Below are 114,036 nucleotides of genomic sequence, written 5' to 3'. Positions count from 1 at the left end.
TGATGGATTACGGCACCGGCGCGATTTTCGGCTGTCCCGCGCATGACCAGCGAGACCTGGATTTCTGCCGCAAATACGACCTGCCGGTGATCGACACCTTCCTGGCGCTGGACGACCCGAAACCCGTCGAGAACGAGGCCTTTGTGCCGCCCAAGACCGAAAAGGTCCGTTGGATCAACCATTTCGCCGGTCTCGACGTGGCCACGGGGCAGGAGGCCATCGACGCCACCATCGACTTTGCCGAGGCCCAGGGCTGGGGCACGGGCGTCACCAGGTTCCGCCTGCGCGACTGGGGGCTGTCGCGCCAGCGCTACTGGGGCTGTCCGATTCCCGTCGTGCATTGCGATGCCTGCGGCGTGGTGCCCGAGAGGAAGGAAAACCTGCCGATCGAACTGCCCTATGACGAGGGCGGCAAGCCGATCGACTTCTCGGTCCCCGGAAACCCGCTCGACCGTCACCCCACGTGGCGCGACTGTGCCTGCCCGAATTGCGGCGGCGCGGCGCGGCGCGAGACCGACACGATGGACACCTTCGTCGATTCCTCGTGGTATTTCGTGCGCTTCACCGCGCCAAAGGCCGACACGCCCACCGACCTGACCGAGGCCGGGTACTGGATGAACGTGGATCAGTATATCGGCGGCATCGAACACGCGATCCTGCACCTGCTCTATTCGCGCTTCTTCGCCCGGGCGATGCATATCTGCGGCCACCTGCCCGAGAAGAGCATCGAGCCGTTCGACGCGCTGTTCACCCAAGGGATGGTGACGCACGCGATCTATGTCACCCGGGACGAGAACGACCGCCCCGTCTATCACTTTCCCGAGGATGTCGAGATCCACGAAAGCGGCGCGCGGCTGGGGGCGACCGGCGAAGAGGTCGAGATCATCCCCTCGGCCAAGATGTCGAAGTCGAAGAAGAACGTGGTGGACCCGGTGCAGATCATCCGCGATTTCGGTGCCGACACCGCGCGCTGGTTCGTTCTGTCCGACAGCCCGCCGGAGCGTGACGTCGAGTGGACCGCCGCCGGGGCCGAGGCCGCACACAAGCACCTGACGCGGGTCTGGAACCTGTGCGACCGGATTGCCGCGATGGATCCCGATGCCGGGGGCGACGGCGACGAGGCATTGCTGCGGGAAATGCACAAGGCCGTCCACGACGTGACCCTGGGCATCGAGAGCTTCGGGTTCAACGCCGCCATCGCGCGGCTCTATGCCTTTACCAACACGCTGTCGAAATCGCGCGCCGGCGCGGCCGCTCAGAAACGGGCGATCATGACGCTGGCGCAGCTGATGTCGCCGATGACCCCGCACCTGTCCGAGGATATCTGGGCGCGTCAGGGCGGCGAGGGGCTGATCGCCACGGCGCCCTGGCCGGTGGCCGATCCGGCCTATCTGGTGGATGACACGGTGACCCTGCCGATCCAGATCAACGGCAAGCGCCGGGCCGAAATCAGCGTGCCCAAGGACATGGACAAGGCCGAGGTTGAAAAAGCCGCGCTGGCGACAGATGCTGTCCAGCGTGCGCTGAATGGCGGCGCGCCCCGCAAGGTGATCGTTGTGCCCGGCCGGATCGTGAATGTCGTCGTGTGACCGCAGAGCCCTGCTGATGCTGCCGCTGGCGCTGGCCGCCTGCGGGTTTCAGCCGGTCTATGGCCCGGGTGGAACCGGCGCGGCGCTCTATGGGCGTGTCCGGGTTTCCGAGCCCAATGGTGTCGACAGCTACGTTCTGGTGCAGACCCTCGAAGAGCGCCTGGGCCGCAGCGCGGACCCCGCCTATGACCTGGGCGTTGCCTTGTCGCTTACGCAGCAGGGGCAGGTGATTACCGAGGACAACGCGACGACGCGCTATTCGATCGTCGGCACGGTGGACTATGTCCTGACCGAGATCGCCTCGGGTCGGGTCGCCGCCTCGGGCCGGGTCAACGAATTCACCAGCTATTCGGCTACCGGAAGCAGTGTCGAGACGGTTGCCAGTGAACGCGACGCAAGGCGGCGGCTGATGACCATTCTGGCCGATCAGGTCACGGCACAGCTCAACGCCACGGCGGACGTCCCGGCATGAAGCTGAGCCCGCGCGAGGCCGAGGGCTACTTCGCCAAGCCGGATGGCAGCAGGACCGGGTTGCTGATCTATGGCCCGGACGCAATGCGCGTGGCGCTCAAACGCCAGCAGGTGATCGCCGCCCTGCTGGGTCCGGGCGCCGAAGAGGAGATGCGGCTGACCCGGATGGCCGGTGGCGATCTGCGCGGCGATCCCGCGATGCTGCTGGACGCGGTCAAGGCCGTGGGGTTCTTTCCTGGCCCGCGCGCCGTACTGGTTGACGAGGCAGGCGACGCGGCCGCGCCGACGGTCCAGGCGGCGCTGGAGGCGTGGTTGCCCGGCGATGCGCAGATCATCGTGACCGCCGGACAGCTTCGCGCCGCGTCGAAACTGCGCAAGGCATTCGAGTCGCATGCCAACGCCTTTGCGGTTGGCATCTATGACGACCCGCCCTCGCGCGGCGAAATCGAGCGTTCCCTGTCGGATGCCGGGCTGCGCGACGTGCCGGGCGATGCCATGGCACAGCTTGCCGATCTGGCGCAGGAACTCGGGCCGGGGGATTTCGCCCGGATGCTCGAGAAGCTGGTGCTCTACAAGCGCGGCGATTCCGCGCCGCTCGGGCCCGAAGATGTGGACGCCGTTGCGCCGCGCTCGACCGAGGCGGCGCTGGACGATGTCCTGAACGTGGTGGCCGAAGGCCGGCAGGGCGAGATCGGCCCGCTGATCCGCCGGATGCTGGCCCAAGGGACCAACGCGGTCTCGCTGTGCATCGGGGCGACGCGGCATTTCCGGACGCTCTATGCCTGCGCGGCCGATCCCGGCGGCCCTGCGCAGGGCATTGGCCGGTTGCGGCCACCGGTCTATGGCAAACGGCGCGACCGGATTTTTCGGCAGGCGCAGGCTTGGGGGCCGAACCGGCTGGAAACCGCGCTGACGGTCCTGACCGACACCGACCTGCAGCTGCGATCGGCCGGCCAGACCGCGCCGGCGATGGCGCTGGTGGAGCGGGCGCTGATCCGGCTGGCGATGCTGGCGCGTCAGCGCTGAAGCGGACGCGCCGCGGCGTTCCGCTTGACCCGGCGGCGCCCCGCGACCGAACCTGACGACCGAACCGAAAAGGATCTCGCGCATGTATCACGTCTATGGCGTTCCGATGACCCGCACCTTCCGTGTGCTGTGGCTGCTCGAAGAACTGGGCGAGCCATATGAGGCCAGCCCGCTGCCGCCGCGCAGCCCCGAGATCAGGGCGCTGAACCCGACCGGAAAGGTGCCGGTCCTGCGCGACGGAGAGGCGGTGATCACCGACAGCACGGCGATCCTGACCTACCTGTCGGACAAGCATGGCCGGTTCACCCATCCGGCCGGCACACCCGCACGGGCGCATCAGGATTCGCTGACCCACCAGATACTCGACGAGCTGGACGCCACGCTTTGGACCGCCGCACGGCACTCCTTCATCCTCCCCGAGGAACAGCGTTGCCCCGAGGTCAAGGACAGCTTGAAATGGGAATTCGCCCGCAACCTCGATGTCATGGCGGACCGGATCGAGGGGCCTTTCCTGCAGGGCGAGGAGATGACCATCGCCGACATCATCCTGACGCATTGCCTGAACTGGGCGCGGGCCGCCAAGTTTCCCACCGGTGAGGCGGCGATTCTGGATTATGGCAAGCGGATGCGCGGACGCGACGCGTTCAAGCGGGTGGCGGCGGCCTCAGGCTGAGGCGGCGATCCGCGCCGCGGCGGCGCGTCCGGCCCAGCGTCCCGCGGCCAGGCAGCCGGTCAGCAGGTAGCCGCCGGTCGGCGCCTCCCAATCCAGCATCTCGCCGGCGCAATAGACGCCGGGAAGGTCCCTGAGCATCAATCCGGCGTCCAGCGCGGCCCGGGCGACCCCGCCGGCCGTCGAAATCGCCTCATCCATCGGGCGCAGCCCGGCGTGACGGATCGGCAGCGCCTTGAGCGCGAACGCCAGGTCGGAAGGATCGGCCGAACCCGTCTGCGCCATCTCGTGGATCAGCGCCACCTTGACCGGTGGCAGGCGCAGGCCGTTCCGCAACCGGCGGCTCACGCTGGCCTTGCGCTTCATCCCGGCCAGCCGGTCAACAAGCGCCTGCGTCGTGAGATCGGGCAGCAGGTCGACATGCAGCGGCGCACCTTCACGCAAAGCAGGTGTCAGCGCGTAGAGACCGCCGCCCTCCAGCCCGCGCGCGGACAGGATCGCCTCGCCGCGCGAGGTCAGGTCGCCAGCCGTCCAGGACACCGATTTCAGCGCCGCGCCGAAATGCGGTGTCATGTGCTCGGTCCAGTCCACGCAAAGCGCGGCATTGGCCGGGGCAAAAGGGGTCAGCGGAATGCCCCGGTCCGAAAGCGGACCAGTCCAGTGGCCATCCGCCCCCAGCCGCGCCCAGCTGGCGCCGCCCAGGGCCAGCACGGTGGCGTCCGGTGTCTCCTGACAGGACCCGTCGGGCGTGTCGAAGCTCAGAGCGTCCCCGTCCCACCCTGTCCAGCGCCAGCGCGTGCGGATCGTCACCCCAAGCCCATCGAGCCGCGCGAGCCAGGCGCGCAGGAGCGGCGAGGCCTTCATTGCGACGGGAAACACCCGCCCGGTGGTCCCGGTGAACACCTCCTGCCCCAGCCCGCGCGCCCAATCCTGCACCTCGCCCGCGTCGAACGCCGCCAGCATCGGGCGCAGCCACTCCGCCGACGGGCCGTAGGCGGCCAGCAACGTCTCGAACGGCTCGTCCTTGGTCAGGTTCAGCCCCGACTTCCCCGCCATCAACAGCTTGCGCGCGACCGAGGGCTTGGCCTCGGCCACCAGGACCTCCGCGCCCGCCCGCGCCAGCTCCTCTGCGGCCATCAGCCCGGCGGGCCCGGCTCCGATCACGACCGCTCGGCTCATCCCGGCCGGGTGTCCAGCGTGCCGGTCAGTTCCACCTTGCGATGCGGGTAGGGGATCTCGATGCCGTTGTCCTTCAATGCGTTCCAGATCAGGAACAGGATATCCGAGGTGAATTTGTTGGGTCCGTCATCCAGACCCTCGACCCAGAACTCGACCGCGAAGTCGACGCCGCTGTCGCCGAAGCCGCGCAGTTCGCAATCGGGCGGATAGGGCGCGTCCAGCACACGCGGATGGCTGGAGACGGCCGCCTCGATGATCGCCGGCACGGTGTTGATGTCGGTGTCATAGCTGACGGAAAACGGCGCCTCGTACCGGTTGGCCGAGCCGGAATCGGAGTAATTGACCACGCGCGTGGTGATAAAGTCCTCGTTCGGCACCACGATCCAGCGCCCGTCGAACGTCTCGAGAATCGCGGCCCGCGCGGTCATCTTGACGATGGTGCCGGCCTCGCCGCCGTCCAGTTCGACATAGTCGCCCACCGTGGCCTGCCCCTCGAGCAGCAGAATCAGGCCCGAGATGAAGTTCGATGCGATCTTCTGCAGGCCGAAGCCCAGCCCGACGCCGATGGCGCCGCCCAGAACCGCCAGCGAGGTCAGGTTGATGCCCATGATGTTCATCACCAGCAGGAACGCGACGCCGAAAATGGCGATCTCGACCGCCTTGGCCGTCAGCTCGCGCATCGCCGGGCGCATCTCTTGCTGGCCCTTGAGGAACTGCGCGGATTGTTCGTTGGACCAGCGACCCAGCCAGAAGATCACGCCGGCCACCACCAGGAACCGAAGCGCAAAGAGGACCGAGAACGACAGGTTGCCCAGCGGGATCACCGTCTCGTCCAGCTTGGTCATGGCCGGCTCAAGCAGGCCAACGACATAGAGCGCCGCGACCGGTATCAGGACGTAGCGGCCGAGCAGCTTGATCATCGGGTCCTGGATGATCTCGCGCACGAATATCCGCGCGGCCAGGAACAGGAACACCCGCTGGCCAAAGGCGATCACAGCGCCTGATCCAAAGATCTCGCGGGTGACGTTCTCGCCCAGCCCGGTCAGGCCGTAGGCCAGCAGCGGTGTCATCAGCGGCAGCAGGGCCAGAAGGAACCGGCGGATCTTGTCGAGCGGGCCCTCGCGCTCCTCTGGCGGGGCCAGATTGCGCGCCAGCCAGGGCCGGATCCGGCGGGACAGGAACAGCGCGATCAGGAAGGCCGCCAGCAACACCCCGAATTGCGACCAGGCCGCGGGGCTGAACAGCCAGCCCCGGGCGATCTCCAGCCCCTGTTCAGTATAGATACGCGCCAGTTCCAGAAGTTCCGGTCCGAATTCCATGCGACAACCCCTGTTCAACGCGCATCAGGTTTCGCATTCTCTTGACTTTGAGCGCCGCGAACTCAAGGGGAAATCCGTGTCCGACCCGATCTGTCCGTTGTGCCACCGACCGATCCCGCCGGATGTTCCGCAAAGCCAGCATCACCTGATTCCCAGGCTGAAGGGCGGCAAGGGCGGCCCGACCATCCTGCTGCACGACATCTGCCACCGCGAGATCCATGCCACGCTGAGCGAAGCGGATCTGGCACGCAGCTACAACACGGCCGAGGCCCTGCGCTCCCATCCGCGCCTGGCCAGGTTCATCGCCTGGGTGCGGAAACGGCCGCCGGGGTTCGGCTCGAAGATCCCCGGTCGGCGGCGGATGCGCTAAGGGCCGTGCAACCGGGATTCCCTCCGGACGGAAACTGCCCTAAGCACACTGCCATGTAATGGAGCATTGCCATGACCCGGCCTGCCGCCCCCTCGGACGTGATCGACCCGCCGCTTGGCCTGGCCTATGCGGTCGGCGCCTATGTCCTGTGGGGGTTCCTGCCGTTCTACATGAAGGCGGTGGCGCATGTTCCCCCGGTCGAGGTGGTGGCGCATCGGGTCGTCTGGTCGGTGCCGCTGGCCGGGGCGCTGCTCGTCATCCTGGGGCGCACTGCCGATCTCAGGGCAGCGCTGAGCAGTCCCAGGACCCTGGCGATGGGCTGCCTGACGGCCGGCCTGGTGTCGATCAACTGGGCCATCTATGTCTTGGCGATCGCGAATGACCGGGCGCTGGACGCGGCGCTGGGCTATTACATCAACCCTCTGTTCAGCGTGTTCCTGGCCTCGGTCCTGCTGCGCGAGCGGCTCAGCCGGTCGCAGATGACCGCGGTTGCACTGGCCGCGCTGGCGGTTCTGGTGCTGGTGGTCGAGGCCGGGCGCCTGCCCTGGCCGGCGCTGGGACTGACGTTCAGCTGGGGCTTCTACGCGTTCTTCAAGAAATCCCTGCCGGTCGGCCCGAACCAGGGCTTCCTGATGGAGGTGCTGATCCTGATGCCCGCGGCGCTGGGCTACCTGCTCTGGCTGCAGGTGCAGGGTCTGGGCCATTTCGGCGCAACCGCGACCGACACCTGGCTGTTGCTGGCGGCGGGGCTGGTGACGGCGGTGCCGCTGATCCTCTATGCCAACGGGGCCAAGCTGATCCGGCTGTCGACCATCGGCATCCTGCAATTTATCGCGCCGACGATGATCTTCCTGGTCGCGGTTCTGGCCTTTGGCGAACAGATGGACCGCGGCCGAATGATCGCCTTTCCGATGATCTGGGCCGCGCTGGTGATCTATACCGCGCCGATGCTACCGGCGATGCGCCGCCGGCCATGACGCGCGGATCATCTGCGCGGCGGCCTGCGCCCAGATGTCATAGGCCGCCGGGTTGGGATGATATCCGTCCTCGGCCGCGAAACCGGGGTCATGCGGAAGGGGCGGCACCAGGTGCTGCACCTCCGGCCGGGTCTGTGCAAGGTTGGCCAGAACCCGGTCAAGCCGTCCGGCATGGGCGCCCAGAACCCAGGCCAGTGGCTGTGGCAGTGCCGGAAAATGCTGCATCGGCGGGACGGCGGTTGCGATCACGAGCCGGACGCCGAGCCCCTCGGTCAACCTGTCCATCAGCATCCGCTGGTGTCGCGCGAACCGTCGCGGCGAGGTCAAGCGGGCGGTGTCGTTGACGCCCAGGGCGGTCACGGCCACGTCGAAGGGGCCGTCCATCTGCCGCAAGCGAGCCAGCGCCTGTTCCGTGGTGTGGCCGGTGGTGGCCTCGAGCCGCCAGTCGACCTCGAAATCCTGGGCAAGCATGGCGGCGATCCGTGCCGCCAGAGCGGCATCCTGATGCGGTGCGCCGACACCAGCGGCCGAACTGTCGCCCGCGACCAGCAGGCGCAGCGGGGGACCGGCGCCGCAGCGACCACTGCGCGGTCCGTCCGGTTCCGGCAGGCGCAGCGCCCGGGCGCGGACCATGAGGCCTTGCGTGATCAGCACCGGCGCAAGGGGCAGCCGCAGGACACGGTCGAGCCCTGTCATCTCAGGACAGCGCGGCGCGGAAATCCAGGAAACGCGGATCGGTGGTGACCCGCGCATTCATCGCTTCGCGCAGGGCCGCCACGGTCTTGAGCGGCCGCATCGCCACCTCGAACTCGGCAATCAGCCCATCCGCATCGAGCGTCAGCAGATCGACGCCCACGGCATCGAGATCGCCGACCCGGCATTGGAATTCGAGCGCCCAGTCGGCGCCGTCGCCCAGGATTCGGCGATAACGAAAGTCGGACAGCACTCCGGCAACATGGCCCAGAACCGCCGCGACCGGTTCGCGCCCGGTCCATGTGGCCCAATAGGTCGGCGGCCGGAACCGCACATCCTCGGCCAGCAGCGCGGCGATCATCGTCTCGTCCCGTTTCGCCACGGCGTCCTGCAGGGCGATGATGGTTGGGTGCATGTCGAATTCTCCCGGTCTGACCTGATCAGCCTTGCCCAGGGGGCCCGGCGCGGCAAGCGCGACGTTGCGGGAGGCCGGTGGCTGGGATAGGCAGCGCCCATGAGCGAGACCTATGACCCGCCGCAGACGCCGCTGGACCTGGTGCACGAGGATGCGCAGCTCATCGTCGTGAACAAGCCCGCCGGGCTGCTCTCGGTGCCGGGCAAGGGCGAACACCTGGCCGATTGCCTTCTGACCCGTGTGCAGGCGGCGTTTCCGCAGGCCTTGCTGGTGCATCGCCTGGACCGGGACACGTCGGGCATCATGGTATTCGCCCAGACGCCCCACGCGCAGCGCCATCTCGGCCTGCAATTCGAGAAGCGCCAGACCCGCAAGACCTATGTCGCCCGGGTCTGGGGACATTTGCAGCCACAGAAAGGCCAGGTCGATCTGCCGCTGATCGTCGACTGGCCCAACCGGCCGCGGCAGATGGTCTGTCACGAGACGGGCAAGCCGGCGGTGACCGACTGGCGCGTGGTCAAGCACGAGGCGGAAACTACCCGTGTCCGCCTGTTTCCAAGGACCGGGCGCTCGCACCAGCTGCGCGTCCATATGCAGGCGCTGGGCCACCCGATCGTGGGTGATCCGTTCTACGCCACCGGCCCGGCGCGCGACTTTCCCCGCCTGATGCTGCATTCCGAGGAGTTGCGCCTTAAACATCCCGAGGGCGGGCGGTCGATGAAGTTCCGGGCGGCGGCAGAGTTTTGAAACAGGCCGAGGGTGGCTAGGGTCGCCCTTGGCTCAGTCTATGCTATTCCGCGGCCCAGCCGCTGACCGCCTTGACCTCGAGGAAATCCTCGATGCCCCAGACGCCGCCCTCGCGCCCGTTGCCGGATTGCTTCATCCCGCCGAAGGGCGCACCGGCGCCGCGGCTCTGGCCGTTCATCTCGACCATGCCCGAGCGCAGCGCCCGTGCCATCCGGCGCAGCCGCGCGGGATCCTGGGTCTGGACATAGTTGGTCAGCCCGTAGGGCGTGTCGTTGGCGATCTCGATGGCCTCGTCTTCGCTATCGAAGGGGATCATCGTCAGCACCGGGCCAAAGATCTCTTCGCGGGCGATTGTCATCTGGTTGGTGGCATCGGCAAAGACCGTGGGCTTGACGTAATAGCCCTTGTTGAACCCCTCGGGCCGGCCGGTGCCGCCGGCGACCAGTCGCGCGCCCTCGTCGATGCCCTTCTGGATCAGGTCCTGGATCTTGGTCCACTGCACCTCGTTCACCACCGGGCCGATATGGCGGCCCTCGTCTCCGGCCGGACCGACCGTGACCTTGCTGGCCACGTCGGTCGCGGTCTCGACCGCCTGGTCATAGACCGACCGCTGCACCAGCATCCGGCTCGGCGCGTTGCAGCTCTGGCCGGTGTTGTTCATCATGTGCAGCACGCCACGCTTAACGGCCTTTTCGTCGGCGTCCTCGAAGATCACGTTCGCACCCTTGCCGCCCAGTTCCAGATGCACCTTCTTGAGGCTGTCGGCCGCCGCCTTGGAAATCGCGGTGCCTGCCCGGGGCGAGCCGGTAAAGCTGACCATGTCCACATCCGGATGCTCCGAGAGCTGCGTGCCGACGCCCGGACCGTCACCGTTCACCAGGTTGAAGACCCCCTTGGGGAACCCCGCCGCGTCCACCAGCTCGGCAAAGATCATCGCGTTGAGCGGGCTCTGTTCCGAGGGTTTCAGGACCATCGTGCAGCCGGCCACCGCGGCCGCGCCGACCTTGAGCGTGATCTGGTTCATCGGCCAGTTCCACGGCGTGATCAGCGCCGCCACACCCACCGCCTCGTGGATGATCCGGTCGTTCGGGGCGTGATCGCCCAAGGGGCGCTCGAACTCGAAGGTCTTGGCGGCGCGGACGAAGTTCTTGAGGTGGAAGATCCCGGCGCCGACCTGCTGCGTGCGGGCCATGTCGATCGGCGCGCCCATCTCGGACGAGATCGCTCGGGCCAGATCCTCGCCGCGCTCCTTGTAGACCTCGATCAGCTTCTCGACCAATGCGATGCGCTCTTCGGGCGGTGTGGCCATCCATCCGGGCAGGGCGGCGCGGGCCGCGGCCACGGCGGCATCGGTGTCGGCCTGACCGCCCAGCGAGATGACCGCGCAGGGCTCCTCGGTCGACGGGTCGACGACCTGGAAGTCGCGGGCCAGTGCAGGTGCCGTCCATTCGCCATTGATGTAGAAGTCGCGTTTCTCGATCATGCTTCGGCCCTTTCCGAAAAGAGTTTCGACCGGTCGGTCGATGAATCGGGGATACCCTGACACCGCACAGGCCAGGTGGCAAGTCGCGGCCCCGAGTATTTGATCAAATTTCGCCGACTCGGCGCCAGGCCGCACACTGTTTGTCGGAAAGGGGCTGCAACGCGGACGCCGAGCGACTAGGTTACAACGAAACCGGCATCACCCAAGCACAGGAGGGCAAGACCCATGGGTTTGCGCATCAACGACACCGTTCCCGATTTCACCGCCGAAACCGACCAGGGCACGATCACGTTCCACGACTGGATCGGCGACAGCTGGGCGATCCTGTTCTCGCACCCCAAGGATTTCACCCCGGTCTGCACCACCGAGTTTTCCGCCGTGGCGCAATTGGCCGACGAGTGGACCAAGCGGAACTGCAAGGTGATCGGCGTCAGCGTCGACAGCGCCGAGGATCACCGCAAGTGGAAGCACGACATCGAAGCCTACGGCAAATCGCCGGCCGGGTTCCCGATCATCGCGGATGCCGGGCTGGACGTGTCCAAGGCCTTCGACATGCTGCCCGCCGAGGCCTATCTGCCCGACGGCCGGACGCCTGCCGACAGCGCGACCGTGCGCTCGGTCTTCATCATCGGCCCGGACAAGCAGCTCAAGCTGAGCATGACCTATCCGATGACTGTGGGGCGGAATTTCGCCGAGATCCTGCGCGCGCTGGATGGTCTGCAGATGTCCGCCAAGGGCGTTGCGACCCCGGCCAACTGGACACCCGGCGAAGACGTCATCATCCCGCCGGCAGTGTCCAACGATGAGGCGAAGGAGAAGTTCGGCGAGTTCGAGACGATCTTCCCCTACCTGCGCAAGACAAAGGCGCCGGGCTGATTTTGTCCATGGCAGCGCGGCGTCTTGCCGTGACCGGCGACCCGCGCTGCGGTGGTCTTCTTGACTCAACCTGAGGGCTCTGCCAATAGACCGGCATCCCCGTGCATGGCGTTGCGACATGTGCGCTTCTAGCCCGCCAAGCCATTGTTCCCAAAGTGGCCGACGATGGTGGAAGCTTTTGGCGGCAGACCGGCGCAACGTCGTATTTCGAAATTGAAAATTCACAATTGATAGGTTGCGGAATGATCACCCCGGTTCTTCTTTGCGGTGGCAGCGGAACGCGTCTCTGGCCGCTGTCCCGAAAAAGCTATCCCAAGCAATTCGCGCAACTTGTCGGTGACAAGACGCTCTTCCAGGCTTCGGCGGAACGTCTGCGGGGGCCGGAATTCGCCGCGCCGCTGGTTCTCACGGCTTCGGATTTTCGGTTCATCGTGACCGAGCAGCTGGCGGCGATCGGTATCGATCCGGGCGCCATCGTGATCGAGCCCGAAGGGCGCAATACCGCGCCTGCGGTGCTGGCAGCCGCGTTGTGGCTGGAGAAATCCGACCCCGATGGCATGATGCTGGTCGCGCCTTCCGATCACGTGGTGCCGGACGCCGACGCCTTCCGGGCTGCCGTCGCCGAAGGCGAAAAAGCCGCCCGGGACGGCGATCTGGTGACGTTCGGCATCAAGCCTGGCCGACCCGAAACCGGCTATGGTTATCTCGAGCTTGACGGTGACCCCGGCGATTTCACGCCGCGCGCCATTCCGCTGAAGCGTTTCGTGGAAAAGCCCGACATTGCCACCGCGGACAAGATGCTCGCGTCCGGCAACTTCCTCTGGAACTCCGGTGTCTTCCTGTTCTCCGTGCGGGCCATCCTTGATGCGTTCCGGCAGCATTGCTCCGACCTGATCGCGCCGGTGCAGGCCGCAATCGACAAGGGCCAGCCGGATCTGGGTTTCCTGCGGTTGGATCCCGCGGCATGGGCCGGGGCCGAGGATATCTCGATCGACTATGCGGTGATGGAGCGGGCCGGAAACCTGACGGTCATTCCCTATGCCAGCGGTTGGTCCGATCTGGGCGGTTGGGATGCAGTCTGGCGCGAGTCGGGGCCCGATGACGACGGGGTTGTTGCCCATGGCAGCGCCACGGCAATCGACTGCAGGGACAGCCTGCTGCGCTCCGAGGACAGCCGGATGGAGATCGTTGGCATCGGATTGCAGAATGTCGTCGCGGTGGCCATGCCGGATGCGGTTCTGGTGGCCGATGCCAGCCGGACGCAAGACGTCAAGACCGCGGTCGCGGCCCTCAAGGCGAAGGGGGCCAAGCAGGCCGAGGCGTTTCCCCTGGACCACCGGCCCTGGGGCTGGTTCGAGAGCCTGGTCATCGGCGACCGCTTTCAGGTCAAGCGCATCCACGTGCATCCGGGTGCGGCGCTGTCGCTGCAGTCGCACCACCACAGGTCCGAGCATTGGATCGTCGTGGAAGGCACCGCCAGGATCACGGTGGATGACGAGGTCAAGCTGATCACCGAGAACCAATCGGTCTATATCCCGCTGGGCGCGGTTCACCGGATGGAGAACCCCGGGAAGGTGCCGATGGTTCTGATCGAGGTCCAGACCGGCAGCTATCTGGGCGAAGATGACATCATTCGCTACGAAGACGTCTATTCGCGGACCTGATCCAACTCGCTGACCCCGGGCCAGGCAAGCGGCGCCTTGTCGGTGAAGATCTAATGAAGGTGGCACGGTATTGAAACGGCAGGTTGTATACGACTTGACGGAGGTGCTTTTGGCGTCGACGGGGCGATTGCGGTACTACGGAATCGCCCGGGTCGTGGCCGAAATCGGTGCAGAATTGCGCAAGCGAGACCCTTCGGTCCGGTTCGCCGTATTCTCGCAGGGTCACGGTGAACTGTTCGAAGTATTCCCGAAGCTGCGCGATGACGGCAGCGTCGACCTCAACGTTCCGTCCGGAATTCGCCAGCTCAGGGTCAGGTCGCACTTCCACACGAAATCCGTGCTGAGGGATCTTCTGCTGGTTCCGATCCGCCCGATTGTTGATCGCAGGAACCGACGCGCCTGGCAGGAGGCCGGGGTCGACCTGAAGCCGATCGACATGAACGGAAAGACGCTGGTCTCTTGCGGCCGCCCGAAGCTGATCGTCGACATGATCGGTGCGCTGGATCGCAGAGGCACGAAGTTCGAGGTCGTTCCGCTGCTGCACGACATGATCCCGCTGCATGATTTCGAGCATCAGCTGGCCAGCTTTCCCAGAAATTTCATCGGTGACAACCAGGTCGTCGCCGGGCGGGCCAAGGCGATTCTGGCGAATTCGGAATTCACCCGCGACGAGATCCTGGCATTCTCCCAAAAGGGTATCCTGCCGCCGGTTTCCGAGGTATTCGCCGTTCCGCTTGTGCACGAATGCCCTGAAGGCATCGAGCCGCCGGAGCAAACCGTTCCCGACGAGCCGTATATCCTGGTCGTGGGGTCCAGCCTGGGGCGAAAGAACCTTGAAGCCGTTTTCGAAGCGCTGCGACTGCTCAAGGGTCAGGGCCGGCCGGTTCCGACCCTGGTCCTGGCCGGGGCGCGGCGCAAAAAGACCGACAAGTATCTGCAATCCGGTCACGGCGACGCAATCCGTGACCATGTCGTGTTCCGCGAGAACCCCAATCAGACTGATTTGGTCAAGCTGTACGAGGGCGCCGTGGCCCTGGTATTGGCGAGCCGAATGGAAGGGTGGGGCCTGCCCGCGGGCGAGGCGCTTTGGCTCGGGACGCCGGCGATCTGTTCCACCGCACCCGTGCTGCGGGAGGTGTGCGGTGACCTAGGGCTCTATTTCGACCCTGACCGGCCGGAAGAATTGGCCGACCATGTGAACAACCTGATGACCCGGCCCGATTTCGGCAAGCAGCTGCGCGCCCGGATCGCGGAAGCCAAGCCGCATCTGCGCACCTGGTCGAATGTCGCCGAGGACCTTCAGGCGGCCCTCGACGGCTTGGACTGAAACCTGACGGCGGAAAACGGCCAGTATCATCGAGCAGGACCTGCGTGGCGCGGACCGGTGCCGCTGCGTTCACTTTTATTTGCGCGACACATCGCTTAAGTAGGCGCTCTGAGAGTTAGGAAGCGAATGCAAACTGATAGTTCCAAGGGCTGGGCGATCCAACGCATGTGGACCCGCTGGCGATCCGGCTACATGGGTCGTCTGGTCGGCGAGAGCTTTCGCGCGCAAGGGCCAATGTATGCCGTTGCGATGTTCGCGATGGTCATCGTGGCCGCCACCTCGGCTGGCACGGCCTGGATCATGGAAAAGATCGTCGACGCCATGACCAGCCCGGACTCGCGCAGCCAGGTCTACCTGATCGCAGGTGCGGTGGTTCTGCTGTTCAGTTTGAAGTCGGTCGCCTCTTACGTGCAGTCGGTGTTCCTGGTGCGGGCGGGCAACCGGATCGTCGCCACCCAGCAAGACCGGCTGTACCGAAAACTGTTGAAACGCGGTGTCGCGTTCTTCAGCACGACCGAGTCGTCGGATCTGTTGATGCGTGTAACCCATGGCGCGCAGTCGGCCCGGAACCTGATCGACCTGCTGGTCACCTCCTTCGTTCGGGATGCGTTGACGCTGGTCGGACTGGTTGCCGTGATGATCTATCAGCAACCGTTCATGTCGATCATGTTCTTCGTCGTCGGCCCGGTGGCGATCCTGGGTGTGCGTTACCTGCTCAAGAGTGTCAGGCGTATAATGGAGGCCGAAATCGCCTCGCTCGCCGAGATCATCAAGGTCATGCAGGAGACCTCGGCCGGCATCAAGGTCATCAAGGTCTTTGCCCTGGAAGACCGGATGACCAACCGGATGAGTTCGGCCATCAAGCAGGTCGAGCAGCGTTCGAACGACATCGCCCGGCTGCAATCGATCGCAAGCCCCTTGATGGAATTCCTGGCGGGGCTTGCCGTGGCCGGGGTTCTGATCATCAGCACCATCAGCATCGCCGGCAGCACGCCTCCGACGGCCGGGCAGTTGATGTCCTTCGTGACGGCGCTCCTGATGGCCTATGAGCCGGCGAAGCGCCTGTCGCGCATGCGCGTGTCGATCGAGACCTTCATGGTCGGCGTCAAGATGATGTTCGACCTGCTGGACCAGGACGAACCGATGCTGGAACGCGAGGATGCCGACGAGCTGAAGTCCGGCCCGGGAGAGATCCTGTTCGAGGATGTGTCCTTCGGCTATGGCGGCGAGACACCGGTGATCAAGAACATGAGCCTGGAGTTCAAGCCCGGCAAGACGACCGCGCTTGTCGGCCAGTCCGGTGGCGGGAAATCGACGATTTTCGGCCTGATCATGCGTTTCTACGACCCCGAACAGGGCAGTGTCCTGATCGATGGGCAGGATCTTCGCGACGTCAGCTTCAGTTCGCTGCGCCGCAAGATCTCTTATGTCGGGCAGGACACGTTCCTGTTTTCGACCAGCGTCATCGACAACCTCCGCTGCTCGGCGCCAGAGGCGACCGATGAAGAGGTCTTTGCGGCGGCCAAGGCCGCTCATGCGCATGACTTCATCATGCAGTTGCCCCACGGCTACGACACGCAGGTCGGCGAGAATGGAACCTTCCTGTCCGGGGGGCAGAAACAGCGGATCGCGATTACCCGCGCCATTCTGAGGCAGGCCGAGGTGCTGCTGCTGGACGAGGCGACAAGCGCGCTGGATGCCGAATCCGAAACGCTGGTCAAGAACGCCCTGGACGTGTTGACCGAAGATGTCACCACAATCGTGATCGCCCACCGCCTGTCCACGGTGCTTGAGGCCGACGAGATCCTTGTCGTGCAGGCAGGAGAAGTCGTCGAGAAGGGCACCTTGAATGATCTGCTGGCAATGGACGGCACATTTCGCCGCCTGTTCGATCAGCAGTTCAAGAGCGGAAGCCTGGCAAGCCAGCAGCATGCGGTCCGCCAGCAATCCTGATCGGTGGCGGGCTCCGATTTGACCTGTCCATGGCAACGGCTTTCGGCTATTCGACCGAAGGCACAGGCAGCGAGGAGTCCGAATGCGCGAGCCGCTCTACTTCTTCGACATCAGTAGCTTGTTGGCGCATTTGCGCCGGGTCACTCACTTTACCGGGATTCAGCGGGTTCTCGTGATGCTGGTGCTTCGGGTTTCCGGCAGGGTTGGTCCCGACAAGGTGTACCTTTCCTTCATCAACAAGGCGACCGGGGCCTATCAGGCGGTTTCGGTCAAGGAGATCGGCGCCGAGACGATCCGCGACCCGCACAAGCTGGCGTCGGTTCTGGGCGTTGGCGGTCGCCACGGTCGCGATCTCAAACCGCTGAGCCGATACAGAAACAGGCCGCTCAAGTATTTTTTCCACCGCACAAAGCTGGATATTGCCGCGGCGCTGGGGAATCAAGCGGCCTTCCGAAAGTACTCGGTGGATTCCGGCGAATGGAGATCTCTGAGACGGCCGCCGGAGCCCGACGCAGCTTCCCCGGTGACCGCGCAGGCCCGAAGACTGTCGTTCGGCGACATTTCCAACCCCGGGGATCACCTTGTCATACTCGACAGCTCTTGGACGGAGGCACGCACAAAGGCCGCGTTCCTGAAAGCCAAGCAGGCCGGCGTGGATGTCCGCATCATGATTCACGACCTGATACCGATCATGGCACCCGAGCTTGTCCCGCAGAGCTCACCGCTCGTGTTCTACAACTGGCTGCTGGAAACACCGGAATACGCGTCGGGGTATCTGACGAACTCGGAGAAGAGCAAACAGGATCTCGACCACTTCCTGAACGCCCACGGTATCGACCGGCCCTCGGTCGCGGTCCCTCTTGCGCAGGAAGGCGTCGGTCAGGACACCGCGCACGTGGCCGCACAAGGCAAGGTTGAAGCCAGCGCCTTCCCGAAGATGGCCGAGATGATGGATCTGGATGCGCGTATCCGTGCCATTACGACCAAACCCTACGTGTTGTTTGTCGGCACGTTGGAGACCCGCAAGAATATCTGGCGCATGGCCCTTGCGTGGGAAAAACTGCTCGAGATTCACGGCCCGACGATACCGCGCCTCGTATTGGTCGGCCGGCCCGGGTGGTTGAACGAGGATTTCGAAAATTTCGCGCGCGGAACCGGCTTTCTGAAGGGGTGGATCGAGCAAATCCACAGTCCGACTGACGCCGAGCTGGATTTCCTCTATCGCCACTGCGAATTCTCGATCCTGGTCAGTCTTTACGAAGGCTGGGGTTTGCCGGTGGGCGAGGCGCTCAGTTATGGCAAGACCAGCGTCGTCGGCAAGGCCACGTCACTGCCCGAGGTTGGCGGCGATCTGGTCGAATACTGCGATCCGCGATCCGTGGACAGCATCGCTGAGGCATGCAGCCGCCTGATCGGCGAGCCGCAGCACCGGCGAGAGATCGAACAAAGGATTGCCGCGGCTCACTTGCGCAGCTGGGACGACGTGGCCGCCGAGCTTGTCGAGGCCATCGGCAATGGAGCCGGCGGCAACAGCTAGCACGTTCTTGCCGGTCTGGCACCCGGTCGCAGGTGGCTGAAGGCGCGCCCCTTGTCATTCGCGCAGGTCCGAAGCACTGTTCTCATCACAACGCTGACGCGAAGGTGGAGGGCAACAGGATCAAGGACATCCGTTATCTTGTTGGGCGGGAGTTCGGCAAGCTGACCGAGCTCACGAACTCTCGCCAGCAACCCAACATCAACGACCTGTGGAACGTGTTGAAGGATCTCAACGCGATCAAATGGTCGGTGAAACAGCATGGATACGCCATCGGAGCCCAGGTGTTCGACTCGGTGATGCAGTCCGAGATCCCGAAGGCGCCGGTCGACGGCAAGATGTGGTCGGGCTGTTCGACTCAGCGGGACGTCGAAAGCGCTTGGTTTCGGTACTGGGCCCACCAGATTCAGACAGCGCCCATTCCGCACCGCAAACTCTGGGAATTCGCATATATTCTGCAGAACCTGTCGCTTGCAGGAAAACTGCGCGACGGAATGCATGCCGTCGGATTCGGTTGCGGACAAGAGCCGCTGCCATCCTACCTGACCAACCTGGGCATCTCGGTCACGATCACCGACCTGCACCCGGAGGTTGTTCAAGGCAAGGGGTGGGTGGAATCCGGGCAACATACGGAAGGTCTGGATTCCTCGTTCTATCCCAATCTCGTGGATCGCACACAATTCGACACGCTGGCAACGCTGGAATACGTGGACATGAACGCGATTCCCGCCGACATGAGCGGCAAGCACGATTTCTGCTGGTCGGTTTGTGCGCTGGAACATCTTGGATCCATAAGCAACGGGTTGGATTTCGTAAGGAACAGCCTGGACACGCTCAAGCCGGGCGGCGTTGCCGTCCATACGACCGAGTTCAACTATTCGGAAACCGAGCGTACGATCGACAACTGGCCGACCGTCCTGTTTCTGAGAAGGCATATCGAGGAACTGGCAGCGACCCTGAGGGCGGATGGACATGATGTGGCCCCTCTCAGTTTCGATGTCGGCTGCAAACCTCTGGACGCCTTTATCGATCTGCCACCCTTCGATTTTGACAACTGCCTGAAAGACAGCCTTGTTTCGGGTTCCGGACACGCCTTTCACCCCGGCCATCTGAAAATCAGCATCGACGGATTCCCGGCGACCTGCATCGGGTTGACGATTACAAAGGCAGGCTGACCCTTTCGCTCGGCCCGCCTTGTTTGACGGCCACATTCCGACTCCGGCACGGCCGCGCCGGGGCCAAATCCCTTCCCTTGCCCCCGTGGATCCAATAGAGAACCCAAGATCAATTCACACGGGCCGAACGGGCCCAAGAACCGAGGGGGACGACCAATGGACAGCTATTGGCAGGCGGCCGCAGATCAGGTGAAATCCTATTCGAAACAGCGTCGGATTTGTGGCCCGCAGGAAATGTCAGGGTCGGTGACAGGTTCTTTCGTCGGATATGGCAGCGTCTCAGGCGATTTCGGCGCTGGCGACGTCTTGATCCTGCACAAAGGTATGGCGAAGGAAATCGACAGGTCCTACCTGGCCTTGGCTCTGATGCTCGGCCGACCGAGTTTTGCGAACGAGGTATTCATCATTCTGGTTGGCGAACAGGTCGGCGCACCGGCAATGTCGCCGGATCAAAAAAAGCATCTGCGGGGCTTCGGTGATGCCTTCCAGGGCACGCAATCCACGGGCGATGCTGCCGGCTCGCGACAAACGGGCTGCTATCTGGGCAATGGCACTGTCCTGGGAACTCTCTATGACAACCAGAAGATCTTTCTGGACGGTGACGACATCAGCCTGACACCGCATCTGGTCATCGACGGTTTTTGGGAGCAGTGGATTACCAAAGCGTTTCTGAGCCGGATAAGCGCAGGGATGCACGTGCTCGATATCGGTGCCAACTGCGGCTACTATACATTGCTGGCCGCCCGAGCCGTGGGCGCAAAGGGCAGCGTGACGGCAATCGATGCCAACCCCCGCATGTGCGAGCTGGTGCAGAAATCCACCAGCGTCAACGGTCACCTCAGTTACTCCAAGGTGATAAACGCGGCCGTGATGGAAGTGCCCGGCGACATCAAGTTCGCAATCCCGAAGAAGTTCAAGGGCAGTGCGACCTACCTGCGGGATGACGTGGATTTCAGCCAGTATGGAGAAACCTACGACATCATCGAAGTTCCGGGCGCTCCTTTGGGCGATTTGACGGGAGACCGAAAATTCGATGTCGTCAAGATCGATGCCGAGGGCGCCGAGCCTCTGATCTACAAGGGTGCAAGGGATATCCTCCTGGCGATGCCGCAGGTCGAGATCTTCATGGAATTTGCGCCGGATTTCTTTCGTGAGCAGATGTCGGGTGCAGAGTTCCTGGACATGCTCGAAGCGGACGGTTTCAGGATTTCCATCGTAACCCACCAAGGCGAGATCCAGTCGGCGACCCGGGACCAACTGTTGTCGGGCGAGTATGTCGACATCTTCATGAAACTCGAAACGTAGCTCGCGCCCGACCAATTACCGGAATGAAAAAGGCCCGCGCGTTGTGCGCGGGCCTTGGTGTTTTTTCTCGGGCCGCCGTCAGTCGGCGGCTTCTTCCTTCTTCTCTTTCTTCTCCGGCGCCATCTCTTCGCCGGTTTCCTGGTCGACCATCTTCATCGACAGGCGCACCTTGCCGCGGTCGTCGAAGCCCAGCAGCTTGACCTTGACCTCCTGGCCCTCTTTGAGGACGTCCGAGGGGTGGTTCAGGCGGCGGTTCTCGATCTGGCTGACATGCACCAGCCCGTCGCGCTTGCCGAAGAAGTTCACGAAGGCGCCGAAATCGACGATCTTCACGACCTTGCCGGTATAGATCTGGCCCTCTTCCGGCTCGGCCACGATCGAATGGATCATGTCATAGGCCTTCTGGATGGCGTCGCCATTCGGCGAGGCGATCTTGATGATGCCGTCGTCGTTGATGTCGACCTTGGCACCCGACACTTCGACGATCTCGCGGATCACCTTGCCGCCCGAGCCGATCACTTCGCGGATCTTGTCGGTCGGGATCTGCATCGTCTCGATGCGCGGCGCGTGGACCGAGAAGTCGCCCGCGCCCGAGATGGCCTTGTTCATCTCGCCCAGGATGTGCATCCGGCCGTCCTTGGCCTGCGACAGCGCCTTTTCCATGATCTCGGGGGTGATGCCCGCGACCTTGATGTCCATCTGCAGCGAGGTGATGCCGTTCTCGGTGCCGGCGACCTTGAAATCCATATCGCCCAGGTGATCCTCGTCGCCCAGAATGTCGGTGAGGATCGCATAGGAGCCATCATCTTCCAGGATCAGGCCCATGGCCACGCCGGCCACCGCGCTTTTCAGCGGCACGCCCGCATCCATCATCGACAGCGACCCGCCGCAGACCGAGGCCATCGAGGACGAGCCGTTCGACTCGGTGATCTCGGAGACCAGGCGGATGGTGTAGGGGAAGTCGGTCGGTGCCGGCAGAACCGCCTGCAGCGCGCGCCAGGCCAGCTTGCCGTGGCCCACTTCGCGACGGCCCGGAGGCCCCACGCGGCCAACTTCGCCGACCGAATAGGGCGGGAAATTGTAATGCAGCAGGAAGTTGGATTTGAAATTGCCGTGCAGCGCATCGATGAACTGTTCGTCATCGCCGGTGCCCAGGGTGGTCACGACCAGGCCCTGGGTTTCGCCCCGGGTGAACAGCGCCGAGCCGTGGGTGCGCGGCAGCAGGCCGGTCTCGCAGACGATCGGGCGGACATCGGTGGTCGAGCGTCCGTCGATCCGCTTGCCGCCCTTGACCACGTCGCCGCGCAGGATGCCGGCCTCGAGCTTTTTCAGCGCCGAGCCGAGATTGGGGTCTTCCAGCTGCTCTTCGGTCAGAGCGGCCTTGACGGTCTCGCGCGCGGCGGAGACCGCGGCGGTGCGCTCCTGCTTGTCGGTGATGGCGAAGGCGGCGCGCATCTCTGCATCGCCTGCGGCCTTCACCGCCTCGAACAGGTCGGAATAGTCCGGCGGCGTGAAGTCGAACGGTTCCTTGGCGGCGGATTCGGCCAGCGAGATGATCAGGTCGATCACCGGCTGGATCTGCTCGTGGGCGAACTTGACCGCGCCCAGCATCTCGGCCTCGGACAGCTCATAGGCTTCCGACTCGACCATCATCACCGCGTCCTTGGTGCCGGCGACGACCAGGTCCAGGCGCTGTTCGGGGTTCAGGCGCAGGTCCTGCATGTCGTCCACGGTCGGGTTCAGGATGTAGTCGCCATCCTCGTAACCGACGCGGCAGCCGGCGATCGGGCCCATGAAGGGCGCGCCCGACAGGGTCAGTGCGGCACTGGCCGCGATCATCGCCACCATGTCCGGGTCATTGACCAGGTCGTGGCTCAGCACGGTGCACATCACCAGCACTTCGTTCTTGAAGCCGGGTGCAAAAAGCGGGCGTATCGGGCGGTCGATCAGGCGCGCGGTCAGCGTTTCCTTCTCGGTCGGACGCGCCTCGCGCTTGAAGAAGCCGCCGGGCACCTTGCCCGCGGCATAATACTTTTCCTGGTAGTGGACGGTCAGCGGAAAGAAGTCCTGACCGGGTTTCTGCTGGCGGGCGAAGGTCACGTTGGCCATGACCGAGGTTTCGCCCAGCGTTGCGATGACAGAGCCATCGGCCTGACGGGCAACCTTGCCCGTTTCCAGTGTGAGCGTTTCTTCGCCCCACTGCATCGATTTCGTCGTTACGTCAAACATGTATGCATCCTGTAAGGGAGCTCTCCCGGGCCCATCCCGGGTCTCCCGTTTGAATGGCGGCCCCATTGCCGCCGACCCCTTCCATCTTCTTCTCACGGTGCCGGGGTCCGGGCACCACGTCTCAGATTCTGCGGCCTTACAGGAATTCCCGTCGGATTGGAAGGAAAACCGGGGCGCGGTCGGCAGGGGCGCGCTGCCGGCCGTCGCACAAAAAAACGCCCGCTCGGTCGAGCGGGCGTTTTCGTCGAATTCCGGCGCCTTAGCGGCGCAGACCCAGACGCTTGATCAGGTCGCGATAGCGGCCTTCGTCATTGGTCTTGAGATAGTCCAGCAGCTTGCGGCGCTGGGCGACCAGCTTCAGAAGGCCACGGCGGCCGTGGTTGTCCTTCTTGTGGGTCTTGAAATGCTCGGTCAGGTTGGCGATGCGGGTGGACAGGATGGCAACCTGGACTTCGGGCGAGCCGGTGTCGCCTTCCTTGGTTCCGTATTCCTTCAACACGCGTGCCTTGTCTTCGGCGGTGATCGACATCGGGGTCTCCTTTACAGGTTCGAGTGAATGGCGCAGGCCGGGATGTCGTCCAGCGCAGGCCCATGGAGAGGTGTTTGCAAGGCACCCGGTCGGGCGATTCCCTTGCAGATGCGGGCGTATATGGGGTTTGCGGGGAAATGGCAAAGCAAAAAGGACCGGTGCGACCGTTGTATCGGCCCCGCGGTGATCTTCAGGCCGCCGCGTCGGGGTCCAGGATGGCGATATGGGACAGGTCGATCGGCGTTTCGCAACGCAGCCGCACGATCTCCTCTCCATCCATCGTGATGCGGGTCAGACCCGGCGTGTCGGGATCTGTTTCGATGCCGATCTCGGGAGTGCCGTCGCGGTCCCAGAGCAGCATCAACTGGTCCTCGGTCGGGTCGAAATCCATGATCTCGACCGGGTTGTCCGCGCCGGCCCCGCTGTCCACATGGATCGCGTCGCCGCCATCGCCCCCGGTCACGATGTCGCCCGGCCCGGCCAGCAGAGTGTCTGCGCCCTGACCACCATTGAGATAGTCCTGGCCATCGGGATCGTCCCTGTCGTCGCGGCCATCGAGCAAGTCGTCACCGGCACCGCCGAACAGGCTGTCAGCGCCCTGGCCGCCCGCCAGGCTGTCGTTGCCGTGACCGCCATGCAGGGCATCGGCATCGGACCCGCCGGTCAGGCTGTCATCCTGTTGGCCGCCATGCAGGGTGTCCTCCCCGCTTCCGCCATGCAGCGTATCGGCGCCGGAATGGCCGAACAGCGTGTCGGCGCCGCCGCCGCCGTCCAGCAGGTCACCGCCGTCGCCGCCATGCAGGTTGTCCCGACCCTCGCCGCCGGCCAGGGTGTCGGCCCCCGCCGCCCCGTGCAGCCCGTCATCGCCGGCGCCGCCCGTCAGCGTATCGGCGCCGGAATAGCCGTTGATCTGGTCGTTGCCGGTGCTGCCGCCGATTGCGTCCGGCGCGGAGCCGCCCCAGAGGATCTGCGCCGCCGCCACGGCCGTGGGATCGTCATCTGCCCCGGCCTCCTCTGCCGCCAGATCGCCGGATCCGGTCGGTTCAGATTCATCGGGCAGCATCGCATCGTCCGCGGCGTCCTCGGGATCGCCCGAGGTCGCCATGAGGGCCATGCCGCTGGCGGCCATGAGCCCCATCAAGCCCGCTAACAAGAACATCGGTCCAACTCCGTACGCCACCGGTCGGGCTCGCAGTGTCGGACGGCCGGGCGTTTCGGTCAAAAGGATTGCGATACAATGGTTAAGATGTCGTTTCCGGCGTCCAGAGCTCGGGTTGACGGGCATAGGATATATAGAGCGGATGCCGCGGATGCCCGGCCTTGGTCAGGCCGAGATGGAACAATGGCCGGCCGGCCCGGCGCAACAGCTGCTCGACGGCGGGGCCCCGGTCCAGATGGCTGCCGTGGCTGCCCCAGGCGGCGACGATCCGGTCGGCCCAGGCCGCACCTTGCAGGATCGCGGCGTCGTTCTCGGGACCCACGGGGTCGGCGGCCGCGCGCATCTTGCGCGGGTCGGTTTCGCGCCAGGCGAAGATGTTGGCGACCTGGAAGCCGCCGAACCCCAGCGCCCGCGCGCGCCGCTCGCAGCGCTCGACGGTGGGGTCGTTCTGGACCTCGGTTGCGGTCGAGGGGTTCAGCATCACGAAGAGCGCCCGCGACCCGTCGGGATCCCAGATCCGCGTGAGGCTGTAGCGGTAGCGTTCGCAGTCCGAATAGACGGCGGTCGAGGGCGCGTCGCCCTTGGTGTGGCTGCGGGTGATCATCGGGGTTCTCTAGCGCAGTGGGCCGCGCCGGCAAAGGCCGGTCGGATCAGGTGCGGACAAAAACCCGGTTGGGATGCAGCTCGCCGGACCTGTAGAGGCCCAGCGCCACCGCCTCGCCTTGAAACGAGGCCCAGGCTTCGTCGCCGTATTCGACACCCTCGGCAGATAGCACCATGCCGGGGTTGCCGTTGCGCAGCCGCGCCGCGCCTTCGGGGGTGCACTTCAGCTCGGGCAGGTCGCCCAGCCCGTCCTCGAGCGGGCGGATATGGGTGTCGAGCTCGGGCGTGCGGGCCAGCGCCTCGATCTGCTCCAGGCTCAGCCCGTCCTCGGCCTCGAACGGACCGGACCAGATCCGGCGGAGGGCGACCACATGGCCGTGGCAGCCCAGCGCGGCGCCCAGGTCGCGCGCCACCGAGCGCACGTATCCGCCCTTGCCGCAGGTCATTTCCAGTACAACGTGATCCGGATCGGGCCGGTCCACCAGCACCAGTTCCTCGACCCAGAGGGGGCGGGCGGCAATCTCGACATCCTCGCCGTCGCGCGCCCGCTTGTAGGCGCGTTCGCCGTCGATCTTGACGGCCGAGAATTTCGGCGGAACCTGCATGATCTCGCCCACGAAGGCGCCCAGTTCCGCCTTGATCTCAGCATCGTCAGGCCGCGCGTCGCTGCTGGCGATGACCTCGCCCTCGCCGTCATCGGTGTTGGTGGCCTGGCCCAGGCGCACGGTAAAGCGATAGGCCTTGAGCGCGTCGGTGACATGCGGCACCGTCTTGGTCGCCTCGCCCAGCGCGATCGCCAGAACCCCGGTCGCCTCGGGGTCCAGCGTGCCGGCATGGCCCGCCTTCTTGGCGTCGAGCGCCCAGCGCACCTTGTTGACCACCGCGGTCGAGGTCATGCCCGCTGGCTTGTCCACGACCAGCCAGCCCGAAATGTCGCGGCCCTTGCGTTTGCGTGCCATGCCTGTCCCCATTGCCGTCCAAGGCGCGCGGCGTAGCGGATCGGCCGCGGCCTGTCAAACCGTGGCTGGCGGTTACTCCGCCGGAACCGCGATCCCTACGATGGGACCCAGCGGAAAGCCCCCGTCGGCGCGGTCGATCCCGGGCGCGTAGAGGCGCGAGACGTTGCCGTCGAAATACAGCGCCTGCGGCGTCTTCAGCACGTCGCGGAACAGCGTTCCGAACTGGTGGAAGGTCACCGGGTTCTCGGAGATGGCAAAGACCACGCGGCTTCCATCGGCGCTGGTTCCGACCCCGTTGCGAATGTAGCGCGAGGTCGAGTCCTCGAGGAACCGGGGATGCAACGCACCGTCGATCACCAGCATCGGCCCGGATTGCGTCGCGAACCGGCAGTCCGGCGCCTGCTCAAGATAGTCGCCGGTCTCGATCACGTCGGCGCGGCCGTCGCGGATGCAGAACACGCCGTTGGGTAACAGGCCGAAATTGCCCGGACCGGCGCTGGCGATTACCCGCATTTCCTCTTCGCCATTCTCGATGTAATGGCCCACCGGGGCGCGATCCTCGTGATACATTCCGGCGTTCATTGCGAATTCCAGCTTTCGCCCCTCGTCGGCAAGCTGCCGGTCGACGGCCGGAAACTGGCCCAGGATGCTGCCGTCGGGGGCGCGCAGGAACAGGCGCAGATCGGCGCGTGTCGCGTCGACCTCGCAGATGGTGAAGCTGTTGCCGCCGCTGTCCAGGGCGCGGCACTCCACCGCCGCCGCCGATTCAGCCCAGAAGGCGGCGGCGAGGGCGGCCAGAACCGCCCGGATCACTCGTCCAGATCGCGGCGCACCGCGTCCTGTTCGAACATGGCTCTGGTCTCGTCCAGCCGGTCGAAGGTGCGGTCTAGCTGGAACCGCAGATCCGGCGAGAACTTGAGCGACAGCTTCTTGCCGATCACCCGGCGCAGCTCGCCCTTGTTGCGCGCCAGCAGACCCAGCACGTCGTCCTGCCCCTTGCCGCCCAGCGGAAGCACATAGGCGGTGGCGATCTTGAGGTCGGGCGAGGTGCGCACTTCGCCCACGGTGATCGAGAGACGGTTCAGGTCGGGGTCGTGGACGTCGCCGCGCGCCAGCACGTCCGACAGCGTGCGCCGGATCAATTCGCCCACGCGCAGCTGGCGCTGCGAAGGTCCGGGTCCGTCTTGAAATCTGTTCTTGGCCATGACTCCGATCTAAGCGGTTACGCGGGCTTTGCCAAGCGGGCCGCAACCGGATAGGAGGCAGGGATCCGCCATCGGGACAGGGAAAGCGAGACATGACGCAACGGCCAGGCATCGTCGTGACCGGAGCATCGGGCCGCATGGGCCAGATGCTGATCCGCACGATCACCGCCAGCGACAAGGCGCGGCTGGTGGGGGCGGTCGAACGCGCGGGGCATGACTGGATCGGCGCCGATCTGGGCGAGGCGATGGGCGGCGCAGCGCTGGGTATCAAGGTGACGGACGACCCGCTGGAGGCCTTCGCGCCGGCGCAGGCGGTGATCGACTTCACCGCGCCCGAGGCCACTCTGGAGTTTGCGACCCTGACCGCTCAGGCGCGGGCGGTGCATGTGATCGGCACCACCGGCATGACCGAAGAGCAGATCGCGCGCCTGGAGCCGGCGGCGCGGCATGCGGTGATCGTGCGCGCCGGCAACATGAGCCTCGGCGTGAACCTGCTGGTGCAGCTGACCCGCAAGGTGGCGGCCGCGCTGGAGGAGGATTTCGATATCGAGGTGATCGAGGCGCATCACCGCCACAAGGTCGACGCGCCTTCGGGCACCGCGCTGATGCTGGGCGAGGCGGCGGCCGAGGGGCGCGGCGTGGCGCTGGCCGATGTCTCTGATCGCGGGCGCGACGGGATCACCGGCGCGCGGACATCCGGCGCGATCGGTTTCTCGGCGGTACGCGGCGGCGATATCGTCGGAGAGCATGACGTCCTGTTTGCCGGCGAAGGCGAACGCGTCGTGTTGCGGCACGTGGCGACCGACCGGGCAATCTTTGCCCGCGGCGCGCTCCGGGCGGCGCTCTGGGGGCAGGGCAAGGCGCCCGGCCATTACAGCATGGTCGACGTGCTGGGACTGTAGCGCCAGACCCTACAGGTTCTTCAGCCGGTCGGCACGCAGCGGGCAGGCGAGGTAGACGCCGAATTCCTTGCCGATATCGGCACTGACGCGCGCGTGCACGCGGCCCTGGCGATCGAGGAAGCGTTGCTCGTCCTCGGCGGGGAACACGCCCTCGTGCCAGATCCCGGCATGGATGTAGATGCCGGTGCTGCCGTCGCTCCAGAACGCCACCACCGTGTCCGGCGTCAGGTTGTCGCCGGGCAGCGCGGCGGGCACGATGAAGGGCTTGCGGTCGAGCGGAAAGAACATCTGCCCGCCATCGGGGTGATAGTTCATGTGCCAGAGCAGAACCTGGTCGCGCGGAACGCTGGGCGCATCGGCCTGCGCCGTCTGCGGGTCGGTCGACCAGCCCAGCACATAATGCCCGCCCACCGCCTCGTTGCGGCCATAGAGCACGTCGCCCTTCCAGCGGCATTCGAACGTGCCCTCGACCGCGCCGGCCTCGTCGCCGGTGTCCTCGTCCACCGGCCGCCATCCTTGCTGAGGCCAGCGCGTGATCTCGATCTCGAACCCGTCGGGATCCTCCACCACGCAGCCATAGCCCTTGAGCGTTTCGTTCGTAGCACGGATCAGCGGAACCTCGTGCAACGGCAGCGAGGGTTTGCTGCTCGCCTCGAACAGGTATTGCGGCGACGTCATGCGGTTTCCTCCAGGTGGGCGTCCACGACTCGCTGAACCACCGGCGCGAAATGCGCAAAGCCGGGCGTGTCCATGTCGGCCATCTTGCCGGCGTCGTCGAGATAGCGCACCTGCACAATGGCCTTGAGGTTGGGGTTTTCCTCGAACGCCGCGACCTCCTCGTCGGTCATCGGGCCGCCCTGCAGCTTCAGCGAATGGACCGAGGCGTCGGAGAGCCGCGCGAAATAGTCGGGCCGCGTGGCGCAGAGATAGCGCTTGGCCGCCACGTGATACCGCACGCAATCGGTGACGATCGAGGGGAAGAACGGCGCCAGGACCTCGGCGCCGGCATCCTCGTGATGGCGGTCCTCGGTGTCGTCCATGCTGAATGTGCCGAATTCCGAGGTGAAATGGCCGATATCGTGCAGCAGCGCCGCGACAACGATGTCCTCGGGCAGCCCGCCACGCTCGGCCATCGTCGCGCCCTGCAGCATGTGCTCGGCCATTGTCACCGGCTCGCCCAGGTATTCCTCGCCGCCTCGCCGCTCGAAGATATCGGCCAGGAACGGAACGATGGTGTCGCGGGTCAGGTCGGGCCGGGTCATTCCGCCGCCTCCGGTTGCTGCGCCTGAAGCGCCGCCAAGGTCGAGAGCAACCCGTCCTTGTCGGCATAACATCCCTGCAGCCAGCGCGATCCCGAGCCTGAATAGCCCTTGCGCGCGTGCAGAACGCGGGTGTTGTCGACGATGAAGCTTTCGCCCGGTTCCAGCTTGAACGACACTCCCATCGCCGGGTCGTCGATCAACTCGCCCAACCGGCGATAGGCGGCGTAATAGGCCTCCATGTCGTCAAAGGGTATGTCGACCAGCGGTGCGGTCGAACGATTGTTGAACCGGATCGCCTGCAACTGCCCGTCCGGCGACAGCTCGATCATGGGGCGGCGCGCGCGCAGGCAGACACCTTCGGTACCGCGATATTCGAACCGCGCGGGATGCCCGGCCAGCAGCGCAAACCCGGCGGGGTCCTCCTCGCGCAGCCGCTCGGCGGCGCGGAACCCGTCGACCACGATCGACTCTCCGCCCTCGGCGGAGTTCTCCAGGCAATAGAGTATCTGCAGCGTCGGAACCGGGTCGCGATAGGGGTTGTCGGTATGGGCCTGCAGGCCCAGCCCGGTATAGGCCAGGTTGCTGGGGTTCACCTCGGTGCGGACCTCGAAGAAGCGCCCGTAATTGGTCTCGCGCACATGGCCGAAGAGATCCGCCACCCGCAGCAGCGCCTCGGGCTCGGCCGGGCCGCCGGTCAGCTTGGCAAAACCCAGTTCCGCCACCGCCGCCAGCCAGTCGCGCAGGGCCCGCGGGTTCGAGCGGACATCCCGCCAGTCGGAGCAGGGGGCCGGCATGGTGCCATCCCAGGTGGTCGTGCCCTTGGGCAGGAGCGGGGTCTGGCCGGCATGGTCATAAACGTGATCGGCCAGCCAGGTTCCGGGGAAGTCCACGGTCTTGCCCTCGGGCGCGAAAGTCACGCGCAGATCGCCGCCGGCCAGTTGCGCATCCGTGATCGCGAGGTCGGCGGGGATGTCCGACAGGGTGATCAGGCGCTGGCGGTTGCCAGGGTCGCGGGTTTCGGGATCCAGCGCGTTGTCACGCAGCCATATCGCGTGGAACCGGGCCGCGGTGCCATCGACGAACGCGACGGTGACCTGCCGCGCGGAAAAGGTGACGGAGCGAAGCATGGGAACTCCTCGATGGGTATGGGGTTCCTTGTGCTGATACAACTGCACTGGCATAAACTCAATTAAACCAAATTCATGCTTAGGGCAGGAAAATCTTATGGCAAAGCGCGGTCTGCCGCCTCTGGACTGGTTGCGCGTGTTCGAGGCCGCCGGCCGGCTTGGCGGATTTTCCAGTGCAGCGCGGGAATTCGGGCTGACCCAGGCGGCGGTCAGCCAGCGCATCGCGAACCTCGAGGCCTGGCTGGGCCGGCCGCTCTTCGTGCGCGAGGCGCGCGGCGTCTCGCTGACCATGGATGGCGAGGCCTATCTGCCGCTGGTGCAGGAGGGGATCGGCTCGCTTCAGCGCAGCACCGAGGATCTGTTCGGCACCGCCCCGCGCGAGCTGCGCATCGCCGGCATGACCTCGCATATCCATGCCCTGCTGCTACCCCGGTTGGGTGCGTTCCTGCAGGCGCATCCGGATCTGCGCGTGCTGACCGAGGCGCTGTCGCAGAGGTTGGATTTCGACGATCAGACCACGTGGTTGCAGATCCGGTTCGAGCGCGGCGGATGGCCGGGACGCACCGCGCGCCGCATCTGCCGCGAGATCCTAGCGCCGATGGCCGCACCGGGGGTCGGATGGGGCGCGCCGTTGATCGAGCTGCGGGGCTCGCGCCCCGGCTGGCAGGTCTGGGCGCAGGAGATCGGAATGGAACTGGATTGGCACGCGGGCCTGAGCGTCGATTCGATGGAACATGCCCTGACAGCGGCCCGGCTGGGCCAGGGGGTCGTGCTGGGGTCCTTGGCGCTGGCGCGGGAGGCGCTGGCGGATGGTCGGCTGGTCCGGCTGGACCTGCCCGAACTGCAGACCGAGGACAGCTACTGGCTGACCTGGCCCGACGGCCGGCTGGCGGCGCGGCGCATGCGCGCGCTGGTCGAGGCGCTCCTTGACGAACTGGTGCGCGGGCAAGAGTGATCCAATCCGCCGCCTGCTGCGTAAACTCATCAGGATACGCTGAAAAGGGTGCAAGCCATGTTGGGAAAATCCACCGTCTGTCTGACCCTGTTCCTGCTGGCCGGTCCGGCCTATGCCGAATTCGCCAAGGTCGACAGCGAACGCGCCTTCAAGTCCATCGTCAGCGGCAAGACGCTGACCCGACCCATGGTCCGCCTGCGCGTGTCGCCGCAAGGTGACATCAGCGGCCGCGGTCTGACCTGGGATGTCGAGGGCAGCTGGAGCTGGCGTGACGGCTATTTCTGCCGTGACCTCTATTGGGGTGGCAGCGCCTTGGGCTACAATTGTCAGGAAGTGCGGGTGAAGGGGTCTCAGATCCGGTTCACCTCCGACCAGGGCGCGGGCGACTCCGCCGATTTCCGTCTCCGCCCCAACTGACGACCGTTGAATATCAACGCCGTGCAAGTCGGCTTTGGATGGCCTGAACCACGCCGCAAGGGGCGGGACCCCAGATGGCCGCGCCCAGCCCGAATATCGTGACGCCCAGTGCCGTCTCAAGTAAGACAATGTCGGAATCGCGGTATTCGGCTGTTGCAATACCGACAAGGTGGCGTTGAAAAATGTCCAGCAGCGCGACACTCGCCGATTGGGGCCGCGCAGCAGGCGAAGTCCGGAATTGGCCGGCGCAGTGATCGCGACGCGCGGCAAGCGCATGGCGGGTCCGCCTCAGAAATCGATGGCGATGCCCTTTTTCTCCCAATCGCCAAAGCGCACGGGTTCCGGCCCGTCGCGCCCGCCCAGTTCCTTGGGCAGCGGTTTGGCCTCGGCCATCTGTTTGCGGCGTCGTTCCTCGGCCTCGGCCAGGGCGCGCCGGGCGGCCGGCGGCAGATCCTTTGGCGTATCGCTCATCGCTCGGGTTCCTTTATCTGCATGCCCTTGATATACGCCCGCGTCCGCATCCTGCAATGCGGTCAAGAGGTCACGGTCGGAAAGGCGGACATGGCGGATACGGCGACGGCGGCGCGGCAGAGCGCGATCCACCTGCTCGATCAGGTGCTGGGCGAGGGGCGGCTGCTGCCGGAATGCCTGGCGGCCGGCGCGCTGGACCGGCTGGACCCGTCCGAGCGGGCGCGGGCGCAACGGCTGGCCCTGCAGACCCTGACCTGGCTGGAACGGGCCGACCGCCTGCTCAAGCCGCATCTGCGCAAGGCGCCGCCGCTCACCGTGCGTAACACGCTGCGGCTGGGCGCGGTGGAACTGGCGCAGGGCGAGGCGGGGCACGGGGTGGTCAACGCGATGGTTCAGATCACCGGCGCGCATCGTCGTCATGCACGCCTCAAGGGGCTGGTCAACGCGGTCCTGCGCAAGCTGGCAACCGACGCGCCGGTGAAATGGGACAGCCTGCCGGTGCCGCGCCTGCCGCGCTGGTTGCGCGATCCGCTGGTGCAGGCCTGGGGCGGCAAGGCGGTGGCGGCGATGGAGCGCGCCCATGCCGCCGGCGCGCCGCTGGACCTGACCGTGAAACCGGGCGGGACGGCGCCCGAAGGCGAGATGCTGCCGACCGGATCGCTGCGGCTGACGGCGCCGGGCCAGGTCTCGGCGCTGCCGGGCTTTGAGCTTGGCGACTGGTGGGTGCAGGACGCCGCCGCGGCGCTGCCCGCCCGGGTGCTGGCGGTGCGGCCGGGCGAGGCCTGTCTGGACCTGTGCGCCGCGCCGGGCGGCAAGACGTTGCAGCTGGCCGCTGCCGGGGCGGATGTCACCGCGCTCGACATCTCCGAGGCGAGGATGCGGCGCGTGCGCGCCAATCTCGACCGCACAGGGCTGACGGCGCATCTGGTCGTTGGCGACGCGCTGGAGCATCGCGGCCAGTATGACGCGATCCTGCTGGACGCGCCCTGTTCCGCCACCGGCACGATCCGGCGCCACCCGGACCTGCCCCATGCCAAGGACGGCTCGGAATTCGGCGCGCTGATCGCGCTGCAATCGGAGATGCTGGACCACGCCATCGACCTGCTCGGGCCCGGCGGGCGCCTGGTCTACTGCACCTGTTCGCTGTTGCCGGACGAGGGCGAGGTGCAGGTCGAAGAGGCGCTGGCCCGCTTCCCGGACCTGACCGCCGACCGCGCGGCGCTGGACCTGCCCGGTGTCGAACCGGGCTGGATCACCAAGGAGGGCGGGTTGCGGCTCCGCCCCGATTACTGGCCGGATCTCGGCGGAATGGACGGGTTTTACATGGCCTGCCTGCGCAAAGCCGGGTAGCCCGCGACTTCGGCGGTGACTTGCCGGCCCGCCGGCGCTATCCTGAGGGTAAACGCCAAAGAGCGTGAGAGGCAGTGCAGATGTCCAGTCCTGACAGCATGGCGGGCCGATGGTGGCGGTTGCAGAACCGCTACTATGCGCGCAGGAGCCGGCGCCAGAAATCCGTCACCGGGTTCGTCTCGCAACCCGAGCCGCGCACAATCGGCTCGTTTGCGCGTGGTCGTCAGCTGGTGGCGGGCAACCTGCTGTTTGCCGGGTACCTGGTGGAATCGCGCGATGCGAACCTGTGGGACGTGAAATCGCCCAATGCCGCGTTTGACGCCGAACGTCATGGTTTCGTCTGGCTCGACGACCTGGCGGCGGTGGGCGACGCGCGGGCGCGGGTCAAGGCGCAGGCCTGGCTGTGGGACTGGATCGCGCAGCACGGCCACGGGCGCGGCCCGGGCTGGACGCCGGAACTGGCCGGACGGCGGGTGATCCGCTGGATCAACCACGCGCTGTTCCTGCTGCGCGGCGTCGATTCGCAGCAGAGCAAACTGTTCTTCCGCTCGCTGGCCCAACAGACCTGGTTCCTGTCGAAACGCTGGAAGGGCGCGACACCGGGCCTGCCGCGCTTCGAGGCGCTGACGGGGTTGATCTATGCCGGGCTGGCGCTTGAGGGGCTGGAGGATTACGCCGACCCCGCGGTGCGGGCGCTGGCCCGCGATTGCGACAGCCAGATCGACGATCAGGGCGGGCTGCCCACCCGCAATCCCGAAGAGCTGCTGGAGGTGTTCACGCTGCTGATCTGGGCAGCCGCCGCCCTGCACGAGGCCGGGCGCGGTGTGCCGCCGGCCCATCTGGCGGCGATCGAGCGGGTCGCGCCGACCCTGCGCGCGCTGCGCCATGCCGATGGCGGGCTGGCCCGGTTCCACGGCGGCGGCCGGGGCCTGGAGGGGCGGCTGGACCATGCGCTGGCCGCCAGCGAGGTCAAACCGGTGCGCAGCGACAGCCTGGCGATGGGATACGCCCGCCTCGCCGCCGGGCGCACCAGCGTGATCGTGGATGCCGGCGCGCCGCCGCAGGGCAAGGCGTCCTACAATGGCCACGCCTCCACACTGGCCTTCGAGCTGACCTCGGGGCGGCGACCGCTGATCGTCAATTGCGGATCGGGGGCCAGTTTCGGTGTCGAATGGCGCCGGGCCGGGCGTGCGACGCCCTCGCATTCGACCCTGTGCCTGGCCGGGTATTCCAGCGCCCGCCTGTCAGCGCCGGTGCGCGGCACCGGGCAGGAGGCGCTGATAAAAGGGCCGCGCGATGTGCCGGTGGATCTGTGCGATCTGACCGACGGGTTCCGCTTCCAAGGCGGGCATGACGGCTATGTGCCGGTCTACGGGCTGACCCATGCCCGCACGCTGGAGTTGGCCTTCGACGGGCGGGGGCTGGCCGCCGAGGACATGCTGCTGGCGATGGAGGATTCCGACAAGCGGCGATTCGACCGGGCGCTGGATGCCTCGGTCCTGTCCGGCGTCGGCTTCGACATCCGCCTGCATCTGCATCCCGAGGTCGACGCGGCGCTGGACCTGGGCGGGGCGGCGGTGTCGATGGCGCTGAAAAGCGGCGAGATCTGGGTGTTCCGGCATGACGGGCGGCACAAGCTGGCGCTGGAACCCAGCGTCTACCTTGAGCGCGGGCGGCTGAAACCTCGCGCGACAAAACAGATCGTTCTATCCGGCCGCGCGATGGAGTATGCGACGCGCATCCGGTGGTCTCTGAGCAAGGCGCAGGATACGGCGATTGCCATTCGAGACCTGAACCGGGATGAACCCGACTTCGACTGACTGTCAAAAAGGACCCCAGCAACATGACCGACCTGCATCCGGTGCGCCGCGCGCTGCTTTCCGTTTCCGACAAGACCGGGTTGACGGACCTGGGCCGTGCGCTGGCCGATCGCGGGGTCGAGCTGCTGTCCACCGGCGGGACGGCACGGGCGCTGCGCGAGGCGGGGCTGGAGGTGCGTGACGTGGCCGAGGTCACGGGCTTTCCCGAGATGATGGATGGCCGGGTCAAGACGCTGCACCCGATGGTGCATGGCGGGCTGCTGGCGCTGCGCGACGATGACGGGCATGTGGCCGCGATGGAGACGCACGGGATCGGCGCCATCGACCTGCTGGTCGTCAACCTCTACCCGTTCGAGGAGACCGTGGCCAAAGGCGCGGATTACGATACTTGCGTCGAGAATATCGACATCGGCGGACCGGCGATGATCCGGGCGGCGGCCAAGAACCATGCCTTCGTCAATGTCGTCGTGGATATCGAGGACTACGCGCCGCTGCTGGCCGAACTGGACGCGCGGGACGGGGCCACGACCTATGCCTTTCGGCAGACCCTTGCCCAGACCGCCTATGCCCGGACTGCGGCCTATGACGCGGCGGTGAGCAACTGGATGGCGGAGGCGCTGTCGCTCGCCGCGCCGCGCCGCCGGACGGTGGCGGGAACCCTGTCGCAGACCCTGCGCTATGGCGAGAACCCGCACCAGGGCGCGGCGTTCTATGTCGATGGCAGCGCCCGGCCCGGCGTCGCCACCGCGCGGCAGGTTCAGGGCAAGGCGTTGAGCTACAACAACATCAACGACACTGACGCGGCCTTCGAACTGGTCAGCGAATTCGCCCCCGGCGACGGCCCGGCGGTGGCGATCATCAAGCACGCCAACCCCTGCGGCGTGGCCCGTGGGGAGACGCTGACAGAGGCCTACAAAAAAGCATTCGATTGCGACCGCACTTCGGCCTTCGGCGGGATCGTCGCGCTCAACATGCCGCTGGAAGCCGACACCGCGCGCGAGATTACCGGGATCTTCACCGAGGTGGTGATCGCCCCCGGCGCCTCGGAGTCAGCCATCGAGACCTTCGCGGCCAAGAAGAACCTCCGCCTGCTGCTGACCGATGCCTTGCCGGACCCACGCGATGCCGGCCTGACCACGCGGCAGGTGTCGGGCGGGATGCTGGTGCAGGACAAGGATGTCGGCCATCGCGGTCTTGACGATCTGAAGGTCGTGACCAGGAAGGCGCCGACCGACGACCAGATGCGCGATCTGCTGTTTGCGTGGAAAGTCGCCAAGCATGTGAAGTCCAACGCCATCGTCTATGTCAGGGACGGCCAGACCGTTGGTGTCGGCGCCGGCCAGATGAGCCGCCTGGACAGCGCCACCATCGCCGGCGTCAAGGCGCAGCGGATGGCCGAGGTGCTGGACCTGCCCGATAGCCTGGCCAAGGGCTCGGCGGTGGCATCGGATGCGTTCTTTCCGTTTCCCGACGGGCTGCTCGAGGCCGCCGCCAACGGCGCGACCTGCGTGATCCAGCCTGGCGGCTCCATGCGCGACGACGAGGTGATCGCGGCGGCCGACGAGGCGGGGCTGGCGATGGTCTTCACCGGCATGCGGCACTTCCGGCACTGATGCGGGAGGGGCTGATATACGCCGTCGCGCTGGTGGCGCTGGTGCTGGATCAGGCGAGCAAATACGCGGTGATCCACGTGATGCAACTCGACCGGCGCATGTCGATCGACGTGCTGCCGCCGCTGCTGAACTTCCGATACGGCGAGAATCGCGGGATCAATTTCGGACTGTTCCAGGAGGCGGGCGACGCCTCGCGCTGGATCCTGATCGGCCTGTCGCTGGCGATCTGCCTTGGCGTCTGGATCTGGCTGCGGCGCAGCGGCGGGAAGGTCTGGATGCGTATCAGCGCCGGCCTGCTGATCGGCGGGGCGCTGGGCAATGTCGTCGACCGGCTGCTCTACGGCTATGTTCTGGACTTCCTCAACATGTCCTGCTGCGGCATCGACAACCCGTTTGTGTTCAACGTCGCGGACATCTTCATCTTTGCCGGCGCCATCGGGTTGATCCTATTCGATGGTCGCGGCGCGAAAAAGGCCCCGTGACGGGGATGGTCAAATCGGCTAAAACGCGGGCGAACAGGCAGGAGACGACCATGCGGACAGCGTTGACAGGCTTCGTCATCGCAGCGGCGACCACGCTGGCCGGCTGTGCCGATCAGGGGCTGCGCGTGATACGCCCGCCCGGAAGCGGCCCGGACGAGTTTGCGATTTCACCGGTCAAGCCGCTGACGGAACCTCAGGATTTCTCGACCCTGCCCGCGCCCACGCCCGGCGGGCGCAACCTGACCGATCCCACGCCACAGGCCGACGCGGTCGAGGCGCTGGGCGGGCGGGCCTCGGCCCTGGCTGGCAATGGCGTTCCGGCGGGCGATGCGGCGCTGGTCAATGTCGCCAGCCGCTATGGCGTGCCGGCCAACACGCGGGCCGTTCTGGCCAAGGAAGACGCCGAGTTCCGCAAGCGGCGCGGGCGGTTCACGAATATCCGGCTGTTCCGCGTCGACCGCTACGAGCAGGCCTATGCCCGCCAGGATATCGACCCCTGGGTCGTACAGGACCGGTTCCGCAAGGCCGGCGCGGAAACGCCGACCTCTCCGCCGGACAACTGACCCCGCAACTTTCCGTGGGCCGGCTTGAAACCGGGACCGTCCATAGTACGTAGAAGGGCTGAAGCAAACCCGACCGAACTGCCCAGGCGGCATAGCGCCGCCTGGGCATCGCACGGAGGACGACGGATGATCCGATCCCTGGCCCGCGCTGCCGCGCTTGCCGTCACTCTGCCGCTTGCCGCGGCGGCGCAAACCGATGACGTGACCACGTTCACGCTCGACAACGGCATGGAGGTCGTGGTGGTCGAGGATCATCGTGTGCCGGTCGTGCAGCACATGGTCTGGTATCGCGCCGGGTCGGCGGACGAGCCGATCGGATCGTCCGGCGTGGCGCATTTCCTCGAGCACCTGCTGTTCAAGGCCACCGACGACATGGAGGCCGGTGAGTTGTCGGCCACCGTGGCGGCCAATGGCGGGCGCGACAATGCCTTCACGTCCTACGACTACACCGCCTATTTCCAGCGCGTCGCCGCCGACCGGCTGGGCCTGATGATGGAGATGGAGGCCGATCGGATGCGCGACATCCGCCTGACCGAGGCCGATATCGCCACCGAGCGTCAGGTGATCCTGGAAGAGCGCAACCAGCGCACCGAGAACAACCCCCGCGCCCTGTTCGGCGAACAGTTGAACGCGGCGCAGTATCTCAACCACCGCTACGGGGTTCCGATAATCGGCTGGCGGCACGAGATGGAGACGCTGGACATGGAGGACGCGCTGTCCTTCTACCGGACCTACTACGCGCCCAACAACGCGATCCTGGTGGTGACCGGCGATGTCGATCCCGAGGAGGTGCGCGCGCTGGCGGAAACCCACTACGGGGCGATCCCGGCCAACACCGACCTGCCGCCCCGCGTGCGGTCGCAGGAGCCGCCGCAGACTGCCGAGCGGCGGCTGACCTTCCGCGATGCCCGTGTGGCCCAACCTTATTTGCAGCGCAGCTATCTCGCGCCCGAGCGCGACTCCGGTGACCAGAAGACGGCCGCCGCGCTCTACCTGCTGGCGCAGTTGCTGGGTGGCGGACAGACCTCGTATCTGAACCAGAAGCTGCAATTCGACAGCAACACGGTGGTCTATGCCGGTGCCTTCTACCGGGGCACCTCGCTGGACGACACGACCTTCGACCTGATCGTGGTGCCGGCCGAAGGGGTCAGCCTGCAGGAGGCCGAGGAAGCGATGGATCGCGCCGTGGCCGATTTCCTGTCGGAGGGTGTGAACCAGGAGGATCTGGACCGTATAAAGATGCAGCTGCGCGCCGAACAGATCTATGAGCGCGATGATGTCGACCGGATCGGCAACCGCTATGGCCGGGCGCTGGCCAGCGGGCTGAGGGTAGAGGATGTGCAGGCCTGGCCCGAGCTGGTCCAGAACGTGAGCGGCGAGCAGATCATTGCCGCCGGACGCGCGGCGCTGCGGCCCGAGGTCTCGGTCACGGGTTGGCTGATGCGCGACGAGGAGGTGACGCAATGAAGGTTCTTGTGACGCGGCTTGCCGCTTGCCTGGTGGCGCTCGGCCTGGCCGTGCCCGCATGGGCAGAGATCGAGATCGAGGAAGTGACCTCGCCTGGCGGCATCGACGCCTGGCTGGTCGAGGATCATTCGATCCCCTTCACGGCGCTGGAACTGAGGTTCCGGGGCGGCACCTCGCTGGATCGGCCGGGCAAGCGCGGCGCGGTGAACCTGATGACCGGCCTGATCGAGGAGGGGGCCGGGGACATGGATGCGCAGGCCTACGCCCGCGCGCTCGAGTCGCTGGCGGCCACTTTCGACTACGATGCCGGCGACGACAGCGTGTCGATCTCGGCGCGGTTCCTGACGGAAAACCGCGACGAGGTGATCGACCTGCTCTATACCACGTTGCACCAGCCGCGCTTCGACCAGGACGCGGTCGACCGGGTGCGGGGCCAGGTCATTTCGGGCCTGCGCTCGGACGCCAAGGATCCGAACGAGATCGCCGGCGAGGCGTTTTCCAGGATGGCCTATGGCGATCATCCCTATGGCAGCGACGGACGGGGTACGATCGAGAGCGTCACCGGCCTTACCCGCGACGATATCCTGACAGCCCATCGCGACGTGCTGGCGCGCGACCGGCTTTATGTCGGTGCCGTCGGCGACATCACCGCCGAAGAGCTGGGCGCGCTGCTGGACCGGCTGCTGGCCGATCTGCCCGCCGAGGGCGCGCCGATCCCCGGCAAGGCGGATGTCACGATCGACGGCGGCGTCAGCATCGTCGAGTTCGACACGCCGCAATCGGTCGCGCTGTTCGGGCAGAAGGGTATCGACCGGCACGACCCGGACTTCTTCGCTGCCTACATCCTGAACCACATCCTCGGCGGCGGCGGGTTCGAGAGTCGGCTGATGAACGAGGTCCGGGAGAAACGCGGGCTGACCTATGGTGTCTATTCCTACCTCGTGCCCAAGGATCTCGCCTCGGTCTACATGGGCTCGGTGGCTTCGGGGAACGACCGGATTGCCGAGGCGATCGAGGTGATCCGCGAGGTCTGGTCGCGCACGGCGCGCGAGGGCGTGACCGCCGAGGAGCTGGAGCAGGCCAAGACCTATCTGACCGGCGCCTATCCGTTGCGGTTCGACGGCAACGGACGCATCGCCTCGATCATGGTCGGGATGCAGATGGACGACCTGCCGACCGACTACATCGCCACGCGCAACGACAAGGTCGAGGCGGTCACGCTGGACGAGGTGAACCGGGTGGCGCGGGAATTGCTGGATCCCGACGGGCTGCATTTCACCGTGGTCGGCAAACCGACCGGGCTGGACGGCTGACACGCGCCGAGATGGGTCAAGCGTCGGAAGATGCTGTCGGCCGGAGAAATGGGTCGGCGGCCCGGCGATTCGCGCCCGGCGATCCCACGCGACGTGCTAGGCTTTGTTCCGGTAGAACCAGGACACGGAGCACCGACATGGCAGAACCAAGAGACCTGATCGGCAGTTGGCGGATGAGGTCCTGGACCCGTGAGGCCGTTGCGACCGGAGTGGTGAGCGATGCGATGGGGCCCAACCCGGTGGGCTATATCGCCTATCACGCGGACGGGCGCATGATGGCAACCGTGTTCCGGGCCGAGCGGCCGCCGGCGAATGGCGGCCCGTTGACCGAGGCCGACAAGGCGCGGCTGTTCGACACGATGCTGGCCTACGTGGCGCGTTACAGCATCCAGGGCGACCAGGTGATCCACCACGTCGAACGCGCCTGGAACCCGAACTGGGAGGCCGATCTGTCCCGACCCTTCACGCTGGTCGGGCGGCACCTGTCGATCCGCGGCGCCCCCGGGGTCGATCCGGCCACCGGCGAAGAAGTGATCTATCGCATGGAGTTCGAGAAGGTCTGAGGCCCGCGCCTGTGCGGGATCCGGTCATTCTCCGTAGGGCACCCAGACGTTTTTGACCTCCGTGGCGGCCTGCAGGAACCGGCGCGTGTGATCCTGCGACCAGTCCAGCGCCGTGGCGTTGTTGACCCAGGTCCGTTTCAGGTTGCCGGCCGCCGCGCGCTCGATCTCTTCCGACAGGTCCGACGACGAGAAGCTCCAGACCGCATCGACATTCAGATGCTTCGCCAGCGGTCCCGCCAGCTCGGCATGGCTGCCGGTCAGGATGTTGACCACCCCCGCCGGCACGTCCGAAGTTTCGAGCACCTGGTAGAAATCGGTCGCCGCCAGCGGATAGGGTTCGGACGCGGCCAGCACCACCCGGTTGCCCATGGCGACGGCGGGTGCCATGGCCGAGACCAGCCCCAGCAGCGGCGCCTCGTCGGCGCAGAGCGCGCCGATAACGCCCACCGGTTCCTTCATCGCCAGCGCGACACCGCGGATCGGCACGCCGTGCACCTGGCCGTCATACTTGTCGGCCCAGGCAGCGGCGGTGAACAGCCGCTGGATCGACGCCTCGACCTCGGCCGCGCCCCCACGCTTGCCGGTCATTTTGTCGATGCGGTGGGCGAACTCGTCGGCCCGCGCCGACAGGTTCTCGCCGATGTAGTAGAGGATCTGCGCGCGCAGATGGCCGGTGGTCTTCGACCATGCCGCCGCACCCGCCGCCGCCTCGACCGCGTTGCGCACGTCCTTGCGGTTGGCCAGGCCCACATGACCCAGCAGGCCCGACTTGCCCCAGACAGGGCGGGAATAGCCGCCATCCGGCCGCGCCTGCTTGCCGCCGACATAGAGCTTGGCGGTGCGGTCAATCGGATCCACCGGGGCACCGTCGCCGGTGACCGGCTCGACCGGTTTCAGAGCGGCGCGCTTGCCCTTGGGCCGGGTGTAGGCCGCCAGCCCCTCCCAGCCGCCTTCACGGCCGAAGCCGCTTTCGCGCACCCCGCCAAAGCCCGCCGCGGCGTCGAACAGGTTGGTGGCGTTGACCCAGACGACGCCCGCGGCCAGCTTGGGCGCGATGTCCAGCGCCAGGTTCACGTTCTCGGTCCACAGCGTCGCGGCCAGCCCGTAGCGGGTGTTGTTGGCCAGCTCCACCGCCTCGCCCGGCGTGCGGAACGTGCAGGAGACCAGGACCGGGCCAAAGATCTCTTCCTGCATCAGCGGATCCGACGGCGCCAGCCCGGTGATCAGGGTCGGCGGATAGAAACAGCCGTTCTCGGGCAGATCGCAGGCGGCGTGATGGGTGTGCCCGGCGGTGTTGCCGTCGACCAGTTCGCGGATCGTCTGCAACTGCACGGGGTCCACCACCGCGCCCACGTCGATGCATTTGTCCAGCGGGTTGCCGACGCGCAGGCCGTCCATCCGGGCGCGCAGCTTGTCGTGGAACCGCTCGGCGATGCCCTCCTGCACCAGCAGGCGCGACCCGGCGCAGCAGACCTGGCCCTGGTTGAACCAGATCGCGTCCACCAGCCCCTCGATGGCGCTGTCGATATCGGCGTCGTCGAAGACGATATAGGGCGACTTGCCGCCCAGCTCGAGCGTCAGTTCCTTGCCCGATCCCGCCGTCGCCTCGCGGATGCGCCGACCCACCGAGGTCGAGCCGGTAAAGGCGATCTTGTCCACCTCTGCGGCGACGATCATCTCGCCCACAGCGCCATTGCCGGTGACGATGTTCACCACGCCCTTGGGCAACCCGGCCTGCCGGCAGATATCGGCGAACAACAACGCGGTCAGCGAGGTGTATTCGGCCGGTTTCAGCACCACGGTATTGCCCATGGCCAGCGCCGGCGCGATCTTCCAGGACAGCATCAGCAGCGGGAAGTTCCACGGGATGATCTGCCCGCAGACGCCCAGCGGCTCGGCCTCGGGCAGCTCGCTCTCCATCAGCTGCGCCATGCCCGCGTGGTAGTAGAAATGCCGCTGCGCCAGGGGGATGTCGATGTCGCGGCTCTCGCGGATCGGCTTGCCGTTGTCGAGGCTTTCCAGAACCGCGAACAGGCGCGAGTGCTTCTGCAAGAGCCGCGCGATGGCATAGAGATACCGCGCACGGCCCGCGCCGCCCATCCCGGCCCATTTCGGCTGCGCCTTGCGGGCGGCCGTCACCGCCGCGTCCACATCCGCCTGCGTCGCCTGCGTGAGCGTCGCCAGTACCTCGCCATCCGCCGGGTTGCGGCTCTCGAACCCGTCGCCGGGCGCGGTGAACGCGCCGTCGATGAAATGGCCGAACCGGTCGCCCTGGTCGACCAGCCAGGCCAGCGCCTCGGCGGCGCTTTCGGGGGCGGGGCCGTAATCCATCGTCTCGAAGATTTCCTTGACTGTCATGGCTTCATCTTTTCCCAAATACTCACAGCGCAGGTCCCGGCCAGGCGGTCATCCTGCGGCATGCCTGTAGCCGGCGGAATAGGCGCCGGTGACATGGTGTTCCAGCTGCCGCTCGATATCGCCCAGCAACGACGAGGCGCCGAAGCGGAACAGGTCCGGTTCCAGCCAGCGGTCGCCCAGCTCGTCCTTCATGAGCGCCAGGTAGGTCAGCGCATCCTTGGCCTTGGAAATGCCGCCCGCGGGCTTGTAGCCGACGCGGTGGCCGGTGCGCTGGTAATAGTCGCGGATGGCGCGGAGCATCACCAGGCTGACGGGCAGGGTGGCGTTCACGCCTTCCTTGCCGGTCGAGGTCTTGATGAAATCGGCGCCTGCCATCATGCAGACCAGCGAGGCGCGCGCCACGTTGCGCAGGGTGCCCAGCTCGCCTGTGGCCAGGATCGCCTTGACATGTGCCTCGCCGCAGGCGGCGCGGAACGCCTGCATCTCGCCATAGAGCGCCTGCCAGTCGCCGTTCAGCACGTGGCGGCGCGAGATGACGATGTCGATCTCGTCCGCGCCCGCCTTCACGCTTTCCTCGACCTCGGCCACCCGCAGGTGAAAAGGCGACAGGCCGGCGGGAAAGCCGGTGCTGACCGCAGCCACGGGGATGCCTGTGCCGCGCAGCGCGTCCACCGCGGTCTCCACCATGTCGTGATAGACACAGACCGCGCCGGTGGTGATCGCATCCATGCCCAGCGCGTCCAGCAGGTCGGCGCGCACCGGCTGGCGCGCCTTGGCACAAAGGCGGCGCACCCGTCCGGGCGTGTCGTCGCCGGCCAGCGTGGTCAGGTCGATCAGGGTGATGGCCTTCAGCAGCCAGGCGGCCTGGTGGTCCTTTTTCACCGACCGGCGGCCGGGCAGCGTGGCGGCGCGGCGCTCGATGGCCGAGGTGTTGGCCTGCACCGCGCGCACCCAGTCCATGTCCAGCGCCATCCCGGGATTCCGTGCCTCGGCCAATTGCGGAAGATGCGCCGTGCGCTCAGGGCTGTGCGTCTGCATCGTCGTCATCCTTGAGGAGGTTCGCAGGCACGTTTGCACTTGTGCGACATGTTGGCAAGCAAGGCAGGGCGGTTCCCGCCGGATTTTTGACCGTTTGGACAAAACTTGCCAGTGTTATTGCGACTTATTCGCAATTGCATTGACAGAGTTGCGAGTGGTTCTCATATTCAACCGGACCGAAGCCGAGAAAGGACCATCATGATTCGCCGTCAGTTTCTCTTGACCCTGGCCCTTGCGCTGGCCCTGCCCGTGACAGCGCGGGCCGAGCCGCCGCTGAGTGTGGTGGCGACGACCGGCATGATCGCGGACGCGGTGCGGCAGGTCGGTGGCGATCAGGTCGAGGTTCGGGCGCTGATGGGGCCGGGGGTCGATCCGCATGCCTATCGCCAGACCCGGAGCGACATCGTCGCGATGACGCGCGCCGATCTGGTCCTGTGGCACGGGCTCTATCTCGAGGCGCAGATGGAGGATTTCTTTGCAGATCTCGGGCGCGCGCGCGAGGTCGTGGCCGTGGCCGAACGCATCGACCGGGACCGGTTGCGCGCCCATGACGACTATGCCGACAAGTTCGACCCGCATGTCTGGATGGCGCCCGAGCTGTGGCGCGAGGTCGTCGTGGCCGTGCGCGACACGTTGAGCGATCAGCGCCCCGAAAGTGCCGAGGCCTTTGCCGCCAATACCGAGGCGCATCTGGCCGAGCTGGACCGGCTGCACGAATATTCACGGCAGGTGCTGTCCGGCGTGCCGCCCGAGCGGCGCGTGCTGGTGACGGCGCATGACGCCTTCGGCTATTTCGGGGCGGAATACGGGTTCGAGGTTCTGGGCATCCAGGGCATCTCGACCCAGAGCGAGGCGGGCCTGAACCGCATCCGCGAATTGGTGGATACGCTGGTCGAGCGCCGCGTCACGGCCGTCTTCGTGGAAAGCTCGGTCTCCGACCGCTCGATCCGCGCGCTGATCGAGGGCGCCGAGGCGCGGGACCACGAGGTTCGGGTCGGCGGCGAGCTCCACAGCGATGCGATGGGCCAGCCCGGCTCCTATGAGGGAACCTATGTCGGCATGATCGACCACAACGTGACCGTCATCGCCGGGGCGCTGGGCGCCGAAGTGCCCGAACGCGGCATGGACGGCAAACTGTCGGCGGGGTTCTGAGACATGCTTCAGCTTGCAACCCGCGACGGATCCCCGGCCCCGGCCGCCGGGCTGGACCACAGCCCGCTGGCGATCCGCGGCCTGACCGTCTCTTACGGTGAGAAACCCGCCGTGTTCTCTGTCGACATGACCGTGCAGCCCGGTGCGATGACCGCAATCATCGGGCCGAACGGGGCCGGAAAGTCGACCCTGCTCAAGGCGGCGCTGGGCATCATCCGCCCGCTGTCGGGGCAGGTGACGGTGCTGGGCCGGTCGCTGGATGCGCAGCGCGCCCGCATCGCCTATGTTCCGCAGCGGGCCAGCGTGGACTGGGATTTCCCGACCCATGTGATGGATGTCGTCCTGATGGGCCTCAACCGCGAGCTTGGCCTCCTGGGCCGGGTGCGCGCCTGGCACAAGGCGCGGGCGATGGACTGCCTGCGGCGCGTGGGGATGCAGGATTTCGCCGATCGCCAGATCGGCCAGCTGTCCGGCGGCCAGCAGCAGCGTGTCTTCCTGGCCCGCGCCCTGGCGCAGGACGCCGAGCTCTATCTTCTGGACGAGCCCTTTGCCGGGGTCGATGCGGCCACGGAAAAAGCGATCATCTCGGTCCTCAAGGCACTTAAGGACGCCGGAAAGACCGTCGTCGCGGTGCATCACGACCTGTCCACGGTGGCGGATTATTTCGACAACGTGTTCCTGATCAACACCCGCAAGGTGGCCGAGGGACCGGTGTCCGAGGTGTTCACCGCCGGCAACCTCCAGGCCGCCTATGGCGGGCGCCTGGCCACTGCGCAGGTCGATCAGCTGTCGGCCCTGCCGGCCTAGATCGATGCTGCGCGATGCCCTGCTTCTGCAGCTTGGCTACAACGCCACGCTGGTCGCGATCGGTGCGACCCTTCTGGGGGTGGCCGCCGGGTGCACCGGGACCTTCCTGTTCCTGCGCAAGCGCGCACTGGTCAGCGATGCGGTCAGCCACGCCACCCTGCCGGGCATCTGCCTGGCCTTCATGGCGATGGTGGTGCTGGGCGGCGACGGGCGGAACCTGCCCGGCCTGCTGGCGGGCTCGGCGCTGTCGGCCTGGATCGGGCTTTTGTGCATGACCTGGCTGACCCGCCGCACACGGCTGGCCGAGGATGCCGCCATCGGCGCGGTGCTGTCGGTCTTCTTCGGGTTCGGTGTCGTGCTGCTGACGGTGATCCAGACCATGAGCGCGGGGCGCCAGGCGGGGCTGGAAAGTTTCCTTCTGGGTTCGACCGCGGGCATGCTGCGCAGCGACGCGGTCATCATCGCGCTGGGCGGGGCGCTGTCGCTGGCTCTGATCCTGATGTTGCGGCGGCCGATGACCCTGGTCGCGTTCGATCCGGAATACGCCGCCGCGCGGGGCCTGCCGGTCACCCGGATCGACCTGACGATCATGGGTCTGGTGATGGCGGTCACAGTGGTCGGGCTCAAGATCGTCGGCCTGATCCTGATTGTCGCCCTGCTGATCATTCCGCCGGTCACCGCGCGGTTCTGGACCGACCGCTCGGATCGCGTGGTCCTGCTGAGCGGGCTGGCCGGCGGGCTGGCCGGCTATGTCGGCGCGGCGCTGTCGGCCTCGGCGCCGAACCTGCCCACCGGGCCGATCATCGTTCTGGTCAGCTTCGCGCTTTTCGCGCTGTCGCTGCTGCTGGCGCCGGGGCGCGGCGTGCTGGCGGCGGTGCTGCGGCACCTCCGCTTCCAGCGCCGGGTCCACCTGCGGCAGGGGCTGCTGGCTCTGGCGCAGGGCCAGCCGATCTATGAGCCGTTGACCCTGCGTCTGCTGCGCCGCAACGGGCTGGTGCGTGCTGACGGGGTGGCGACCGAGACCGGCCGCGCGCGGGCCGCCAAGGCGTTGCGCGACGAAAAGCGCTGGGAGATCGTGCGCTCCGACCTGGCCCATGAGGCGGTCGCGGCGCTTTATGACGGGTTGCGCGATATCGAGACGGTGCTGACCCGGGACCAGATCGTCGAGATCGACCGCCGGATCGGCGGCCCGCAGGGGGTGGCGACATGAGCGGTGCCGAGTTCGTGCCCCTGTCGCTGACGCCGCTGCTGATCGGCATCTGTGCGGCGGTGGCCTGCGCCCTGCCGGGCAATTTCCTGGTGCTGCGGCGGCAGGCGCTCATCGGCGACGCGATCAGCCATGTTGTCCTGCCGGGCATCGTCGTGGCCTTTCTGCTCACCGGCGTGATCTCGGCCTGGCCGATGATGCTGGGTGCGGCCGGGGCGGCGGTGATTGCCGTGATCCTGATCGAGGCGGTTCGTAGGTTGGGCCGGATCGAGCCGGGCGCCGCGATGGGCGTGGTGTTCACCGCCATGTTCGCCTTCGGGGTTCTGCTGCTCGAACAGACCGACACGTCGTCGGTGCATCTGGATGTGGAGCACGCGCTCTATGGCAATCTCGAAAGCCTGATCTGGCTGGACGCGACGGGCTGGGCCTCGCTCATGGACCCCGAGGCGCTTCGCGGGTTGCCGTCCGAGCTTCCGCGCATGGCGCTGACCCTGCTGGCGGTCTGCCTGTTCACCTGGCTGTTCTGGCGTCCGCTCAAGATCTCGACCTTCGACGAGGGTTTTGCCGGGACGGTCGGCATTGCCACGGCGCCCCTGGGCCTGGCGCTGGTGATCGTGGCGGCGGTGGCGGCGGTGGCGGCCTTCGATGCGGTGGGTTCGATCATCGTGATCGCCATGTTCATCTGCCCGCCGGCGGCGGCGCGGATGATGACCAACCGGCTGGAGCGGCAGGTCGCCTGGAGCGTGGTTTTCGCGGTGGCCGCTGCGGTGTCGGGATACGTGCTGGCGGGATACGGCCCGCTGTGGCTGGGTGGCGCCGACGCGATCAGCGCGGCGGGGATGATCGCCACCATGTCGGGGGTGATTCTGGCCGTGACTGCCCGGTTCGGTCCCTGCCGAACCCGCACAGGGGCCCCCGTTCAGGGGTAGCGCAAACAATTTTCGGGTCAGAATCACCCGGATTCCGGCTGTTCCCCGCCGATACGGGGAAACCCCAATATCCAAACCGAAGTCTCTGCCCTAACTTGATCCTGTGACGGAGCGCTTTGGGGAGAAGCTTCGCCCACCACTCACGCGCGCGCCCGGCCCGTGCCGTCGCAGGAACCGCCGTTGATCAATGGCGCGTCTGGCGGCCCGGGCCGGGCCACTCTTTTTCCGGCCTCCGATACCGCATCGAACGGTGGCAGAATCGGCCCGGACCATGCTAAGTCTTGGGGTATGGCGCAGGCGAACCCCAATATGATGCAGGATCCTCCGGAAATCCGACAGCTCGACGAGTCGGCCGTAAACCGTATCGCCGCCGGCGAAGTGGTCGAGCGCCCGGCCTCGGCGGTCAAGGAACTGGTCGAGAACGCGCTGGACGCCGGGGCCACGCGAATCACCGTGGATATCGCCGATGGCGGCAAGACGCTGATCCGGGTCACGGATGACGGCTGCGGCATCCCGGCCGCGCAACTGCCCCTGGCGCTGACCCGCCACGCCACGTCCAAGATCGACGGCTCGGACCTTCTGAACATCCACACATTCGGCTTTCGCGGCGAGGCGCTGCCGTCGCTCGGCGCGGTCGGGCGCCTGACGATCACCAGCCGGGTGCCGGGTGCCGACGCGGCGGCGATAAAGGTCTCCGGCGGGCAGGTCGGGACGGTTCGACCCGCGGCGCTCCGGTCGGGAACGGTCGTGGAGCTGCGCGATCTGTTCCATGCCACGCCGGCGCGGCTGAAATTCATGCGAACGGATCGTGCCGAAACCCAGGCGATCGCGGACACGGTCAAGCGGCTGGCGATGGCCGAGCCTGCGGTCGGGTTTACCCTGCGGGATATGTCGGGCGGTGGCGAGGGCCGCGTCTCGTTCCGCGCCGATCCGGAGAGCGGCGACCTGTTCGACGCTTTGCACGGCCGTCTGGCCCAGGTGCTCGGGCGCGAGTTCGCCGAGAACGCCCTGCGCATCGACGCCACCCGCGACGGGATCAGGCTGTTCGGCTATGCCGCGTTGCCGACCTATTCGCGCGGTGCGGCGGTGTCGCAATACCTGTTCGTGAACACCCGTCCGGTTCGTGACAAGATGCTGACGGGTGCCTTGCGCGCGGCCTATATGGACGTGCTCAGCCGGGACCGGCACCCGGCTGCGGCGCTGTTCGTCGATTGCGATCCGATGCTTGTCGACGTGAACGTGCACCCGGCGAAATCCGAGGTCCGGTTCCGCGATCCCGGCGTGGCGCGCGGGCTGATCGTCTCGGCCTTGCGCCATGCCCTGGCCGCGGCGGGACACCGGGCCTCTTCGACGGTGGCCGGGGCGACCCTGGGCGCGATGCGCCCGGAACCGGCGCCCGGCCCGGCGCGCATCTACCAGATGGACCGCCCCTCGCCGGCGGCCGGCCGGGCCGCGCACCAGGCGCAGGCCCCCGGCTTTGCCGAGATGGCGGATGCGTTCAGCGGCCGGATCGTGGCCGAGGAAGTGCCGGAGACGGGGGATGCGGACACCACGCCGGCGGAGCGGCTGCCGCTGGGCGCAGCACGCGGGCAGGTGCACGAGAACTACATCATCGCGCAGACGGCTGACGGCATGGTCATCGTGGATCAGCATGCCGCGCATGAGCGGCTGGTTTACGAGAATCTGAAGCGCCAGATGGCGGACACAGGGATCGCGGCGCAGGCCCTGCTGATCCCGGAGATCGTCGAGCTGTCGGAAGGCGACCGGGCCCGCCTGCTGGAGGTGAGCGACGAGCTGGCGCAGCTGGGCCTTGGCCTCGAACCCTTTGGCGGCGGCGCCATCGCGGTGCGCGAGACCCCGGCGGTTCTGGGAGAGGTGGACGTGCCCGCGATGATCCGGGACATCCTGGACGAGTTGGCCGACCAGGGCGAAAGCGCCACGCTGCGCGCCCGGATCGACGCGATCCTCAGCCGGGTCGCCTGCCACGGGTCGGTGCGCTCGGGCCGAAGGATGCGCGGCGAAGAGATGAACGCCCTGCTGCGCGAGATGGAGGCGACACCGATGTCGGGCCAGTGCAACCACGGCCGGCCCACCTATGTCGAGCTGAAGCTGAGCGATATCGAACGCCTGTTCGGACGCAGTTGATCCGGCCGCGCCGTTGCGGTAGGTATGAGACAAAACGTGAACGAAGGTGCGGGCATGATCGAGATTGCAGGACAGACTTACGCGCTGGACGACCCGCTGGTGATCGGGGGGCTGGTGGCGGCAGGCGTTGTTCTGCTGATCCTTCTGATGCTGTTCATGGCCCTGAACGCGGCGCGCAGCTCGGCCCGCATGACCGGGCCGCTGGTGCAGCAGGTCACGATGCTGGGCCAGAACGTGCAGCAGCTGGGACAGGGGCAGGAGCAGCTGCGCGGCGGCCTGCAATCGGTGTCCGAGACGCAGGCCAATGCGCAGGTGCAGGTGATCCAGACCGTCGAATCGCGCCTGTCCTCGGTGCAGCAGCAGATGAACGACCGCCTGGCCGACAACATGATGCGCCAGAACCGGGCTCTGACCGAGATGCAGGAGCGGATGAAGGAAACCCTGCACGGCTCCTCCAAGCAGACCGCGACCTCGCTGACCCAGTTGCAGGAACGGCTGGCGACAATCGACAAGGCGCAGGACAACATCACCAAGCTTTCGGGCGACGTGCTGTCGCTGCAGGACATCCTGTCGAACAAGCAGACCCGGGGCGCCTTTGGCGAGATCCAGCTGAACGACATCGTGTCCAAGGCCCTACCGCCGGACAGCTATGCGCTGCAGCACACGCTTTCGAACGGCAAGCGCGCGGATTGCCTGGTGCATCTGCCGAATCCTCCGGGGCCGATCGTGATCGACAGCAAGTTCCCGCTGGAGGCCTATGAGGCGTTGCGCAAGGCCGAGACCCAGGCGCAAGTGACCGAGGCCGCCCGCTTGCTGCGCGGCGCGCTGCGGGCGCATATCAAGGCGATTGCCGAGAAATACATCATTGATGGCGAGACCGCGGATGGCGCACTGCTGTTCCTGCCCTCCGAGGCGGTCTATGCCGAGTTGCACGCCAATTTCCCCGAGGTCGTGCGCGAAGGGTTCGCCGCACGGGTCTGGATCGTGTCGCCGACGACCTGCATGGCCACGCTCAACACCATGCGCGCCATTCTCAAGGACGCGCGGATGCGCGAGCAGGCCGGCCATATCCGCAAGGAACTGGGGCTGCTGCACAAGGATGTCGAGCGGCTGGGCGACCGGGTCGGCAATCTCGACCGGCATTTCTCGCAGGCGTCCAAGGATATCTCGGAGATCAAGATCAGCGCCGACAAGGCCGGCCGTCGGGCCCAGAGGCTGGACAATTTCGACTTCGAGGAACTGGCCCCCGACGACGAGGAGGCGCGTATCGTGCCGCTGAGCCGGGGCGAGGCCTGAGCGCCGGAAACCGAAGGCCGATCCGTTCCATACGCACGTGATACAGCCCGCGGGGCCGCCATGACCGACCAGACCGAGCCCGTCGGCGAAGTCGACGCCCTGATGCGCCAGGCGGCGCTCGACGCCGAGCGGCTGCTGTCGGGCCTGCGCATGTTCGTGGCGTTGGGGCTGGGGCTGTTCTTTCTGGTTGCGGTCAAGCCGGCTGATGCGTTGCAGGAACCCGTCCTGCTGCGCCAATGGGCCTTCGCCGGCAGCACGATGATGGGGTATTTCCTGCTGGGCTTGCTGACCTGGATCCTGTCGGCGCGCGGGCTGTTCCGGATGTGGGGCGTCTGGGTCGTGGCAACCGCCGACACCCTCTTTGTCCTGTCCGGCCTTTGGCTGAGCCTGATGAACACCGGGCTGGAGCCGGGCGCGATCTTCGTCTTTCCGTCGGCGTGGCTGGTGCCGCTGGTCCTGGCCTTTGCGGTGATCCGGGGCGATCCCTGGGTGATGGCGTTCACCGTTGCGGTGCTGTGTCTCGGGCTCGCCCTGCTGGCCATCGGTGGCGCGGAGAGCGGTCAGCAGGGGCGGCGCGAAACGCTCGACCTCTTCCTGTCGCTGCCGCCCAATGTCATGCGCCTGGCGATGATCGCGCTGGCCGGGATCGTCCTGGTGACCGCCGCGCGCCGTGTGCGGCGGTTGCTGCTCCGGTCGATTCGCGACGCCCGGTCGCGCGCGAACCTCACGCGCTACTTGCCGGCCCAGCTTGCGGACGATCTGGGCGAGGTGGGGCTGGCGGCGCTGCAACGCGGGTCACGGCAGGAGGTCGGGCTGCTTTTCGTCGATATCCGCGGGTTCACCGGCATGACGCAAGAAATGCCGCCCGAAAAGGTCTCGGAATTCGTTTCGGATTACCGCCGCCGGGTGTCGGCGGCCGCCGAGAAGACACGGGGCATCATCGACAAGTTCATGGGCGATGCCGTGCTGATCGTGTTCGAGGGAGACGGGGCCGCAAGGCGCTGCCTGGATTGCGGCCTGATGCTGCGCGCCGACATCGCGGATTGGAGCAAGGCGCGGACGATGCGCGGAGACGCGCCCGTCCGTGTCGGGATCGGGATGCACTGGGGCGAGGTGTTTCGCGGTGTCGTCGGCGATGCAAACCGGCTGGAATACTCGGTGTTTGGTGATGCCGTGAACATCGCGGCCCGACTGGAATCGCTGACCCGCGAGATGGAGATGGATGTGATCGCCTCCCGCGACCTGATCGCTACGGCAAAAGCCGAAGCCGGGTCGCTGGGATTTATCGACCTGGAGCCGATCGAGGTGCGCGGCCGGACGGGCGCGTTGGCCCTGTCCGGCGTGGCGAAGGATGCTCCGCTCAGATCCGCAGGAACGGCTGCGCCAGTCTCGGGATCCAGCTCTTGAAGCGCAGCGGCGCATCGGTCACGGCCAGGCAGATGCAGTCCTCGGAGATATCGGCAACCGGGGTGTGTTCCAGATCCTCATCGGCCACCTCCACGTCGCCACGGGCGAACCGGTCCACCTCGTCCGAAAACGCCCCTTGAAGCACCATCGTCAGTTCGATGCCCTGGTGGCCGTGATCCGGCACCGCCGCGCCGGCCGGGATATACAAAAGGCGCGCACTGGCCGTGCCCGAGGTCGGCAGGATCGCCTGCCGCACCCCCATCCCGATCGGCTTCCACCGGACCGAGTCGAGATCGCCGCCGACATAGTCCTGCAGCGGGCCGGGAAACACCCCTTCGGACGCTCGGATCTGCCGCGCCGGCACGTCCTCGCCATCCTCGAGCATGGCCAGTGTCGCATCCAGCGCACCGGCATCCATCGCAACAGCGTCGGTGTTGTCCTCCAGCAAGCAGCCGCCCAGGATGTCGAAGCTTTCCATCTGGGCGCGACAGGTGTCGCAGAGCGACAGGTGTGTCGCGACCATCAGGTTCATCGCCTCGGGCAGGGCGCCGGCGGAATAGCCCATCAGCAGGGCATCCGTCAGGTGGTGTTTGATCGTCTCAGTCATGTTCGTCCATTCACTTCATCGCGTGGCGCAGGCGGTCTAGTGCCAATCTAATCCTCGATTTGATCGTTCCCAGCGGCAGACCCGTCTGTTCGGCGATCTCGCGGTGGCTGAGGTCGCCGAAATACGCCTTCTCGATCAGTTCGCGCTGTGCGTCCGGCAGTGCCTTGAGCGCCGTGCGCAGATGCGCGGTTTCCTGTTGCAGGACCAGGATGTCGGCCTGTTCCGGCTCGGCCTCCGGGCCCCACGGCAATTCCTCCGGTTCGGGTCGACGCTCCTTGCGAAGCAGATCGATCCTGCGGTTGCGGGCGATCGTGAACACCCACGTTGCGACCGAGGCGCGGGACGCATCGAACTGATGCGCCTTGTGCCAGACGGTCACCATCACCTCCTGCGCACATTCCTCGGCCATGACAGGGTCGGACCCGGACCGGATGAGGAACGATTTGATCCGCGGGGCAAAGTGCTGGAACAGGGCGGCAAACGCCGATTTGTCCCGCGCCTCACGGATCAGCCGCATTTCGGCGACCCATTCTTTCGGTTCGTTCGAACCAGTCTTCTTCACGTTCACCGCGATTGTTCCGGCCTTTCTCCGCGTGGTCCTCGACGCTTTGCATGGCGCAGCTTCGGCTTCCGGCCCATGGTATCCCGCCGTATCAATTTCGGTGAACATATGCCTGTTACGTGTCCGAACCCAAGTCGGATCACCGCAGGCGCAAATGATTTTCTTTTCATCCGGTCGGAATTTCGCACCGTAAGATCAATAAGAACGGAATGCAGGCGGAGAAAAACAAGACATGCCTTTCGAACAGCTGGGGGGAATGCCCCGCAAGATTGCCGTGATCGGGGGCGGCATATCGGGGATGGGCGCTGCAAATGCGCTGTCGGACGCGCACTGCGTCACGCTCTTCGAGGCGGAACCCAGGCTGGGCGGGCATGCCCGAACCGTGATGGCCGGCCGGAACGGGGATCAACCCGTCGACACCGGGTTTATCGTGTTCAACCGGGCGACCTATCCGCATCTGATCGAGCTGTTCGTCAAGCTGGATGTTCCGGTGGCCCCCAGCGACATGAGTTTCGGTGTATCCGCCAAGGGAGGGCGTATCGAATACGCGCTTCACAGCGCCGACGCCATGTTCGCGCAGCGTCGGAATTTCGTGCGGCCGGGCTTTGTCCGGCTGGTGCGGGACCTGTTTCACTTCAACGCGCATGCCGCGCGCTTCGCGCATGACCAGACAATTACCGTGCGCGAATTGCTGGCCCGTCTCGGCACCGGCGAGTGGTTCCGCAAGTATTACCTCGAGCCGTTCTCGGGGGCGATCTGGTCCACGCCGAAGGAGAAGATCCTGGATTTCCCGGCCTGGGCGATGATCCGGTTTTTCGAGAACCATGCGCTTTTGGGTTATGCCGGACAGCATCAATGGTTCACCGTTCAGGGCGGATCGGTCGAATATGTCCGCCGGCTTGAGCAGGCGATGCGCGGCAAGGGCGTGCAGATGCGCCTGGGCGCGCCCATCGCCGGGGTGCGCCGGGGTTCGGCCGGCCCGCAGGTGCGGGTGCGCGGCGGCGCGTGGGAGCAGTTCGACGAGGTTGTCCTGGCCACCCATGCCGACGACACGCTGTCGCTGCTGGCCGACGCCACGCCTGAGGAACGCCGCAACCTCGGTGCGATCCGCTATCAGCCGAATGACGCGGTTCTTCATGCCGATCCGTCGGTGATGCCCCTGCGCAAGAAATGCTGGGCCAGCTGGAACCATACCGAGGAGACCAACGCAGCCTCCGACCGGATCGACCTGACCTATTGGATGAACTCTTTGCAGCCGATTCCGCGGGACGATCCGATGTTCGTGACCCTCAACTCGCGCCGCCGCATCCGCGAGGAACTGATCTATGACCAGACCACCTTCCGGCATCCGGTCTATGACGGCCCGGCGCTTGAGGCGCAGGCGCGGATCGCGGCCTGCAACGGACGCGCGGGCACCTGGTTCTGCGGCGCCTGGATGCGCAACGGGTTTCACGAGGACGGGCTGGCCAGCGGCATCGACGTGGCCCGGGCGATCGACCGCCTGGATACGGCCGGCGTGCCCGCGGAATGAGCGGAGCGATCGACCATATCCCGGCCCATACTTACCACGGGCGCAAGGGGGCGGTTCGAAACGGGTTCCGCTATTCCATCGACTATGTGCTGGTCGATCCCGAAGCGCCGGCTTCGGGGCCGGCCCTGTTCTCGTGGGATCGGGCCAATCTGATGAGCTTTCGCCCGGCCGATCACGGCGGGCCGCCGGGCAAGGGCAGCGGCGCGACCTGGCTGCGCGAGCAGTTCCGGCGGTTCCAGTTGCCGCAGCCCGCGCGACTGTCGCTGCTGGCCCAGCCGCGGGTGATGGGATACGTGTTCAACCCGGTCAGTTTCTGGTTCTGTCATGACGAGCGAGACCGGCTTTATGCCGTGGTTGCCGAGGTCACCAACACTTTCGGCACGCGGCACAGCTATCTTTGCCACAAGCCTGACCTGTCGCCGATCGGCCCATCCGACCGGCTGACCGCCAGCAAGCAACTGCACGTTTCGCCGTTCCAGCCGCGCGAGGGCGATTACACGTTCCGGTTCGATCTGACCGGCGACCGCGTGGGTGTCTGGATCGACTATGGACGCGCGCGGGGCGGGTTGATCGCCACGCTGACCGGGCGTCGCCAGGCGCTGACCACAGGTGGGATCCTGCGCGCCGCGCTGCGCCGGCCGTTCGGCGCGCGCCGCGTGATGGCCCTGATCCACTGGCAGGCAGTCAAGCTGTGGCTTCGCGGCGCGACCTTCCGGCGCGAACCGGCCCCGCGGCAGCCGGATGTGAGCCGGGGATGAGCGTACTCGCCGCCCATATCCGCGCCGTACCGGGCTTGCCTGCCTATGCGCTGTTTGCAGCGCTTCTGGCGGCGGCGGGCCTGCCGCTCTATATCCACGCGCCGAAATTCTATGTCGACGCCTATGGGGTCAGCCTGGCGGCGCTGGGCGCGGTCCTGTTCGGGCTGCGCCTTCTGGACGTGGTGCAGGACCCCCTGCTGGGGCACCTGTCCGAACGCCTGCGCCACCGCCGCGGCCTGGCCGCCGGCGTGGCGGTGGCGGTTCTGGCCGGGGCGATGCTGGGCCTGTTCGCGGTTGTGCCGCCGATCTCTCCGCTGCTGTGGTTCGCCGCGATGCTGACGCTGGTGTTCTCCGCCTTCAGCTTTCTGACCATCAGTTTCTATGCCCAGGGCGTGGCCAAGGCCGGCGATCTGGGCGCGACCGGGCATCTGCAACTGGCGCGCTGGCGCGAGACCGGCGCGTTGCTGGGCGTTTGCGCGGCGGCGGTGGCCCCGGTCCTGCTCACCGGCGCGGTGGACAGCCCTTTCGCAGGCTTCGCGGCCCTGTTCGCGGGGCTGGCGGTCATTTCCTGGCTGGCGATGCGCGGCGAATGGGCGCCGTCGCCGGTGCCGCCCTCGGCCGGGTTCGGCCCCGTGGTGCGGGACCGCGTGGCGCGCAGGCTGCTGCTGATCGCCTTCCTGAACGCCGCGCCGGTCGCGGTGTCCTCGACCCTGTTCCTGTTCTTCGTCGAAAGCCGGCTGCTTGCCCCGGACAGCGCGGGACCGCTTCTGTTGCTGTTCTTCCTTTCCGCGGCGGCGGCGGCACCTGCCTGGGGCCGTGTGGCCGAGCGGTTCGGCACCAAGCGCACGCTGATCTGCGGCATGGTGCTCTCGATCCTGGCATTCGGCTTCGCCGTGACTCTGGGTGCCGGCGATGTCGTGGCGTTCGGCATCATCTGCGTGCTGTCCGGGGCCACGCTCGGGGCCGACATGACGCTGCTGCCGGCGATGTTCGCGCGGCGGATGGAGCGCGTGGCACCGGCCGCGGCCGAGGGGTTCGGCCTGTGGTCCTTCGTGTCGAAGTCCACTCTGGCCTTTGCCGCGATCGTGCTGCTGCCGGCGCTCGAGGCCGCCGGGTTCCGCGCAGGCTCCGACAACGACGCCGCGGCGCTCTGGACGCTCTCGCTGTTTTACGCGGCGGTGCCCTGCGGCCTGAAACTGCTCGCGCTGGCGCTGCTGGCCGCGACCGATCTGGAGGATGATTGATCATGGATCTCATTGTGTTTGCGACCCTGGGCGCGCTCGCCACGTTGGCGGCGCTCTGGCTCAAGCGGCGGTTTCTGTCGTTCACGGCTCAGACGCCGGATGACTATGCCACGCGGGACGGGCCGCAATTCGACCTGCGCCGGCACCTGAACGGGCCGATCCTGTGCGACGGGGTGATCTATGGCCCGACCGGGCGCGTGACCTCGCGCTTCGTCGGCCGATTCGAGGCCCGGTGGAGCGGCGATTCGGGTGTGATGAAAGAGCATTTCCAGTATGACAGCGGCACGATCCAGGATCGGGAATGGTCGCTGTTCCTGTCCGAGGACGGCCGCATCACCGCGACCGCGTCTGACGTGATCGGAACCGCAAGAGGCTGGCAGCGTGGCCCCGCCGTGCAGCTGAAATACCGCATCAGGCTGCCGGAAAGCGCGGGGTCCCACGTTCTCGACGTGGTCGACTGGATGTATCTGACGCCGGCGGGCACCATCGTGAACCGCTCGCAATTCCGGAAATTCGGGATCCAGGTGGCCGAACTGGTCGCCACGATGCGCCCCGACGAGAAAGCCGCCGAGAAAGCCGCCGAGAAAACCAAGGCTGCGGAGAAGAGGAACGCCGCGTGAGGGAGTGGTCGGGCAAACGCTATTGGCTGATCGGGGCAAGCGAGGGGCTGGGCGCCGCGCTGGCCGAGGTGATGAGCCGCGCGGGCGTCAGCCTGGTACTGTCGGCGCGCTCGGCCGACCGGTTGCGGGACCTGGCCGGGCGCCTGCCGGGCCGCTGCGAGGTCGTGGCGCTTGACGTGACCGATGCCGATGCCGATGCCGTGCGGCACGCGGCCGAGGAGGTGGGCGAGGTGGATGGCGTCGTCTACCTGGCGGGGGTCTACTGGCCGATGGCGACCCAGGATTGGGATTTCGACAAGGCCAACGCGATGGCCGACGTGAATTTCACCGGGCTTATGCGGGTGATGGGCGCTGTCGTGCCGGCGATGGTGGCGCGCGACCGGGGCCACCTGGTTATTACCGGGTCGCTGTCGGGGTTTCGCGGCCTGCCCGGCGCCATCGGCTACTCCGCCTCCAAGGCCGGCGTGATGACGCTTGCCGAGAGCATGTATGCCGATCTGCGCAAGACCGGGGTGGAGGTCCAGCTGGTAAACCCAGGCTTCATCCGGACCCGCCTGACCGACAAGAACGACTTTGCCATGCCGTTCATCATGGATCCCGAGCCGGCGGCGCGGATCGTGTTCGACCACATGGGCACGGCCAAGTTCAAGCGCAGCTTCCCGGCGCTGTTCAGCCGGGTGTTCCGTGGCGCGCAATTCCTGCCCGACTGGCTCTACTACCGGCTCTTTGCGTAAGATCAAAGACGATGTTACCCGGGCTGGTGTCTGGTGGATCCGGACACAGCGGACAGGAGAACGGGAACATGCTGGAGATTTCAGCGCGGAAAGTGGCTCAGGTGGCGATGATGGGTCGCGAACTGGGCCGGGCCGAGGGCGAGCTGCGCGCCTTCATCGACCGGATGAGTGAGGACGAACAGGCCGAGCTGGTGGCGATCATGTGGATCGGGCGCGAGAGCTTCTTTCGCGAAGACCTGGCCGAGGCGATTGCGACGGCCAAGTCCGAGGCCTCGACCCCCTGCGCCGATTATCTGCTGGGCACGCCGCACCTGTCCGACCATCTGGAGAACGGGCTGGATGCGCTGGGGATCTCGGCCGAGGATGTCGAGAACGACCTGATGTGAGGCGCGGCTCCCCGGTTGGGGATTGAGGGGCCAGCCCCTCAGACTCCCCGGAGTATTTCGAAAAAGATGAAGTCCCGGGGCCGGGCTCAGGCCAGGTGGTCGACCAGCTGAAGATGCTGTGCCAGACGGTCGACCTCGCGCATCCAGCCGGTCACCAGTTTCGGATCGGCGGGCGCGGCGTGAACACCGGCCGGGATGGCCCGCGCCATCACCGCCTCGACCGCAAGCGACACCGGGACCGAGACCAGCCGCGCCATCGCGCTGCCGCGCGCGTCGCCCCAGGCGTCCATCACGTAGGTCCGGTGCCAGACCGCCGTGCCATCGCGGTCCGCGCGCAGCGAGACGCAGAGCACCACCCGGTCCGGTTCGCCCGCGTCATAGGCGTTTTCGGCCCAGAACCGGTTGGACATCTCCTTCAGCCGGGCCTCGCCCTCGGGGCCGGTCAGCGTTTCCACCTCGGCGAACACGTCCTTCCAGGCGTCGGCCCAGCCGTTGAGGCGCAGGGTGCCGCGCACGAACTCGCGCACCGGCCAGCCGTCTTCAAAGCCGTATTCGGCCATGAAGGGGATGGAATCGCGGTTCGGATAGACCTCGAAGCGTTCCGGCACGGGCAACGGCGCGTCATAGCTGGTGATCGCGTCCCAGGGGCGCTCGATGCGAAGCTCGGAATAGTCCCGGATCGACCGCGACGGCGAGCGCAGCGCCTTGAGCACGCCCAAGGGCGACCAGCTGAACTTGTAGCGGAATGGGTTGGGGATCTTGGGCACACCGCCGCAATAGGAGGTGAAGCTGATGTGGTTGTCGGCGGCAAAGGCGTCGCTGGCGCGGTAGGCGGCCACCAGGGCATGGGCCATCAGGTGGTCGATGCCGGGGTCCAGCCCGACCTCGTTGACCAGGGCGACCCCGGCCGCGCGGGCCTTGTCGTCGAGCGCGCGCATCTCGGGGGAGATGTAGGAGGACGAGACGAAATGCGCGCCCTTGTCGATCGCCAGTCCAGCCAGCGGGACGTGCCAGTCGCCCGGCAGCATCGACACCACGACATCGCCCGGGGCGAGGTCGGCCCCGAGCGCGTCGGGATCGAAGGCGCGGATCCGGTCGGTCAGGTCGCCCACCGCCTCTTGCGCCTTGTCGGGCGTCCGGTTCCAGACGGTCACGTCATGGTCCGCCTCGATCAGGCGGCGCAGGCCGGGGATGGCCGAAAGGCCGGTGCCGCACCAGTGAATGGTCATCGCTCAGATCCTCGCTATGTGGTCATCGAATACTGCCCGGGCCCGCGCCCAGACGCCGGCGTCGATGTCGTCGAGCGCCAGCAGCGACGGCAGAAGCTGCGCGGCGAAATCCCCGGAGCTTTCCAGCGGAAGCATCGAGGGCAGGTTGTCGATCGCCATCACGTCCAGCACCGGGTTCTCGGCGACCCGCACCACCGGCCGGTCCCAGGTGGTCGCCTGGTCATAGACCGGCACCGGGTTGTAGTCGCTGTCGGGGTCACAGGCGACATCGCCGACCACCGACAGGCGCCGCGCCGCGCCCAAGGCCGCGCGTGGCACGAAGACCGGCGTGCCGGGGCGGGCGAAGATGCAGTTCAGGAACATGTCATGGTCGAGGATCTCCGGGAACGGCCCGCCGCTTGCGGTTTCGGCCATGTCCCAGGCGGTCACCTCGACGCCCAGCGCCCGGCACAGATCCGCCGCGCCGGTCCCCACGCGGCCCAGCGCCCCGATCACGATGGCGGTCGGGCGCTGCGTATGACCCAATGCAGTGCCCAGTTCGGCCAGCATCGCACCCTTGTCCGGATAGGCGCCGACCGGCCCGCAGGTGTCGCCGCGCCGCTGCGCCGCCCAGGCCATCAGGCTGACCGCGGCGCCGGCATAGCCGGCCCAGTAGCCGAAGGCGGCGACCCTGCGGCCCTCCGCGTCGGTGAGGTACTCCAGGTCGTAGAGGGCGCCGCCGCCGGCCTTGAACCGCTCCAGCAGGGCGCGGCCGGAATGCTGGCCCTTGAAGGCGTGGCCGAACATGATGTGGCGGTGGCGCAGCGGCGTACCGTCCTCGGGCAACTCCTTGAGGCCGAAGACGATCGCGTCGCCCGGCGCGTCGGGCCAGGAGCCTTCGGGCGCGATCTCGCAGCCTGCGTCGGCATAGGCATCCGTTGGAATGACGCGGCTGCCGCTGTCCTCGACCGTGACGCGATATCCCGACGCGCGCAGCCGGCGCGCGCCGTCCGGGGCCAGCCCGACCCGATCCTCGTTGGCGCGTTGCTCGGCGCGAACCCAGAGATGTGTCATGTGGCGCTCCTGTTCCGGAAGGGATCAAAGATGGGTCTGGGCGAACTGGCGGTCGGGCGCCTCGAGATGCGGGACGGCGTTGAACAGCACCGGAGTCATGTGTTCGCCAATCGGGAACAGGCGGTGCATCGACGTGTTCATGATGGCAAGAGCGACGCGCGCCATGGCCGGCACGCCAAGGCCCATCGCCCGCCGCATCGCCATCGAGATCAGACCGCCCGAGGTCACGACGATGGCCGGACCCGCGCCGCCGGCGATCTCCTGCAACGCCTCGGAAACGCGGGTCTCGAACGCCTCGAAGCTTTCGGGCGCGCCGGCGATCTCGTCGCGCTGCCAGGCGCCGAAGGTGCGCGGCAGATGCACGATGAAGCCTTCGCGGTCGGTGGGGATCGGTACGCCGTGCTGGTCCTCGTAGAGCTGCGCCAGCGTGAAATAGGCCACTTCGTTCAGGCGCGGATCGCGGATCGGATCGGGCAGGCCCATGCTGGCGGCGGTTTCGACATGCCGGGTCAGCGTGCCGCAATAGACGCGCGGATGGCTGGATCCGGTCTCGCGCAGATGCGCGCCCAGCCATGCCGATTGCCGGTGTCCCAGCGGGCTGAGCCGGTCATAGCTGATTTCGTCGCGGGCCTCGGTGTTGGCCTGTCCGTGCCGGATCAGGGTGATGTGGGACATGGCGAACGCTCCTTTCCGACGGGTTTTAGGCAAGCCGCGCGGCCGGCGCCAGTGACGTTTTTCCGACCCAGGGGTCCGGCCGCTTGCGGAGCGCGTGCGCCGCAGTATCCTCCGGCACCGGAAAGGGAGGTCTGACATGGCAATCGACGGAGCGCGATTTCTGCGGGATTTGCACAGGCTGCGCGAATTCGGCGCGGCGGGCGTGGGCAAGGGGGTCGTGCGACCGGCTTATTCGGATGCCGATATCGCGGCGCGCGCGTGGCTGGCCGAGCGGATGCGCGAGGCCGGGCTGACGCCGCATTTCGATCCGGTGGGCAATCTCTTCGGCCTGGCCGACGGGCCGTCCCTCCTGCTTGGCTCGCACAGCGACAGCCAGCCCGAGGGCGGCTGGCTGGACGGCGCGCTGGGCGTGGTGGCCGCGCTGGAGGTGGCGCGGGCCAGCGCGCGGCCGGTCTCGGTCGTCAGCTTTCAGGACGAGGAAGGCCGCTTCGGGGTCACGACCGGTTCGGCGATCTGGAGCGGGGCGCTGCCGCTGGACAAGGCGGATGACCTGACCGATCACACCGGCCTGTCGCTGGCCGAGGCGCGCGGGCGGATGGCGCATCTGGCCGGCGATTTCGTCGATCCAGGCCGGTTTGGCGGCTTCCTCGAGATGCATATCGAGCAGGGGCCGGCACTGGACATGTCGGATGATCGGATCGGGGTGGTCTCAGACATCGTGGGAATCCGCGACATGAACATCACTTTCACCGGGCAGCAGAATCACGCCGGAACCACGCCCATGGCCCTGCGCCGCGACGCATTCCAGGCGCTGAGCCTGTTCAACATGCGGCTGGCCGACCGGTTGCGCAACGTGGTCACGCCCCAGACGGTCTGGACCATCGGGCATGTGGCGCTGCATCCCAACGCCTCCTCCATCGTGCCGGGGCGTGCGACCTTCTCGATGCAGTGGCGGGACGGCGATGCCGACCGCCTGTCGCGCATGGAGGAGATCGTGCGAGAGACCGCGGCTGAAATCGCCGGCGAGGCGGGGATGGAACTGGCCTTTGGTCCGATGCTGGGGATCGAGCCGGTAGCGATGGACGGCGATCTGCGCGCGGCGCTTGAGTCGGCGGCTGAGCAGGTCGCGCCCGGCCGCTGGCGACGGATGCCTTCCGGCGCGCTGCACGATGCGGCCAACCTGGCGCGGTGCATGCCGGTGGCGATGCTGTTCGTGCCGTCCATCGGCGGGATCAGCCATGCCTTCGAGGAGGATACCGACGAAGGGGACCTGGTGGCCGGGCTGGACGTTCTGGCGCGCGCGGTGGACGGGCTGCCCTAGGGTCCGAAGATCGGGAAAGTGAGAGGCTGGACAGCGACCCAAGCGGGGCTCGTTGTGGCTGCTTCCTTCCGGACCTGACCAGTTTGGCGAGGCGCTCGCCCGCGCCAGCCTCTCAAGCGCCGATATAGGACGCCTGCGACCGGTGTGCAAGTCGAAGACCGGGCGGTTACAGGCCGATCCGGAGCCGCGCGAAACCGGCCGCGTCAAGGCCGTCATCGGCCAGAAACAGGCCGGCCAGGTCGTCGAGATGGTCCCGCGCGCCGGGGCCGGTGCGCAATGTGACCTGGGTGCCGGGCAGCGGAACGAAGCGCCACGGAACAGGCAATCGGAGGAAGGGATCGGTGACCGGCCCCCTGCCAAGCTCGCGCTGCAGGAGGTCGCCGATTCCGAGCCGGGGAAGCGGAATCTCCTCGGACCGGGCCAGGGCGCGGAAATGCCCGCCGCCGTTCAGGCGGTAATTGTTGGTGGCCACGACAAAGCGCTGATCGGGCTCGACCGGTTCGCCGCACCGGCGCAAATCGCGGATCCGGCCGGGACCGCCCTTGATCCGTGTGCCGTCGGGAAAGAACGCCGCCGGGGCAGACGGGTCCACCTGCCAGGTGACGCCGTGGATCACGTCGAAGTTGAACCCCGGCCAGTCCCGGTTCGCGAGCGGCCCCTCCGTGGTGCCGGACCGGACCCGCGCGAACAGCCCTGCCGACATTTCCAGCCAGTCGCACAGCGCGGCGCCGGTCACGATGACCGCCCGCAACTCGTTGGCGAAGGGGTAGAGGTCGGCCACATGGCGCCGCGACAGGGCACCCGCCGGAACGTCCGAATAGGACATGGGCCCCGCGCGGCCGCCGAACTTGGCCGGCGCGACGGCCGCCAGCACCGGCAGGCCCTCGGCGCGTGTACCGTTCAGATAGGGGCGGATCGCGCGCATCTGGGCCTCGGCGACGAGGGCAAGGGACCGGTCGGGGGCGCAGAACGAGAAATAGCTGTGCAACGGCACCCGGCTCCGGCCCGCGGGTTCTTGCATCCGGCGGCGGGTGGCCGCGTGGCTGCCGGCAATCGCGCGCAGGATGTCGGGCGCTTCCGGGGCCAGTTCGGTCAGCCGGCCAACCGGCCCACGCATCGCGACCGGGCGTAGCTCGACGCGGTTGTCGGCGCAGTCCCATCCGCCTGCGCCGTCGGCACGCAACTCGAGGTCGATGATTCCGAGGTGCGAGCCGGCCGACCCCGGCATGACCACCGGTTTGCCGTGCACCCGGCCGCGCACCGGATCGACCTGCGCGTGGTCCGTTCCCGATGGGTCCGGCAACAACAGGTGCGTGTGCCCGGCGATCACCGCGTCGATCTCGCCCAGCGAGCAGAGCGGGATCAGGGCGTTCTCCAGGTTCGGACGATGGGTGGACGGGCCGAGGCCGGTATGGGCCAGCGCCACGACGATCTGGCATCCCTCGCGTTTCAACTGGCGGGCGGTTCTGCGTACCGCGCACAGGATGTCGGATGCGCGCATGTGGTCGGGCAGGACGTGTGCGTTCCACCGCAAGGTCTGTGGCGGCAACACCGACAACACGCCGACCCGCAGCGTATGGTGGCGGCCTTGGCTGAGAGTCTCGCGCTCGATCACCAGCCGGTCGTGCCAGGCGGCTTGTGTGCCCGGCAATTCGAGATTCGAGCAGATGGCGGGGCAGGGCGCTGCCCGGAGCACCGCGTTCAGACGGTCGAGGCCGAAATCGAAATCGTGATTGCCCAATCCGATCGCGTCATAGCCGAGCACGCCAAAACTCTTCAGCAGCGGGTGACGATCGGTCGGCGTGGACAGGATGTGATGATCGAGCGGCGCACCTTGCAGGCTGTCGCCATTGTCGAACAGCAGGACCGTGGCGCCCTCGGCCCAGGCTTCGCGTCGGGCCGCCCGGATCAGCGTGCCGGTGCGGGCGAGACCGACGCCCGGATTCGACCGCTCGCTGTAATAGTCGTGGCCGGACAGGTTCATGTGCAGATCCGTCGTCGCCAGAATCCGCAATCGCGCCTGTGCGCCCCGAGGCGGGATCTCCACCGGATGCCCGCCGGCGGTTTCTGTCGATGCAACGTTCATCACGGTACTGCCCCCACTCTCCCCAGGGTTGAATCTCGTCGAGAGTGGCGAATGGCACCAGCGAAAAACCGAAATTTCCCGGGAAACGCGCTGAAGTGAAGCATACGGGACGCGGTTGGTGACGATTGGGCATTGTCCGGGCCGGGCGACCGTGGCAGCCCTGTTGCCACGGCAAAGGGGGTCGGGACGGAATGAGGCACGCGGAACAGGTGACATTCGGCGGTCACGGTCTGGATCGGGCGGCGCATCTGCGGGGCTCGTCCGAGGCCCAGCAAGAGTTGCGGGCGCAGCCCGGGGCCCGGTGCATCCTGGTTTGGCGCGGCAAGCCGGCCGTCACGGCGTCGGGGCAGACGGAACTGCGCCTGCTTCGGGTTTCCCTGGACGATGCCGTGCTGGCGGGATCGGAGATGCTGGTCTTTCTGGGGCGCGAAAGCGATGGCGCGCCGATCTTTGCCGCCGATATCTCGTACTGGCAACCGGATGGGCAGGATCTGTCGGCGCTGGGCCAGTTCACCGACCCAAGCGAACAACAGCACCCGAACCTGCCGGATGGCCATGCCTTTGCCGAGCTGCGCCGGATGATGACCCGCCTGTCAACGCACGAGGCGGAGCTGGCCGCCACGGCCAAGGCGATCCTGGGCTGGCATCACACCCACGGTTTCTGCGCCTGTTGCGGCGCCCGCAGCGCGGTTGCACAGGCGGGATGGCAACGCGGGTGCCCCAGCTGCGGCGCGCAGCATTTCCCACGGACCGACCCGGTGGTCATCATGCTGATCACGCATGGCGACTCGGTGCTGCTGGGTCGATCTCCGGGATGGCCCGAGGGGATGTTCTCGTTGCTCGCGGGGTTCGTCGAACCGGGCGAGACCGTCGAGGCGGCGGTCCGGCGCGAGGTGATGGAGGAGGCCAGCGTGCCGGTCGGTGAGGTCAGCTACCTGGCCAGCCAACCCTGGCCCTTTCCGTCGTCGCTGATGCTGGGATGCCGGGGCGAGGCCCTGTCGCGCGAGATCCGCATGGATCCGACCGAGATCGAGGATGCCCTGTGGCTGTCGCGCAGCGAGATGATGCAGGTCTTCGCCGGCGAGCACGTGCAGATCAAGCCCGCGCGCAAGGGTGCGATCGCGCATTTCCTGCTGGAGAACTGGCTTGCGGACCGGCTGGATTGAGGCGACACTCCGCCCCGGTCACGGCAGGGCAATGACGCATGAAGTTTTCCGCCAGGGAGGACATCGAGGCGCCGATCGGCGACGTTTTCGATATCCTGTCCCGCTTCGATCAGCACGAACGGTCGGCGATCCGGCGGGGCATCGAGGTGCAGCGCCGATCCGGCGGTGCCACGAACAGTGCAGGACTGGAATGGGAATCCCGGTTCGAGGCGCGCGGGCGCATACGCGAGGTCCACACAAGGCTGGCGCGCTATGAGCCGCCTTCGCTGATGCGGTTCGAGTCGCTGTCGGGCGGGCTGGAGGGGGTCGTCAACCTGGAGTTGCTGGCACTGTCGCCGCGCCGCACCCGCTTGGGGGTCGATGTCGACCTGCGGGCCAGGACCCTCACGGCGCGGCTGTTCCTGCAGTCCCTGAAACTGGGCCGCAAGTCGCTGATGCAAAGGCTCCGCCTGAAGCTGGAGCAGTTCGCCAAGGATGTCGAGGCGCGGAATCCCGGCCGCGTCTGAGCCGCGTCAGCCGCGTTCGCGCGCTGCCGGGTAGACGCCCAGGATCTCCAGCTCGGCGGTGAAGTAGGAGAGTTCGTCCATTGCCAGCTTGACGTTCGCGTCGTCGGGATGCCCCTCGATGTCGGCATAGAACTGCGTCGCGGTGAACGAGCCGTCGACCATGTAGCTCTCCAGCTTGGTCATGTTCACGCCATTGGTCGCGAAGCCGCCCATCGCCTTGTAGAGCGCCGCGGGGATATTGCGCACCTGGAACACGAAGGAGGTGATCATGCCGTGGTCGCCGCGCCGCGATTCGTCGACTTCGCGCGACATGACCAGAAAGCGGGTCGTGTTGTTGCCGTGGTCCTCGATATGGCGTGCCAGGACCTCCAGCCCATAGATCTCGCCGGCCAGTTCGCTGGCCAGCGCGGCCACGCGCGGGTCGGCGCGTTCGGCGATCTCGCGCGCGGCGCGGGCATTGTCGGGGCTGACGCGCCCCACGATGCCATGCTCCTTCAGGAACCCCGCGCATTGCGGCAGCAGCACCAGGTGCGAATGCGCCTCGGTCACGTCGGCAAGCCTGGCGCCGGGCACGGCAAGCAGGTTGATATGCACCCGGACAAAGGCCTCGTCCACGATGTGAAGACCGCTATGGGGCAGCAGCCGGTGGATGTCGGCCACGCGCCCATAGGTGGTGTTCTCGACCGGCAGCATCGCCAGTTCGGCCCTGCCGTCCCGCACCGCCTCGATCACGTCCTCGAAGGTTCGGCAGGGCAGGGCCTCCATTTCGGGGCGGGCCGTGCGGCAGGCCTCGTGACTGTAGGCGCCGGGTTCCCCCTGGAATGCGATACGTCCGGTCATCTTTTTTCGGTTTCCCTGCAAGAAGATTGCGTTTTGGTCGATTGGTCGCGGTGTCTATACCTTGCCTCTTGCAAGGGGAAGCCTTAGACACCCGCGCAGACAGCGGAAATGGACAAGCGATCAATGTTCGACACGATGACAGTTACCAAGGCCGCAGCGGCCCTGTGTGGTGCCCTTCTGGCGCTTCTCCTGGCCAAGTGGGCGGCCGAGTCCATTTATCACGTGGAGGCCGATGGCGAACCCTCCTACGTGATCGAGGTGGCCGATGGTGGCGACGAGGCCGAAGACGAGCCGGAAGTGAGTTTCGCCGAACTCATGGCCTCTGCTGACCCCGCAAAGGGCGAGCGCGTCTTCAAGAAGTGCTCGGCCTGTCACAAGCTCGAAAAGGGCGCGAACGGAACCGGCCCCTATCTCTACGGCGTCGTGGGCCGGGAAGTCGCGGCGGCCGATGGGTTTGGCTATTCCGACGCGATGGCGAGCCATGAGGGCGAGTGGACGCCTGAGCAGCTGGATGCCTTCCTGGCCAAGCCGAGCGACGTCGTTCCGGGCACCTCGATGAGCTTTGCGGGGCTCAAGAAGCAGGACGACCGTGTGAACCTGATCGCCTATCTGAATGAAAACTCGGACTCGCCCTATGTGATCGAGGCGGCAGCCGAGGAGGAGCCTGCGGAAGGCGCCGAAGCGGCCGACGGGTCGGCGGCCCCCGAAGATGCCGAGGCGACGGAAGAGACCGAAGCGCCCGGAGGTGGGGATGCGGCGGCTGAAGAGACCGAGGCAACCGAGGAACCGGCGGCCGATGAGGGATCGGACGCCACGGAAGAACCGGCCGCAACCGAAGAGTCGGGCGCGACCGAGGAATCCGAGGCGACGGAAGAGCCAGCCGCGACCGAGGAGCCCGAGGCAACCGACGAGGCTGCCGCGACCGAAGAGGAAGCCCCCGCGGCGACCGAAACCGCGGCGGTTTCCGGCGACATCGAAAACGGCGCCAAGGTCTACAAGAAATGCGCGGCCTGCCACAAGCTGGAAGAGGGCAAGAACCTGGTTGGCCCGCATCTCTACGGTGTCGTCGGCCGTGAGGTGGCCTCGGTCGAAGGCGTCAACTATTCCGACGCCCTGATCGAGCTTGGCGGCACCTGGACGCCCGAGCGGCTGGATGCCTATCTGACCAAGCCGCGCGATTTTGCGCCGGGCACCAAGATGACCTTTTCCGGCCTGCGCAAGGAAGAGGACCGCACCGACGTCATCGCCTATCTTGACAGCATCGACGACTGATCGACGCACCGGAAGGCCCGACAGATCCAAGCCGTCGCGTCCGCGCGACGGCTTTTTCATGTCCGGCGGATCCGCGTTGCGGTCCGGTTCGCGCCCGACTTCATCCCGCCTTCACGAATTCTCAACTTGAACATCGGCGCACTGGCAAACTAGCGTGTGTGAACCACGTTCAGACGTGATCCAGACAACATCGGGAGCGGCCGGCATGACAAGACTACCCTTCAAAGGTGACCGTTTGGCGGTGGATCGCAGAACAACGCTCAAGTTCATGGGGGCGGGCGCGCTCGCGGCGGCCAGCGGATCGGTCTCGAGCCTGGCTCTGGCCGGTGAGGACGATATCATCCGGGCGCATGGCTATTCCTTCTTCGGGGATCTGAAATACCCTGCCGACTACACGCATTTCGACTATGTCAATCCCGATGCTCCTGTGGGCGGCGAGATCTCGGTCGGCACGCTGGGCACATTCGACGGGATGAACCGGTTCAACTGGCAGGGCAAGGCCGGGCTCTATTCCGGGCTGATCGCCGAGAGCATGTTCGGCGATGGCCCGTTCGGCACCCCGACGCCAGCGGATTCGGTGACCGAGGGCTATTGCCTGATTGCCGAGGCGGTCGAGTATCCCAAGAGCAAGCAATGGTGCGTTTTCCACATGCGGCCCGAGGCGCGCTTTGCCGATGGCACACCGCTGACCGCCCATGACGCCGCCTTTACCCATGACCTGTTCCTGGAACAGGGCATCCGCAGCTATGCCCGCGCGGTCAAGGAGCGGATCACCGGCTACGAGATCATCGACGACCACACCATCCGCTACAACTTCGCCGACGGCATCTCGCGCCGGTCGCTGATCAGCCAGGTCGGTGGCACGCCGGTCTTTTCCAAGGCCTGGTACGAGGAAACCGGCGAGCGGCTGGACAAGCAGAGCCTCAAGACCCCGATGGGCAGCGGCCCCTACGTGGTCGAGGATTTCGAGATCAACCGGTTCATCATCTACAAGCGCAATCCCGACTATTGGGGATGGCACCTGCCGATCAACAAGGGCCGGCACAATTTCGAACGGGTGCGGGTGGAGTATTTCTCGGACGATGCCGCCGAGTTCGAGGCGTTCAAGGCCGGGATCTATACGTTCCGCGCCGAAGGGAGCGCCCGGAAATGGGCCACCGGCTATGACTTCCCGGCGATGCAGAAGGGTACGGCCAAGCGCGAGGCGCTGCCCGATCTGACCCCGCCGACGCCGACCGGGTTCGTCTTCAACCTGCTGCGCGAGCCCTTCACCGACATCCGCATCCGCGAAGCGCTGGGCCTGGCCTACAATTTCGAGTGGAGTTCCGCCTCGCTGGAATACGGACTGACCACGCAGCGCCATTCCTTCGTCGAAAACACCGAGATCGAGGCCAAGGGCGTGCCCGAGGGGCTGGAGAAGACGTTCCTGGAATCGCTGGGCGATGTCGTCCCGGCGGAAATCTTCACCCAGGAGGCTGTTCGCGCGCACAGTTCCGACCCCGAACGGGTGGTCGACCGCCGCAACAAGCGCCGCGCCCTGAAATTGTTCCAGGAGGCGGGCTGGACCGTCAGTTCGGGCGGCAAGCTGCGTGATGCGGACGGCAACCCGATGCAGTTCAAGCTGATGATCTCGGCCTCCACCTCTCCGACCGTCGAGGCGGTGGTGACCACCTATGTCGACAACCTGAAGAACTTCGGTGTCGACGTGACGGTCGAGAAGGTGGACAGCGCCCAGTATGCCCAGCGGTTCTATGACAAGGACTGGGACATGATGTATTTCCGCAACCAGACGTTCCTGACGGCGGGAACCGGCCTGAAACAGGCCTATGGATCGGAAAGTGCGGTGGTGTCCTCCTACAACCCGCAATCGCTGCAAAGCCCGCTGATCGACGCGATCATCGAAGGGGCGCTGGACACCACGTCGCGCGAGGAAGAGATCGCGTCGCTGATGGCGCTGGACCGGGCATTGCGCCATCTGCGCATCCAGATCCCGGCCGGCTATATCGCCGAAAACTGGGTCGCCTACTACGATATGTACGAACGTCCCGAAGACCTGCCAAAGTTTGCGGTGGGTTACCTGGATTTCTGGTGGTTCAACGAGGAAAAATACCAGGCGCTCAAAGCCGCCGGCGCAGTGAGGTAAGAGACCCTTGGGCGCCTATATCCTTCGCAGATTGCTGCTGGTGATCCCGACGCTGCTCGGCATCATGATCCTCAATTTCACGCTGGTGCAATTCGTGCCCGGCGGCCCGATCGAGCAGATCCTGGCCCAGGTACAGGGCGAGGGCGACGTGTTCGGCGGCTTTGCCGGCGGCGACGCCGCGCCCGTTGAGGAGACATTCGGATCGGACAGCGAATATATTGGCGCGCGCGGTCTGCCCAAGGAATTCATCGAGCAGTTGGAAAAGGAATTCGGCTTCGACAAGCCGCCGCTGGAGCGGTTCCTGAACATGTTGGGCAACTACCTGACGCTGGATTTCGGCGAGAGCTATTTCCGCTCGATCGACGTGACCGACCTGGTGCTGGAAAAGATGCCCGTGTCGATTTCGCTCGGGCTGTGGTCGACCATAATCGCCTACCTGGTGTCGATCCCGCTGGGCATCCGCAAGGCGGTCAAGGACGGGTCCACCTTCGACACCTGGACCAGCGGGGCGATCATCGTGGCCTATGCGATCCCGGGGTTCCTTTTCGCCATCCTGCTGCTGGTGCTGTTCGCCGGCGGCTCCTATTGGCAGATCTTTCCGCTGCGCGGGCTGACCTCGGACAACTGGGAAAGCCTCGGCCTGGGCGGCAAGATCGCGGATTACTTCTGGCACATCACCCTGCCGGTCCTGGCCTCGACCATCTCGGCCTTCGCCACGCTGACGCTGCTGACCAAGAACAGCTTTCTGGACGAGATCAAGAAACACTATGTCATGACCGCCCGCGCCAAGGGGCTGAGTGAAAAACGGGTCCTTTACGGCCATGTCTTCCGCAACGCGATGCTGATCGTGATCGCCGGGTTCCCGGCGGTGTTCATCGGCGTGTTCTTCTCGGGCTCGATCATCATCGAGACGATCTTTTCGCTGGACGGGCTGGGCCGGCTGGGCTTCGAGGCGGCGGTGGCGCGCGACTATCCGGTGATCTTCGGCACGCTGTTCATCTTCGGCCTGATGAGCCTGGTCGTGGGCATCCTGAGCGACCTGATGTATGTGTTCGTCGACCCGCGCATCGATTTCGAAAAGAGGGAGGGGTAGATGGCGCTCTCTCCGCTCAATGCGCGCCGGTGGCGGAACTTCCGACGCAACGGCCGGGCGTTCTGGTCGCTGATCCTGTTCTCGATCCTGTTCGGCCTGTCGCTCTTTGCCGAGTTCCTGGCCAACGACAAGCCGATCCTGGTGAACTATCGCGGCGAGTACTTCACGCCGATCTTCAATTTCTACGCCGAGACGGATTTCGGCGGCGATTTCCAGACCGAGGCCGCCTATCGCGATGTCGAGGTGCGCTGCCTGATCGCGACCGGCGGGCTGGACGCCTGTTTCGACACGCCCGAAGAGCTGATCGAGGCGGCTGCGGCCGGAACGGTCGAGGACGCGGAATTTGCCAAGGGCTGGATGATCTGGCCGCCGATCCGCTACAGCTATGACACCCCGGTCGACCGCCCCGGTGCGGCCCCGCTGCCACCCAACGAGCAGAACTGGCTGGGCACCGACGACACCAAGCGCGACGTGCTGGCCCGGGTGATCTACGGCTTTCGCCTGTCGATCGTCTTCACCCTGGTCGTGACCACCATCGCCAGCCTGGTGGGGATCTTCGCGGGGGCGATCCAGGGCTTCTTCGGCGGCTGGCTGGACCTGATCTTTCAGCGCATCATCGAGATCTGGTCGGCCACGCCGTCGCTCTATGTGATCATCATCATGTTCGCGATCCTGGGGCGGGGTTTCTGGCTCCTTGTGGGCCTGATGATCCTGTTCTCCTGGACCGCGCTGGTCGGCGTGGTGCGGGCCGAGTTCCTGCGGGCGCGCAACCTGGAATATGTGCGGGCGGCCAAGGCGCTGGGGGTCGGCAACATGACGATCATGTTCCGCCACATGCTGCCAAACGCGATGGTTGCGACGCTGACCATGCTGCCCTTCATCGTCACCGGAACCATCGGCGGGCTGGCTTCGCTGGACTTCCTCGGTTTCGGCCTGCCGTCTTCGGCGCCCTCGCTGGGCGAGTTGACCCTGCAGGCCAAGCAGAACCTGCAGGCGCCGTGGCTGGCCTTCACCGCGTTCCTGACCTTCGCGATCATGCTGTCGCTGCTGGTGTTCATCTTTGAGGGGGTGCGGGATGCGTTCGACCCGCGCAAGACGTTCAGCGGCGGTGCGCCGATGCCCGACAAGGCGGCGGACCATGTGATTGTCATGGACGCGGTATCCTCCGACGATGCGGGAGACATGCGATGAGCGGTCCGGTTCTCGAGGTCCGCGACCTCCACGTGTCATTCACGCAGGACGGGGCGACGACCCGCGCGGTGCGCGGCGTCTCTTTTGCCGTGAACCGGGGCGAGACCGTCGCGCTTGTGGGCGAGTCGGGGTCGGGGAAGTCGGTCACGGCGCTTTCCACCGTGTCGCTTCTGGGCGACAGCGCAAGCGTCCGCGGATCGGTCACCTATGACGGCCAGGAAATGATCGGCGCGTCGGAGCAGCGGCTGATGGACGTGCGCGGCAACGATATCAGCTTCATCTTTCAGGAGCCGATGACCTCGCTCAACCCGTTGCACACGATCGAGAAGCAGATGGCGGAGAGCCTGGCGCTGCACCAGGGGCTGGCGGGCAAGGCGGCCCGTCCGCGGATCGTCGAACTGCTGGACCGGGTGGGCATCCGCGATCCCGAGGAGCGGCTCGATGCCTATCCGCATCAGCTCAGCGGCGGACAGCGCCAGCGGGTGATGATCGCCATGGCGCTGGCCAACAAGCCCGACATCCTGATCGCCGACGAGCCGACGACCGCGCTGGACGTGACCATCCAGGCGCAGATTCTGGAACTGTTGGCCGAACTGCAGAAATCCGAGAACATGGGGATGCTGTTCATCACCCACGACCTGGGCATCGTGCGGCGAATCGCCGACCGGGTCTGCGTGATGAAGGATGGCGAGATCGTCGAGTCCGGTGCGACCGCGAAGGTCTTCGATCACCCCGAGCATCCCTATACGAAGAAGCTGCTGGGGGCCGAACCTTCGGGCTCGCCCGATCCGGTGCCGGAAGGGGCGGAGGCGATCGTCAGCACCGACCATCTCAAGGTCTGGTTCCCGATCCACCGGGGGCTGCTCAAGCGCACCGTCGGCCACATCAAGGCGGTGAACGACGCGAGCATCGACCTGCGCGCCGGCGAGACCCTGGGCATCGTCGGCGAGAGCGGGTCGGGCAAGACCACGCTGGCACTGGCGCTGATGCGGCTGATCGGGTCCGAGGGCGGCATCACCTTTCGCGGGCGCGACGTCCGCAAATGGTCCACGCGCGAGTTGCGGCGGCTGCGCAAGGACATGCAGATCGTGTTCCAGGATCCGTTCGGCAGCCTGAGCCCGCGCATGACCTGCGCCCAGATCATCTCGGAGGGGCTTGCGATCCACAAGGTGGACCCGCACCGCAAGCCGCGCGAACTGGTGGCCGAGGTCATGGGTGAGGTCGGGCTGGACCCGGCGATGATGGACCGCTATCCGCACGAGTTCTCGGGCGGCCAGCGCCAGCGCATCGCGATTGCCCGCGCGATGGTGTTGCGGCCCAAGCTGCTGGTGCTGGACGAACCCACCAGCGCGCTGGACATGACGGTGCAGGTGCAGATCGTCGACCTGCTGCGCAACCTGCAACGCAAATACGGGCTGGCCTATCTGTTCATCAGCCATGACCTCCGGGTGGTGCGCGCGATGTCGCACCAGATCGTGGTGATGAAACAGGGCGACGTCGTGGAAACCGGCGCCGCCGAGGACCTGTTTCGAAACGCGCGCACGGATTATACCCGAACGCTGATCGCGGCCGCGGGCTGAGATACCTCCGGCCGGGCGCGCCGCCGGAGGCCCCGGGTCAAGCCCGGGGCGCGGGGCGCTCTTGGGTCGGACCGGGCGTCAGGCGGTGGCGACCTTTTCGCGCGCGGCCTTGGGCGAGGGGCCCCGCAACTCCTCGTAGTGATCGAAGTTCAGCCGCACCCAGCCGGTGCCGCGCGAAATGCTGGCCAGGCTGCGGTGCAGCTCGTCCTCGGCCACCGCCGGCAGCAGGGCGTTGAAGATCTCCCAGCCCGGCGCGTCCGGGTTGTTCTCGAATCCAAGCACCTGCCCCTGCAGCGTGCTGATCGTGGGAACCAGGTCGCCGACAAAGGCCGAAGGCACGTGGATTTCGGCCCTGAGGATCGGCTGAAGCACCACCGGCTTGGCCGTCGGCAGCGCCTCGCGCACCGCAGCCTTGCCCGCCGTGCGGAAAGCGAAGTCGGAGCTGTCGACGTTGTGATGCTTGCCGTCCAGCAATGTCACCTTCACGTCGACGACCGGGAACCCTTCGGGCCCTTCCGCCAACGCCTCCTCGGCACCGTTGGCGACGGCGGGGATGTAGTTGCGCGGCACCGCACCGCCCTTGACCGTCTCGTCAAACTGGAAACCGGCGCCGCGTGGCATTGGCTGCATCTTGACGAGAACGTCCGCGAACTGGCCCGCGCCGCCGGATTGCTTGCGGTGGCGGTGGTGATGCTCGACCGTTTTCTGGATCGTCTCGCGATAGGCGGTCTCGACCGGTCCGGTCTCGATCTCGATCCCGAAATCCTCGGCCAGCTTCGCGGCAACCCGGCGCATGTGCTGCGGTCCCTGGCTGCCCAGAACGGCGTGGCCCGTGGCCTCGTCCTGCGACAGGGTCAGGCCGGGGTCGATCTCGGCCAGACGTGACAGCGCGTTCGAGAGCCGCACGTCGTCGCGTTCGTGCAGCGGCGTGACAAGCTGTCGATGACTGGGCGGGCGGGCCTGCGCCCATTCCGGCAACTCGCTGGCGCTGCTGCTCTCGCAGATCAGCCCGGGTTTCAGGTGGTCGGACTTGACCGCCAGCCCGATCTGCCCGGCCTCGAGCGACGGGATCTGCGTTTTCGCGTCCAGTGCCGTCAGGCTGCCGACGGTCTCGCCGGCCAGCGGCTCATGCGCGACAACCCCCGCGCCCAGTCCGCGCAGGACGGTGATCTTGCCGATGTGCTTTTTCACGTCGGCAAAGCCGGTGATCGCGCGGGCGGCGTCATCGGCCATGTCGCGGTCGGCGGCAATACTGAATTCCGGCGCCTCGTGGCGCAGCGCCTTCATCAGCCGGGTCAGCCCGTTGCCGTGGCTTGCCGCGCCCAGGCAGGCCGGGATCAGCTGGTGATGCTGCAGCACTTGCGCGGCCAGGTCGTAAAGCTCCGAGGAGGGCGGCTGCTTGTCCTCGATCAGCTGCTCCAGAAGGTTGTCGTCGAAATCCGAGAGGGTTTCGAGAAGCTCGGTGCGCGCCTCTTGTTCGCGATCCTGCGCCGATGCAGGCAGTTCGATCAGGGCCGAGGGCTGGCCATCCTGGTATTTCCAGGCCCGCTCCGAGATCAGGTCGACGGCGCCCACGATCTGCTCGCCCTCGCGGATCGGCACCTGGCGCAGGGTGATGTGATGGCTGCAATAGCTTTGCAGCGATGCGATAATGTCGCGGATGCGGCCGTTGGGGCTGTCCATGCGGTTGATGAAGAGGAAGCAGGGGATGCCGGCCTCTTCCACGAGGCGCAGATAGGGCGCGCTCAGCACCGCCGCCTCGGGATCGGGCGGCACGACAACCACGGCGGCGTCGGAAATGGCCATCGCGGGGCCGACCTGGGCCAGGCAGTCGCCGCCGCCGTCCACGTCGATCGCGCACCAGGGCTCGCCCAGATAGTCGAACCCGTGCAGGTGCACGGTTCCGCCGATATCGAATGTCGTGGGCCGCCCGTCGAGGCGGGCGATCGCCTCGACGAGCGTGGATTTGCCGGACTGGGTGGGACCTAGGACTGTAAAGACGCGCATGGCTCGATTCCCTCTGGGTTGCTGCAAAAACTCTGTCTGCTGCACGATCAGGAATCGGACGAACGGCACGGCGCTCGCACTGGTCCGGTCTTCTGTCTGGCCTGCCTCCCACGCGCGGGCGCGGCCGGGGGCCCGGATGGCGGGACCATCTTCTAACCCGCGCGTCTCACGAATGAGTGTGGGAAATCGGGCCGCCCCGCGTCAAGTCCTTTGCCCCGGAGCGGCGCGGCCGGTCTCAGATCGCCGAAGAGTGTCCGGCCTTGCTCAGGTCGTAGGCGTCGAAGATCCGCGCGATCATCCGGGTGAGCGGGCGCGCCTCCTGCGGGATGAACAGCCCGTCCCCGGTGATCTGCAACAACCCGTCAAAGGCCTGGTCCGCACGGGCATACATCGCCTCCAGCTCGGCGCGCGACACGGCGTGGTTCTCCAGGATCTCGGCGCTGTCGATGCGGAAGTCGCACATCAGGGCCTCGATCAGGCGCGAGCGCAGGATATCCTGGCCCTTGAACCTGTGTCCTCGTGAGGTCGAAAACCGACCCTCGCGGATGGCCTTGGTGTGCACCGAGGTCGCCGGGGCATTCTGGGCGTAGCCTTGCGGAAAACGCGAGATCGACGAGGCGCCGACCCCGATCAGGACATCGGCCTGATCGTCGGTATAGCCCTGGAAGTTCCGCTTGAGCTTGCCGGTCCGCAGCGCCTGGGTCAGACCGTCATCCTGCGTCGCGAAATGGTCGATGCCGATCTCGGCATAGTTGTCCCACAGGAACAGGCGGCGGGCGGTGTCGAACAGGTCGAGCCGTTGCTCGGGCGTCGGCAGGGCATCCGACGGGATCAGCTGCTGCCGCTTGGCCATCCAGGGCACATGGGCATAGCCGTAAAGCGCGACCCGGTCGGGGTTGAGCGACAGGAGCTTCTGGACGCTTTCGGTCATCCGCGCCCTGGTCTGATGCGGCAGGCCATAAAGGATATCGGCATTCAGGCTGGCGATGCCGCGGGCGCGGATCATGTCCACCGCGTCGCGGGTCACGTCATAGCTCTGGACCCGGCCGATCGTCTTCTGGATCTCGTCGTCGAAATCCTGCACCCCGATCGAGGCGCGGTTCATGCCTGCGGCGGCCAGCGCGTCAAGGCGCGCGCCGTCGATCTCGTTGGGGTCGATCTCGACCGAGAACTCGGCATTATCGCCCATCGGCACCACGTCGAAGATGGTCTCGGCCAGCTCGGTCATCATCGCCGGGTTCAGCAGGGTCGGCGTGCCGCCGCCCCAGTGCAGCCGCGACAGAGTGACACCCTCGGGCAGCCGGTCCTTGAGCAGTGCCAGTTCGGACTTGAGCGTTTCCAGATAGGCCGCCACCGGACCGTCGGTCTGGGTGCCCTGCGTCCGGCAGGCGCAGAACCAGCACAGCCGCCGGCAAAAGGGCACATGGATATACAGCGACACGGCGCTGCCGGGGGCGATTTGCGCGATCCAATCCCCGAACAGATCGGGCCCCACGTCATTGCTGAAGTGGGGCGCGGTCGGGTAGCTGGTGTAGCGGGGGACTTTCGCGTCAAAAAGTCCGAGCCGGGACAATTGAGATTTCGTTACCATGCCTCTAGGTTTAGGCAGAGTCGCAACCCGCATCCTTGACTCAGATCAAGTGGATTTTCTTCATGTCAGCGCCGAGCCCAACACTGCATTCGAACTGTTCCGACTGCCCGATTCGGCACCGGGCCGTCTGCGCCCGCTGCGAGGCGGACGAGTTGGCCGAGCTGGAGGAGATCAAGTATTACCGAAGCTTCGAGGCCGGGCAGACGATCATCTGGTCAGGCGACCGGATGAACTTCGTGGGGTCGGTCGTGTCCGGCATCGCGACGCTGGCGCAGACGATGGAGGATGGCCGCACACAGATGGTCGGCCTGCTTCTGCCGTCGGATTTCGTCGGGCGCCCCGGGCGCGACGGCGCGGCCTATGACGTGGTTGCGACCACCGATCTGGTGATGTGCTGTTTCCGCAAGAAACCGTTCGAGGAAGTGATGGTGCGGACCCCGCATATCGCCCACCGCCTGCTCGAGATGACGCTGGACGAACTGGACGCCGCGCGCGAGTGGATGCTGGTCCTGGGCCGCAAGACCGCGCGCGAGAAAATCGCAAGCCTGCTGTCGATCATCGCCCGGCGCGACGCCTCGCTGGGGCAGGGCAAAGCCAGCGAGCGGATGGTGTTCGACCTGCCCCTGACCCGCGAGGCGATGGCGGATTACCTGGGCCTGACGCTGGAAACGGTCAGCCGGCAGATGTCGGCGCTCAAGCGGGACGGGGTGATCCTGCTGGAAGGCAAACGCCACGTCACCATCCCCGACATGAGCCGGCTGATGGAAGAGGCCGGAGATGACAGCGACGGCGGTTTCCTGGTCTAGGAACCGCCCGATCCTCCGGAAAACCGAATTGCGCTGAGGTCGAGCGCGTCCCATCCTGCCGGAAACGACAGGAGATCGAGATGCCACAGCTCGCCCCACGCCCCTGGGTTCCCGCCCATTGCGAAACCCGTGTGCAGGACATTGCCGCGGCAACGGCGGCAATGCCGCCCGAGGCCGTCGATCAGCGGATCGCTGCGCTGATCGAGCGCAACCGGCAGATCCATGACGAGGAGTGTTTCAACCTCAACCCGGCGACCAACGTGATGAACCCGCGTGCCGAGGCGGCGCTGGCCGCGGGGCTGGGCAGCCGGCCGTCGCTGGGCTATCCGGGCGACAAATACGAGATGGGGCTGGAGGCGATCGAGGAGATCGAGGTGATCGCGGCGGAACTTGCCGCCCGCGTCTTCCGCGCGCGCCATGCCGAGATCCGGGTCGGATCCGGGGCGCTGTCCAACCTCTACGGGTTCATGGCACTGACCCGGCCGGGTGACGCGATCATCGTGCCGCCGGCCAGCATCGGCGGCCATGTCACCCATCACGACGCGGGCTGCGCCGGGTTGTTCGGGCTGCGTATCCACGAGGCACCGGTCGATGCCGGCAGCTATGGCCTCGACCTTCGGGGATTGCGGAAACTGGCGCGAGAAGTGCGCCCGGCGCTCATCACCGTGGGCGGCTCGCTCAACCTCGTGCCGCATCCGGTGGCCGATGTACGCGCCATCGCCGACGAGGTGGGGGCGAGGGTGCTGTTCGACGCGGCGCATCAATGCGGTCTCATCGCCGGCGAGGTTTGGCCCGACCCGCTGGCCGAGGGCGCGCACATGATGACCATGAGCACCTACAAGAGCCTCGGCGGCCCGGCCGGAGGCCTGATCGTGACCAACGAGGCCGAGATCGCGGAGCGGCTGGACGCCATCGCCTTTCCCGGCCTGACCGCGAATTTCGATGCGGGGAAATCGGCCGCGCTTGCACTGTCGCTGCTGGACTGGGTCGAGCATGGCCGTGACTACGCACAGGCGATGGTGGATCTCGCGGTTGCGCTGGCCGAGCGGATGCGTGCGGCGGGGCTGCCGGTTTTCACGGCAGGAGACCAGCGGACAAGCTCGCATCAGTTCGCGCTGGAGGCAGCCGAGTTCGGTGGCGGGCAGGCCGCGGCCAAGCGGCTGCGGGCCGCCGGCTTTCTGGCCAGCGGAATCGGCCTGCCGATCGAACCGGTGACGGGCGACATGAACGGCCTGCGTTTCGGCACGCCGGAACTCGTGCGCCGGGGCGTCACGCCGGCCGATGCCGACCGGCTGGCGGATCTGGTCGCCGAGGGGTTGCGCAGCCCGGACCCTGAGGGGGTCGCGGCGCGTACGCGCGCGCTTCGGGCGGGTTTCCGCGGCCTGCACTACATGCGGCTCTGATCCGGCCTTGCCAGTGTCGGGAACGGCTGCGAAAGTGGCGGTCAAGCACCTGGTGAGGAAGACAATATGCAGTTCGACAGCCTGATCGCCATGCTCATCATCGGGGCCGTCGCCGGGTGGCTGTCCGGCAAGCTGATGAAGGGGCGTGGCTTTGGCCTGATCGGCAACATCATCGTCGGGATCGTCGGCGCGTTCCTGGCCGGGCTGATCTTTCCGGCGCTGGGTTTCGCCGTCGGCGGCGGGGTCATCGCCTCGATCCTGCATGCCACGATCGGCGCGGTGATCCTGCTGTTCCTGATCGGCCTGATCCGCAAGGGATAGGGCCGGCCCCGCGGCGGCAGGGCCGGAGGGCACAGCATTCAGTGCGCCATGAAGACCGGGATCGCCGCCTGTTCCAGCATGTTGCGGGTGGCGCCGCCCAGGATGGCCTCGCGGAACCGCGAATGGCCATAGGCCCCCATCACCAGAAGGTCGGCGGCGGTGTCGGTGGCGTGGCGGTTCAGGATGTCCGAAACCCGCGTCATCGTCTTGCTCAGAACGTCGATTTCGCATTTCACCCCGTGCCGTGACAGCATTTGCGACAACAGGCCGCCCGGATCCGAGCGGTCGGGGCCGTGCTTGGGCGGGTCGATCACCACGATCCGCACCACATCCGCCTCGCGCAGGAACGGCATGGCCAGGCGGATCGAACGCATCGCCTCCACGCTTTCGTTCCAGCCAATGTTGACGGTGCCCGGCTTGCCCATCGGCTTGGCCGCGTCAGGCACCACAAGGACCGGCGCATGGCCTTCGAACAGGGCCGCCTCGACGATCGGTTCCGCCTCGGCGCCACGGTCCTCGCCATAGGGCTTGGGCAGCACCACCAGGTCGGAGAACCGCGCGCGATGCGCGACATGGCGGCCCAGATCCGCGATCTGCGCCACGCCGTCCTCGGCCGACCAACGGATCCCGGACTTGCCGAGATAGTCCCGCGCGAAGGCCAGCGTGTCGGCCGCCTCGGCCGTGGCCCGGGTCAGCGTTTCCTGCAGGATCATCGCATTGGCGCCAGCATAGTAATAACCGGTCTGGGTGCGATCCACACCCAGGCACAGCGCGTCGGCATGGGCGTCCTGAGCCTCGGCCAGGGCGATTAGCTGGTCCAGGACGGGGCGCGCCTGTTCGACATCGGTCAGAACTGTCATCAGGGACTTGTAGGGCATTCGAACCTCTTGGAACGCGCGGAGCGCGGCGACTCCGCATTGAGTGGCTATGCCCTTCTGCGTGTCACAGAAAACGCCGGATTGTCTTGATGCAGATCAAGGCGGCGCCCGGGGGGTTTCTACATCAAGGCGGACAGTCAACTCCGTCGCGCGCGGCGCGGAAGAACCGCGCGCGGCATGGCAAAGGGACGCAAAATGTCGAATTACATCAAGCTTATTGCGCTTGGTCTGGTCGCCCTCTTCTCGATGATGGCGATCAATTACGCGCGGGATATAGCTTACATGGTGCATGCGATCATCATATTGCTTGTATCGGGTGGGCTTTTCATCTGGACCTTGCGCCGGACCGACGAGCCGGCACCGGCCGACCATTCCGGTGAATACATGGACGGTGTGGTGCGCTACGGCGTGATCGCCACCGCGCTCTGGGGTGTGGTCGGGTTCCTCGCCGGGGTCTTCATCGCATTTCAGCTTGCCTTTCCCGGCCTGAATTTCGAATGGGCGCAGGGTTATGCCAATTTCGGCCGGTTACGCCCGCTGCACACTTCGGCGGTGATCTTCGCCTTCGGGGGCAACGCGCTGATCGCCACGTCGTTCTACGTTGTCCAGCGCACCAGCGCCGCGCGGCTCTGGGGCGGAAACCTGGCCTGGTTCGTGTTCTGGGGATACCAGCTCTTCATCGTACTGGCGGCCACCGGCTATCTGCTGGGCGGAACCCAGTCCAAGGAATACGCCGAGCCCGAGTGGTATGTGGACCTGTGGCTGACGGTCGTGTGGGTCGCCTATCTGGCGGTGTTCCTGGGCACGATCATCAAGCGCAAGGAGCCGCATATCTACGTGGCCAACTGGTTCTACCTTTCGTTCATCGTGACCGTCGCGATGCTGCACGTGGTCAACAACCTGACCATTCCGGTGTCGATCTGGGGGTCGAAATCGGTGATCGTGTGGCCGGGCGTGCAGGACGCGATGGTGCAGTGGTGGTATGGCCACAACGCCGTTGGCTTCTTCCTGACCGCCGGCTTCCTGGGCATGATGTACTACTTCATCCCGAAACAGGCCGAACGTCCCGTCTTCAGCTACAAGCTCAGCATCATCCACTTCTGGGCGCTGATCTTCATCTATATCTGGGCCGGTCCGCACCACCTGCACTATACCGCGCTGCCCGACTGGGCCTCGACGCTGGGCATGGTGTTCTCGGTCGTGCTGTGGATGCCGTCCTGGGGTGGCATGATCAACGGCCTGATGACGCTGAGCGGTGCCTGGGACAAGCTGCGCACCGACCCGGTGATCCGCATGATGGTGATCTCGGTCGGCTTCTACGGCATGTCCACCTTCGAGGGGCCGATGATGTCGATCCGCGCAGTCAACTCGCTGTCGCATTACACCGACTGGACCATCGGGCACGTGCATTCCGGCGCGCTGGGCTGGAACGGCATGATCACCTTCGGCTGCCTGTATTTCCTTGTGCCGGTGCTGTGGAAGCGTGAGCGTCTCTACTCGCTCAGCCTGGTTTCCTGGCACTTCTGGCTGGCCACGATCGGCATCGTGCTCTACGCCGCGTCGATGTGGGTGACCGGCATCATGGAAGGGCTGATGTGGCGCGAGGTGGATGCCAACGGTTTCCTGGTGAACTCGTTCGCCGATACCGTGGCCGCCAAGTTCCCGATGTACGTGGTGCGCGGTCTGGGCGGGGTCCTGTTCCTGCTGGGCTCGATCATCATGTGCTACAACCTGTGGATGACCGTTCGTCGGGCGCCGGCCAAAGAGGCCAGCCTGTCCGTCGCGGTCCCGGCTGAATAAGGAGGGCCGGTGCAATGGCAATTCTCGACAAACACAAGATCCTCGAGACCAACGCGACCCTCCTGCTGATCTTCAGCTTCCTGGTCGTGACCATCGGCGGCATCGTGCAGATCGCACCCCTGTTCTATCTGGAGAACACCATCGAGAAGGTGGAGGGGATGCGCCCCTACACTCCTCTCGAGATGGCCGGGCGCGAGATCTATCTGCGCGAAGGCTGCTATGTGTGCCACAGCCAGATGATCCGTCCCATGCGGGACGAGGTCGAACGCTACGGGCACTACTCGCTGGCGGCGGAGTCGATGTATGACCATCCGTTCCAGTGGGGGTCAAAGCGGACCGGGCCGGACCTGGCCCGCGTCGGCGGCCGCTATTCGGATGAGTGGCATGTCGACCACTTCCGCAACCCGCAGGCGGTGGTGCCGGAATCGGTGATGCCCAAATACGGCTATCTCGAGCGCACCATGATCGACGGCGAGTATATCGGCGAAATCATGGCCACCAACCGGATCGTCGGCGTTCCCTATACCGACGAGATGATCGAGAACGCGCAGGCCGATTTCGCGGCTCAGGCCGATCCCGACAGCGACTATGACGGGCTGCTGGAGCGCTATGGCGAGGACAGCGTGAACGTGCGCAACTTCGACGGTCAGCCGGGGGTCTCGGAGGCCGACGCGCTGATCGCCTACATGCAGATGCTGGGTACGCTGGTCGACTTCTCGACCTTCACCCCGCTTCCCAGCCGCTGACGGAGGACGACATGGAAGAATACACGCTTCTGCGCCAATTCGCCGACAGTTGGATGCTGCTGGCCCTGTTCGCCTTCTTCATCGGCGTGGTTATCTGGGTCTTCCGTCCGGGTTCGGGCAAGACCTATCGGGACAGCGCCGACATCCCGTTCCGGCATTCGGATGCACCCGCGCCCCCTGAGGGCAACGACAATCCCGCGACATCCAAGGAGGCGCGGCAATGACCAAGAAATCTGAAATCAAGAAGGGTGATCCCGAAACCACCGGCCACAGCTGGGACGGGATCCAGGAATTCAACAACCCTTTGCCGCGCTGGTGGGTCTGGGTGTTCTACCTCACCATCATCTGGGGCATCGGCTATACCATCGCCTATCCGGCCTGGCCGCTGATCAATTCGGCCACGGCCGGAGTCCTGGGCTGGTCGACCCGCGCCAACGTGGCCGAGGACATCGCCGCGGTCGAGGAGGCGAACGCGCCAATGAACGCCAAGCTGGAGGCAGCGGAGCTGGCCAGCATCCCGTCGGATCCGGAGCTGTCCGGCTATGCGACGTCGGCCGGCGCCGCGGTGTTCAAGACCTGGTGCGCGCAATGCCATGGTTCGGGCGCGGCGGGGGCCAAGGGCTATCCCAACCTGCTGGATGACGCGTGGCTCTGGGGTGGCAGCCTGGAAGAGATCCACTTCACCGTGGCCCACGGGATCCGCAACGAGGACAGCGACGAGGCGCGCTATTCCGAGATGCCGGCCTTTGGCCGTGACGAGTTGCTGACCGACGAGGAGATCGGGCAGGTCGTCAACTTCGTGATGTCCCTGTCGGGTGAGCCGCAGGACGCATCGCAGGTCGAGGCCGGATCGGTGGTCTATGCCGACAATTGCGCGGCCTGCCACATGGAAGACGGCAGCGGCGACACCAGCCAGGGTGCACCGAATCTGGCCGACGCGATCTGGCTCTATGGCGGCGACTACGACACGCTTGTCGAGACGGTGCACAACAGCCGGTTCGGCGTGATGCCGCCGTGGAACGATCGCCTGACCGAGGCCGAGATCCGCGCCGTGTCCGCCTATGTCCACCAGTTGGGCGGCGGCGAGTAGTGCAGGATACCCGCGGGCCGGTCATGGCCCGCGGGGACGCGGCGCCGGTCATTCGTTCTGTTCGCGCGTTTCCCGAATGGCCGGTGCCGATTTCAAAAGAAGGGTGGTCTCTTGTCGAGGCTGCCCTTTTCGTTGCTCCAGCGGCGTCCGGACCAGGGCCATCGGGTGGCGGACGGCCGTCCCGGACTGCGCCGCGCGGTGTCGGGGGCAAGGATGATCGGGTCGATCATCGTGAAAATGTCCGCGTGAGCTCCGGACGGTTGGCGGCCTTGTCCTGCCGCCACCAGCGAAACGTGCGACGCGGCGGCACTTCCGGCATGTCCCGGCGCGGCGCGGTCAGGGTTGCGGTGCGGATGGTATCTGCAAGAATATTGAACATGATGTCCTCCGGGTCTTAGCTGTAATGCTGGTAATATGTTGCAGAAGGCGGCACATTGCGACTCAGCAATGGTTTTGTCGTGTAAGTTTGGTTTACATATGAACTGGATGCAGCTGCCGCCGCTCTCGGCGCTTCGGGCCTTCGCCGCCTATGTCGACACCGGGTCGGTGCAACGGGCCGGCGAGGCGCTGAATGTCAGCCACCCCGCGATCAGCCAGCAGATCCGCAAGCTGGAGGATCACTTGGGGCTCACACTGCTCGACCGATCCGGCCGCAGCGCCACCTTGACGCCCGAGGGGCGCCGGCTGTCCGAGGCCCTGACCGACGGCTTCGGGCGCATCGCCGAGCGGGTGTCCGAGCTGACCGGGGCCGAGGCCGCGCGGCCGCTGCACATTTCGACCACACCAGCCTTTGCCGCGAACTGGCTGATGCCCAGGGTGCCGGAGTTTCGCGCCCGGCATCCCGAGATCGACCTGATGATCGACCCGAACCCGGCGCTGAACGATCCCGTGCCGGGCGGGCTGGACCTGGCCATCCGCTATGGCGCCGGGACCTGGGACGGGTTCGAAACCGAGCTTCTTGAACGCTCTGGCATGGCGGTGGTCGGCGCGCCGTCGCTGATCGGAGATGCGGTCATCGACGAGCCGGAACAGCTGCGCAGCTTTCCCTGGCTGCAGGAGTTGGGCACGACCGAGGCCACGGTCTGGCTGACCCGCCACGGGGTCGAGGCGCCGGATCGTGGCGGGATGTACCTGCCGGGCAACCTGGCGCTGGACGCCGCCCGGAACGGCCAGGGGATCCTGGTGACCGCGCGCCTCTGGGTGCAGGAGGACGTGCGGGCCGGACGCCTGCGCGTGCTCTTCGAGGATTCCGCCGAAAACGGGTATTTCATCGTAACAGCGCCGGGCGTATCCAGGCCGGCATTGCGCGACTTCCGGCGCTGGCTGCGGCGACAGGCCACGGGCGGCGACGAAACCTGAGTATTAAATACGCAATTGATGCAGGTCAAAGCCGGCCGGGCTCAGGATTGTGACAAGGAGCCCAAGAGGAACACTGGAGTGAGTCCGTGAGCGAATCCAATTCCGCCCCCAGCCTTTACGCGCCGCGGGAGCCGATCTTTCCGCGCCGCGTCTCGGGGCCTTTCCGGAATCTCAAGTGGATCATCCTGGCCGTCACGCTGGGCATCTACTACATCACGCCGTGGATTCGCTGGGACCGCGGCCCCAGCCTGCCCGACCAGGCCGTGCTGCTGGACCTGGCCAACCGCCGCTTCTACTTCTTCTGGATCGAGATCTGGCCGCACGAATTCTATTTCGTGGCCGGCCTTCTGATCATGGCGGGTCTCGGCCTGTTCCTGTTCACCTCGGCCCTGGGCCGGGTCTGGTGCGGCTATGCCTGCCCGCAGACGGTCTGGACCGATCTGTTCATCCTGGTCGAACGCTGGATCGAGGGCGACCGCAACGCCCGCCTGCGCCTGCACCGGCAGAAGAAGCTGGATTTCCGCAAGGCGCGGCTGCGGGTGACGAAATGGGTGGTCTGGTTCCTGATCGGGCTGGCGACCGGCGGCGCGTGGATCTTCTATTTCGCCGACGCGCCGACACTGGCGCGCGACCTGATCACCGGCGATGCGCATCCGGTGGCCTATACGACGATGCTGATCCTGACCGGCACGACCTTCTTCTTCGGGGGTTTCGCGCGCGAACAGATCTGCATCTATGCCTGCCCCTGGCCGCGCATCCAGGCGGCGATGATGGACGAGGACACGCTGGTCGTGGGCTATCGCGAATGGCGGGGTGAACCGCGCAAGCATTCGGCCGAGGTCAAGGCCGGTGTCGAGCAGGGCGACTGCATCGACTGCATGGCCTGCGTCAATGTCTGCCCGGTGGGCATCGACATCCGCGACGGGCAGCAGCTGGAATGCATCACCTGCGCGCTCTGCATCGACGCCTGTGACGACGTGATGGCCAAGATCGGCAAGCCGCGCGGCCTGATCGACTATATGGCGCTGAGCGACGAGGAGCGCGAGCGCAGCGGCCAATCGCCCAGGAACGTATGGAAGCATATCCTGCGGCCGAGAACCATTCTCTATACCGTGCTGTGGTCGCTGGTGGGTCTTGGCCTGCTATTTGCGCTGTTCATCCGCTCCGACATCGACCTGACCGTCGCGCCGGTGCGCAATCCGACCTTCGTGACCCTGTCGGACGGGGCGATCCGCAACACCTATGATGTGCGCCTGCGCAACAAGCATGGTGAAGAGCGCCCGTTCCAGGTCTCGATCGTCGGCGACCCGGCGCTGCGCGTCAGCCTGGAGGGCGTCGAGGACACGACGGTCACCGTGCCGGCCGACACCGCCTATCTGCAGCGCGTCTATATCGTGGCGCCCGAGGGGTCCGGACCGGCTGGCGCCCATACGACAGAGGTGCGCATCTGGGTCGAGGACCTGACCAATGGCGAGCGCGCCTACAAGGACACGACATTCAACGGACGGGGGGGCTGATCCATGTCCGAACGCGAGTTTACCGGCAAACATGCCCTCATCCTCTTCGTGGGCGCCTTTGCGGTCATCATTTCGGTCAACCTGGTGCTGGCCTACAAGGCGGTGGCGACCTTTCCCGGGCTCGAGGTCCGGAACTCCTATGTCGCCTCGCAGAAGTTCGACGCGCGCCGGGATGCGCAGGAGGGTCTGGGCTGGAGCGTCGATGCCACCGCGCAGGGCGGGCTGGTCATCCTGTCGATCACCGACCGGGACGGGCGCCCTGTCGAGGTGTCGGACCTCGAGGCGGTCGTCGGGCGCGCGACCCATGTGAAGGAGGACATCGCGCCCGAGTTCACCTTCGACGGCCAGGCCTATGTCGCGCGGGCCGAGCTGGGCGACGGCAACTGGAACATCCGCATGCGCGCCCGCGCCGAGGATGGCACCGAATTCACCCAGCGCGTCGTGCTGCACGTCAAGGGTTGACCGGATGAACGCATCGGCCCGACCAGGTTCGGCGGCCTGCCCCGGCTGCATCGCCACTCCGGCCGAGCCGGCGCGCCCGATCCCGCAGGATGTGCAGGTGGCGCTGTCGCTGCCGGGTATCCATTGCCAGGCCTGCATCTCGACCGTCGAACGGGCGCTCAACGCCTGTTCCGGGGTACACTCCGCGCGGGTCAACCTGACGCTCAAGCGCGCGCTGGTGCAGGCCGGTCCCGAGGTGCGGGCCGCCGACCTGATTCCGGTGCTGGAAGGGGCCGGATTCGAGGCGCATGAGCTGGACCCCGGCGCGCTCAGTGCCACAAGCAACGACCGGGCCGGGCGCGACCTTCTGATGCGTCTTGCGGTTGCGGGCTTTGCGTCGATGAACGTGATGCTGCTCTCGGTCTCGGTCTGGTCCGGCGCCACGGATGCCACCCGCGACATGTTCCACTGGATCTCGGCCGCCATCGCGCTGCCGGCCATCGCCTTTTCGGCCCGGCCGTTCTTCGAGAACGCCTGGAGCGCGCTGCGGGTGCGGCGGCTGAACATGGACGTGCCCATCGTGCTGGCGATCCTGCTCGCGCTGGTCACATCGCTTTGGGAGACCTCGCTCTCGGGCGAACACGCCTATTTCGACGCGGCTTTGGCGCTGACCTTCTTCCTGCTGGCCGGCCGGTATCTGGACTATCGCACCCGGGCCGCGGCGCGGTCGGCGGCCGAGGAACTGGCGGCGCTGGAAGTGCCGCGCGCGATCCGGCTGCAGGACGGCAGCGAGCGCGAAGTGGCAATCGCGGACCTGGCCGTTGGCGATCTGCTTCTGGTGCGGCCGGGCGGGCGGATGCCGGTCGATGGCGAGATCGTCGAGGGCCGGTCCGAGTTGGACCGGTCGCTGCTGACCGGCGAGACGCTGCCGGTCTTTGCCGAGCCGGGCCAGACGGTCAGCGCCGGCGAGGTCAACCTGACCGGACCGCTGACCATCCGCGCCTGTGCCGTGGGACAGGACACCTCGCTGCACCGTATGGCCGATCTGGTGGCGATCGCAGAGTCGGGGCGGTCGCGCTATACCTCGCTGGCCGATTCCGCGGCCAAGCTCTATGCGCCGGGGGTGCACATCCTGTCGGCGCTGAGTTTCCTGGGCTGGCTGCTCTATTCCGGCGATCTGCGCACGGCATTGAACATCGCGGCGGCGGTGCTCATCATCACCTGTCCCTGTGCGCTGGGGCTGGCGGTGCCGGCGGTGACGACGGCGGCGTCGGGGCGGCTGTTCCGCAGCGGGATGCTGATCAAGCAGGCGACGGCGCTGGAGCGGCTGGCGCAGGTGGATACGGTGGTGTTCGACAAGACCGGCACACTGACCTCCGGTACGCCGCAGCTGACCAACCTGGCCGCACATGACCGCGCCGATCTGGAGGTCGCGCTGGCGCTCGCCGAGGCATCGGCGCACCCGCTGTCGGTCGCGCTGGCGCGGGCGGCGCGCGAGGCGGGGATCAGGCCTGCCCGCGTCACAGACATCACCGAGGTTCCGGGCTATGGCACCAAGGGCCAATGGCAGGGGCAGGAGGCGCGGCTGGGCCGGGCCGGATGGACCGGGGCGGACCAGGGGGATGTCACCGCCGCCTGGCTTTCGATCGGTGGTGGCGCGCCCACCGGCTTCTTCTATGCCGATGCGCTGCGCCCCGGCGCGGCGGAGGCGGTGGCCGGGCTGCAGGCCGCCGGCAAGCGGGTTCTGCTGATTTCGGGCGACACCACCGGTGCCGTGCGCGGCCTGGGCGAGCGTCTGGGCATCACCGAGTGGATCGCCGAGGCGCTGCCGCGGGACAAGGCGCACCGGGTGCAGGCGCTGAGCGATGCGGGCGCCAAGGTGCTGATGGTCGGTGACGGCCTGAACGACACCGCCGCGCTGGCGGCGGCCCATGTCTCGATCTCGCCCGCCTCGGCGCTGGACGCCGCGCGGGTCGCCTCGGACATTGTGCTTCTGGGCAGTGACCTGTCGCCGATTGCCGAGGCCTGCGGGATCGCCCGCAAGGCGACACGGCGGATTCGCGAGAACTTCCAGATCGCCACGGTCTACAACGTGATCGCCGTGCCGCTGGCGGTGGCCGGGCTGGCGACGCCGCTGATTGCGGCCTTGGCCATGTCCGCCTCGTCGATTACGGTGTCCCTGAATGCCCTGCGCCTGAGGTGACGTGATGGAAGTGCTGTCAATCCTGATACCGATATCGCTGTTTCTGGGCGCCGTGGGGCTGGTGGGGTTCCTCTACACGGTCCGGTCGAACCAGTATGAGGACCCCGAGGGCGATGCGCGCAGGATCCTCAGCGACGAATGGGACGACCGGCCCAAGCCGTAGCGCGTCCGCCCGTCAGACGTGAGAGGGAGCACCATGCAGATCCACCCCGCAGGAAGCCGCCCAACGCGCCGGGCGAACCCGGACTATTTTACCGGAACCGTCTGGCAGGATCCGGTGATCGAGGCGCCCGAGCCGGCGCGTGTGCGGGCGCTGGTGGTCCGGTTCGAGCCGGGCGCGCGCACGGCCTGGCACACCCATCCGCTGGGCCAGACCCTGATGGTGCTGTCCGGCGTCGGGCTGGTGGGGCGGCGCGGCGAGGCGCCGCGCCTGATCCGCGCCGGTGACACGGTCTGGATCCCGCCCGGCGAACAGCACTGGCACGGCGCCACGCCGGACATCGCGATGACGCACCTGGCCATGCAGGAGGCCGAGGATGGCCGGGTTGCCGACTGGCAGGAAAAGGTGAGCGATGCCGACTACCTTGCGGCGGCGTCCTGAACCTTGCACGGGATTGTTGCGGCGGGTGTTTCGATAGCGTACCGGGACGACTTGAAATTGCCGCATCCGCCCGCTATGTCCGGGCGACAGCCCAGAGAGAGACAACAGCCACATGGCCTCCACCAACCCGATCCAGTTCATCCAGCAGGTCCGCGCCGAAGTCTCCAAGGTCGTGTGGCCGACGCGTCGCGAGGTGTTGCTGACCACGGTCATGGTCTTCATCATGGCCGCGCTGACCGCCGTGTTCTTCGCGCTGGTGGACCTGGCGATCCGGGGCGGGCTGCAGGCGATCTTGGGCGCCTTCGGCTGACGCCGGACCGGCGGTTTGCGCCGGCGGCCTCTTGAACCGCCCGCAACATCGGAGTAGGTGAGCCGAAACCTTCGGGACAGGCGTGCGGTGATTCGAGCTGCGCGCCGCTTTTTGTTCCGGCGACTCGCGGCGGCCCGGACGGGCGGCGCAACTGGATGAACGTGCGAACCTGCGGCGACGGGTCGCGTGACAAGGACAAGGACGACAGGTTCATGGCGAAACGGTGGTATTCGGTCAGCGTGCTTTCGAATTTCGAGAAGAAGGTCGCAGAACAGATCCGCACCTCTGTTGCCGAGCAGAGCCTGGACGAGCAGATCGACGAGGTTCTGGTGCCCACCGAAGAGGTGATCGAGGTGCGCCGCGGCAAGAAGGTCACGACCGAGCGCCGGTTCATGCCCGGCTATGTGCTGGTGCATATGGAGATGTCGGACCAGGGCTATCACCTGATCAACTCGATCAACCGCGTCACCGGGTTCCTGGGTCCGCAGGGCCGCCCGATGCCGATGCGCGACGCCGAGGTGAACCAGATCCTGAACCGCGTCCAGGAGGGCGAGGACGCGCCGCGCACGTTGATCCACTTCGAGATCGGCGAGCGGGTCAAGGTCAATGACGGGCCGTTCGAGGATTTCGACGGCATGGTCGAGGGCGTCGACGACGACAACCAGAAACTGCGCGTTTCGGTGTCGATCTTCGGCCGGGAAACCCCGGTCGAACTGGATTTCACGCAGGTCACCAAGCAGACCTGACGCGAAAGAGCCGTGGGAGGCCGAAGGCGACGCGTCGCCGGCGGCCGGACCACACAACAAGCAGGCCGGAGGGGCGCGCCCCGACGGTGTTGGAAAAGGAGAAGGCCAATGGCCAAGAAGCTCGTGGGCAGCATGAAGCTGCAAGTGCCCGCCGGTCAGGCGAACCCGTCGCCGCCCGTGGGGCCGGCGTTGGGTCAGCGCGGCATCAACATCATGGAATTCTGCAAGGCATTCAACGCCAAGACCGCAGACATGGAGCCCGGTGCGCCGTGCCCGACCGTGATCACCTACTATCAGGACAAGTCCTTCACCATGGACATCAAGACGCCGCCGGCGTCGTATTACCTGAAGAAGGCGGCCAAGCTGAAGTCCGGCGCGAACAACCCCTCGCGCGAGATCGTGGGCTCGGTGAGCACCAAGCAGGTGCGCGAGATCGCCGAGGCGAAGATGAAGGATCTCAACGCCAACGACATCGAAGGCGCGATGAAGATCATCCTGGGCTCGGCCCGGTCCATGGGCATCGAGGTGAAGTAAGATGGCAAAGCTTGGAAAACGTACCCGCGCCGCGCGCGAAGCCTTCGCCGGCAAGAGCGACCTGAGCGTCGAGGAGGCCGTCGCGCTGATCAAGTCGAACTCCAACGCCAAGTTCGATGAGACCATCGAGATCGCCATGAACCTGGGAGTCGATCCGCGCCACGCCGACCAGATGGTCCGCGGCGTCGTCGGCCTGCCCAACGGCACCGGCAAGACCGTGCGCGTCGCCGTGTTCGCCCGCGGCCCCAAGGCCGAAGAGGCCACCGAGGCCGGGGCCGATATCGTCGGCGCCGAAGACCTGATGGAGACCATCCAGGGCGGCAAGATCGAGTTCGACCGCTGCATCGCCACGCCGGACATGATGCCGATCGTCGGCCGCCTGGGCAAGGTTCTGGGCCCCCGCAACCTGATGCCGAACCCCAAGGTCGGCACCGTGACGATGGACGTGAAGGCCGCCGTCGAGGCCGCCAAGGGCGGTGAGGTGCAGTTCAAGGCCGAGAAGGCCGGCGTGGTCCATGCCGGCGTCGGCAAGGTTTCCTTCGACGAGGCCAAGCTGGTCGAAAACGTCCGCGCCTTCATCGCGGCCGTGGCCAAAGCCAAGCCGGCCGGCGCCAAGGGCACGTATCTGAAGAAGATCGCGCTCAGCTCGACCATGGGCCCGGGCGTAACGGTGGACGTGGCCAGCGCTTCGGTCGAATAGACCTGGAGTACACGGACCATGGCGGCATCCTGGCGCGTCGGGGCCATCCTTAACGAATCGCTGGCGGACACGTTGCGCTTCGTCGGGTGGTATCTCGAACAGGGTGCCGACGGTCTGAGTCTATTTTTCGACAATCCCCAGGATCCCGCTATCGGGATCCTGGAACGACACCCGAATATCACCTGCATCCCTTGCACGCCTGCGTTCTGGGTCGATCTAGGGCTGGCGCAGGACACGCGGTTTACCAAGCGGCAGAACGCCGCGCTGACCTGGCTTTACAAGCAGGTCAAGGAAGACTGGTTGCTGAATGTCGATGGCGACGAGTTCCTCTACCTCGAGGACCGCGACATCGGCGAGTTGCTTGCCGGGCAGCCCGGTGATGTGGACTACCTCAGTGTTCCGACTGCTGAGATCATCGCGATACCTCGTCCTGTCGGACGTTTGGTGTTCCGGCTTCCGATGGACCGCGCTGCCGCAAAGCGAGTCTACGGCGACAGCAAGCACTTGTTCGGGCCGCGGCGCATGGGCTTGGTGGGGCATTCGCAGGGAAAATCGGCTATTCGCACCGGCCTGTCGGATGTCAGCCTGCGCCAGCACTGGCCTGAACGTCGGCGAGGCGAGCCGATGCGCAAGCAAGTGGTGGGACCCGAATGCGGCGCCTACCTGTTGCACTTCATCGGCCTGGATTATGCGGCCTGGCAACGCAAGCTGGACTGGCGCTCCGGAGCGCGCGGTTTCACGGTGCCGCTGACCGAAGAAATTCGCGCCGCGATGAATGCCTCCGGCGCGGACGAAAGATTGCGTGCTTTGCACCGTGATCTGCATATGGCCGACGATGCAAGGCTAGCCCGGCTGCGCGTCGAAGGTCGTTGCCTAGAATTGGATCTGGACATCGATGCGCTTGCAAGGCGTCATTTCGGATCGGGGTTTCCCGATTCCTGAAAATTTCGCCCTGACGATTGTCGCTTGGAATGCCCCGCGCGCTGCCTTATGGAGAGCCACGAAGCCCCGCGTGCGATTCGTCGCGCGCAGTGTTTCGTTTCGTCCAAGACGGTGGGCGCCCCGGATCCGGTCCGAGGCTTAATCTCCTGCCTGAGACGGGAAAGACCAAAGAGATCGAGGGCCCGACCCTCGGGCGATTTTTTGGCTCAACCCCGTATCACGGACCTGAACGCCGGGCGTCTGCCCGGCAAAACTGAGCCGGGGTGATCCGTCATCCCAAATTTGGAGAGAACTGTGGATAGAGCCCAGAAAGAGAAAGTGGTCGAGGAACTCGGCCAGATCTTCGAAAGCTCTGGCGTCGTGGTGGTTGCTCACTACGTCGGTCTGACAGTTGCCGAGATGCAGGACCTGCGCGCGCGTGCACGCGAAGCGGGCGGGTCCGTGCGTGTTGCCAAGAACAGGCTCGCCAAGATCGCCCTCGAGGGAAAGCCGTGTGAGAGCATGGCCGACCTGCTGACGGGTATGACCGTTCTGACCTATTCCGAGGACCCCGTGGCAGCAGCCAAGGTGGCCGAGGGCTTCGCCAAGGATAACAAGAAATTCGAGATCCTTGGCGGCGCAATGGGCGAGAACGCTCTGGACCGAGCCGGCGTCGAAGCCGTGTCGAAAATGCCCTCGCGTGACGAGCTCATCGCTCAGATCGCAAGCTGCATCGGCGCACCCGCTTCGAACATCGCCGGCGCGATCGGCGCACCTGCAAGCAACATCGCAAGCATCCTGTCCACCATCGAGGAGCGGGCAGAGGCTGCGTAAGCGGTTGGCACTGAATGACCGGCGTGGGGCGGGGTTGCCCCGACGTTGGAACACACACTGTAAACGGAAAGAGCTGATACAATGGCTGATCTGAAGAAACTGGCGGAAGAGATCGTTGGTCTGACCCTGCTGGAAGCACAAGAACTGAAAACCATCCTCAAGGACGAATACGGCATCGAGCCCGCCGCCGGCGGCGCTGTGATGATGGCCGGTCCCGCAGACGGCGCAGGCGCCGCCGCGGAAGAGGAAAAGACCGAATTCGACGTCGTTCTGAAGAACGCCGGCGCCTCCAAGATCAACGTGATCAAGGAAGTCCGCGGCATCACCGGCCTGGGCCTGAAAGAAGCCAAGGAACTGGTCGAAGCCGGCGGCAAGATCAAGGAAGGCGTCTCGAAGGACGAGGCCGAAGAGGTCAAGGGCAAGCTGGAAGCAGCTGGCGCCGAGGTCGAACTGGCCTAAGCCTGATCAAGACGGTATAGGGTCCGAAGTCGCAAGCCTTCGGGCCCTTTTCTTTTGGGGATGAGCCTTCCGTGCCGGGTAGAGTGTTCTTTGTCGTTCCCCGGGTTTCCTATGCCTGCGGCGGGGTCAACATCACGATCCAGTTTGCGGATATTCTGCGCCGGAGCGGCGTCGATGCCTACCTGATCGTCGAACGCGCCGACTATCGCTACGAGTTCGTATCCTATGATGTGCCGACGGTTTACTGTCCGATCGGCCCGGCGGCGCTGCGGCTGGGGAAACGCGACCGGATGCTCAAGACGCTGAACTGGCGCCCGCCGGGCAAGGCGCGCAACCCGCGGGTTCAGCCGGGGCCAGATGACATCATCGTGATCCCCGAGGTCCAGTATCCGGCCCAGCGCGCGCGGTTCGCAGGCTGCCCCTGGATCCTGATGAACCAGAGCACGACCATAATGGCCGAGACCTGCGCGCGCACCGGCTATGGCGACCTGGCGGCCGACCCGACGCATATCGGGACGATCGCCACGTCCGAGGCCGCACTGCGCACCGTCCGGGCGCTTGCCGATCCCGACGCGGTGCGGGTGCCGCTGGCGCTGGACGGCGACCGCTATGGCCATGTGGAGCGCAAGCGCAAGCTGATCAGCTACATGCCCAGGCGCAGGGCCGACCAGGTGCATATCATCGTCGACCTGTTGCGCGCGCATCCGGCGCTGGAGGGCTACGAGTTTCAGCCGATCCACGGCATGACCGGGGCCGAGGTCGACGCCTGCCTTCGCGAGAGCCTGCTGTTCCTGTCCTTTTCGCATCAGGAAGGCTTTGGCCTGCCACCCGCCGAGGCCATGGCCATGGGGTGCCTGACGATCGGATATGCCGGCGTCGGCGGGCAGGAATTCTTCACCAAGGCCACCGGATTCCCGATTCCCGAAGACGATATCGCGGAATATGTGACCCGCGTGGTCGAGGTGGTCACCGCCTATGAACGCGATCCCGCACCGCTCGATGCGCTGCGACGGGGGGCGTCACAGGCCATTCTGGGGCGCTACACCCGGGCCGCCACGCAAGAAGCTCTCTTGAATTTCTGGAATCGCCTTGAATTCCGAACGAATCCCGCTTAATTCGACACCTTGCCACGCAACCCTTGTCATGAATCACCTTACTTGACCCTCAACTTGTCTTTCAAAGCGCGCCTCCGGCGCGTTTTGACAGGCAAGTAGACCGTTTCGGGAAAGATGTTTGGGACACATCTTGAGCATAGGAACGGTCCGGCCGCAACTGGACGCGCTTTTCGGTTCCCCGACCCTAAGGCGCGTTCTGATATTATTGGAGAACCCGCTGACATGGCGCAATCCTTCCTAGGGCAGAAAAGACTCCGGAAATATTACGGCAAGATCCGCGAAGTTCTGGAGATGCCGAACCTCATCGAAGTTCAGAAATCCTCCTACGACCTGTTCCTGCGCTCCGGCGATGCCGAGCAGCCGCTGGATGGCGAAGGCCTGATGGGTGTGTTCCAGTCGGTCTTTCCGATCAAGGATTTCAACGAGACCAGCGTTCTGGAGTTCGTCCGCTACGATCTGGAAAAGCCGAAATACGATGTCGAGGAGTGCATGCAGCGCGACATGACCTACAGCGCCCCGCTGAAGGTCACGCTGCGCCTGATCGTGTTCGATGTCGACGAGGATACCGGCGCCAAGTCGGTCAAGGACATCAAGGAACAGGACGTGTTCATGGGGGACATGCCCCTGATGACGCCCAACGGCACCTTCGTGGTGAACGGCACCGAGCGGGTGATCGTCAGCCAGATGCACCGCTCGCCCGGCGTGTTCTTCGACCATGACAAGGGCAAGACCCACAGCTCGGGCAAGCTGCTGTTCGCCTGCCGCATCATCCCCTATCGCGGCAGCTGGCTGGATTTCGAGTTCGACGCCAAGGACATCGTCTTTGCCCGTATCGACCGTCGCCGCAAGCTGCCGGTGACGACCCTGCTCTATGCTTTGGGGCTGGACCAGGAAGGCATCATGGATGCCTATTACAATACCATCAGCTACAAGCTGGAGAAAAAGAAGAAGAGCGGCTGGGCCACGCCGTTCTTCCCCGAGCGGGTGCGCGGCACCCGTCCGACCTTCGACCTGGTTGACGCGGGCAGCGGCGAGGTGATCGCCGAGGCCGGCAAGAAGGTCACTCCGCGCGCGGTCAAGAAGATGATCGACGAGGGCACCGTCACCGACCTGCTGGTGCCGTTCGACCATATCGCCGGCAAGTTCGTCGCCAAGGACATCATCAACGAAGAGACCGGCGCGATCTATGTCGAGGCCGGTGACGAGTTGACGCTGGAATACGACAAGGACGGTGACCTGATCGGCGGTTCGGTGAAGGAGCTGGTCGATGCCGGCATCACCGATATCCCGGTTCTGGACATCGACAACATCAATGTCGGTCCCTACATCCGCAACACCATGGCGGCGGACAAGAACATGAGCCGCGACACTGCGCTCATGGACATCTACCGCGTCATGCGCCCGGGCGAGCCGCCCACCGTCGAGGCCGCCTCGGCGCTGTTCGACACGCTGTTCTTCGACAGCGAGCGCTATGACCTCAGCGCCGTCGGCCGGGTCAAGATGAACATGCGCCTGGCGCTGGATGCCGAGGACACCCAGCGCACCCTGCGGCGCGAGGACATCATCGCCTGCATCAAGGCGCTGGTGGAACTGCGCGACGGCAAGGGCGAGGTGGACGACATCGACCACCTTGGCAACCGCCGTGTCCGTTCGGTCGGCGAGCTGATGGAGAACCAGTATCGCGTGGGCCTGCTGCGGATGGAGCGCGCGATCAAGGAGCGCATGTCCTCGGTCGAGATCGATACCGTGATGCCGCAGGACCTGATCAACGCGAAGCCGGCGGCGGCCGCGGTGCGCGAGTTCTTCGGCTCGTCGCAGCTGAGCCAGTTCATGGACCAGACCAACCCGCTGTCGGAAGTGACCCACAAGCGCCGCCTCTCGGCGCTGGGGCCGGGCGGTCTGACCCGCGAACGTGCAGGCTTCGAGGTGCGCGACGTGCACCCGACCCACTATGGCCGGATGTGCCCGATCGAAACGCCGGAGGGCCCGAATATCGGCCTGATCAACTCGCTGGCCACCTTTGCCCGCGTGAACAAGTACGGCTTCATCGAAACCCCCTATCGCAAGGTGGTCGACGCGCAGGTGACCGACGAAGTCGTCTATATGTCGGCGACCGAGGAAATGCGGCACACCGTGGCGCAGGCCAACGCGCGTCTCGATGACGAGGGGCGGTTCATCAACGACCTGGTGTCCAGCCGCAAGGCGGGCGAATACCCGTTGTCGCCGAATTCCGAAGTCGATCTGATCGACGTCAGTCCGAAGCAGCTGGTCTCGGTCGCGGCCTCGCTGATCCCGTTCCTGGAGAATGACGACGCGAACCGCGCTCTGATGGGGTCGAACATGCAGCGCCAGGCGGTTCCGCTTCTGCGGGCCGAGGCGCCGCTTGTGGGCACCGGCATCGAAAGCAAGGTCGCCATCGACAGTGGCGCCGCCATCCAGGCGCGCCGCGCCGGGGTCGTGGACCAGGTCGATGCGCAGCGGATCGTGATCCGCGCCACCGAGGATCTGGAACTGGGCGACGCCGGGGTCGACATCTACCGGATGCGCAAGTTCCAGCGTTCCAACCAGAACACCTGCATCAACCAGCGTCCGCTGGTGAAGGTGGGTCAGCAGGTCACCAAGGACGAGATCATCGCTGATGGTCCGTCGACCGACCTGGGCGAACTGGCGCTGGGCAAGAACGTGGTCGTCGCCTTCATGCCGTGGAACGGCTACAACTACGAGGACTCGATCCTGATCTCCGAGCGGGTCGCACGCGACGACGTCTTCACTTCGATCCATATCGAGGAGTTCGAGGTCGCCGCGCGCGATACCAAGCTGGGACCGGAAGAGATCACCCGCGACATCCCCAACGTGGGCGAAGAGGCGCTGCGCAACCTCGACGAGGCCGGCATCGTCTATATCGGCGCCGACGTGGAGCCGGGCGACATCCTGGTGGGCAAGATCACCCCCAAGGGCGAAAGCCCGATGACGCCGGAAGAGAAGCTCTTGCGCGCCATCTTCGGTGAAAAGGCCAGCGACGTGCGCGACACCTCGCTGCGTGTGAAGCCGGGTGATTTCGGCACGGTGGTCGAGGTCCGCGTGTTCAACCGCCACGGCGTCGAAAAGGACGAGCGTGCGCTGCAGATCGAGCGCGAGGAGGTCGAGCGCCTGGCCCGTGACCGGGACGACGAGCTGGCCATCCTCGACCGCAACATCTATGCGCGCCTCAAGTCGATGATCCTGAACAAGACCGCCGTGAAGGGGCCGAAGGGCGTCAAGGCGGGCTCGGTCATCACCGAGGACCTGCTGGAAACCCTGACCCGCGGCCAGTGGTGGCAGCTGGCGCTGGAAGACGAGCAGGACGCACAGGTGGTCGAGGCCCTGAACGAGCAGTACGAGGTGCAGAAACGCGCGCTCGATGCAAGGTTCGAGGACAAGGTCGAGAAAGTGCGTCGCGGCGACGACCTGCCGCCGGGCGTGATGAAGATGGTCAAGGTCTTCATCGCGGTGAAGCGCAAGCTGCAGCCGGGCGACAAGATGGCCGGGCGGCACGGCAACAAGGGTGTCGTGTCCAAGGTGGTGCCGATGGAGGACATGCCGTTCCTCGCTGATGGCACGCCGGTCGACCTCTGCCTCAACCCGCTGGGCGTGCCCAGCCGGATGAACGTGGGTCAGATCCTGGAAACCCATATGGGCTGGGCCGCGCGCGGTCTGGGCATCCAGATCGACGATGCGCTAGGCGAATACCGCCGCTCGGGCGACCTGACGCCGGTGCGCGACGCGCTGCGTCACGCCTATGGCGACGATGTCTATGACGAGGGCATCGAGTCGATGGACGAGACGGCGCTGATCGAGGCGGCGCAGAACGTCACCCGCGGCGTGCCGATCGCCACGCCGGTCTTCGACGGCGCGAAAGAGGCCGACGTGAACGACGCGCTGGTGCGCGCGGGCTTCGACCAGTCGGGCCAATCCGTGCTGTTCGACGGTCGCACCGGCGAGCAGTTCGCGCGCCCGGTTACCGTGGGCGTCAAGTACCTGCTGAAACTGCATCACCTGGTGGACGACAAGATCCACGCGCGTTCCACTGGGCCTTACAGCCTGGTGACCCAGCAACCGCTGGGCGGCAAGGCGCAGTTCGGCGGTCAGCGTTTCGGTGAGATGGAGGTCTGGGCGCTGGAAGCCTATGGCGCCGCCTACACCCTGCAGGAGATGCTGACGGTCAAGTCGGACGACGTGGCGGGCCGGACCAAGGTCTATGAAAGCATCGTCAAGGGCGAGGACAATTTCGAAGCGGGCGTTCCCGAGAGCTTCAACGTTCTGGTGAAAGAAGTCCGCGGCCTCGGCCTGAACATGGAACTCCTGGATGCGGAGGAAGAATAAGGAAATTCGCTGAATTTTCTTGTCCCGCGGATCCCTAGCCTGGGGATCCGCGGCTTCCCGCACCCTCTCGTGAATGAGGAAACAGAATGAACCAGGAACTGACCAACAACCCGTTCAACCCGCTGACCCCGCAAAAGGTCTTTGACGAGATCAAGGTCTCGCTGGCGTCGCCGGAACGGATCCTCTCGTGGTCCTATGGCGAGATCAAGAAGCCCGAGACCATCAACTACCGCACGTTCAAGCCCGAGCGTGACGGTCTGTTCTGCGCGCGCATCTTCGGTCCGATCAAGGATTACGAATGCCTGTGCGGCAAATACAAGCGCATGAAGTATCGCGGTGTCGTCTGCGAGAAATGCGGCGTCGAGGTGACGCTGCAAAAGGTCCGGCGCGAGCGCATGGGCCATATCGAGCTGGCGGCCCCCGTCGCGCATATCTGGTTCCTCAAGTCGCTGCCCAGCCGCATCGGCCTGATGCTGGACATGACGCTGCGCGATCTGGAACGTGTGCTCTATTTCGAGAACTACGTGGTGATCGAACCCGGTCTGACCGATCTGACCTATGGCCAGATGCTGACCGAAGAAGAGTTCATGGACGCCCAGGACGCCTATGGCATGGACGCCTTCACCGCCAATATCGGCGCCGAGGCGATCCGCGAGATGCTGGCCCAGATCGACCTGGAAGGCGAGGCCGAGACGCTGCGCGCCGAGCTGAAGGAAGCCACCGGCGAGCTGAAGCCCAAGAAAATCATCAAGCGGCTCAAGGTCGTCGAAAGCTTCATCGAGTCGGGCAACCGGCCGGAATGGATGGTGATGACGGTGATCCCAGTCATCCCGCCGGAACTGCGCCCGCTGGTGCCGCTGGATGGTGGCCGTTTCGCGACCTCGGATCTGAACGACCTGTATCGCCGGGTGATCAACCGGAACAACCGCCTCAAGCGGCTGATCGAGCTGCGCGCGCCCGACATCATCGTGCGCAACGAAAAGCGGATGCTGCAGGAATCGGTGGATGCGCTGTTTGACAACGGCCGCCGAGGCCGGGTTATCACCGGCGCCAACAAGCGTCCGCTGAAATCGCTGTCCGACATGCTCAAGGGCAAGCAGGGCCGGTTCCGTCAGAACCTGCTGGGCAAGCGCGTGGACTTCTCGGGCCGTTCGGTCATCGTGACGGGTCCCGAGCTGAAGCTGCATCAATGCGGTCTGCCCAAGAAGATGGCGCTGGAGCTGTTCAAGCCGTTCATCTATTCGCGGCTGGAAGCCAAGGGCCTGAGTTCGACGGTGAAACAGGCCAAGAAGCTGGTCGAGAAGGAACGCCCCGAGGTGTGGGACATCCTCGACGAGGTGATCCGCGAGCATCCGGTGATGCTGAACCGCGCGCCGACGCTGCACCGCCTGGGCATCCAGGCGTTCGAGCCGGTGCTGATCGAAGGCAAGGCGATCCAGCTCCACCCGCTGGTCTGTTCGGCCTTCAACGCCGACTTCGACGGCGACCAGATGGCCGTGCACGTGCCCCTCTCGCTGGAAGCCCAGCTTGAGGCGCGGGTGCTGATGATGTCGACCAACAACGTGCTGTCGCCGGCCAACGGAGCGCCGATCATCGTGCCGTCGCAGGACATGATCCTGGGTCTCTACTACGTGACGCTGGAGCGCGAGGGCATGAAGGGCGAAGGCAAGATCTTCGGCTCGATCGACGAGGTACAGCACGCGCTGGACGCAGGCGAGGTGCATCTGCACACCAAGATCACCGCGCGGATCAAGCAGATCGACGACGAGGGCAACGAGGTTCTCAAGCGCTACGAGACCACCCCGGGCCGTGTGCGCCTGGGCGCGCTGCTGCCGCTCAACGCCAAGGCGCCGTTCGAACTGGTCAACCGCCTGCTGCGCAAGAAGGAGGTGCAGCAGGTGATCGACACTGTCTACCGCTATTGCGGGCAGAAGGAGTCGGTGATCTTCTGCGACCAGATCATGACCATGGGCTTCCGCGAGGCGTTCCGCGCCGGCATTTCCTTCGGCAAGGACGACATGGTGATCCCCGAGCACAAGTGGCCCATCGTGGACGACACCCGCGACCAGGTGAAGGACTTCGAACAGCAATACATGGACGGCCTGATCACCCAGGGTGAGAAGTACAACAAGGTCGTCGATGCCTGGTCCAAGTGCAACGATCGCGTCACCGAGGCCATGATGAGCTCGATCTCGTCGGCCGACAAGGACGAGAGCGGGGCCGATGTCGAGCCGAACTCGGTCTACATGATGGCCCACTCCGGGGCGCGTGGCTCGGTCACGCAGATGAAGCAGCTGGGCGGCATGCGCGGTCTGATGGCCAAGCCGAACGGCGACATCATCGAGACTCCGATCATCTCGAACTTCAAGGAAGGCCTGACCGTTCTTGAATACTTCAACTCGACGCACGGCGCCCGCAAGGGCCTGTCGGACACTGCTCTGAAGACGGCGAACTCGGGCTACCTGACCCGCCGCCTGGTGGACGTGGCGCAGGACTGCATCGTGCGGGGCCGCGATTGCGGCACCGACCGCGCGATCACCGCCGAGGCCGCGATCAACGATGGCGAGGTGGTCTCGTCCCTGTCCGAGCGTGTGCTGGGCCGGGTCGCGGCCGACGACATCCTGCGTCCGGGCACGGACGAGGTTCTGGTCGCCGCCGGTCAGCTTATCGACGAGCGCATGGCCGACCTCATCGACGAGGCCGCCGTGGCCAGCGCGCGCATCCGCAGCCCGCTGACCTGCGAGGCCGAGGAGGGCGTTTGCGCGATGTGCTATGGCCGTGACCTGGCGCGCGGGACGATGGTCAATGTCGGCGAGGCCGTCGGCATCATCGCGGCGCAGTCGATCGGCGAGCCGGGCACGCAGCTGACGATGCGGACCTTCCACATCGGCGGCGTGGCCCAGGGTGGTCAGCAGAGCTTCCAGGAGGCGAACCAGGAAGGCGTGATCGCCTTCGACAACCCGCAGCTTCTGGACAACTCGCTGGGCGAGAGCCTGGTGATCGGCCGCAACATGAAGATCGTCATCAAGGACAAGCAGGGCGAGGAGCGCGCCAGCTTCAAGCTCAGCTACGGCTCCAAGCTGTTCGTCAAGGACGGCGACAAGGTGGCCCGCGGCGACAAGCTGTTCGAATGGGATCCCTATACCCTGCCGATCATCGCCGAGAAGTCCGGCACCGCCAAGTTCGTCGACCTTGTCTCGGGCATCGCCGTCCGGGACGAGACCGACGACGCCACCGGCATGACCCAGAAGATCGTGATCGACTGGCGGGCCGCGCCCAAGGGCAACGACCTCAAGCCCGAGATCATCCTGGTGGATGCCGACGGCGAGCCGGTGCGCAACGATCAGGGCAACCCGGTGCACTACCCGATGTCCGTGGATGCCGTGCTCAGCATCGAGGATGGCCAGAAGATCGAGGCCGGCGACGTCGTCGCGCGGATCCCGCGCGAGGGCGCCAAGACCAAGGACATCACCGGCGGTCTGCCGCGGGTGGCGGAACTGTTCGAGGCGCGCCGTCCCAAGGACCACGCGATCATCGCCGAGATCGACGGCTATGTGCGGTTCGGCCGCGACTACAAGAACAAGCGCCGGATCACCATCGAGCCCAGCGACGAAAACCTGGAGCCCGTCGAATACATGGTGCCCAAGGGCAAGCACATCCCGGTGCAGGAAGGCGACTTCGTGCAGAAGGGCGACTATATCATGGACGGCAACCCGGCGCCGCATGACATCCTGTCGATCATGGGTGTCGAGGCGCTGGCCGATTACATGATCGACGAGGTTCAGGACGTCTATCGCCTGCAGGGTGTGAAGATCAACGACAAGCACATCGAGGTCATCGTGCGCCAGATGTTGCAGAAGTGGGAGATCCAGGACAGCGGCGACACCACGCTTCTCAAGGGCGAGCATGTCGACAAGCAGGAATTCGACGCCATGAACGAAAAGGCGCTGGCCAAGGGCGGGCGTCCGGCACAGGGCGAGCCGATCCTGCTGGGTATCACCAAGGCCTCGCTGCAGACCCGTTCCTTTATCTCGGCGGCCTCCTTCCAGGAGACCACCCGGGTGCTGACCGAGGCATCGGTCCAGGGCAAGAAGGACAAACTCGTCGGTCTCAAGGAGAACGTCATCGTCGGCCGCCTGATCCCGGCGGGCACCGGCGGCGCGACCAAGAACGTCCGCCGCGTGGCGCAGGAGCGCGACAACGTCGTGATCGAAGCGCGCCGCGAAGAGGCCGAGGCCGCCGCAGCCCTGGCCGCCCCGGTGATGGACGACGACATGGTCGACGGCGATTTCGACACGCTGGTCGAAACCCCGGAAAGCCGCGAATAGTCGCGTTCCGCAACCGACAAGAATTCAACCCCCGCGCCCCGGCGCGGGGGTTTTTCCTTGGCTCATTCGGTGGCATCGGAGGCGCGGTTCGGACCCGAAGCGGGCCAATCCCGCTATTGTAGCGCTACTGGGCCATGCGGAACAAACTGAATTGGAAAGACTGGGGACTGCCCCATGGTGTATTGTGCGTGTGACTTCGGTGCGCGACCAGAGTGAAACGACCCCCCAACACCTCGCTTAGCCCTTCCGGATCATAACGGACGACTGGCAACCCGCTACATTTCTCGGGACCGTCGAGCGCAAATGTTGCGATAATCGCATATCCACCCGGACGAAGACACCGGCACAGCCGGTCGCGATAGGCGGCGCGACCGTCCGCATCGATAAGGAAATGGAACACTGCGCGATCGTGCCAGAGGTCATAGTATCGGTCAGGAGTCCAGGTAGTCACATTGGCCGCGATCCATTCAATCTGCTCACCTACGGGTCCAAGTTGCCGACGAGATCGATCTAGCGCAGCTTCGGACACATCAAGCACGGAGACGTCACTGAGCCCCCTTTCGATCAGGCGTTCGGCAAAGCGAGATGTTCCGCCGCCTATGTCGATCACCGAGGTGCCACGATCGACGCCAGCCACGTCGCAAAGCTCCAACGACAACGATGGATCATCCTCATGCCAACTCAGTTGGGCATCGTCTTTCTCGCGATAAAGCCCATCCCAATGGCTCACTATCTCGTCTGCCATGATTTCGCCACCTCACCCGCCGGCACCGCGATCAAGTTCTAATATGTAAATGATTCCAGAATTCCGCAAGGCAGGCATCCGCCCTGTTCGGCACTGCGCCTTTAGATTCGCTCGCACTCCCGCGCGCGGGCTTTCCATCCGGGGCGCGGCGGTGTTCTCTGTCGGGATTGGCAGCGTGACGACCCCCGGCGCTGTCCTGTCCCGGAGGGCGTAGATGACCGCAAATACCCAGGGTGCGCTCCTGATGATGGCCAGCATGGCGGCCTTCACCTTCAATGATGCGCTGGTCAAGCTTGCTGGGGACGGTATGCCGCTGTTCCAGATCGTGACGCTTCGGGGCGCGCTGGCTTGCATCTGGATCTACATCCTGGCCCGCAGTCTCGGGTCACTGCATTTCCGGTTCGGGCGCAGGGATCGGGCGTTGGTGCTGGTGCGATGCCTGACCGAGATCGGCGCGACCTTCTTTTTCCTGACCGCCCTGTTGCAGATGCCGCTGGCCAATGTGACGGCGGTGCTGCAGGTTCTGCCGCTCTCGGTCACGCTTGGGGCGGCGCTGCTGTTTGCCGAGCCGGTGGGATGGCGGCGGATGCTGTCGATCGGCATCGGGTTCCTGGGCATGTTGCTGATCGTGCGCCCCGGGCCGGACGGGTTCGGCGGCGGGGCGGGGTTTGCGCTGGCCGCCGTGCTGTGCGTGACCGCCCGCGATCTGCTGACCCGCCGGATGTCGGCCGGGGTTCCGTCGATGACCGTGACTCTGTGCACCGCGCTTGCGGTCACCACGGCGGCGGCGCTGGCCTCGACCACCGTGACCTGGGTGCCGGTGACGCCGACGCGGGCGATGCAGGTCGGTGGGGCGTCGGTCTTCATCCTGCTGGGGTATCTGTGCAGCGTGATGGTGATGCGGGTGGGCGAGGTCGGGTTCGTCGCGCCGTTCCGCTATACCGGTCTGGTATGGGCGCTGCTGCTGGGCTGGGTGGCCTTCGGCGACTGGCCCGACCCGCTGACCCTGCTGGGGGCGGTGACGGTGGTCGGCAGCGGCCTGTTCATGCTGTACCGCGAACGCCGGATCAGCGCGCCGCGAACACGCGCCTGACATCCACTTCGGAGATCCGGAACCGGTCATGCAGCAATTGCACCGTTGCCGGGTCCGGGCGGGTCAGCTTTGGCTCCGGGATCCCAGGCCGTTGCCGCGAGTCGTTGTCTTGGCCCAGCCCGCGTATGAACATCGCGCTGTCGCCGAAGCTGACCACTGGCATGAAGCGGTTGAGCTTCTTGTGGGCGAAATTCATGATCGTCTGCCGCACGCCGCCCCGCGCCGCCAGACCCAGCGCCACGCCGTAGAGCGGTATCACCGTCTCGGCCACGGCCAGACCCTGCGGCCCGGCGCGGGCGACAAGGCCGCGGTTGAAATCGAACCCCACCAGCCGGTTTCCCTCCAGCAGCCCGGCGCAGTCGCGGGCCGCCCGGCGCAGGCGTTCGACGAAATCGATCGCCACCGCGTCGTCGTCGTCATGGCGGAACTGCAGGCAGGCCGCGTCCGGGTCGCGGCGGGCGTCGTTGATCGCGTCCTGCATCACCCTGCGGTGGGGACCGGGCGGCATGGGCATCACCCGCGCCTGGGGAAACCCCTCCAGCAGCGCCAGGAGCCGGTCGCGCCACTTCTCGGGAAGGGTCTCGCCGATGATGACGAGCAGGGTGAAATCCGGATCGGTCTGCGCCCTCAGGCCGGGCAGGGCGATCGCTTCGAACTGTCGCAGCCGCGCCTCCATCCGGGCGTCCGAATAGAGGTAGGCGATGCGCGCATCCAGATCCGGATGCTCGACCTGAAACCCGCCCTCGCCGGGCCAGGAAAACCGGCACAGCCCGATGACCTGCATTGCCTCTCTCCGCGCCGCGTGGCAGGACGCGACAGCCGCGCTGCCGCCCGGCGCGACGTTGGCACCGGGCCGGGGGACATGCAAGCGGCGGTGGCTGTTGACACCGGGCGCGACTCCGCCTATACGCGCCCCATCTCGGCGCCAGGTCCTTTCCCGGCACCGACTTCAGACTTGAAGTGGTCAAGATCCGGGCAATTTTGCCGCCCCGATCCTCTGATAACCAACCGCGCCGTTCACCTCGGAATGGGAACGTCGCGGATTTTGCGTTTGCGGCCATGCCGGGCGCAGGAAACCGAAACCGCACGCGACGCGCGTGCATGACATGTGTGTTGCTGAGACGGGGAAAGAACCGGAATGCCAACGATCCAACAGCTGATCCGCAAGCCGCGACAGCCGAAAGTGAAACGCTCCAAATCCATGCACCTGGAGCAGTGCCCGCAAAAGCGCGGCGTCTGCACCCGGGTCTATACCACGACGCCGAAGAAGCCGAACTCGGCCATGCGGAAGGTCGCCAAGGTGCGCCTGACCAACGGCTACGAGGTCATCAGCTACATCCCCGGCGAAAGCCACAACCTGCAGGAGCACTCGGTGGTCCTGATCCGGGGCGGCCGTGTGAAGGACCTTCCCGGCGTACGTTACCACATCCTGCGCGGCGTGCTGGACACCCAGGGCGTCAAGGACCGCAAGCAGCGCCGCTCCAAGTACGGCGCGAAGCGTCCGAAGTGACCTGAACGCCCGCGTTCAGGTCATCCCGGACGTGATCCGGGATCTCCTGGCGGGCCCCGACCCAGAGGTCCCGGCTCAAGGCCGGGACGCCGCAGAGTAGAGATCGAAGGAACGAGAGATGTCCCGTCGTCACCGCGCAGAAAAACGCGAAATCCTGCCCGACGCCAAGTTTGGCGATCGCGTGCTGACCAAGTTCATGAACAACCTGATGATCGACGGCAAGAAATCCGTCGCCGAAACGATCGTCTACAACGCGCTTGACCGCGTCGAAGCCAAGGTCAAGCGCGCCCCCGTCGAGATGTTCCACGAGGCGCTCGACAACATCAAGCCCAGCGTCGAGGTCCGCTCGCGCCGTGTGGGCGGTGCCACCTACCAGGTTCCCGTCGAGGTGCGCCCCGAGCGCCGCGAGGCCCTGGCGATCCGCTGGTTGATCACCGCAGCGCGCAACCGCAACGAGAACACCATGGAAGAACGCCTCGCCGGCGAGCTTCTGGACGCCGTCCAGTCGCGCGGGACCGCCGTGAAGAAGCGCGAAGACACCCACAAGATGGCCGAGGCGAACAAAGCCTTCAGCCATTACCGCTGGTAAAATTCAGAGGCACTAGAGACCAATGGCACGCGATTATCCGCTCGAACGCTACCGCAACTTCGGTATCATGGCCCATATCGATGCAGGCAAGACCACCTGCAGCGAACGGATCCTGTTCTATACCGGCAAATCCCACAACCTCGGCGAGGTGCATGATGGCGCGGCCACCATGGACTGGATGGAGCAGGAGCAGGAGCGGGGCATCACAATCACCTCAGCGGCGACCACGACCTTCTGGCAGTGGCAGGAAGATCCGACCGCGGACGGCACCTACGACACCAAGTACCGGATGAACATCATCGACACGCCGGGCCACGTCGACTTCACCATCGAGGTCGAGCGGTCGCTGGCGGTTCTGGATGGGGCGGTTGCCGTTCTTGACGCCAATGCCGGTGTCGAGCCGCAGACCGAGACCGTCTGGCGCCAGGCCGACCGTTACAAGGTGCCGCGCATCGTGTTCGTCAACAAGATGGACAAGATCGGCGCCGACTTCTTCAACTGCGTGCGTATGATCAAGGACCGCACCGGCGCGATCCCGGCCCCGATCCAGATTCCGATCGGCGCCGAGAACGAGCTCGAGGGCATGGTCGACCTGGTCACCATGGAAGAATGGGTCTGGAAGGGTGAAGACCTGGGCGCCTCCTGGGTGCGCGGTCCGATCCGTGACAGCCTGAAGGCCACAGCCGAGGAATGGCGCGCCAACCTGGTCGAGAACGCGGTCGAGATGGACGACACCGCGATGGAGGCCTATCTGGAAGGCGAAGAGCCCGACATCCCGACCCTGCGCCAGCTGATCCGCAAGGGCACGCTGGACCTGAAATTCGTGCCGATCCTGTGTGGCTCGGCCTTCAAGAACAAGGGTGTGCAGCCGCTCTTGAACGCCGTTGTCGACTATCTGCCCAGCCCGCTGGACGTGGTCGACTATATGGGCTTCAAGCCGGGCGACGAGACCGAGACTCGCGACATCCCGCGCCGTGCCGACGACGACATGCCGTTTGCCGGCCTGGCGTTCAAGATCATGAACGACCCGTTCGTGGGATCGCTGACCTTCACCCGGATCTATTCCGGCGTAATGAAGAAGGGCGACCAGATCCTGAACGCGACCAAGGGCAAGAAAGAGCGCATCGGCCGGATGATGATGATGCACTCCAACAACCGCGAGGAGATCGACGAGGCCTTCGCGGGCGACATCATCGCGCTGGCGGGTCTGAAGGACACCACCACGGGTGACACGCTGTGCGATGCCAAGGAGCCGGTTGTGCTAGAGACCATGACCTTCCCGGCACCGGTGATCGAGATCGCCGTCGAGCCCAAGACCAAGGGCGACCAGGAGAAGATGTCCCAGGGCCTGGCGCGTCTGGCGGCCGAGGACCCGTCCTTCCGCGTCGAGACCGACCTCGAGTCGGGCCAGACCATCATGAAGGGCATGGGCGAGTTGCATCTCGACATCCTGGTCGACCGCCTCAAGCGCGAGTTCAAGGTCGAGGCCAATATCGGCGCGCCCCAGGTCGCCTATCGCGAGACGGTGTCGCGCGAGGTCGAGCACACCTACACCCACAAGAAGCAGTCGGGTGGTTCGGGCCAGTTCGCCGAGGTCAAGATGATCATCTCGCCGACCGAGCCGGGCGAGGGCTATTCCTTCGAGAGCCGCATCGTCGGCGGTGCGATTCCCAAGGAATATATCCCGGGCGTCGAGAAGGGCATCAACTCGGTGATGGATTCCGGTCCGCTGGCCGGCTTCCCGGTGATCGACTTCAAGGTTGCGCTGATCGACGGCAAGTTCCACGACGTCGACTCCAGCGTCCTGGCTTTCGAGATCGCCGCCCGGATGTGCATGCGCGAAGGCATGCGCAAGGCCGGCGCCAAGCTGCTCGAGCCGATCATGAAGGTCGAGGTGATCACACCCGAGGAATATACCGGGTCGATCATCGGCGACCTGACTTCGCGCCGGGGTCAGGTGTCGGGCCAGGAGAACCGTGGCAACGCGATCGCGATCAACGCATTCGTGCCGCTGGCCAACATGTTCGGCTACATCAACAACCTGCGTTCGATGTCGTCGGGTCGGGCCCAGTTCACGATGCAGTTCGACCATTACGATCCGGTTCCGCAGAACATCAGCGACGAGATCCAAGCGAAATACGCGTAACCCACGGTGCGTGGGAAACCACGCACCCTACCACCCCGTAGGGTGCGTGCTTGCACGCACCGTCCGAGAGAAAAAAAGGAGCTTTGCAATGGCAAAGGAAAAGTTTGAGCGTAACAAGCCGCATGTGAACATCGGCACGGTTGGCCATGTTGACCACGGCAAGACGACGCTGACGGCAGCGAT

At 65.9% G+C, this 114,036-nt stretch carries 105 protein-coding genes and 1 other RNA gene (1 of these 106 only partly in view); 74 read left to right on the top strand and 32 right to left on the bottom strand.

The genetic code is table 11. From position 1 onward, the window contains the following. The 4 genes from leuS to BMX57_RS07715 form a co-directional block, all read left to right on the top strand. Positions 1-1,589: the 3' portion of a leucine--tRNA ligase gene (gene leuS / locus BMX57_RS07730; RefSeq protein ID WP_092364667.1), read on the top strand. The gene continues 979 nt to the left of window position 1, outside the view; the window shows 1,589 of its 2,568 coding nt (coding positions 980-2,568); the start codon falls outside the window, past its left edge; the stop codon is at positions 1,587-1,589. Then, entirely contained in the window at positions 1,576-2,061 is a 486-nt protein-coding gene (gene lptE, locus BMX57_RS07725; protein ID WP_092364664.1) for an LPS assembly lipoprotein LptE, read from the top strand. Before leuS ends, lptE begins: the two co-directional genes overlap by 14 nt. Next, positions 2,058-3,086 (top strand): DNA polymerase III subunit delta, encoded by a 1,029-nt coding sequence (holA, locus tag BMX57_RS07720; protein ID WP_092364661.1) that lies wholly within the window; start codon positions 2,058-2,060, stop codon positions 3,084-3,086. Before lptE ends, holA begins: the two co-directional genes overlap by 4 nt. A gap of 82 nt (positions 3,087-3,168) precedes the next feature. Further along, a complete protein-coding gene (locus BMX57_RS07715; RefSeq protein ID WP_092364658.1) occupies positions 3,169-3,759 on the top strand; it encodes a glutathione S-transferase family protein in 591 nt (196 codons plus the stop codon). Here BMX57_RS07715 and BMX57_RS07710 read toward each other — a convergent pair. Further along, positions 3,751-4,935, bottom strand: coding sequence for a TIGR03862 family flavoprotein (locus BMX57_RS07710; protein ID WP_092364655.1), 1,185 nt, complete (start codon positions 4,933-4,935; stop codon positions 3,751-3,753). The two genes, BMX57_RS07715 and BMX57_RS07710, sit on opposite strands and share 9 nt — an antisense overlap. Further along, positions 4,932-6,254: a mechanosensitive ion channel family protein gene (locus BMX57_RS07705; RefSeq protein WP_092364652.1), complete on the bottom strand. Its 1,323-nt coding sequence runs from the start codon at positions 6,252-6,254 to the stop codon at positions 4,932-4,934. The genes BMX57_RS07710 and BMX57_RS07705 overlap by 4 nt, the downstream gene beginning before the upstream one ends. 76 nt (positions 6,255-6,330) lie before the next feature. Here BMX57_RS07705 and BMX57_RS07700 point away from each other — a divergent pair, with 76 nt between their 5' ends. Further along, positions 6,331-6,624, top strand: a complete 294-nt coding sequence (locus tag BMX57_RS07700) for an HNH endonuclease family protein (RefSeq protein WP_092365509.1) — start codon at positions 6,331-6,333, stop codon at positions 6,622-6,624. A gap of 71 nt (positions 6,625-6,695) precedes the next feature. After that, the gene (gene rarD, locus BMX57_RS07695) at positions 6,696-7,601 is read left to right on the top strand and encodes an EamA family transporter RarD (protein WP_092364649.1); all 906 of its coding nucleotides are present in this window, start codon (positions 6,696-6,698) and stop codon (positions 7,599-7,601) included. Here rarD and BMX57_RS07690 read toward each other — a convergent pair. Then, positions 7,575-8,297, bottom strand: a complete 723-nt coding sequence (locus BMX57_RS07690; protein WP_092364646.1) for an SGNH/GDSL hydrolase family protein — start codon at positions 8,295-8,297, stop codon at positions 7,575-7,577. The two genes, rarD and BMX57_RS07690, sit on opposite strands and share 27 nt — an antisense overlap. Position 8,298: 1 nt before the next feature. Next, positions 8,299-8,709: a nuclear transport factor 2 family protein gene (locus tag BMX57_RS07685; RefSeq protein WP_092364643.1), complete on the bottom strand. Its 411-nt coding sequence runs from the start codon at positions 8,707-8,709 to the stop codon at positions 8,299-8,301. Positions 8,710-8,808: 99 nt separating this feature from the next. On the opposite strand from BMX57_RS07685, the gene BMX57_RS07680 reads away from it, so the two are divergent. Next, positions 8,809-9,456 carry an RluA family pseudouridine synthase gene (locus BMX57_RS07680; RefSeq protein ID WP_092364640.1) on the top strand — a complete coding sequence of 216 codons (648 nt, stop codon included), beginning with the start codon at positions 8,809-8,811 and terminating at the stop codon, positions 9,454-9,456. A gap of 43 nt (positions 9,457-9,499) precedes the next feature. Here the strand turns inward: BMX57_RS07680 and BMX57_RS07675 are convergent, their stop codons facing one another. Continuing rightward, a complete protein-coding gene (locus BMX57_RS07675) occupies positions 9,500-10,939 on the bottom strand; it encodes an aldehyde dehydrogenase family protein (protein ID WP_092364637.1) in 1,440 nt (479 codons plus the stop codon). 225 nt (positions 10,940-11,164) lie between these two features. Here BMX57_RS07675 and BMX57_RS07670 point away from each other — a divergent pair, with 225 nt between their 5' ends. From BMX57_RS07670 to BMX57_RS07640, 7 genes are all read left to right on the top strand, one after another. Then, a complete protein-coding gene (locus BMX57_RS07670; RefSeq protein ID WP_092364634.1) occupies positions 11,165-11,815 on the top strand; it encodes a peroxiredoxin in 651 nt (216 codons plus the stop codon). Positions 11,816-12,057: 242 nt separating this feature from the next. After that, a complete protein-coding gene (locus BMX57_RS07665; protein ID WP_092364631.1) occupies positions 12,058-13,479 on the top strand; it encodes a mannose-1-phosphate guanylyltransferase/mannose-6-phosphate isomerase in 1,422 nt (473 codons plus the stop codon). 127 nt (positions 13,480-13,606) lie between these two features. Further along, the gene (locus BMX57_RS07660) at positions 13,607-14,806 is read left to right on the top strand and encodes a glycosyltransferase family 4 protein (protein ID WP_229724212.1); all 1,200 of its coding nucleotides are present in this window, start codon (positions 13,607-13,609) and stop codon (positions 14,804-14,806) included. A gap of 126 nt (positions 14,807-14,932) precedes the next feature. Continuing rightward, positions 14,933-16,759, top strand: a complete 1,827-nt coding sequence (locus tag BMX57_RS07655; RefSeq protein ID WP_092364625.1) for an ABC transporter ATP-binding protein — start codon at positions 14,933-14,935, stop codon at positions 16,757-16,759. An 82-nt stretch (positions 16,760-16,841) separates the two neighbouring features. After that, a complete protein-coding gene (locus BMX57_RS07650) occupies positions 16,842-18,296 on the top strand; it encodes a glycosyltransferase family 4 protein (RefSeq protein ID WP_092364622.1) in 1,455 nt (484 codons plus the stop codon). Positions 18,297-18,328: 32 nt separating this feature from the next. Continuing rightward, positions 18,329-19,468, top strand: a complete 1,140-nt coding sequence (locus BMX57_RS07645) for an SAM-dependent methyltransferase (RefSeq protein ID WP_218142421.1) — start codon at positions 18,329-18,331, stop codon at positions 19,466-19,468. 156 nt (positions 19,469-19,624) lie between these two features. Beyond that, positions 19,625-20,773 (top strand): FkbM family methyltransferase, encoded by a 1,149-nt coding sequence (locus BMX57_RS07640; RefSeq protein ID WP_092364619.1) that lies wholly within the window; start codon positions 19,625-19,627, stop codon positions 20,771-20,773. Between the two features lie 78 nt (positions 20,774-20,851). Here BMX57_RS07640 and pnp read toward each other — a convergent pair whose 3' ends face one another. The 7 genes from pnp to rbfA all read right to left on the bottom strand — a co-directional run bounded on the left by pnp (position 20,852) and on the right by rbfA (position 27,457). Further along, complete coding sequence (gene pnp, locus BMX57_RS07635; protein WP_092364616.1) at positions 20,852-23,002, bottom strand: polyribonucleotide nucleotidyltransferase; 2,151 nt, start codon at positions 23,000-23,002, stop codon at positions 20,852-20,854. 259 nt (positions 23,003-23,261) lie between these two features. Then, positions 23,262-23,531, bottom strand: coding sequence for a 30S ribosomal protein S15 (gene rpsO, locus BMX57_RS07630; protein ID WP_092364613.1), 270 nt, complete (start codon positions 23,529-23,531; stop codon positions 23,262-23,264). Positions 23,532-23,721: 190 nt separating this feature from the next. Then, the gene (locus BMX57_RS07625) at positions 23,722-24,690 is read right to left on the bottom strand and encodes a calcium-binding protein (RefSeq protein WP_092364610.1); all 969 of its coding nucleotides are present in this window, start codon (positions 24,688-24,690) and stop codon (positions 23,722-23,724) included. A gap of 82 nt (positions 24,691-24,772) precedes the next feature. After that, positions 24,773-25,294, bottom strand: coding sequence for a DUF1643 domain-containing protein (locus BMX57_RS07620; RefSeq protein WP_092364608.1), 522 nt, complete (start codon positions 25,292-25,294; stop codon positions 24,773-24,775). A gap of 46 nt (positions 25,295-25,340) precedes the next feature. Next, on the bottom strand, positions 25,341-26,252 hold the full coding sequence (gene truB, locus BMX57_RS07615; RefSeq protein ID WP_092364605.1) for a tRNA pseudouridine(55) synthase TruB: 912 nt from the start codon (positions 26,250-26,252) through the stop codon (positions 25,341-25,343). 72 nt (positions 26,253-26,324) lie between these two features. Beyond that, positions 26,325-27,062: a phosphodiester glycosidase family protein gene (locus tag BMX57_RS07610; protein WP_092365503.1), complete on the bottom strand. Its 738-nt coding sequence runs from the start codon at positions 27,060-27,062 to the stop codon at positions 26,325-26,327. Next, entirely contained in the window at positions 27,062-27,457 is a 396-nt protein-coding gene (gene rbfA, locus BMX57_RS07605; RefSeq protein ID WP_092364602.1) for a 30S ribosome-binding factor RbfA, read from the bottom strand. Before rbfA ends, BMX57_RS07610 begins: the two co-directional genes overlap by 1 nt. 92 nt (positions 27,458-27,549) lie before the next feature. Here rbfA and dapB point away from each other — a divergent pair, with 92 nt between their 5' ends. Continuing rightward, positions 27,550-28,359, top strand: a complete 810-nt coding sequence (dapB, locus tag BMX57_RS07600; RefSeq protein WP_092364599.1) for a 4-hydroxy-tetrahydrodipicolinate reductase — start codon at positions 27,550-27,552, stop codon at positions 28,357-28,359. A 9-nt stretch (positions 28,360-28,368) separates the two neighbouring features. Here dapB and BMX57_RS07595 read toward each other — a convergent pair whose 3' ends face one another. From BMX57_RS07595 to tmpA, 3 genes are read right to left on the bottom strand one after another with little or no spacing between them, the layout of a single operon-like run. Beyond that, positions 28,369-29,037, bottom strand: coding sequence for an ureidoglycolate lyase (locus BMX57_RS07595; RefSeq protein ID WP_092364596.1), 669 nt, complete (start codon positions 29,035-29,037; stop codon positions 28,369-28,371). Continuing rightward, positions 29,034-29,621: a (R)-1-hydroxy-2-trimethylaminoethylphosphonate oxygenase gene (tmpB, locus tag BMX57_RS07590; RefSeq protein WP_092364592.1), complete on the bottom strand. Its 588-nt coding sequence runs from the start codon at positions 29,619-29,621 to the stop codon at positions 29,034-29,036. Before tmpB ends, BMX57_RS07595 begins: the two co-directional genes overlap by 4 nt. Then, a complete protein-coding gene (gene tmpA, locus BMX57_RS07585; protein WP_092364589.1) occupies positions 29,618-30,748 on the bottom strand; it encodes a 2-trimethylaminoethylphosphonate dioxygenase in 1,131 nt (376 codons plus the stop codon). The genes tmpB and tmpA overlap by 4 nt, the downstream gene beginning before the upstream one ends. A gap of 97 nt (positions 30,749-30,845) precedes the next feature. Here tmpA and BMX57_RS07580 point away from each other — a divergent pair, with 97 nt between their 5' ends. After that, the gene (locus BMX57_RS07580) at positions 30,846-31,703 is read left to right on the top strand and encodes a LysR family transcriptional regulator (RefSeq protein ID WP_092364586.1); all 858 of its coding nucleotides are present in this window, start codon (positions 30,846-30,848) and stop codon (positions 31,701-31,703) included. 57 nt (positions 31,704-31,760) lie between these two features. Further along, positions 31,761-32,120, top strand: coding sequence for a dihydrodipicolinate reductase (locus tag BMX57_RS07575; protein WP_092364583.1), 360 nt, complete (start codon positions 31,761-31,763; stop codon positions 32,118-32,120). 288 nt (positions 32,121-32,408) lie between these two features. Here the strand turns inward: BMX57_RS07575 and BMX57_RS07570 are convergent, their stop codons facing one another. Then, a complete protein-coding gene (locus BMX57_RS07570) occupies positions 32,409-32,591 on the bottom strand; it encodes a DUF1674 domain-containing protein (protein WP_092364580.1) in 183 nt (60 codons plus the stop codon). Positions 32,592-32,681: 90 nt separating this feature from the next. Here BMX57_RS07570 and BMX57_RS07565 point away from each other — a divergent pair, with 90 nt between their 5' ends. From BMX57_RS07565 to BMX57_RS07530, 8 genes are all read left to right on the top strand, one after another. Further along, positions 32,682-33,941 (top strand): RsmB/NOP family class I SAM-dependent RNA methyltransferase, encoded by a 1,260-nt coding sequence (locus BMX57_RS07565; protein WP_092364579.1) that lies wholly within the window; start codon positions 32,682-32,684, stop codon positions 33,939-33,941. Positions 33,942-34,021: 80 nt separating this feature from the next. Then, entirely contained in the window at positions 34,022-35,761 is a 1,740-nt protein-coding gene (locus BMX57_RS07560) for a heparinase II/III family protein (protein WP_092364576.1), read from the top strand. Positions 35,762-35,784: 23 nt separating this feature from the next. After that, positions 35,785-37,374: a bifunctional phosphoribosylaminoimidazolecarboxamide formyltransferase/IMP cyclohydrolase gene (purH, locus tag BMX57_RS07555; RefSeq protein ID WP_092364572.1), complete on the top strand. Its 1,590-nt coding sequence runs from the start codon at positions 35,785-35,787 to the stop codon at positions 37,372-37,374. Beyond that, positions 37,374-37,856: a signal peptidase II gene (lspA, locus tag BMX57_RS07550; RefSeq protein ID WP_092364569.1), complete on the top strand. Its 483-nt coding sequence runs from the start codon at positions 37,374-37,376 to the stop codon at positions 37,854-37,856. Before purH ends, lspA begins: the two co-directional genes overlap by 1 nt. 50 nt (positions 37,857-37,906) lie before the next feature. Further along, positions 37,907-38,419, top strand: a complete 513-nt coding sequence (locus tag BMX57_RS07545; protein WP_092364566.1) for a DUF3035 domain-containing protein — start codon at positions 37,907-37,909, stop codon at positions 38,417-38,419. 126 nt (positions 38,420-38,545) lie between these two features. Then, positions 38,546-39,886, top strand: a complete 1,341-nt coding sequence (locus BMX57_RS07540) for a M16 family metallopeptidase (protein ID WP_092364563.1) — start codon at positions 38,546-38,548, stop codon at positions 39,884-39,886. Beyond that, entirely contained in the window at positions 39,883-41,199 is a 1,317-nt protein-coding gene (locus BMX57_RS07535; protein ID WP_092364560.1) for a M16 family metallopeptidase, read from the top strand. Before BMX57_RS07540 ends, BMX57_RS07535 begins: the two co-directional genes overlap by 4 nt. 137 nt (positions 41,200-41,336) lie before the next feature. Further along, positions 41,337-41,762 carry a lipocalin-like domain-containing protein gene (locus BMX57_RS07530; protein ID WP_092364557.1) on the top strand — a complete coding sequence of 142 codons (426 nt, stop codon included), beginning with the start codon at positions 41,337-41,339 and terminating at the stop codon, positions 41,760-41,762. A 24-nt stretch (positions 41,763-41,786) separates the two neighbouring features. On the opposite strand, the gene BMX57_RS07525 is transcribed toward BMX57_RS07530, so the two are convergent. Together BMX57_RS07525 and deoC are read right to left on the bottom strand one after the other, a co-directional pair. Continuing rightward, positions 41,787-44,120: an aldehyde dehydrogenase family protein gene (locus BMX57_RS07525; RefSeq protein WP_092364554.1), complete on the bottom strand. Its 2,334-nt coding sequence runs from the start codon at positions 44,118-44,120 to the stop codon at positions 41,787-41,789. A 48-nt stretch (positions 44,121-44,168) separates the two neighbouring features. Next, positions 44,169-45,158: a deoxyribose-phosphate aldolase gene (deoC, locus tag BMX57_RS07520; RefSeq protein ID WP_092364551.1), complete on the bottom strand. Its 990-nt coding sequence runs from the start codon at positions 45,156-45,158 to the stop codon at positions 44,169-44,171. 198 nt (positions 45,159-45,356) lie between these two features. Between deoC and BMX57_RS07515 the strand changes: the two genes are divergently transcribed. The 7 genes from BMX57_RS07515 to BMX57_RS07485 all read left to right on the top strand — a co-directional run bounded on the left by BMX57_RS07515 (position 45,357) and on the right by BMX57_RS07485 (position 54,101). After that, positions 45,357-46,310 (top strand): metal ABC transporter solute-binding protein, Zn/Mn family, encoded by a 954-nt coding sequence (locus tag BMX57_RS07515; protein ID WP_092364548.1) that lies wholly within the window; start codon positions 45,357-45,359, stop codon positions 46,308-46,310. Between the two features lie 3 nt (positions 46,311-46,313). Continuing rightward, positions 46,314-47,117 (top strand): metal ABC transporter ATP-binding protein, encoded by an 804-nt coding sequence (locus BMX57_RS07510; RefSeq protein ID WP_092364545.1) that lies wholly within the window; start codon positions 46,314-46,316, stop codon positions 47,115-47,117. A 4-nt stretch (positions 47,118-47,121) separates the two neighbouring features. After that, entirely contained in the window at positions 47,122-48,327 is a 1,206-nt protein-coding gene (locus BMX57_RS07505) for a metal ABC transporter permease (RefSeq protein WP_092364543.1), read from the top strand. Beyond that, the gene (locus tag BMX57_RS07500) at positions 48,324-49,253 is read left to right on the top strand and encodes a metal ABC transporter permease (RefSeq protein ID WP_092364540.1); all 930 of its coding nucleotides are present in this window, start codon (positions 48,324-48,326) and stop codon (positions 49,251-49,253) included. Before BMX57_RS07505 ends, BMX57_RS07500 begins: the two co-directional genes overlap by 4 nt. A gap of 288 nt (positions 49,254-49,541) precedes the next feature. Further along, complete coding sequence (mutL, locus tag BMX57_RS07495; protein ID WP_092364537.1) at positions 49,542-51,398, top strand: DNA mismatch repair endonuclease MutL; 1,857 nt, start codon at positions 49,542-49,544, stop codon at positions 51,396-51,398. Positions 51,399-51,452: 54 nt separating this feature from the next. After that, the gene (locus tag BMX57_RS07490; RefSeq protein WP_092364534.1) at positions 51,453-52,694 is read left to right on the top strand and encodes a DNA recombination protein RmuC; all 1,242 of its coding nucleotides are present in this window, start codon (positions 51,453-51,455) and stop codon (positions 52,692-52,694) included. Positions 52,695-52,754: 60 nt separating this feature from the next. Beyond that, a complete protein-coding gene (locus BMX57_RS07485) occupies positions 52,755-54,101 on the top strand; it encodes an adenylate/guanylate cyclase domain-containing protein (protein WP_092364531.1) in 1,347 nt (448 codons plus the stop codon). Here BMX57_RS07485 and BMX57_RS07480 read toward each other — a convergent pair. Beyond that, entirely contained in the window at positions 54,055-54,708 is a 654-nt protein-coding gene (locus BMX57_RS07480; protein ID WP_092364528.1) for a ChrR family anti-sigma-E factor, read from the bottom strand. The genes BMX57_RS07485 and BMX57_RS07480 overlap by 47 nt on opposite strands. Positions 54,709-54,718: 10 nt before the next feature. Then, positions 54,719-55,225 carry a sigma-70 family RNA polymerase sigma factor gene (locus tag BMX57_RS07475; protein ID WP_188569642.1) on the bottom strand — a complete coding sequence of 169 codons (507 nt, stop codon included), beginning with the start codon at positions 55,223-55,225 and terminating at the stop codon, positions 54,719-54,721. A gap of 277 nt (positions 55,226-55,502) precedes the next feature. On the opposite strand from BMX57_RS07475, the gene BMX57_RS07470 reads away from it, so the two are divergent. The 6 genes from BMX57_RS07470 to BMX57_RS07445 all read left to right on the top strand — a co-directional run bounded on the left by BMX57_RS07470 (position 55,503) and on the right by BMX57_RS07445 (position 60,543). Continuing rightward, a complete protein-coding gene (locus tag BMX57_RS07470) occupies positions 55,503-56,801 on the top strand; it encodes an NAD(P)/FAD-dependent oxidoreductase (RefSeq protein WP_092364523.1) in 1,299 nt (432 codons plus the stop codon). Next, complete coding sequence (locus BMX57_RS07465) at positions 56,798-57,559, top strand: DUF1365 domain-containing protein (protein WP_092364520.1); 762 nt, start codon at positions 56,798-56,800, stop codon at positions 57,557-57,559. The genes BMX57_RS07470 and BMX57_RS07465 overlap by 4 nt, the downstream gene beginning before the upstream one ends. Further along, positions 57,556-58,803 (top strand): MFS transporter, encoded by a 1,248-nt coding sequence (locus BMX57_RS07460; RefSeq protein WP_092364517.1) that lies wholly within the window; start codon positions 57,556-57,558, stop codon positions 58,801-58,803. Before BMX57_RS07465 ends, BMX57_RS07460 begins: the two co-directional genes overlap by 4 nt. Before the next feature lie 2 nt (positions 58,804-58,805). Then, entirely contained in the window at positions 58,806-59,423 is a 618-nt protein-coding gene (locus tag BMX57_RS07455) for a DUF3833 family protein (RefSeq protein WP_092364514.1), read from the top strand. Next, positions 59,420-60,157 (top strand): SDR family NAD(P)-dependent oxidoreductase, encoded by a 738-nt coding sequence (locus BMX57_RS07450; protein ID WP_092364511.1) that lies wholly within the window; start codon positions 59,420-59,422, stop codon positions 60,155-60,157. The genes BMX57_RS07455 and BMX57_RS07450 overlap by 4 nt, the downstream gene beginning before the upstream one ends. 68 nt (positions 60,158-60,225) lie before the next feature. Continuing rightward, positions 60,226-60,543: a DUF3775 domain-containing protein gene (locus tag BMX57_RS07445; RefSeq protein ID WP_092364508.1), complete on the top strand. Its 318-nt coding sequence runs from the start codon at positions 60,226-60,228 to the stop codon at positions 60,541-60,543. A gap of 86 nt (positions 60,544-60,629) precedes the next feature. Here the strand turns inward: BMX57_RS07445 and BMX57_RS07440 are convergent, their stop codons facing one another. Genes BMX57_RS07440 through BMX57_RS07430 form a run of 3 tightly spaced genes read right to left on the bottom strand, consistent with a single transcriptional unit; the run spans position 60,630 to position 63,500 of the window. Then, positions 60,630-61,772, bottom strand: a complete 1,143-nt coding sequence (locus BMX57_RS07440; protein ID WP_092364505.1) for a saccharopine dehydrogenase family protein — start codon at positions 61,770-61,772, stop codon at positions 60,630-60,632. A gap of 3 nt (positions 61,773-61,775) precedes the next feature. Then, positions 61,776-62,825 (bottom strand): saccharopine dehydrogenase, encoded by a 1,050-nt coding sequence (locus BMX57_RS07435; protein WP_092364502.1) that lies wholly within the window; start codon positions 62,823-62,825, stop codon positions 61,776-61,778. A 24-nt stretch (positions 62,826-62,849) separates the two neighbouring features. Further along, complete coding sequence (locus tag BMX57_RS07430) at positions 62,850-63,500, bottom strand: histidine phosphatase family protein (protein ID WP_092364500.1); 651 nt, start codon at positions 63,498-63,500, stop codon at positions 62,850-62,852. Positions 63,501-63,636: 136 nt separating this feature from the next. Here BMX57_RS07430 and BMX57_RS07425 point away from each other — a divergent pair, with 136 nt between their 5' ends. Next, a complete protein-coding gene (locus tag BMX57_RS07425) occupies positions 63,637-64,821 on the top strand; it encodes a Zn-dependent hydrolase (RefSeq protein ID WP_092364497.1) in 1,185 nt (394 codons plus the stop codon). Between the two features lie 16 nt (positions 64,822-64,837). Here the strand turns inward: BMX57_RS07425 and ffs are convergent. After that, an RNA gene (ffs, locus tag BMX57_RS07420) (signal recognition particle sRNA small type) lies at positions 64,838-64,936 on the bottom strand. A gap of 51 nt (positions 64,937-64,987) precedes the next feature. Beyond that, entirely contained in the window at positions 64,988-66,907 is a 1,920-nt protein-coding gene (locus BMX57_RS07415) for a 5'-nucleotidase C-terminal domain-containing protein (RefSeq protein ID WP_177175414.1), read from the bottom strand. 191 nt (positions 66,908-67,098) lie between these two features. Here BMX57_RS07415 and nudC point away from each other — a divergent pair, with 191 nt between their 5' ends. Together nudC and BMX57_RS07405 are read left to right on the top strand one after the other, a co-directional pair. After that, complete coding sequence (nudC, locus tag BMX57_RS07410; protein WP_092364493.1) at positions 67,099-68,073, top strand: NAD(+) diphosphatase; 975 nt, start codon at positions 67,099-67,101, stop codon at positions 68,071-68,073. Between the two features lie 38 nt (positions 68,074-68,111). Continuing rightward, positions 68,112-68,579, top strand: coding sequence for an SRPBCC family protein (locus BMX57_RS07405; protein WP_092364490.1), 468 nt, complete (start codon positions 68,112-68,114; stop codon positions 68,577-68,579). 6 nt (positions 68,580-68,585) lie between these two features. Here BMX57_RS07405 and BMX57_RS07400 read toward each other — a convergent pair whose 3' ends face one another. Next, the gene (locus BMX57_RS07400) at positions 68,586-69,419 is read right to left on the bottom strand and encodes a prephenate dehydratase (protein ID WP_092364487.1); all 834 of its coding nucleotides are present in this window, start codon (positions 69,417-69,419) and stop codon (positions 68,586-68,588) included. A gap of 108 nt (positions 69,420-69,527) precedes the next feature. Here BMX57_RS07400 and BMX57_RS21055 point away from each other — a divergent pair, with 108 nt between their 5' ends. The 5 genes from BMX57_RS21055 (at position 69,528) to BMX57_RS07375 (ending at position 76,698) form a co-directional block, all read left to right on the top strand. Then, positions 69,528-70,691 (top strand): c-type cytochrome, encoded by a 1,164-nt coding sequence (locus BMX57_RS21055; protein ID WP_308419730.1) that lies wholly within the window; start codon positions 69,528-69,530, stop codon positions 70,689-70,691. A gap of 205 nt (positions 70,692-70,896) precedes the next feature. Beyond that, positions 70,897-72,834: an extracellular solute-binding protein gene (locus tag BMX57_RS07390; protein WP_092364481.1), complete on the top strand. Its 1,938-nt coding sequence runs from the start codon at positions 70,897-70,899 to the stop codon at positions 72,832-72,834. Between the two features lie 7 nt (positions 72,835-72,841). Beyond that, complete coding sequence (locus BMX57_RS07385; RefSeq protein WP_092364478.1) at positions 72,842-73,927, top strand: microcin C ABC transporter permease YejB; 1,086 nt, start codon at positions 72,842-72,844, stop codon at positions 73,925-73,927. Next, positions 73,928-75,118 (top strand): ABC transporter permease, encoded by a 1,191-nt coding sequence (locus BMX57_RS07380; RefSeq protein WP_092364475.1) that lies wholly within the window; start codon positions 73,928-73,930, stop codon positions 75,116-75,118. Continuing rightward, positions 75,115-76,698 carry an ABC transporter ATP-binding protein gene (locus BMX57_RS07375; protein WP_092364472.1) on the top strand — a complete coding sequence of 528 codons (1,584 nt, stop codon included), beginning with the start codon at positions 75,115-75,117 and terminating at the stop codon, positions 76,696-76,698. Before BMX57_RS07380 ends, BMX57_RS07375 begins: the two co-directional genes overlap by 4 nt. Before the next feature lie 78 nt (positions 76,699-76,776). Here the strand turns inward: BMX57_RS07375 and BMX57_RS07370 are convergent, their stop codons facing one another. Both BMX57_RS07370 and hemN read right to left on the bottom strand, forming a co-directional pair. Further along, positions 76,777-78,705: an elongation factor G gene (locus BMX57_RS07370; protein WP_092364469.1), complete on the bottom strand. Its 1,929-nt coding sequence runs from the start codon at positions 78,703-78,705 to the stop codon at positions 76,777-76,779. Positions 78,706-78,940: 235 nt separating this feature from the next. Beyond that, on the bottom strand, positions 78,941-80,296 hold the full coding sequence (gene hemN / locus BMX57_RS07365; RefSeq protein ID WP_092364466.1) for an oxygen-independent coproporphyrinogen III oxidase: 1,356 nt from the start codon (positions 80,294-80,296) through the stop codon (positions 78,941-78,943). Positions 80,297-80,358: 62 nt separating this feature from the next. Here hemN and fnrL point away from each other — a divergent pair, with 62 nt between their 5' ends. The 3 genes from fnrL to BMX57_RS07350 all read left to right on the top strand — a co-directional run bounded on the left by fnrL (position 80,359) and on the right by BMX57_RS07350 (position 82,826). Then, positions 80,359-81,102 carry a transcriptional regulator FnrL gene (gene fnrL, locus BMX57_RS07360; protein WP_092365499.1) on the top strand — a complete coding sequence of 248 codons (744 nt, stop codon included), beginning with the start codon at positions 80,359-80,361 and terminating at the stop codon, positions 81,100-81,102. An 80-nt stretch (positions 81,103-81,182) separates the two neighbouring features. Continuing rightward, a complete protein-coding gene (locus tag BMX57_RS07355) occupies positions 81,183-82,505 on the top strand; it encodes a serine hydroxymethyltransferase (RefSeq protein WP_092364463.1) in 1,323 nt (440 codons plus the stop codon). Positions 82,506-82,571: 66 nt separating this feature from the next. Beyond that, positions 82,572-82,826 carry a GlsB/YeaQ/YmgE family stress response membrane protein gene (locus BMX57_RS07350; protein ID WP_092364460.1) on the top strand — a complete coding sequence of 85 codons (255 nt, stop codon included), beginning with the start codon at positions 82,572-82,574 and terminating at the stop codon, positions 82,824-82,826. 38 nt (positions 82,827-82,864) lie between these two features. On the opposite strand, the gene BMX57_RS07345 is transcribed toward BMX57_RS07350, so the two are convergent. Continuing rightward, positions 82,865-83,704, bottom strand: a complete 840-nt coding sequence (locus BMX57_RS07345) for a universal stress protein (protein WP_092364457.1) — start codon at positions 83,702-83,704, stop codon at positions 82,865-82,867. 195 nt (positions 83,705-83,899) lie between these two features. Between BMX57_RS07345 and ccoN the strand changes: the two genes are divergently transcribed. From ccoN to ccoP, 4 genes are read left to right on the top strand one after another with little or no spacing between them, the layout of a single operon-like run. After that, positions 83,900-85,504 carry a cytochrome-c oxidase, cbb3-type subunit I gene (ccoN, locus tag BMX57_RS07340; protein ID WP_092365497.1) on the top strand — a complete coding sequence of 535 codons (1,605 nt, stop codon included), beginning with the start codon at positions 83,900-83,902 and terminating at the stop codon, positions 85,502-85,504. A 14-nt stretch (positions 85,505-85,518) separates the two neighbouring features. Further along, positions 85,519-86,250: a cytochrome-c oxidase, cbb3-type subunit II gene (ccoO, locus tag BMX57_RS07335; RefSeq protein ID WP_092364454.1), complete on the top strand. Its 732-nt coding sequence runs from the start codon at positions 85,519-85,521 to the stop codon at positions 86,248-86,250. A gap of 11 nt (positions 86,251-86,261) precedes the next feature. Beyond that, the gene (locus BMX57_RS07330) at positions 86,262-86,474 is read left to right on the top strand and encodes a cbb3-type cytochrome c oxidase subunit 3 (RefSeq protein ID WP_092364451.1); all 213 of its coding nucleotides are present in this window, start codon (positions 86,262-86,264) and stop codon (positions 86,472-86,474) included. Further along, positions 86,471-87,340 (top strand): cytochrome-c oxidase, cbb3-type subunit III, encoded by an 870-nt coding sequence (gene ccoP / locus BMX57_RS07325; RefSeq protein ID WP_092364448.1) that lies wholly within the window; start codon positions 86,471-86,473, stop codon positions 87,338-87,340. Before BMX57_RS07330 ends, ccoP begins: the two co-directional genes overlap by 4 nt. A 226-nt stretch (positions 87,341-87,566) precedes the next feature. Here ccoP and BMX57_RS20650 read toward each other — a convergent pair whose 3' ends face one another. Beyond that, the gene (locus tag BMX57_RS20650) at positions 87,567-87,719 is read right to left on the bottom strand and encodes a hypothetical protein (RefSeq protein WP_177175413.1); all 153 of its coding nucleotides are present in this window, start codon (positions 87,717-87,719) and stop codon (positions 87,567-87,569) included. Between the two features lie 98 nt (positions 87,720-87,817). Between BMX57_RS20650 and BMX57_RS07320 the strand changes: the two genes are divergently transcribed. From BMX57_RS07320 to rpoC, 16 genes are all read left to right on the top strand, one after another. Next, a complete protein-coding gene (locus tag BMX57_RS07320; RefSeq protein WP_092364445.1) occupies positions 87,818-88,699 on the top strand; it encodes a LysR family transcriptional regulator in 882 nt (293 codons plus the stop codon). Positions 88,700-88,785: 86 nt separating this feature from the next. Next, positions 88,786-90,216, top strand: a complete 1,431-nt coding sequence (ccoG, locus tag BMX57_RS07315) for a cytochrome c oxidase accessory protein CcoG (RefSeq protein WP_092364442.1) — start codon at positions 88,786-88,788, stop codon at positions 90,214-90,216. 3 nt (positions 90,217-90,219) lie between these two features. Then, a complete protein-coding gene (locus tag BMX57_RS07310) occupies positions 90,220-90,678 on the top strand; it encodes a FixH family protein (RefSeq protein WP_092364439.1) in 459 nt (152 codons plus the stop codon). A gap of 4 nt (positions 90,679-90,682) precedes the next feature. Then, a complete protein-coding gene (locus tag BMX57_RS07305; protein WP_092364436.1) occupies positions 90,683-92,860 on the top strand; it encodes a heavy metal translocating P-type ATPase in 2,178 nt (725 codons plus the stop codon). 4 nt (positions 92,861-92,864) lie between these two features. Next, positions 92,865-93,023, top strand: a complete 159-nt coding sequence (ccoS, locus tag BMX57_RS07300) for a cbb3-type cytochrome oxidase assembly protein CcoS (protein WP_092364433.1) — start codon at positions 92,865-92,867, stop codon at positions 93,021-93,023. Between the two features lie 33 nt (positions 93,024-93,056). Then, positions 93,057-93,461: a (R)-mandelonitrile lyase gene (locus tag BMX57_RS07295; RefSeq protein WP_092364430.1), complete on the top strand. Its 405-nt coding sequence runs from the start codon at positions 93,057-93,059 to the stop codon at positions 93,459-93,461. A gap of 112 nt (positions 93,462-93,573) precedes the next feature. Then, positions 93,574-93,771: a preprotein translocase subunit SecE gene (secE, locus tag BMX57_RS07290; RefSeq protein ID WP_092364427.1), complete on the top strand. Its 198-nt coding sequence runs from the start codon at positions 93,574-93,576 to the stop codon at positions 93,769-93,771. A 212-nt stretch (positions 93,772-93,983) separates the two neighbouring features. Beyond that, entirely contained in the window at positions 93,984-94,517 is a 534-nt protein-coding gene (gene nusG / locus BMX57_RS07285; RefSeq protein WP_092365495.1) for a transcription termination/antitermination protein NusG, read from the top strand. A 108-nt stretch (positions 94,518-94,625) separates the two neighbouring features. Next, a complete protein-coding gene (gene rplK / locus BMX57_RS07280; protein ID WP_092364424.1) occupies positions 94,626-95,051 on the top strand; it encodes a 50S ribosomal protein L11 in 426 nt (141 codons plus the stop codon). Between the two features lies 1 nt (position 95,052). Next, positions 95,053-95,751, top strand: coding sequence for a 50S ribosomal protein L1 (gene rplA, locus BMX57_RS07275; protein ID WP_092364421.1), 699 nt, complete (start codon positions 95,053-95,055; stop codon positions 95,749-95,751). An 18-nt stretch (positions 95,752-95,769) separates the two neighbouring features. Further along, positions 95,770-96,693: a glycosyltransferase family 2 protein gene (locus BMX57_RS07270; protein ID WP_092364418.1), complete on the top strand. Its 924-nt coding sequence runs from the start codon at positions 95,770-95,772 to the stop codon at positions 96,691-96,693. Between the two features lie 294 nt (positions 96,694-96,987). Continuing rightward, a complete protein-coding gene (gene rplJ / locus BMX57_RS07265) occupies positions 96,988-97,506 on the top strand; it encodes a 50S ribosomal protein L10 (protein WP_092364414.1) in 519 nt (172 codons plus the stop codon). Between the two features lie 81 nt (positions 97,507-97,587). After that, positions 97,588-97,965, top strand: coding sequence for a 50S ribosomal protein L7/L12 (gene rplL, locus BMX57_RS07260; RefSeq protein WP_092364411.1), 378 nt, complete (start codon positions 97,588-97,590; stop codon positions 97,963-97,965). 71 nt (positions 97,966-98,036) lie between these two features. After that, positions 98,037-99,080, top strand: coding sequence for a glycosyltransferase (locus BMX57_RS07255; protein WP_143057912.1), 1,044 nt, complete (start codon positions 98,037-98,039; stop codon positions 99,078-99,080). 222 nt (positions 99,081-99,302) lie between these two features. Continuing rightward, positions 99,303-103,442 carry a DNA-directed RNA polymerase subunit beta gene (gene rpoB / locus BMX57_RS07250; RefSeq protein ID WP_092364405.1) on the top strand — a complete coding sequence of 1,380 codons (4,140 nt, stop codon included), beginning with the start codon at positions 99,303-99,305 and terminating at the stop codon, positions 103,440-103,442. An 86-nt stretch (positions 103,443-103,528) separates the two neighbouring features. After that, the gene (gene rpoC / locus BMX57_RS07245; RefSeq protein ID WP_092364402.1) at positions 103,529-107,770 is read left to right on the top strand and encodes a DNA-directed RNA polymerase subunit beta'; all 4,242 of its coding nucleotides are present in this window, start codon (positions 103,529-103,531) and stop codon (positions 107,768-107,770) included. Positions 107,771-107,894: 124 nt separating this feature from the next. Here the strand turns inward: rpoC and BMX57_RS07240 are convergent, their stop codons facing one another. Continuing rightward, the gene (locus BMX57_RS07240; RefSeq protein WP_092364399.1) at positions 107,895-108,515 is read right to left on the bottom strand and encodes a class I SAM-dependent methyltransferase; all 621 of its coding nucleotides are present in this window, start codon (positions 108,513-108,515) and stop codon (positions 107,895-107,897) included. A 214-nt stretch (positions 108,516-108,729) separates the two neighbouring features. Here BMX57_RS07240 and BMX57_RS07235 point away from each other — a divergent pair, with 214 nt between their 5' ends. Continuing rightward, entirely contained in the window at positions 108,730-109,608 is an 879-nt protein-coding gene (locus BMX57_RS07235; RefSeq protein WP_092364396.1) for a DMT family transporter, read from the top strand. On the opposite strand, the gene BMX57_RS07230 is transcribed toward BMX57_RS07235, so the two are convergent. Beyond that, positions 109,583-110,392: a putative rhamnosyl transferase gene (locus tag BMX57_RS07230; protein ID WP_092364393.1), complete on the bottom strand. Its 810-nt coding sequence runs from the start codon at positions 110,390-110,392 to the stop codon at positions 109,583-109,585. The two genes, BMX57_RS07235 and BMX57_RS07230, sit on opposite strands and share 26 nt — an antisense overlap. Positions 110,393-110,746: 354 nt before the next feature. Between BMX57_RS07230 and rpsL the strand changes: the two genes are divergently transcribed. From rpsL to BMX57_RS20390, 4 genes are all read left to right on the top strand, one after another. Further along, the gene (gene rpsL, locus BMX57_RS07225; RefSeq protein ID WP_005980675.1) at positions 110,747-111,118 is read left to right on the top strand and encodes a 30S ribosomal protein S12; all 372 of its coding nucleotides are present in this window, start codon (positions 110,747-110,749) and stop codon (positions 111,116-111,118) included. 118 nt (positions 111,119-111,236) lie between these two features. After that, positions 111,237-111,707, top strand: coding sequence for a 30S ribosomal protein S7 (gene rpsG / locus BMX57_RS07220; RefSeq protein ID WP_092364391.1), 471 nt, complete (start codon positions 111,237-111,239; stop codon positions 111,705-111,707). Between the two features lie 22 nt (positions 111,708-111,729). Then, positions 111,730-113,853 carry an elongation factor G gene (gene fusA, locus BMX57_RS07215; RefSeq protein ID WP_092364388.1) on the top strand — a complete coding sequence of 708 codons (2,124 nt, stop codon included), beginning with the start codon at positions 111,730-111,732 and terminating at the stop codon, positions 113,851-113,853. Between the two features lie 88 nt (positions 113,854-113,941). Next, positions 113,942-114,036, top strand: a 95-nt coding sequence (locus BMX57_RS20390) for a GTP-binding protein (RefSeq protein WP_218142422.1), incomplete at its 3' end; no start/stop codon positions are given.

The sequence above is a fragment of the Cribrihabitans marinus genome, from assembly GCF_900109035.1.
Classification (GTDB): Bacteria; Pseudomonadota; Alphaproteobacteria; order Rhodobacterales; family Rhodobacteraceae; genus Cribrihabitans; species Cribrihabitans marinus.
This window is presented reverse-complemented; position numbering and strand designations above follow the sequence as displayed.

Coding starts and splice junctions, on each gene's coding strand:
- lptE (WP_092364664.1), top strand. CDS start 1,576: ATGTCGTCGTGTGACCGCAGAGCCCTGCTGATGCTGCCGCTGGCGCTG.
- holA (WP_092364661.1), top strand. CDS start 2,058: ATGAAGCTGAGCCCGCGCGAGGCCGAGGGCTACTTCGCCAAGCCGGAT.
- BMX57_RS07715 (WP_092364658.1), top strand. CDS start 3,169: ATGTATCACGTCTATGGCGTTCCGATGACCCGCACCTTCCGTGTGCTG.
- BMX57_RS07710 (WP_092364655.1), bottom strand. CDS start 4,935: ATGAGCCGAGCGGTCGTGATCGGAGCCGGGCCCGCCGGGCTGATGGCC.
- BMX57_RS07705 (WP_092364652.1), bottom strand. CDS start 6,254: ATGGAATTCGGACCGGAACTTCTGGAACTGGCGCGTATCTATACTGAA.
- rarD (WP_092364649.1), top strand. CDS start 6,696: ATGACCCGGCCTGCCGCCCCCTCGGACGTGATCGACCCGCCGCTTGGC.
- BMX57_RS07690 (WP_092364646.1), bottom strand. CDS start 8,297: ATGACAGGGCTCGACCGTGTCCTGCGGCTGCCCCTTGCGCCGGTGCTG.
- BMX57_RS07685 (WP_092364643.1), bottom strand. CDS start 8,709: ATGCACCCAACCATCATCGCCCTGCAGGACGCCGTGGCGAAACGGGAC.
- BMX57_RS07680 (WP_092364640.1), top strand. CDS start 8,809: ATGAGCGAGACCTATGACCCGCCGCAGACGCCGCTGGACCTGGTGCAC.
- BMX57_RS07675 (WP_092364637.1), bottom strand. CDS start 10,939: ATGATCGAGAAACGCGACTTCTACATCAATGGCGAATGGACGGCACCT.
- BMX57_RS07670 (WP_092364634.1), top strand. CDS start 11,165: ATGGGTTTGCGCATCAACGACACCGTTCCCGATTTCACCGCCGAAACC.
- BMX57_RS07665 (WP_092364631.1), top strand. CDS start 12,058: ATGATCACCCCGGTTCTTCTTTGCGGTGGCAGCGGAACGCGTCTCTGG.
- BMX57_RS07655 (WP_092364625.1), top strand. CDS start 14,933: ATGCAAACTGATAGTTCCAAGGGCTGGGCGATCCAACGCATGTGGACC.
- BMX57_RS07650 (WP_092364622.1), top strand. CDS start 16,842: ATGCGCGAGCCGCTCTACTTCTTCGACATCAGTAGCTTGTTGGCGCAT.
- BMX57_RS07640 (WP_092364619.1), top strand. CDS start 19,625: ATGGACAGCTATTGGCAGGCGGCCGCAGATCAGGTGAAATCCTATTCG.
- pnp (WP_092364616.1), bottom strand. CDS start 23,002: ATGTTTGACGTAACGACGAAATCGATGCAGTGGGGCGAAGAAACGCTC.
- rpsO (WP_092364613.1), bottom strand. CDS start 23,531: ATGTCGATCACCGCCGAAGACAAGGCACGCGTGTTGAAGGAATACGGA.
- BMX57_RS07625 (WP_092364610.1), bottom strand. CDS start 24,690: ATGTTCTTGTTAGCGGGCTTGATGGGGCTCATGGCCGCCAGCGGCATG.
- BMX57_RS07620 (WP_092364608.1), bottom strand. CDS start 25,294: ATGATCACCCGCAGCCACACCAAGGGCGACGCGCCCTCGACCGCCGTC.
- truB (WP_092364605.1), bottom strand. CDS start 26,252: ATGGCACGCAAACGCAAGGGCCGCGACATTTCGGGCTGGCTGGTCGTG.
- rbfA (WP_092364602.1), bottom strand. CDS start 27,457: ATGGCCAAGAACAGATTTCAAGACGGACCCGGACCTTCGCAGCGCCAG.
- dapB (WP_092364599.1), top strand. CDS start 27,550: ATGACGCAACGGCCAGGCATCGTCGTGACCGGAGCATCGGGCCGCATG.
- BMX57_RS07595 (WP_092364596.1), bottom strand. CDS start 29,037: ATGACGTCGCCGCAATACCTGTTCGAGGCGAGCAGCAAACCCTCGCTG.
- tmpB (WP_092364592.1), bottom strand. CDS start 29,621: ATGACCCGGCCCGACCTGACCCGCGACACCATCGTTCCGTTCCTGGCC.
- tmpA (WP_092364589.1), bottom strand. CDS start 30,748: ATGCTTCGCTCCGTCACCTTTTCCGCGCGGCAGGTCACCGTCGCGTTC.
- BMX57_RS07580 (WP_092364586.1), top strand. CDS start 30,846: ATGGCAAAGCGCGGTCTGCCGCCTCTGGACTGGTTGCGCGTGTTCGAG.
- BMX57_RS07575 (WP_092364583.1), top strand. CDS start 31,761: ATGTTGGGAAAATCCACCGTCTGTCTGACCCTGTTCCTGCTGGCCGGT.
- BMX57_RS07570 (WP_092364580.1), bottom strand. CDS start 32,591: ATGAGCGATACGCCAAAGGATCTGCCGCCGGCCGCCCGGCGCGCCCTG.
- BMX57_RS07565 (WP_092364579.1), top strand. CDS start 32,682: ATGGCGGATACGGCGACGGCGGCGCGGCAGAGCGCGATCCACCTGCTC.
- BMX57_RS07560 (WP_092364576.1), top strand. CDS start 34,022: ATGTCCAGTCCTGACAGCATGGCGGGCCGATGGTGGCGGTTGCAGAAC.
- purH (WP_092364572.1), top strand. CDS start 35,785: ATGACCGACCTGCATCCGGTGCGCCGCGCGCTGCTTTCCGTTTCCGAC.
- lspA (WP_092364569.1), top strand. CDS start 37,374: ATGCGGGAGGGGCTGATATACGCCGTCGCGCTGGTGGCGCTGGTGCTG.
- BMX57_RS07545 (WP_092364566.1), top strand. CDS start 37,907: ATGCGGACAGCGTTGACAGGCTTCGTCATCGCAGCGGCGACCACGCTG.
- BMX57_RS07540 (WP_092364563.1), top strand. CDS start 38,546: ATGATCCGATCCCTGGCCCGCGCTGCCGCGCTTGCCGTCACTCTGCCG.
- BMX57_RS07535 (WP_092364560.1), top strand. CDS start 39,883: ATGAAGGTTCTTGTGACGCGGCTTGCCGCTTGCCTGGTGGCGCTCGGC.
- BMX57_RS07530 (WP_092364557.1), top strand. CDS start 41,337: ATGGCAGAACCAAGAGACCTGATCGGCAGTTGGCGGATGAGGTCCTGG.
- BMX57_RS07525 (WP_092364554.1), bottom strand. CDS start 44,120: ATGACAGTCAAGGAAATCTTCGAGACGATGGATTACGGCCCCGCCCCC.
- deoC (WP_092364551.1), bottom strand. CDS start 45,158: ATGCAGACGCACAGCCCTGAGCGCACGGCGCATCTTCCGCAATTGGCC.
- BMX57_RS07515 (WP_092364548.1), top strand. CDS start 45,357: ATGATTCGCCGTCAGTTTCTCTTGACCCTGGCCCTTGCGCTGGCCCTG.
- BMX57_RS07510 (WP_092364545.1), top strand. CDS start 46,314: ATGCTTCAGCTTGCAACCCGCGACGGATCCCCGGCCCCGGCCGCCGGG.
- BMX57_RS07505 (WP_092364543.1), top strand. CDS start 47,122: ATGCTGCGCGATGCCCTGCTTCTGCAGCTTGGCTACAACGCCACGCTG.
- BMX57_RS07500 (WP_092364540.1), top strand. CDS start 48,324: ATGAGCGGTGCCGAGTTCGTGCCCCTGTCGCTGACGCCGCTGCTGATC.
- mutL (WP_092364537.1), top strand. CDS start 49,542: ATGGCGCAGGCGAACCCCAATATGATGCAGGATCCTCCGGAAATCCGA.
- BMX57_RS07490 (WP_092364534.1), top strand. CDS start 51,453: ATGATCGAGATTGCAGGACAGACTTACGCGCTGGACGACCCGCTGGTG.
- BMX57_RS07485 (WP_092364531.1), top strand. CDS start 52,755: ATGACCGACCAGACCGAGCCCGTCGGCGAAGTCGACGCCCTGATGCGC.
- BMX57_RS07480 (WP_092364528.1), bottom strand. CDS start 54,708: ATGACTGAGACGATCAAACACCACCTGACGGATGCCCTGCTGATGGGC.
- BMX57_RS07475 (WP_188569642.1), bottom strand. CDS start 55,225: ATGCGGCTGATCCGTGAGGCGCGGGACAAATCGGCGTTTGCCGCCCTG.
- BMX57_RS07470 (WP_092364523.1), top strand. CDS start 55,503: ATGCCTTTCGAACAGCTGGGGGGAATGCCCCGCAAGATTGCCGTGATC.
- BMX57_RS07465 (WP_092364520.1), top strand. CDS start 56,798: ATGAGCGGAGCGATCGACCATATCCCGGCCCATACTTACCACGGGCGC.
- BMX57_RS07460 (WP_092364517.1), top strand. CDS start 57,556: ATGAGCGTACTCGCCGCCCATATCCGCGCCGTACCGGGCTTGCCTGCC.
- BMX57_RS07455 (WP_092364514.1), top strand. CDS start 58,806: ATGGATCTCATTGTGTTTGCGACCCTGGGCGCGCTCGCCACGTTGGCG.
- BMX57_RS07445 (WP_092364508.1), top strand. CDS start 60,226: ATGCTGGAGATTTCAGCGCGGAAAGTGGCTCAGGTGGCGATGATGGGT.
- BMX57_RS07440 (WP_092364505.1), bottom strand. CDS start 61,772: ATGACCATTCACTGGTGCGGCACCGGCCTTTCGGCCATCCCCGGCCTG.
- BMX57_RS07435 (WP_092364502.1), bottom strand. CDS start 62,825: ATGACACATCTCTGGGTTCGCGCCGAGCAACGCGCCAACGAGGATCGG.
- BMX57_RS07430 (WP_092364500.1), bottom strand. CDS start 63,500: ATGTCCCACATCACCCTGATCCGGCACGGACAGGCCAACACCGAGGCC.
- BMX57_RS07425 (WP_092364497.1), top strand. CDS start 63,637: ATGGCAATCGACGGAGCGCGATTTCTGCGGGATTTGCACAGGCTGCGC.
- BMX57_RS07415 (WP_177175414.1), bottom strand. CDS start 66,907: ATGAACGTTGCATCGACAGAAACCGCCGGCGGGCATCCGGTGGAGATC.
- nudC (WP_092364493.1), top strand. CDS start 67,099: ATGAGGCACGCGGAACAGGTGACATTCGGCGGTCACGGTCTGGATCGG.
- BMX57_RS07405 (WP_092364490.1), top strand. CDS start 68,112: ATGAAGTTTTCCGCCAGGGAGGACATCGAGGCGCCGATCGGCGACGTT.
- BMX57_RS07400 (WP_092364487.1), bottom strand. CDS start 69,419: ATGACCGGACGTATCGCATTCCAGGGGGAACCCGGCGCCTACAGTCAC.
- BMX57_RS21055 (WP_308419730.1), top strand. CDS start 69,528: ATGGACAAGCGATCAATGTTCGACACGATGACAGTTACCAAGGCCGCA.
- BMX57_RS07390 (WP_092364481.1), top strand. CDS start 70,897: ATGACAAGACTACCCTTCAAAGGTGACCGTTTGGCGGTGGATCGCAGA.
- BMX57_RS07380 (WP_092364475.1), top strand. CDS start 73,928: ATGGCGCTCTCTCCGCTCAATGCGCGCCGGTGGCGGAACTTCCGACGC.
- BMX57_RS07375 (WP_092364472.1), top strand. CDS start 75,115: ATGAGCGGTCCGGTTCTCGAGGTCCGCGACCTCCACGTGTCATTCACG.
- BMX57_RS07370 (WP_092364469.1), bottom strand. CDS start 78,705: ATGCGCGTCTTTACAGTCCTAGGTCCCACCCAGTCCGGCAAATCCACG.
- hemN (WP_092364466.1), bottom strand. CDS start 80,296: ATGGTAACGAAATCTCAATTGTCCCGGCTCGGACTTTTTGACGCGAAA.
- fnrL (WP_092365499.1), top strand. CDS start 80,359: ATGTCAGCGCCGAGCCCAACACTGCATTCGAACTGTTCCGACTGCCCG.
- BMX57_RS07355 (WP_092364463.1), top strand. CDS start 81,183: ATGCCACAGCTCGCCCCACGCCCCTGGGTTCCCGCCCATTGCGAAACC.
- BMX57_RS07350 (WP_092364460.1), top strand. CDS start 82,572: ATGCAGTTCGACAGCCTGATCGCCATGCTCATCATCGGGGCCGTCGCC.
- BMX57_RS07345 (WP_092364457.1), bottom strand. CDS start 83,704: ATGCCCTACAAGTCCCTGATGACAGTTCTGACCGATGTCGAACAGGCG.
- ccoN (WP_092365497.1), top strand. CDS start 83,900: ATGTCGAATTACATCAAGCTTATTGCGCTTGGTCTGGTCGCCCTCTTC.
- ccoO (WP_092364454.1), top strand. CDS start 85,519: ATGGCAATTCTCGACAAACACAAGATCCTCGAGACCAACGCGACCCTC.
- BMX57_RS07330 (WP_092364451.1), top strand. CDS start 86,262: ATGGAAGAATACACGCTTCTGCGCCAATTCGCCGACAGTTGGATGCTG.
- ccoP (WP_092364448.1), top strand. CDS start 86,471: ATGACCAAGAAATCTGAAATCAAGAAGGGTGATCCCGAAACCACCGGC.
- BMX57_RS20650 (WP_177175413.1), bottom strand. CDS start 87,719: ATGTTCAATATTCTTGCAGATACCATCCGCACCGCAACCCTGACCGCG.
- BMX57_RS07320 (WP_092364445.1), top strand. CDS start 87,818: ATGAACTGGATGCAGCTGCCGCCGCTCTCGGCGCTTCGGGCCTTCGCC.
- BMX57_RS07310 (WP_092364439.1), top strand. CDS start 90,220: ATGTCCGAACGCGAGTTTACCGGCAAACATGCCCTCATCCTCTTCGTG.
- BMX57_RS07305 (WP_092364436.1), top strand. CDS start 90,683: ATGAACGCATCGGCCCGACCAGGTTCGGCGGCCTGCCCCGGCTGCATC.
- ccoS (WP_092364433.1), top strand. CDS start 92,865: ATGGAAGTGCTGTCAATCCTGATACCGATATCGCTGTTTCTGGGCGCC.
- BMX57_RS07295 (WP_092364430.1), top strand. CDS start 93,057: ATGCAGATCCACCCCGCAGGAAGCCGCCCAACGCGCCGGGCGAACCCG.
- secE (WP_092364427.1), top strand. CDS start 93,574: ATGGCCTCCACCAACCCGATCCAGTTCATCCAGCAGGTCCGCGCCGAA.
- nusG (WP_092365495.1), top strand. CDS start 93,984: ATGGCGAAACGGTGGTATTCGGTCAGCGTGCTTTCGAATTTCGAGAAG.
- rplK (WP_092364424.1), top strand. CDS start 94,626: ATGGCCAAGAAGCTCGTGGGCAGCATGAAGCTGCAAGTGCCCGCCGGT.
- rplA (WP_092364421.1), top strand. CDS start 95,053: ATGGCAAAGCTTGGAAAACGTACCCGCGCCGCGCGCGAAGCCTTCGCC.
- BMX57_RS07270 (WP_092364418.1), top strand. CDS start 95,770: ATGGCGGCATCCTGGCGCGTCGGGGCCATCCTTAACGAATCGCTGGCG.
- rplL (WP_092364411.1), top strand. CDS start 97,588: ATGGCTGATCTGAAGAAACTGGCGGAAGAGATCGTTGGTCTGACCCTG.
- rpoB (WP_092364405.1), top strand. CDS start 99,303: ATGGCGCAATCCTTCCTAGGGCAGAAAAGACTCCGGAAATATTACGGC.
- rpoC (WP_092364402.1), top strand. CDS start 103,529: ATGAACCAGGAACTGACCAACAACCCGTTCAACCCGCTGACCCCGCAA.
- BMX57_RS07240 (WP_092364399.1), bottom strand. CDS start 108,515: ATGGCAGACGAGATAGTGAGCCATTGGGATGGGCTTTATCGCGAGAAA.
- BMX57_RS07235 (WP_092364396.1), top strand. CDS start 108,730: ATGACCGCAAATACCCAGGGTGCGCTCCTGATGATGGCCAGCATGGCG.
- BMX57_RS07230 (WP_092364393.1), bottom strand. CDS start 110,392: ATGCAGGTCATCGGGCTGTGCCGGTTTTCCTGGCCCGGCGAGGGCGGG.
- rpsL (WP_005980675.1), top strand. CDS start 110,747: ATGCCAACGATCCAACAGCTGATCCGCAAGCCGCGACAGCCGAAAGTG.
- rpsG (WP_092364391.1), top strand. CDS start 111,237: ATGTCCCGTCGTCACCGCGCAGAAAAACGCGAAATCCTGCCCGACGCC.
- fusA (WP_092364388.1), top strand. CDS start 111,730: ATGGCACGCGATTATCCGCTCGAACGCTACCGCAACTTCGGTATCATG.